This window comes from Methanoculleus frigidifontis (assembly GCF_030464345.1).
GTDB lineage: Archaea > Halobacteriota > Methanomicrobia > Methanomicrobiales > Methanoculleaceae > Methanoculleus_A > Methanoculleus_A frigidifontis.
Genome location: NZ_VCYH01000009.1, coordinates 1 through 110,856 on the forward strand (window position 1 = coordinate 1; position 110,856 = coordinate 110,856).

A 110,856-nucleotide genomic window follows, 5' to 3' on the forward strand; every position below is an offset into this window, starting at 1 on the left:
TGCCGGATGTTCAGGATCATCCCTCGTTCATCTCAGCCGATGCTGCTTACGATGCACGGGAGATCCGCCAGTACAACCGGAAGAGACGCATAAAAAGCAATATTCCGGTCAACAGGAGATCCCGGACGCACCCGAAGCGAGGAAGGCCATACGGGTTCGATCCGGAACTCTACAAAAAGCGCAGTGCCATCGAACGATTCTTCAGCTGGATCGAGGCGTTCAAGAAGACTACTCCCCGGTTTGAGCGCTATGAGCACTCATTCCTCGGGCTAATCCGCCCGGTATGTGCCATGATGATCTGGAGAATATTGGGATGAGCTCATGAAGTAGTCGAACCGAAAATCGCGCACATCAATGGTTTGTGGACCCTGTTTCACCGGTGAGAAGTGGATCCAGAGCAGAGCGATCCAGATATTCTTGAGGAGGAAGGAAATAATGGCATAGAGATACCGGATCACGGGGTTCCTTGTGCTCGTTCGAGGTTTCACCTGATTTCGCATCCGGTGGGACGATTCGATCGAGAACCGGGAGCGATAGGTCTGATGGATGCGGAGCGGATGCCACGCAAAGCCACCGGTGATGTAGCCCAGATTTTCAACCCCATGGTTTCCTCGTTTACCCTTAGCGTACTTCACGGCAACGGCGATGGTCAGGACAGGCGTTGGTTTACCTCTCATCCGATACTCAGTGTACCGGGACTGCGTCCCCTTGAGCAGTTCTTTCATCCGTTTACCGTGTTTCCTGACCGGAATGATGAAGGGTACCTGCATCCGGGTCAGAAACCCGATAACTTTCCGGGTGTAGAACTCCCGATCAAGGCAGAGAGCTTCGATAGTGAGGCCGAGTTCGGCAATCCGGTCAAGGCAGCTGGTGTAACCGGCGGGATAAAAATGCTCAATAGTGACGGAATAATAGTGCTCACTTCCTCTGCATAATTCTTCGTTTCCGATCCCGTCTTGCCTTAGACCTGCGGGATGACACTCTGCCGCCGGCGTTCCTTGAGGCGATAACTATCGCCTTTAATGTTCAGCGGTCGAGTAGGGAGAAGGTGTTACCACCTTCCCCCCTTCCAAGAACGCACCGTGCGGTTTTCACCGCAGTACGCTCATGCATTCCACTACCCGGTTCTCGGGCGGCAGCGCGAAGTAAGAGAGGCTGGTTTGTACCCAAGGCGTCTGCCTCTTCATGCGTTCCCTTCTGTTGAGGAAATAGTTTCTCTCGAGGTAGGGATTTGCAGTCAGTCTAGGGATAGTGTGCCTCCGGATGGTTGCGTCTTCGAACAAGAGGAGGGTGTTCTCCTTTGTCTGGAATATCCAGTTTCTGTTCCCTTCCGAGTGCCAGTATCTACGGGCAATCCACTTGTGCCCTTTGGTGGGGTGTCGGTGTTTGCCCCACTTCCAGGTAACTGTCCATACATAGTGGTCAAGGTACCCAAATGTCCCTTTGGCCGCATTGTGGCGATGGTAATTTGACCAGCCCCGGATAACCGGGTTCAAGGCCATGATCAGGCGGTCTTGTGTCCAGGCTCGTGCCTTTTTGACGATCGCCTTGATCTTTTCCGAGATTGCCTTGACTGACTTCCGGGATGGCTTTACCAGGAGCGCTCCGTTATATTTCCGGAAGTTGTATCCAAGAAAGTCGAAACCGTCGTCAATATGGGTAATCACCGTTTTCTCCGCGGACAGTTCAAGCCCTCGTTCTGCGAGAAACTCCCGGATGATGTCACGAGCCTCTTCCGCTCTCTCCTTCGTCGGAGCGATGACCAGAAAGTCATCTGCGTAACGGACGAAGTGCACGTTCACCTTCGGGAATCGTGCGGTGAGAATCTTCTCCATCCCGTCCAGCGTCATGTTGGCGAGGAGGGGTGAAATTATCCCGCCTTGGGGCGTTCCTTTGTCCGTCGGGTAGAGCACCGTATCAAAAACGAACCCGGCTTTCAGGAACTGGGCCAGCACCGACCTGTCCATCGGGATGTTCTCCCTGAGCCAGTCGTGGGCGATGGTGTCGAAACACCCTTTGATGTCGCCTTCCAGAATCCACGGATTCGAGCCTTTCCTCATGAGACACGTGAATGCGTAGCGAGACGCATCCTGCGCACATCGGAAGAGCCGGAACCCAAATGAACGGGGATCTGCGGTTGTCTCTGCTATCGGCTGGAGCGCCAGTGCGTAGAGTGCCTGCATCGCCCGGTCGTACATGGTCGGGATGGAGATGGGGCGTTTCGTATCCTTCCCGGGCTTCGGGATGTAGACCCGGCGGAGAGGTTGCGCACGATACTGTCGGTCGGTGAGACTCATAACCGCCTGCATCTTGGCGGATGCAGTTGTCCAGAGGTCGCCGTCAACACCCGGGGTATGTCTCCCCTTGTTCTGCGTGACTATTCGCACTGCAAGCAATTTTGCCGAGTGCGAATGGGTCAGCAGGTAATTGAGTCGCTTTACCAGATTCCATTTTCCTTCTTGCGTTGCCTTTGCAATCCGGGTCTGTAGCCTGTTGACAGCGGAGCTCACGTTGTCCCAGTCAATGGCGTTCCATTGCCGGGCGAGTTCCTTGTCAGTATGCTTCTCGCCGTTCGGCGTCGTTGAATGACATACTTTCACGGGTATACCTCCCTTCTTTGCTGTGAAACACCTGTCCCACGTCTGCACCCTTTCAGGTCGAGGCAACGGCCTCTGTCCTGCCCGTTACAGGCAGGCATTCGCTTCTTGGGACATCCTGTTCCGTCTCCACCGTTTGTCGGCCTCACGGCCTCCATACCTCTTCCGAGGGGTGGATACGGGTTTCCAAGTTCCGTATCGAGGATACTCAATGACGCTGTAGGAGCCATCTATGAACCGGGAATCATTGAGTCTGCCTGTCGTCCTGTGGGGCGACCCAGTAACGACCTGATTCCGTACCGTTTTGGTCCGGGCGTGGTAACCACCCTGGTTTCGCCCGTTGGAGATTACGATCCTTTGGCGATGATTCAGCGTTTGCTTCTCCGTGACATTCTTTTCCTAGCAGATTGAACAGATCAGGGTTTTGTTCTTCTCCACATTGTCTCATGGGCTTCACACCTCCCTGTTACCAAGAACGCATGCCATGATAGGAACATCCCAGACAGAATGGATGGCGGATTTATCCGCAATCCCCGATATAGCTTCTTGTCGCACCGCCCCATTCCCCAAACGACTTGTTTGACGTGAATATCGTCGATGATTTCTCATACCGCCGGGAGATCAGCTGAAAGAAACAGTGAGCACCTTCACTATTGAAGGGCAAATACCCCATTTCGTCGATGATCAGCAAATGAAACTTGGTGAGGGCTTTGATCCGCTCCTCGAGTTTATTCTCCCGGTTTGCTTTCATCAGCCGTTCGATCAGGTTCGAGGCATTCGCATACGACACCCTGAATCCCTGCTTCACCGCCTCGTGGCCGAGAGCAAGAGCGAGATGCGTCTTCCCGACTCCCGGTGGCCCTAAGAAGACAACATTCTCAGCGTGATGGACAAACCGAAGCGAGGCGAGATCCCGGATCACCGCCGGATCCAGCGACGGCTGGAAGCTGATGTCGAACCTAAACTCCGCATGATTTAGGGCATATACTTCCTTCTCTGCTCTCCTTTTCGACATTTCCTGATGCAGAAGGAAAGATCTATATGCTCATAATCCCTAATATTATATCATATGGGTGAGTGGGTTCGGGCATGGCTGGAGGAGCAGCGGCGGCAGGGGGAGAAGTGCCTTGAGATCAAGGAGATCCAGGGCAAACCCTACGTCTACCGGTCGACGAGCGTTTACGACAAGACAACCAAATCGCCGAAGAAGGTCAGCACGTACCTCGGCAGGCTCACGAAAGACCAGGGTCTCATCGCCAAAGGAAAAAGAGGACAGAGCATCCCGATGCCTCCCCGCAGCGTTCGTGAATACGGGAATGCCGCTCTGATGGCCGAGGAGTTCGGGGAGGTGCTCCCGGTTCTCCGGGAAGCGTTCCCAACCTGCTGGCAGGAGATCGTCGCTCTCACCTTCACCCGGATCGCCGGGTATACCCCGCTCTCCCGGGTAGAGGATGCCTGGGAGAAACTCGACAACACCCTTGCCCTCTCCGCGGACTGCGACCCCCGCACCCTCGCCCGTGTTCTCATCGAAGTCGGCGGCGACCGCACCGCCCAGCAGGCAGTATTCCGGCATCTCTCCTCGCAGGCGCAGCAGCTCGTCTACGACCTTTCGTTCATCTTCTCTCACTCCGATACCGTCAACCTCGCCGAGTTCGGCTACAACGCCGAAGGCGTCTGGTTGCCGCAGGTCAACATCGCACTCTTCAGCGCGACGGACACCGGCCTCCCTGTGATGATCCGTGCCCTGCCGGGCTCGGTCAGGGATGTCGCCACCCTCGTCGGATCCCTCGCCGAGATCGATACCGCCAGGACGACCCTCGTCCTCGACCGGGGTTTCGTCTCGGAGAAAAACGAACAGATCCTGACCGAGGCAAAGATCCCGTTCGTCCTCCCCCAGCGGCGCAACAGTGTCCGGTATGCAACGCGGATCCATCTCACCGACCACTTCTTCTACCACAAACGGCTCATTCATGCCGGAAAACGCGAGGTTGATGGTTTGACACTCTACCTCTACGAAGATGCCGATCTCGCGGTGGAAGAGCAGAAGACCCTCTACCGCCTGCTGGAAGGAGGGGAGATCGATCGGGAGACGTTGAACCAGCGGCTGAAGCGTGCCGGCAGGATCCTGATCCTCTCCTCGATCACGGCACCGCCGCAGGAGATCTATGAACTGTATAAGTCCCGAAATATGGTCGAGAACCATTTCGCCGCGTTCAAGAGCCTGATCCAAGCAGACAAACTCTATCTCCGGGATGCCACGGCAGTCTTCGGCCATGTCTTCATTGGATTCCTCTGTCTCTATCTCTACTGCCGGATCCTGAACCGGATCAAACAGGCAGGACTGTCAGCCCACCTCTCGCCACAGGGACTGCTCCTGAAACTCTCAAAGGTGTATGCAGTGGTCTACGAGGAGGAGAGACGGATGACCGAGGTGCCAAAACAGGTGCGGGGAATCGCCGAGAAGCTCAACCTCGGCATATTCCCTAATAGGTGAGGAGTTTGGGGTCGAAATCCTCGAGCCGCTTCCCCATCGGAATCCAGCCAATCGCATCCGGAACTCACGGGCACGGTCTTCCTTGCTCTTCACCTCTTGATCCAGCAGGTGGTCGAGGACCTCCAGCGTCGATCGTTCCTCTTCCGCCGCAATCTCAAGATAGTTATCGAGATATTCGTCGATGGTGGTCAGTTTCAACCGTTTCAGGTTATCATGCACCCGTTCATAGACCAGAGCGTTCATAGGTGCACCTCATCAGCGAACGCATCATAGACCGCAAGCGATCGGTGTTCCACATCCGGTGTAACCATCGCAAAGAGCGGTCGTGAGGTCTTCCTCTGCTGAGCATTGCATCGCATGGCCTCCGCCAGAAGACCGGCAAAGTGCTCTTTCTCCCGGATGACCCGGCCATGCCCGGGGACAACGGTATGCGTACAGATGATGTCGGTACCAATCCGGACGTTCATCAGGCTGCCCTGGAGTTCCAGGACAGCCTCCCGTCCGGCATAGTGATAGGGCACCGAATACCGGTTACCGAGATAGGAGATATACGCTTCCCGTGAGATCTTCCGGCGTTCCTCTCGTCGGAGCTGGTAGGGAGGAATGTTCGTCAGAGATTTCAGTTCTCCTGCTGCAGCCGTTCAAACGGGATCTCGTGGGTGATGCCGTGCGGTTCGGCATTCACCCGGTCGCACCACCGGCGGAGCTGCAGGTTCATGTCGGCCAGCGACGTGAACGCGCTGCCCAAGAGAAAGTCACGCTTCATAAATCCGATGGAGTTCTCGACTTTCCCCTTGGTCTGGGGGCAGTAGGGTCTGCATACCCGCGGAATGAACCCGAGATGGGTGAAGAAGTCCTCGAACTTCGGATTTCACTGGTGGTCGCCAGCGCGGATGGCCCGCTTGAGGATCACCGTTTTGATGTTGTCATAGAGGAGCTCCTCGGTATACCCGCCGAAGTAGTCGAATGCATGGAGATGGCACTGAATGAGGGTGTAGACGTCGGTGGAAAGGGTGAAGACCATGAAGCGCATCCGGGAATATCCGAGGATGATGCTGAAGCAGTACACGGTCTTCTGGTGTCCGTCGACGTCCAGATACCCGCATTCCCCCCAGTCGACCTGTGCCTGGACGCCGGGTTTCGTTTCAAACCGGATGACGGCTGAAGTGCCTTCGGGAGGGCGGATCGACCGGATATAGTCTTTGACGGTTGTATACTTCCCGGTATAGCCCAGTTCCCGAATCTCCCGGTAGATCCGGGTTGCAGTGAAGGGATGCTTGTGGATACGCAGACGAATGTGCTCCTTGAAAGGATCCAGAATGCTCTCTCGGTTTCTCCGCGGAGTCGAGGTGGGCACTGTCGGGACGGCAAGATACTTGCGTATCGTATTCCGGTGGTATCCGGTCTGTTGTGCAATCTGGCTGATTTTCAGCCCTTGGTGGTAGAGATCGCGAATCATGTAGAAATTCTCCGTGGTTAGCATTGCCACAACCTTCAAGCGAGTGCTTGTAGGTCGGCAGGTGTACACTTTATCCCGCCATAATTGCACAAAATTAAACCGCTGTTCACATCGACACCGTGCTTTCCTCGTTTGCCCTTCGCATACTTGACTGCGATCGCGATCGTCAGGAGCAGCGGTGGTTTGGCTTTCATCCGGTACTCGGCGTACCGGGACTCTGTCCTCCGGAGTAGTTCTTTCATCCGCTTGCCGTGTTTCCTGACCGGGACGATGAACGGCACCTGCAGCCTGGTCAGAAATCCGAAGACCTTCCGGGTGTAGAACTCCCGGTCAAGGCAGAGTGCCTTGATCTCAAGACCGAGCTCGGCGATCCGGTCGAGGCAGCGGGCGATATACCTGACCTTGGAGATTTCCTGACGCACCGGGTACACCGCCAGCGTCATCTGCCGATCTTTCGTGGTCACGTAGAGGGTAACGTAGGAATAGAACTCGTTCGTTGACTTTTTGCGCTTGCTTCTAATGACATACGATTCGTTCTCATCGGTAGTCTCCCCGTAGTACGGATCGTTCGTGTAGTCGATGGCGAACTGATACGCGTTCCCGGGCTTCAGGACGTGGTGAACAAAATGGGCGAGGATAACGGCATTCTCCTGCTCCAACATCCCGACCAGCGCCTGGAACAGGTCGGACCGGGTGAACCGCCCCTGAATCGGGATGGTCAAGTGCTGATCCAGTGCTGCGACAACATGAGCACAACATTCTTTGGGTTTCAGGTGGCTATTTTTCTGCAGGTAATCTTCTTCCTTTGGGCAAAAGGCATGAGGAAACGCCTGCAACCTATAAAGATCTTTCGTTTTTGTGACGGTTTGCGGTAGGAGAGGACTATTTGCGGGTTCTAAAATTAGCTAAATACTGAGACCAAACTCGCCTACTTCGCTGTTAGCCGCCCCACATCGGGGTTATGAAGTGCTTGAGCCGTATGCAGGGAAACTCGCACGTACGGCTCTGAGAAGACGGGGCAGAGGTAACTCCACCCTGTTATTCGACTTATGATTTTAGTCGCAAAATTTTAAACTTTAAAAAAGCCCAAAATCCACTCACTCTTACTATTAGTTCGTTTATATCATCTGTATCATTGACGCTGAGCCTCTTCAATCTAAATGGATCAGTATTGTATGTATTAAATCCAAACTCAGTTGTGAGACCAAACTCATATCCTGCATCCATGCATAATTGAATGTCTCTATCAGAATAGTTGCCGTTGGGATATGCGATTGCATTGATATCTAAATTATAATCCCTCTCAAGCATTTGTTTTGAGATAAATATTTCGTTCCATGCCTCACTATCATCACACTTTGTTAAACAAGGATGGAATATTGTATGTGATTGGAAGTTAACAAACGGTAACATTTCGATAATTTGGTTCTTTGACAAAGCTTGTGGGGATAGATATGTTTTCTCTTGTTCAAATCCAATTTCTTTTAATATTCGGAGCCTTTCGCTATTTTGCGTATTTTTCAACATTCTACCATTATAAAATGGGTGCTTTTCTTTAAACCAAAAGTGTCTATTAGTATTAATTATCCCAGAACATAGGTATATAGTTACTGGAATATGAAATTTTTTAATGATGGGAAGTAATTTATAATTACCTCTGTGTCCGTCATCAAACGTGATTATCAATGCTTTTTTTGGCGGGTTTTTCTTTTCTCTATGCAAATATAAAAAATCATTTAGGGAAATAATGTTATAAATACTCATTAATTTTCCAAATATTTTCTCTGCTGTATCGGGGTTAATGTCGTGAAAATATAGTATCGTTACTTTGTTCCTTTGAATTATTTCCCTAAATATAAAGGGTATTCCAGAGTATCTAATACATCCATATATCAATTTTTCAAAATAATTTCCTACCATATTCCACCAAATGTTTAATCTGCAAAGAATCTTATTCTTAACTTACCTTTCATCGACCCTATACTTAAAATAAACATAATAAAGATTTTATATCTAACCTCTGTGAACTGTAGGATCAAAACAAGTGAAAGCCATATAAATCACTATTGTCGTACATCTTATGTCGCTTTTCTAAATCTTGAAGCACCTCTGCCCCAAGGATAGTGCTAATACTTATACTTTTATTATAACCCTCTATATTTGTTTGTATTGTTACAGGTCTATCGAAATAGTCCTCTCTCCAGAGAAATATGCTCGATTCATGTGTGTTTAAGTCCTTCCTCGAAGAGAACGAAGTCACTTGGATTCCAAGGTATGAACCATGATTCCCACCGTATCTGTCATCGGAGACCATTTTATCCGCATATTTTGCTAATGTTATCCCGCCCTGTTGCTCTGGAATAGTATATGATGATATTGAAGGCGTCCACTCTTTTAACCAGAGGGGACTATCTATATTCGAAACGGAGCTAAAAGACATAAAAAATGCTAAGCTGCTAATTATAAAAAATAAGAATATTTTTGAGTAAACAGGTCTCGATAATCTATACGATGTTTTTATGACAGCATATGCTGTCATTAGGGATAAAAAAAAATAAATAAATGCAAACCATCGTAGAGGCATAATATTTCGTATACCAAGCAGAGGAAAAAGAAAGGTGAAACCTAAAAGGATTGCTGCACCTAGTACCATTGAGAATTTTACAGTACTACGCTGAGAGGAAGATAGCCAGAACAAACATCCGATAATCGCAAAGAAAATGACAAGGGTCAGGCCCATAACGTCGGCAACCTGTTCTAGAAAAGGAGGGAGAGCCAAAGTGTTAACGTACTCCCCAGTTGAAGTCTCAACTGTTGCAGCTTCGGGTCTGTTTAGAAAACCTGCTTTGTTTACAATAGCATCTTCGAGTGTCTGGAGTATCACTTCAAAAAAAGATCTTTCTCCTTTCATACCATATATTGCAACAAACCAATGTTGAAGCAATTCGATCACAAATATAATGGGGATTAAGGCAATGGGTAAAACTGTTTTTATATCGAATACTTTTCTATATATTAATACCCCTGATACAACGGCACATAATGTTAATAGTGCTACAAATGATGAGTGTGCATGACTGAGAATTAACACAGGGATAAACACAAACACAAGGATGAGCCATTTGATCCGCTCCCTTTGTTTGGCAATTATAATAAGTTTGAATACTAAATAAACGAAAAAAAAGAAAAGACAGAGCCCGAAACTGACGGTTCCCGGGGATACTCCATAACGTATCTGAAAATCAGAAATATTTACAATCAGCATGGCCAGAAGTCCAACCTTCTCATCGAATAAGCTTCTTCCCAAAAGAAATACACATATTGATGATGCGACTAGAGGAATAATTATTCCAAAACCTGTTGCATCTCGAATAGGAACATCCATCACGATCTGGTTGACTGCAGTATGAATATGCATCAACGGATAAAAGGATTCTTTCCCGTATAGAACACTGATATCGCCAATTTGAGAAAGTAATCGATTCATTTCCATATGCACCCAGTAATCAACGCCACTCCCGCCGGTGAAGTAATGGATTGAAAGTATCTGATTAAAAGAGATGAGAAGTATCTTGAGTAACTGTCTGACTAATTCAGTTCTACATTCTATACTAATTATTGAGAGAGCAAGTAAGCCTGCACAGAATGTAATTAGAGCAAAATAGAGAACTGGGCGTTCAGTAGAGTTGTGGAGTATCAATAAACTCAGTGAAAATGCAGCGAAGAAGCCAATGTCATAGAAAACTTTCATCGGTCTCGAGGTATAAGTAACTATAGTTTTTTCTTTTTTGTTCTTTATACAGAGATACGTTAAAGATGCAAGAAAAAGTGCAAATCCCAGTGTGAGTAGATGTATTGTTGGGGAAATAAAATATAATGAGGTAATAAAAAGACCTAAAGGTAGTCCCACTATTGCAATTATGAAATCCGTCCTTTTTATTATGGTATCGTAATAGTTTTTCAGCACACTGGAGCCCATCCTATGGTTAATGCCCTGTTATCCAAGCTGTTTGTCCGAATTATTTAAGTGGGCGAATATTTTCTTATTCACTTTGGGGGGGTTGGTAATTCCTCAGAAGTAATTTCTTACTAGTCGAGAAAAAATATGTCCATACAAAGTTATATTTTATCTTTATTAAACTTATTTTTTAATATTCTTCAAAATTTTCAGAGATAATACAAAATTGCCCTTATTATATTTGGTCTTAATATTTTACTCTTTGTTAGTAGTACTTAACTAAAATTCCTTAGATAATTGCGAATAACCCTCTCTCTTCCTCCCCTCCTCTCGCCTCCTGCCCTCACCGATGAGCCTTCTCCTTTCTGAACGCTTGGATTTCCAGGATTCTTCGGCTCTGTTGAATCCCTCAACAATCAAAACAACTACAACTGCTGGAGGTGCCTTGGTAAGGTTGTGGAGAATGAGTTTGATCTTGATCTCCTTGACCTGATACCGGTATTTCCGTGCCTTCAGATCCCCGCCGAATCTTCTTTTGAGGACTGAAAATGCCGTTTCGACTTTGTTTCGTTCACGGTAGCGGTTTGTATCGAAGGCGGCGAACATCTCCTGCCGATACTTTCCTGACTGGATCTTCCCCTGCCACGTTCGGACGGGTATCACCGAATCCGCCCCGATCTCTTCCCGGACCCGACAGTGGAGATCTTCAGAATCATAGCCCTTATCCATGACGTAGCATTCGGTTCTTCGGGTCTGTCCGATCAGTGACTTCGCATGGATGATGTCATGTACCGGCTTCTGTGAGATCTTCCCGACCAGGATCACCTGTTTGCGGGTATCCACAGCAATCGAGGTCTTCAGGAACGTCTTGCGCATCTTCCCTGTCCGCCAGGAGTAGTACTGACTGGCGTACGAGCTGGTGAATCCCGAGGAATCGATGGCGGTTATCGGAATACTTTCGCCCCGGGAATAAAACAGCGTAAGGGTTTGTTTCAGGATTCTCGTGAATACGAGGGAGGACATCCGTGCCATGAACTTGTGGAGCGTGGAGTAGTGCGGAACCTGATCCAGCTGAAGCAGTGCTTTGATCCTGTCCATCAGATCGAAGAGAGCAACGGTATCACGGTAGTCCGTATCAAGGATCGCCCGGAAGAGAAGGATCGCTAGCAGTTGATGCTGGGTATACGTTCTCCGGGAGTATTTGCAAGAGTAGAGGGGAATTCGGGAAGAACGGACGGCCTGAAGGCAGGCTTCAATAAGGTTGATATATCTGTTCGTCGACACTATCTCTGCTCCTTGTGCTTGATTTGGTCATTAACACAAGGAGCAACGATTTTATAGATCTTTCCCCTCCGGGCAGGAATGGCCTACCTCAGGGTTTCAACAGAGCCGATTAATCAGGACTTATATTTGTCGTTTTTTTGTTTATGCTTGTATTTGCGGGTATGAAAGTCATCCACCAAGGAATTGTAGAGCCGATGGAGTTTGGCAAGGGAAGGCTCTTCCTTTGAAAAGAACCCGAAGATCAGGGTCAGAAGAAATTCTACTGGGAATATCTCCCTCGATCGCCGAATAAATCCGCACGTGACTGCCGCACAAGCAATCTCCTCACAGGAGAGAGATGCTGCCAACTCGTGCTTCAAGAGATGCCATTCGAAGGTACTCTTTACAGGCATGAGACCTGCCCTGATAGAGAGCTCATCCCAGAATTCTCCAGATCATGATGGCACATACCGGGCGGATCAGCCCGAGGAATGAGTGTCGGTAGCATTCAAACCGAGGAGTACCTTTTTGAACGCCTCAATCCAGCTGAAGAACCGTTCGATGGCGCTGCGCTTCTTGTAGAGTTCCGGATCGAACCAGAACGGCCTTCCCCGCTTCGGGTGTGTCCGGGATCTCCTGTTGACCGGAATATTGCTTTTTATGCGTCTCTTCCGGTTGTACTGGCGGATCTCCCGTGCATCGTAAGCAGCATCGGCTGAGATGAACGAGGGATGATCCTGAACATCCGGCATTTGGGAATGCTCCGAGTGTTGGTTCATAGAGCTGGGAGTCATGGACATTGGCGGGTGAAACCGTGCAGGCAAGGGGGAGTCCATGCCGATCGACCAGAGTGCTCAGCTTGTTCCCGCTCACCTTCTTATAGCCATCATAGCCGGTAGATCCCCCTTTTTCGCTGGGATATCCTTGGTATCGGTGGAACAATGCGTGAGATCGACTTTTCGGATCTCATATCCTGATTGGAGAAGGTCGAGGAAGATCGCCTGGTACGCCCCTCTCTCACAGAGTTCGAGGTGGTAGCGGTGAACCGTCGATTTCGTGCCGTATTTCTCCGGCACGTCGTGCCAGGTGCAGCCGGTGGTCAGGACGTACAGGATACCGTTGATCAGCCCGCGGGGGTCACGCCGCGGGCGGCCAATGTGCAGCTTCGTTGGGGGGAGGTATTTCTGGATGATCTCCCGGAGAGCATCGTCGATTTCGGTAACGTTTCAGATTTGCTGTAAAATCGTTGAGCCCTGTTTCCTTGTCTGATCATTCCTTCTCAATCGTCAAATATCTTCTGCCGGTGACCCACTCCTCGTTGATGTCCATCAGGATCGAACCAGCCAACCGGAGAAGGGCATCTTCATTGGGGAATGCTCCTACGACCTTTGTTCTCCGCTTCAGCTCCTTGTTGATTCTCTCCATCATGTTCGTGGTTCGAATCCGTTTCCCGTGGTTTTTTGGAAACGCGGTATAACTCATGAGCCCTGGAAGGAACCGCTCGATGGTATTGGCTGCTTTGCGGTACCCTCGTGTGTTCAGGTCGTCAGCGAGATCCTGCAACCGCTGCTCATCGCCATATGCTTCCTTCAAAGATTCAGCAACCTCTTTCTGGTGTTTCTTTGGGATATTCTTCAGGACAGCCCGCGAACAGTGCACCTGACACATCTGCCAGGATGCACCGAGGAAGGCGGCCTCCGCCGCCTTCTGGATGCCGGTATGGCCATCGGAGATGATCAGCTGGACGCCGGCGAGTCCTCGTTCCTTGAGGTCTTCGAAGACCCCTGCCCAGAACGCTTCATTCTCACAGTCGGTGATCCGGGCTCCCAGGATCTCCCGGAAGCCGTCGTCCCGAACCCCGGCGGTTACCAGGAGAGCTTTGGTGACATACCGAGCTTCCTCTCTGACCTTGTAGTAGGAAGCATCCACGAACAGGTAGGGCATTTCCTGTTCGATCGGCCGCTGAAGAAACGCCTGAACCTGCTCATCGAGGTCTTTCGCCATCCGGGAAACGGATGCAGGCGAGAGCTGTTCGATCCCGAGATGCTGAACGATATCTTGGACTTTCCGGGTCGAGACACCCTGCAGGTAGGATTCTGCAATGGCATTCACGAGAGCCTTCTCCACCCGTGCATACCGCCCGAAGACCGCTGTCTCGAAGGGGACTCCTCGCAACTGTGGTTTTTTCAGGGTAGTCTCACCATACCGGGTTTTCAGAGAACGGTCTTTGTAGCCGTTCCGGTAAGTTTTTCTCACATCGGTTCGCTCGTAATGCCCGGCTCCGGTCTGCTGGAAAGCCTCCAGCAGCATCACCTGGTTCAGGAACCACGTGATGAGGTTCAGCATGCCCTGATCGTTGTCGGAAAGATAATCTTCGATTAACGCTAAGGTATCCATGACCCTGGTTCTCCTTTTGCCAAATCTAGGTAGGATTCAGGGTCAATTCAATTTTACAGAAATTTCGTTACGCTACCTCGATTTCCCGGAAGGCCATGAATCTGGGTATTATCTGAGAGGCCTTATATTTTTAGGATGTCCTCAGAGTATAATGGTGCCGAAGGGCTGAGGGGTGGGAGCCAGGAAACCCGATCGGGTCAACGATACTATGCTTTAACTGATAACATATGGGTGATATTTGATATCGCTTTCAAATTTAATTTAATCAATATAATATTCATTGAAAGCATAATCAGCGCATAGATTGTCAGCATTATTAACACTGGCACTCCATACAGTTGTCCTATATAAAACCCAACAAAAACTGCAACAAGACGAGTAATGTCCCAGATGAGCTTCCAGTGATTAAAACCATAGATTTCCAACTTTGTCGTTGGATATACAATAAAATTCGGAATAACATGCAGAGCTAGCGGTAGACAATACCAACCTGCTTCTATCCATGCCTCTCCAAAAATTACTGGTACAACGAAAGGAGCACATAATGCAAAAGTGCCAATTAATGGAATGGCGATAAAAGATAGGTGCCTGATCGTTTTAACGTAAAGTGACCGTAAATCCTGTGATTCCTCCCTTACCATCTTTGATGCTTCACCGAGGTATGCCTGTGCCAATGATCTTGAAATTGCACTTCCCGGAATTACCATCATACTATTAGCAAGCGCATAAAAGCCGGCGGTTTGTCCATCATATATTGCCAGGAGCATGATAGCGGGGAGATATATTGTAAAGTTGTTTACGATAGAGGCGGGGAGATTTAATACTGGAAAACTCCAATATTCTTTTGCAACAGTTTTGATACCGCTAAATGAGATTCTTCTCAGGCCGTCCCGCTCTTTTATCCACATGGCGCGGGAGTAGGTTCCTATTCCGGCTATTTCAGAGACAACATGCCCAATAATCAAACCTATTGGGCCAAAAGAAAGAAAGCCGAGAAGGATTTTGAATACTGCACTACAAGCACTCTGGTTAATTTTTGTATAGGTGATTCTCTTATAATCTCTCTGCCGTATTGCCCAATAGTTGAGTGTGGTATAGAGTCCTATACCAAAGAAACCCAAAATAAGTAACAATACGTAATCCGCAAGAGGATCTAGGTTGAGGATGTTGACTAAAATATCTCCTCCAAATAGTAGAATAAGTGAGAATCCTGCAGTTGTAGCAATCAATAAAATTAAACACAAAGCAAAGAGGTTCGCAGCACCATCATCTCGTTTTGGTAATGCGTACGCAAATTCATACCGAAAAGTGGCAGTAACGGCAACAATTGATAATATTGAAGTATATGCTGCCAGGAGGCCCAGATCTTCAGGTGTATATATCCGTGTGATTATTGGCATTGACAGAATGCCTATTAGCTGAGCCAATATTGTTCCACTCCCAAGAACGAAAACACTTTTGTATAGAGGATTGTTTGAGATGAACCGAATAATTTTTGTAGAAAGTTGATTACTCTCAATTATATCATACACTCGTTTCATATTTTCCCCTAACGGCATACTGTTACTATACTTAGATTCAGAACCAGTAAATTGTTACTGCATTGTATCTTGTGAGACTATCTGACTCTCTCGATCATAGTACTCTGCCTGTCCATCTATGCGATTGCGGAGCGATATCGGTAGCATCTCATATTTTCTGTATTTTGCCCCGTGCCTTGAATCGCCTCTGATCATTCCTCGTCCATTTGCAAATACTTTTTGCCGGTGACCCAGTCCTCGTTGACGTCCATGAGGATCGAGCCTACCAGTCGAAAGAGTGATTCCTCATTGGGAAAGACCCCGACGACCTTTGCTCTGCGTTTCAGTTCTCTGTTCACCCGTTCTACCATATTGGTCGTCCGGATCCGTTTCCAATGCCGTTTGGGGAACGCCGTATAACTGATCCCACATTCCGCGTGTCTTTGATCACAAATAGTTACTTTTGTACTCCTGCCCGAGCAACTGGAGTATCTTCCAGAACTCCGGGTTCATGTTCGTAACCAGCACTGTCACCGCCTCTCCCGCTTGGAACCGCAGTTCCCGGACACCCCGGAATCGGAAGAACAGCCACTTCAAGGTCGGGTTCTGGGTCTGCTTCTTGGTCTGGTCGGTCATCGTTTCACCGGTCTCCTGCAGTTTCCGGCGGAGCCGGAACTCGGTCATCGCATAGATGAAGAGGCAGAACATCATGATCATCGCCAGCGCCTGAATCCGCGACGGTTTCTTGAGATAGATCTCCGCCACCCGGAATGAGGGATCCTTGAGGAACCGGAACCCCCGCTCTACCGTGCCCTGCTCTTTGTAGTTCGTCAGGAGCTCGTCAGGTGAGAGTTCTAGATCATTCGTCGCCAGAACGAACCGGCCGAGTTTCTGTCGACGTTGTTCGACAACCAGGAGGTTGTGTTCAAGCTCCGCAGAGACCGTATAGACCGTTTCCACCGGCTCATCCGCCTTCGGCCTACCCCGCTTCTTCGTTATCTTCCGGGTAGTTGTTCGGATGTCCAGAGAGCTAAAACAAAACTGCGGGTTCTCCTGTAACCACTTCTCGGCAGCGATCCGGGCATCCGGTTCGCAGGCGAACTCCCGTGCCCCGAGTTTTCGCAGCGACGTCTCGGCTGTCCTCTTGTCTTTCTCCATCCTTTTTGCGAACGTCTTTTCCTGCTGCTCCTGCATCGGTGCTGAATGGTAGACGACCCACTTCTGCGGGATGCCAGCATAGTCAGATACATGCTCCGTATACCGGTAGCGGCCATCCGCACACGGGTGCAGGGGGAGGTCTGCGGCAACGAGATCCTTCATCTCGTTCAGGGTCGCCGGCACCCGGCTGATCCAGAACGTGCGGGTGCCAAGCGTCGCGAGGTTCTCGGCGGTGTAGAAGGCGGCATCGGCGATATGGTAGACCTTGTCCGGGTGCTGCAGGTTCTCGGTGAGCTGGGTGATGATCGTCAGCAGGGTCTTCTTATCGGACTCGTTCCCGGAGACGGTCTGCAGGAAGAGCCGAATGCCGTGCTGATCGGTCGCCATTCCGAGGACGAACTGCTTGAGATCCCATCGGCCGTCCTTGGGATGGCTAGGTGATGGTCATGTCGCGGGAGTCGAAGTCGGCGTCGTACTCGCCGCTGACGCTGAAGGCGGTGGTGTCGATGTGGAGGCAGTGCGTGCCGTAGTCGCTGGCGAGGAGGCACTCCGCCGCGATCGCGTTAAAGAACTCGGCCGGGCCGTACGCGGCGATCGCATCGAGCGTCCTGCCCAGGACGTCGTCGTTGAGATGCTCGGTGGTGATGCCGTCGCCGAGGAGCCGGTCGACGGCAATCTCCGAGAAGAACTCCGGGTAGAGGTAGAGGCGTCTCTCAATGAACCCGAGACCGTTGAGCACCATGGCTTTGACAATATCCCCGTGGGTGAGGTGGTGCTGGCGCGTTTTGGGAATCCTGGATTCCCGGCGACACATAACGATGTGAAGAACAATAAAGTATTATCTGCCTTTGATTGCTATTTAGTTGAGAGATTATTAGTATTCTGAAATACCGAATCACGTTATGTGTTGGGTGCAACACATAACGAGTAAAATAAAATGTCTCAATGATATTTACTCCGTTCGAAATTTAAGTCTAAATTCAGTCAATTTTTGTGAGCCTCGTTATGAATGAGCGGGACTGTAGGGGGAATAGCACAGTCAATGACCCCGGCGATCCCGAGGGTGTCGAAAGCACCGGCGAAGATCCCGAGATGGCCGATCGAGACGTCGGAACCTTCGATGAATTCAGCAGAAGTGGGCACAGCAGAGGTTATTTATTGAAAGTACAAGGATCTTGCGGTTTGATAATTCTACCGAGGACTCAAGTTAGTGCGAAAGGTAGGATGATCACCATCATCTGGCATCTCATCGTGAATGGTGAAGATTACGTCGATAAGTACAGTGAATCCAGACATCTTCAATCCCCACAGATGCATACTCTTCACATTCCCGCACTATACGCTTGAAGACGTCATCCGTCTGGTGTCCGAGGCGATAGAGTTCCTGAACCGACGCGATCTAGATCCTGCTTGACGAGTCACTCCGAGGTACTTCCTGAAGAGAAATCCGGCCGTCCGGGGTGCAGGATGAGCGGATGCTTTTGAGAATTTGTTCTCCTTCCATAAGCGAGCACTCCTGCTTTTCGAGAGGTTTCTAAACCGAGAGGAACAAGGAATACACTATGAGAGTAAGGCTGCATCTGGCCGGATTAGGGAATCACCCCGCCACCTGACGACGACTTTTTCATGGAAACATTTAAAAAGATCTCGCGTCATGGGATAATCTCCATCCATATATCTTGGGCAGCACTCATTGTAATCCTTTCTGTGACAGTTTTTATTGAGTTATTTGAATAATCATGTAATATATCCGGATTTTGCAATAGCCATATTATTGATGTTGCGAATGATTCAACATCATTATAATCGCGAATGAGGATCCCATTATATCCTGTCTGGATAATGTCTGTAACATCTCCGCACATTGACGATACAACTGGCACTCCACAATGCAAGGATTGCATAACTGATTGGGGAAATCCTTCTCGCTCTGAAGTTAATAGGTTTATCTTACTTTTATTTATCCAGTTCCAAGGATCCTTTTTCCATCCATAGAACACAATTGTATTCGATAGATCGAGAGAATCTGATAAATTCACAAGGTTTGTATATTCTGGACCATCTCCTACGATAGCTACCTTAATGTCTGGAATCACCTTTTTAGCCAAATAAGTTGAATGTATGACCGTTTCAACATGTTTCACCTTTGCCAATCTACCTAAAAAGAGAACATCAATTACTTTGGGTATGCTAGTTTGAATAAAATTATTTTCCATCGGTTTATACAATATAAAAATTTTCTCTTTATTTATACCAATTTTTTCCAGAAATGATTTAGTATAGGTTCCATTTACAATTATTATGTCCATTCTTTTCGCAATATGCCTGACAAATAAACCGTATAATGATAACTCCGGTAATGGCCTTGTGTAAGCATATTTTTCTATTGGACTGCCAGGTTCAAAAAATTCAACTGGACCAGCAATTAGATTTACTCCTACTCTCTTTCGAGTCAATTTTCCAATAATATAAGCTAGCATGCCGTGAGGGAAAAGTAAATATCCCAAAACCAGTTTTGGTTTATATTTTAATGACAAATATAGCAGATACAAAAATTTGATAAATAAGCCAATTGGATAAATTTTTACAGACCATGTAGGTGGGCAATAGTACTTGACTTTATCCACGCTTGGCCCGATAGTATCTCTTACAATTAAAATGGTATCTACTTCATCTATTTTTGTGAGTGGATAGATATGGTTTCGCAAATTTAGATCTGATAGTTTCATAGTTATGAGAAGATTCATGCCTCATACCTTCTTTTTTTTCCAAAATACGAGCTGACTGTACTGCACACTGTAGAAAAGGAATATCGATACAAATTTTTAACAAAGTGAACTTTCATATTCCACTTTACAGCTGCTTTATACTTATTATATAATAGGTTATAATCCCCAATATACGTAATATAATCCGACAATGAGCGGTTCTCGAATGAATTTCTGATTGCTCCGACAGACATTAAAAAAGCATCTGAATGAGGTGAATTCATGATATGGGGGTGATAATCGTACGCATTAATAGTAACCGGAGTAATATTAATGTCCATCAAATCTGATGAGTCCTGAACATCAATCTCTGCAATAAATGATTCTCTGGTCGTAGGGATGTACGTGTGATCAAAGATAAAATTACCCAGACTGTAAAAAATGGGTCGGTTTTTGTAGATTTCATAACTCTGAGTGATGTGGGGGTGCCCTCCAAGGATAATATCGGCACCTGCATCGACAAGATCCCGGCCTATTTGGATTTGGTCAGGCGAGGGGTACGGAACATATTCAGACCCCCAATGCAGAGATATGATGATCAGGTCTGAAACAGGTTTTACTTTTTCAATATCTTTGATAATTGCATCCTTATGGTAAATCTTATTGTAACAGACATCAGCAATGTGATCCTCTATATAGGAATAGCCTAGAAAAGCAATCCTATACCCTTTGATGTGTAGGATTTCAATCTCATCTCTAACTCCCACAGGGGCTATATCATTGTCTTTGAGATTTTTGACCGTATGGAGAAATGTCTTCCGGCCGTTTTCCATGATGTGATTATTTGCAACTGAAAGGACATTGAAATGAGCGTTTTTCAGACCTTGGATGACTTCTGGCTCTGCACAGAAAAAAACCGAATCTTTGCCGGTTTTTGAGTTAATGTCCATGATCGAACATTCTAAATTTCCAAAAACAATGTCCCCGTCCTTGAATAGGGGGGAAACCTCCCTGAAGAGGTATTTTGAACCGTTCTTCTGAATTACGCTTTTCACCCCAAAAGTATCACATAAGGGCTGCTCTCCCAGCATGATGTCGCCGACGGCGTATATTTTAAGAGGCATTATCTACGCTCCATTTCATTTAGTATGAATTTGTACTTCCCCGCCTTCGTTCTCTCAATCTCATCAACTAGTTGAAATCGAATTTTCCAAAGGGGACTTTTTGATTGTATTATTTGTTTTATTCTCTCCAATTCCTCCGCATCAAAACTATCTTCTATGACCAACTTTACGTGAATTTCATCCACAGTCTTTTGCACGACTTGGTATTCTTTGATCCCTTGACAATACTCCCAGAAAATGTATAAAAAGAACCAACCATGTACGTTTTTTCCTTCAGGGGTGATAAGAACATCAACTGTCCGGCCAATGATCTCTTTTAATAATTTATACCCTCTTCCGCATTCGCACATATCTTCTGTAATATATACATCGTCCCCGGTAGCGTACCTGATAAACGGCATTGAAAAGTTATGCAGGCTCGTTGCGAGGATCTGCCCCCCCCCGTTATCAACAACCTGGCCGCCATCTTGAGCAACGACCTCCGTAATGCTCCGTTCGGTATCTATGTGCAGCCCATAATGCTCGGGACATTCGTACGCACTGACCCCCCCGTCGTTCAGGCCGTACCCATCAAAGACATCGCACCCGAAAACCCGGTCGATCGTCTCCCGCATGTGAGGAAAGAGTTTATCTGAGGTAGTAAATACTGCCTTGGGAGAAGGAACGGGAATGTCATTCTCTTCTAACCATTGGGCATAGAAATAGATAGATGAGGCGTATCCTCGAATGAATTTGGGCTGAAAAGTGTTCAGGATGCACGCATAGCTCCGCATTTCTGGCTCGCCCATATCGAAGGAAGAGATCTTCTTAAGGTTCCTCGCGATCTCGTGAGCCTTTGTGATAAGATTGGACTTTGTCCCGACATTAAGGGATGACCCGGCAAGAAAGACCATCTTATCACCAAGTTCAAAGCCTCCATACCCCCATCCTCGGTAGAGGAGAGCTCCGCCTAAAAAGCGGTCGTTTTTTGATATTCGGTACTGGAAAGGGGTGCCGGTCGAACCACCGGTTGCCCGATCTTCGTACTGCATTGCGGAGAGGCTTGCTGGCTTGAGTTCCTTCCAGTGTTCCTGTATGATCTCTTTTGTCAGGATGGGAAGTTTCTGGAGGTCTTCAATTGTGCGTATATCCTTGGGAACAAGTTTAAGCTCTTTGAAGAGGTTGCTGTAATAGGGAACGTTCTCGTACACGTAGGAGACCATACGCCTTAGTTGTTTTTCCTGTTCTCCTTTTAATTCCGCATAGGGTCTCCACTGGTTTTTCATAAGACGCTTGTAGGTCGGGTAGAATGAGTGTTCCCCAATGGTATGTGCCAAGATGAATAATTGCTTATTGAACATTTAGATCACCTTTCCCGATCCCTAGATACGCACCCCTCCCTCTGATTGCAAACAGATTCTTCCCGTCCACGACCCCCGGTGAGGCCATCTGACCCGTTGCCGTCTCCAGAATGAGGAAGGTTGCACACTCCGTCTCACTAAACGCCTCCTCAAAGCTCCCGTCCGGGGAAAACACCCTGGCCTTCGTTGTCGCAAGGATGGGGACGTATGGGTCGTGCACCCGCACATCAGCCCCGAGATTGACAAACTCCTTGATAGTCTTGATCGAGGGTGACTTGGGAGTCATTGATGTTCTTCTTGTAGGCGAGGTACGTAACAATAATCTTGGCACCATAGAGGCAATTGCTGACCAACCTGAGGCCGTCCTTGGCGAAGTTGATGGTGTGCTCCTCAGGAACTCTTTGAGTTTGCCGGAAGGCTCATTGGGGCTGGGGGTGAAGCCATGCGATCCCGCGATTGTGCGATCGGATGGATAACAGGCAGAATGGCCTGTAAATACGGCAATCATGATTCATCATCTGGGGCATGAGTACAGGAGTATTGCACCCCGGGGTGCTCTTTGATCTCTGCAGAACTTTGGGGATAGTTCTCGATAAGCCAGACGAGAAACGCAGTCACATCGATCTTATCTTTCAACAGATTGTCTCTTTTTTGTACCCAAGCCTCCTTGATTTTGGGCTGTTGCAAAAGTTCAGTCGCTTTGGATAATGCAATATGTTCATCGGAGTAATTATATATAAGGCCGTATTTCTGTTCAAGTTCGATGAAGTTACCCATGTCATTACTCCCCACAAAAGAATTGCATCTAATAGCTGGAGTACCTAACACTGCAGCTTCTGTTGTCATCGTTTGTGAGTCACAGAGAAGAATTTTAGCATAATATAATGCATCATGCATTTTTTCTGGTGGAATACTTATCTGGTACTTTCTTAACGGTTTTGGTAGTGCTGCCTCTGAACTGATTAAAACATTGGAATACTTTTCTAGTTCCTTAACTATTTCTTCTTTATTTCCTAGACCTTTATGCCCGGCATCGTGCTGAGCGTTCCATGCTACGAAGTGAACAATGGTGTAGGGGTCTTTTTCATCGATCTGCAATTCCTTAAGAATTGATGGATCTGGGATAAAGTAATTTGGATGGAGATATGCAAGTTCCTTATACCCCTCGTATCGAATCTGCTTTTGACCTAAATCATTACGGAAGGTAGATGGGGTACAGATAATATCTACAAATGGATAAGTAAGTATTTTATTGATTGGAACTGGTTCGCTGTCATTGAATAAGATGACTGGTGTGCTGGTCAGTTTTCCAGCCAGTGCGACAGTTTCTCCAGGTCCGCAAATGAGATCGGGTTTGAAAGCGCGAATCAATTCTGACAGGTTTCGAATCCGTTGAAATAACTCAATGGATAATCCTGTGAATCCTATTTTCTGTTTACTAATTACTCTATATTCGATATTATAGTGAGATAGCAGCTCAAGAAGTACATCCTTATCCCGGGCTGATACTAGAACGTCATGTCCATGCTCTTGAAGCTTTTTAATCGTATTTTTATGGAAGTGTACCTGTGCGGGATGGCCAATATCGAAGATTAGTCTCATGTTAACCATCCAGTTTTTTAATCACCTTTGCTGGCACGCCCACAGCAAGACTATTTGCGGGTATACTCTTGTTTACGACCGCACCCGTTCCGATGACAGATTTCTCCCCGATCTCAACCCCCTGGATCACGATGCAGCCCGGGGCCATCCATACGCCCATGCCTATCTTGACGGGCTGCACGCTTCGGGGATACTTCTCGCGGAGAGGGAGGGTTCCCCGTGAATGGGCGCTGATGATGCAGCGGTCTCCAATCTCGGCGTAGTCCTCAACGGTGATGTACTCGGGGTGAATGCGGTCGAAGATCACGTCGTATCCGATGTACACGTTTTTGCCGATGTTGACGCCTCGCATCCGGTGGAGGCGGGCTCTCCAGGAGGGGATGGGGAAACTGGATGCGAGTCGTTCGAGTATCCAGTTCTTGAAAAACTTGAGGCCGAAGAGGATGGCATTCTGGTTCTCGAACTGGATCGTTTCTTCGAATGCGATTTTGTCCCGGTTGGATATCATCTGTTCACCTTTCCGTATGTGTAGAAGCCTTCTCCGGACTTAAATCCAAGTTTCCCCTGTTCGATGAGATCGGAGAGTAACTGTGCCGGTTTGTATTTGGGGTTGTTGAACTCCTGGTATAAGACCTCAAGGATCGAGAGGCAGATATCAAGGCCGATGAAGTCTGCGAGTTGGAACGGTCCCATGGGGTGGTTTAAGCCGAGCTTTATGGCGCTGTCGATATCTTCCTTCGATGCGACTCCCTCTTCGAGGAGAAGAACTGCTTCGTTGATCTGCGGGAGAAGGAGCCGGTTGACGACGTACCCCGGACTGTTCTGGACGATGATCGGCTTTTTGTTCAGCGCTGTAACAATACCGATGATCGAGTCTTTTGTCGCGTCGGATGTCATTGAACCGATGACGACCTCGACCAGATCCATCCGGTGGACCGGATTGAAGAAATGCATCCCTATACATTTTTCTGGCCTGTCCGTTGCCCCGGCGAGATCGTCTATCGAGAGTGACGAAGAGTTTGTTGCAAGGATGGTGGAGGGCTTGCAGACCTGTGAGATGCTATGGAAGATCTCCCTTTTAATGTCCATATCTTCTGCTGCGGCTTCGATGATGACGTCACAGTCTGCAAGGCCCGAGTAATCGGTCGTGATGGTCAGGCTCTGAAGAACCGCTTCTGTTTCGGCGTCGCTCATCCTCTTTGCGATCTGCTTCTGTATCTTTGAGACCGCCTTTTTTGCGCTATCGTCGGAGCGTGTCTTCAGCACGGTTGGGTAGCCGTATTGAATGAGATATGCGGCTATCTGAGAGCCGAGGAGGCCGGTGCCGATGACGCCGATCTGGTCTCTCTGTACGTCATTCTGCTGGATATCGATGATATCGCCGATCTCATACTTTTGGAAAGACTTTTCGATTTTCTTGTGCCCATGTAAGTCTTCCAGAATGTTGACGAAGTAAGGCACTTTTTCATTTCCGGTTGAGGGCACGAAGACTTCGGATGTGCCGATAACCCGGTACTGGGTTTCCTCAACCGGGGTTACGCCCTGTCCGCAGAAGATACACTTCTCGACAGGGTGGTTCCAGCACTTGTGGCACTGGAGACAGCAGTATTTCATTAGATGCCCTCCATAAGCGTAATGCCGCATGTCCCGCCGATCCCGCCGATATTCTGGGTGAGACCCAGCTTTGGATCCGATACTTGACGCTTTCCAGCCTCCCCTCGGAGTTGTGTGACTATCTCGTAGATTTGAGCGAGTCCCGTGGCTCCAATGGGATGCCCGTCTGCTTTCAGCCCACCATCGGTATTGACGGGGTGCTCGCCTCCGGGGAGAATGCTTCCGTTCTCAATAAGTTCGGGCGCCTCTCCAGGTCTGCAGAAGCCGAGGTCTTCCAGTGCGAGAAGCTCGCTTATCGTGAAGCAGTCGTGGACTTCAAGGATGTCTATCATGTCGGGCGTGACTCCTGTATCCTGGTACACCTTTCTGGAGGCGATCTTTGTGGCGTTGAACGAGGTCAGGCTCTCCCGCTGTGTTAATGAGATTGTATCTGTTGCGATACGGGAGCTGAGGATTTTCACATCCCGATCTGACTGTTTTTTGCTGGATATGATTATTGCAGCTGCCCCATCGGAGAGTGGGCTGCAGTCGAAGAGGTTCAGGGGCGACGCAACCCTGGGGGATTGCTTGATCATCTCCACGGTGACATCTTTATGATAGAAATGCGCCAGTGGATTGAGGTTTGCGTTCTTGTGGTTGATATATGATACCTGCTCCAGCGCATCATGTGAGATTCCATATGTACTCATGTACTGCTGAGCGATCAGTGCATATGCTGCGGGGAAGATCAGCCCCTGCTCGTAATCGTTCTTATAGTCGCCAGCCATTGCAATTGCATCGGTTGGGGAGATGAGGTGTGTCCCCGTCATCTTCTCAACCCCTACGATCATGATGTTTGGTGTCTTTTCAAGACAATTGATAGCCTGATTTAATGCAACGCTACTTGAGGCGCAGGCGGTTTCAATCCGGATGATGGGTATATTGAGTGAGGGGAGGAGCGATGCGATGATCGAGTTGAAGTGGAGCTGCCCGTTGAGAGGCCCGCCGAGGAAATTTGATACGAAGATTGCATCAATGTCGGTAATATCCAGAGGACTATCCTCGACGGCGTTGAGCATAGCCTCATATGTCAATTCTGGAAGGGTTTTTGTAAGAGCTCCGAATTTGGTTCGTCCGATACCGTTGATATACATAATTCACCCTCAAATACTGTTCTTTACGAGTTCTCCGAGCGTCGCCGTCTGTCTATCCTTGAACTTGCCTAGAATGTAGCGCACTCTCTTTTCAACGAGTTTCCCTTTCACAATCCAGTAGAATGGCCTTTTGTTGCCGACATCGGGGAAAGACTCGGTAGAGATATCGATGGGATGGAAGTAGAATATTGAATCCCCTCGTTTTAAGCATTGTTTTATGCCCTGATACACAACCCGCCCTCCTAAAAACCGTAACATCGGTCCTCCTGAGGTAGGGATTTTCGCTCCGAGATTGTAATATGCAAAGGGAAACTCAACAATACTCCGTTGCAGAGTCGATGGCTCCAGACCGCCGTGCGAAGGGTAGTAGGGATACGATGACACTCCGGATAGGGAAGAATCGGTCTTATTGTACAGTGAGTTGACAGAAACCGATGAATCGTACCTGAAACCCATTCTCTCAAGCGAGTCGATCATCCACCCGCCGATGAGTGCATTTGGTGCACGGTACCCAATTATTTTGTCCCCGGACACTTTTTCTAGGATCTGTTTTGCATGCAAAGTTTGTATTTCAAATTGTTCTTGACTGAGCAGTGGTTGTTTTGTTGCTGGATCAATCTTGCATGCGTGGGTTAATCCGTGGCAGGCGATCTCATGACCCTGCTCCACAATTGACTTGACCAGGCCGGGATACCGGTTAACCACATCTGCTACGACAAAGAATGTAGCACGAATGTTGAACTGATTGAGTAGATTTAACACTCGATGAGTTGGCTCGGTCAGGTAGTCGTACCTTTCGGTCCATGTGTTGTAAAACTCTTCGACACCCTTGTAGGCAGAAAACGGCGACCCACAGACTGATGGAATGTGATACCAGTCCTCGATATCAATAGTAACTGCGAGCGAGTTGTTGGAGGTAGGTGACATGGTCATGCCTCAGTTCGTACCCGCACTGTTCTTCTCCGCCTGCATATCAAAGAACATCGCGAAGAACAAGAACTGCATCCCCAGCATGAGCATCAGGAACGACAGCACCCCGTGTACGAAGAGCACCGGGTAGCCCATCACGAACTTCTCCCAGAGGGTTATCAAGCCCCCGACTACCCCAATCGGCGCGAGCACCGCCCCGGCGAGGTAGAAGAACGCGAGGGGATGGAAACCCATCTGGATGTACTTCGTCTTCAGGCGGAAGAGGAAGTTCCCGAGGAGGAGCTTCGAGACCCTCGGGATGTAGGTCGAGTAGCGGATCTTCGACTTCTCCCGGCCGTAGCGGGCCGGGATCGCGACGTCCCTGACGGTCATGTTGTGGATGTTGAGCCAGACCAGGAGGTTGTTGCAGTAGCCGTAGCCTTGGTAGACGCTCTCGAGCGGGAGCTCGGCGAGGGCTTTGACCGAGATCGCCGTGTAGCCGTTCTGGGGATCCATCATCTGCCAGTAGCCCGAGGCCACCTTGGTGAGGAAGGTGAGGAGGGAGTTGCCGAAACTCCGCCAGGGCGGCATGCCCTCCCGGTAGGCCTCGTTGATGAGGCGGTTGCCCTTGGTGTAGTCGGCCCTGCCGTCAATGATCGGGTCGAGGAGGGAGGGGAGGTGAGTTGGGTCCATCTGGTTGTCCCCGGCCATCACCGCGGCGACGTCCATCCCGTCCGCGATCGCCCGCTTGTAGCCGGAGGTGATCGCCGCCCCGACGCCCCGGTTCGGGTTGTGGTGGATGGGGATGATCCTCGGGTCGCGTTCGGCATAGGCGTCGATGATCGCCCCGGTTCGGTCGGCCGAGCCGTCGTTCACCGCGTAGATCCTGGCGACGTAGCCCGGGATGCCGTCGAGCGTCTCCCGGATTAGGTCCTCCTCGTTGTACGCCGGGATCACGACGGCGATCTGCTTCCCGCGGTAGCAGGGTTCTCCGTGCATGACCGCGCTCGTGCTCGAGGCTCCCGCGGTGTCTGGGTACACCCCGAGCGGCACCGCGGCAACCTGGAGGTGGTGGTCGTTGATCTGGAGCAGGATCTCGGAGCTGGCGGAGATGCCGTTGCCGCCCGGACGGATGGCCTCGATCGCCCGTTTGCCGTATGCCCCAAAGCCGTCTTGGAAGTCGGATATCGCACGATCGGTGCCGGCCATCGTGGTTGCCCTGCCGGGCACACTTATTCCGGCCTTCCGGTCGGCGGGAGTTCCGTCGCCGTTGCCGTCGACGAACCGGGAGCCGATGACGACATCCGGTCCCTTCCGAAGCTCGGCGAGGAGGTGTGGGATCTCCTGCGGGTTGTGCTGGCCGTCGGAGTCGATGATGACGAGCTCCTCGGCGCCGACCTCGCGGGCTGTTGCAAAGATCGTCTGGAGCGCTCCGCCGTAGCCCTTGTTGGTCTCGTGCTGTACGACGAGGGCGCCGAGGGCTCTCGCAATCACGACGGTGTCGTCTTTGGAGCCGTCGTCGACGACGAGGACCCTGTCGGCGGATTTCTGGGCGCCGACGATCGTCTTCGCGATGTACTTCTCCTCGTTGTAGGCGGGCATGGCGACGATGGTGCGGATCTGTTTTGCCGGCGTTTTGGCGTCCGGTCTTCCGAGCTCGTCGACGAGGAGCGTGGGCTCGTCCTCGGGAACCTGCCGGTCTGGGGCGGGCTTGACGGGAGATGCCGGAGAGGGACTGGTCGTGCGGGTCGTCATCGGATCGCCTCCGCAAGGTGAGTATGAGTGGAACGTAGTGCGGAATATGAGGACGGCGTGATCGCGGACGTGGCGACCGTCGGGGAGTTTGCCTCGGGCGAGGTTCCTTGTATCGTATTCATCGTGGCCTCCGGGTGGTGGGCGGCATCTGCATGCCGGCGGTCACCGTCGGGGTATGGGGTGAGGCAGGAATGGTGCCGGGTGCCGGGGTGTGCAGTGAGCGGTCGGTGCATGTCGGTGCCTCGGGGATAGGGGTTCGGAAGAGCCCGGGGTGGGTGCCCGGGCGGCGTACAAATTTGATGTTATGTTGTCGTGCGGTGTATATCAAGATTCTCTTATTCGGCAGGGGCGGGTACTTAATCGTTGCGGCCGGGGGAAATGTGCGGAGATTCAGGGATTATGGAAATCTACAATGGTATTGGAATATTTGGGGGGGGAGATATTTCTGAGGCGTTTTTCTGGTTTTTTGGATAATTTTGCGTTTTGGTATTAAGGAATGTCGGTTTGGTCTTCGGCGAAGAGCCGGGTAAAACGGGAAACCGTGGCGGTAACGGGGATTTTTGGGGCGATGGTGCGTGTGGTGGTATTTCCCTGCATTCATACCCATCCGGGACCTGCCTGCGGGGTGGGCTGTTGCCGGTTTGCGCAGGGGTGCCGGAGAGCGCGGGTGTTCCGAAGGGGAGCGGCGGGTGGTACGGGTCGATCCGTACAGGGCGAGGGTGCTCCGGCGCTGCGGTCCGCTCGTCGTGCCGGCAGGTGCGGCAGGTTTTCGGGAGGCGTGGCCGGCCGTGACGGCGGGAAGATCGCCGGCCGGTGCCGGTACCTCTGCAGGCGGGCATGCCCGGCCGGCGTCCGGGGGCCGGCGGCAGGGTCCGGGCGAAGCGGACGGTGCGGATGTGCAGGTCACGGGAGTATGCGTGGATGAAACGGGTGATCGGGATCGGCGCAACGCCGCCCGATGTATCGGTACCAAGGAAGTGCCGCAAAGGCAGAGCCTGAGAGCACGATCGTTCCGGTGGTATCGCGTGGGGGAGGGTGCGGGAGGGAGCCGGGGTAGTGCCCTACGAAACAACTGAGAATACCTTTGCTCGGATCGCACCCCTGGTGTTCCCGAGTGTTTGCACCCCGGGGCACGGCGTTCCATTGGGTATCGCCATGACTGCCCCCGCCCCCGGGGGCGGGGGAGGAGGCCGGAGGCCGGGTGGGGTGGAGGGTAAGGTGTGCGGATCTTTGCATACGACAGGGGAGGGGAGACCCCTCCCCGTCAGCCCCACCCCCATGGCGATAGCCACCACGGTCCACGGCATGAGGGCATGCGTGAGAAAAAGGCCGAACTTCGGGAACCGGCCAGGTCCGGCACCAGTCTCGTCAGGGAAGAATGACAGCCGGAAGAGAGCGTCACCAAAGCCCGATTTTTGTCATGAACGCGGGTTGGTGGATAGCGTAATCCGGTCGGATTCTCTGAGATCACGCATCAGGTATGTGCTGGAGCACTACCCGGGTTTTCCCGGGGGTGGCGCATCGGGGGAGTGAGGGGAGGATCGGTTCCTGGCTGGCGGAGCGTGCCGGGGTGATCGTGGGGGAGATCTTCGGCCGGTCGGCGGCCGGCGGCCTGCCGTCTGGGTTACGCAAACGTTATATCGTATGAATCGGGGCTGAATCCTGCCGAATTTCGACCCGCACAGAAGCCCGGAGACGGACGATCCCGGGGCGAGCTATAGTGAGCATCCTTGGAAAATTACCTGCCCGCATATCGCCGCTATTGCCCTCGGATCCTGCCGATTGACGGGAATCGGGGCGCAATAAGCCGGTTTTTTGCGGAGCCGGATTTCGGGATCCGGGATCGGCGGTAAAACCGGAAAAGGGCGCTGATTTGGGCTTCTTTTTTCGGCGGGAGAGGCCGTCCCTCATGAGGGGCCGGGCAGAGCGTGGGGAAAGAGGGAACTATCGGAGACGGACACCGGCATCTCTGAGAGAGCGTTCATGAAGGTCCGATGCAAACCCGTATCGGGTAAACTGCAGTATACCTCAGTATATCCAGGACAACGACGATCACGATCGATACCGATCTTCGCGACAGGCTCAATGCACTGAAGGTCCATCCGCGCAAGGCCGCAAGCGTAGGTGATCGGCCGCCTCGTGGAGAACAGCGTCGACGACGAGCCGCTGAGCGACGAGACGATCCGGGCTCTCGAAGCATCGCTTGAGGACCTCAAGGCAGGCCGTGTATGTACGCTGGACGCTGGTACGGCGGAGCTCCGCGGCGCATGACCTGGCGTGTCGTATTCACGGCGACCGCACGGCATGCAATGAAACGGATCCCGAAGGCAGCAGCGTTTGCGATAGGGGAAGAACTGGCATCGCTTGCCGGAGAGCCCGATCCGAAAAGAATCGTGAAAAGACTGCAGGGATCGCAGAATCCGCCGTTTTATTCGCTCCGGGTTGGGGACTGCCGGGCGATCCTCTCGACTGTTAATGATCTGGTGATCATCCACGTGGTCGACGTGGGACATCGGAGCAGTGCGTATCGGAAGTACTGATTGAGGAGGGCTCTATCGCTCCGACACCGACAGACCGGGCCTTGGACAATCCGGCACGGAGGTGGCGGAGGAAAAATCTGGAACCGTGCAAGAATATATACTCCTGCAGATGGTACTACCTCCTGTGATGTACCTATGGAAGCCACGATCACGCTCCCGGAGTCCCTGCTCTCGGCCATCAAAGTGAGAAAGCCGGATCTCGATCGTTTCATCCGCCGGATTCTGGCGGTTGAACTGTATCGGGAAGGGCGGCTGTCGCTCGGCAAGGCGGCAGAGGTCGCCGGGGCACGGAATAAGTGGGAGATGATCCTCCTTCTGGATGAGAAAGGAGTGCCGGTGGACTACTCAGGCGAGGATGCGGAAGCAGATCTCGAAACACTCCGAAAGCACCTGGGGCGCTGAAACGGATGGATGTCGTCTCTAATTCCACGCCCCTGATTGCTCTGGCAAAGATCCAGAAACTCAATCTCCTGAAACACTTTTTCGGTACCGTTTCTATCCCGCAGGAGGTCTACGACGAGGTGGTCACTCGCGGAGGCCCGCTCTACGGTGCCGATGAAGTGTCGCAGGCGTCCTGGATACGTGTCGTCTCTGTTGAGAACAGAACGGCCGTCGATGCCCTGTCTCTCAACCTCGACCGTGGCGAAGCGGAGGCAATTGTCCTTGCCCGGGAGATCGGTGCGCTGCTGATCATTGATGACAGAGACGGAAGAAATGCAGCAGCATCGCTCGGTGTTCCGATAACCGGCACCATCGGTGTTCTTCTTCTGGCTGCGGAGGACGGCATGATCACCTTCGGGGACGAACTGGACGCACTGGTCGCGGCAGGGTTTCGCCTCAGCGAACGGGAGTATCGAAGGATCCTCGACTTGGCAGGAAAGCGATAGGTGACATGCGGAGGGAGTCGGGCAAGACAAGTTGCTGATCTGTTTTCGCCGGCCGGCTCTCCTGGTCGAATCGTTCGGTCAGACCGCCACCCCATCGACTGCGACGTTTCTCAAAAACGAAGAGTGTCGGTGTGCCCGGACGTCGTCTCGCGAAAGCACCTTGACCGAGAGGTAGTCCCCGGTCTCGACCAGCAGGTCGAAGGCCATGCCGGTAAGGAACTCCCTGATTCGATAGTCTTCCTCACGGGTAATCACCAGGATGTCGATATCGGAGTCCGGCCGATCGTCTCCGCGTGCCGCCGATCCGAAGAGCAGGATCTCTTCGATAGCATCTCCGCATGCTTCCCGAGCCTTTGCCGCGAAGGTGCGGACAACCGGGCGAATAGGAGGTGTCATATGGGGAGTGTCGTTTCTCCTGATGAGAGTATGCGGAGTCTGTGCAGAAAAAGGGTTTGCCGGCAGAGAGTCGGGATCGGTACGGATTCGTTCGGTGCGGAGAGGGGAGCACGGTTATGGAAGGATGCGCCGGAACGCTGCCGGCCTGGCGTGCGTCACAGCGGGACCTCCACGAGTTCTTCTGTTTCCCGGATCCGCTTGATATCCTCTCCAAGCCGCCGTTTCTTGTCGCGCTCGATCGTCTCCTCTGTCGGTTCCGGAAAGGCCGCCTTGGCTCCCGTATCCGGGAGAGGGCAGCCGGGAACCTCTTCTCTGACAATGGTGCGCTTTGGGGCATGCATCGGATAGAGAGTCTACGAACTGCCGACGGAAAAATGGTGCCGGCATATCGGGAGCTCTCCGGCGGCTTTGTCTTTCGGTCACCAGACGGTAGCGAGGGAATGTTCTCGTGCAGGATGAGCGCCGTCTCTTGAGGGTCCCACAGGAGGTCTGATACAAACAGTTCGTGGTCGTCGCGATGCCGCATCTACGAACCGGTGCGGCGGGGCATACGGCCGCCGCCTGCTGCCGCCCGCTCACTACTTCCTGTATGCCGTCCTTCGGTGGTCGACCTCGAGCACCAGAATAAGGAGTTTGTCATCTTCGATAGAGAGGATTGCACGATACGTCCCGACACGAAAGGTGTACAGGATGCTCGGGGCGGCGATCTTCATCTTCTTCACGTATGCGTACGGATCACCTTTGATCTCGGATAGCCCGCGGATGATGCGCCGCGCAGGTCACGGCGGGCTCGCGCCGAATACGAGAGCGTGTACGCCATTCAGACGCAAAACTCCCGTGCAATCTCCTCTTCCGAGTAAACCCTGCCTGCCTTAATGTCCTCCAGAGCCTCCTTTATCCCCCGGATTGCCTCGTCGCTGAGCGGCTCGGTGTCGAGCGCCGGATCGAGAAGCCGGATGATGACATCGGTATGACTCCTTTGCGTAGCGTTTGAGCCCCTCCAGCCGTGCCTTCACCTCGGGGGCGACCTGGATCGCCGTAGCGGCCATAGAACTCTGTAGGTCACTGGAGCTGGTAAAACGTGTCCCCTCTGAATATCCGATGGCACCCAACGGAGTATCTGCCTGGCTGCTCGGGCATAATCCGGGTGTGATCTGCAGGAATGCATCGGTTGAGCAGATCACCGGCCTCAATCCGAACCGACCGTCATCTAAACCGGGAGGGTGGTTTGGTGATGCAAGCACAGGTGCATCTGGAGCGGGACGTACGGAGAAAGGCAATGATCAGAACACTGGGTGCAGGATTATTGGAGTCGGATCTGCAATGGAGTGGCTGAAAAAATGGTGCGTTTTGTCACTGCCTGACGGTGTGCTGTTTTGAACATAGTCAGTCCCCGTATTGTGCGGGGAAATGCCGGAAGATCGCAGGATGTACCGGGAAGAGTATATCTCTGCAGATGGTGGTACCTGTACCCATGGAAGCCGCGATCACGCTCCCCGAATCCCTACATCCAGCCATCACCGTGAGAGAGCCGACTCGGTGCCCGAAAGGGACGGGCGATGCGGAGCGGCCGGCATGAGCGAAGAGACGCCGGTGCCGGTCGAAGGGTCGTCCGAGTTCCTCCTCTATCAGACCGAGGGGGGTGAAACCCGCGTGCAGGTCCGCCTCTTCGAGGGGACGGTCTGGTTGACGCAGCGGTTGATCTCCGAACTGTACCAAAAGTCGGTCAAGACGATCAACGGGCATATCAAGAACATCTATGAGGAGGGCGAACTCGATCCCCGGGCAACTATCCGGAAATTCCGGATAGTTCAACAGGAGGGAGACCGCCGGGTCGAGCGGCTGGTGGACTTCTATAGTCTCGATATGATCCTCGCCGTGGGTTACCGGGTCCGGTCGCACCGGGGCACCCAGTTCCGGCAGTGGGCGACGAAGCAGCTGCGGGAGTACGTGGTGAAAGGTTTCGTTCTGGACGACGAACGTCTGAAAGAGGCCGGCGGGATCGGAGGCGACTACTTCGATGAACTTCTGGAGCGGATTCGCGATATCCGGGCGTCGGAGCGGCGGTTCTACCAGAAGATCACCGACATCTATGCGACGAGCATCGACTACGACCCGAAGCACCCGATGACGCTGGAGTTCTTCAAGACGGTGCAGAACAAGATGCACTGGGCAATTCATGGGCATACGGCAGCGGAGACGATATACCTCCGGGCCGATGCGGGCAAACCGCATATGGGGCTGACAACCTGGAAGGACGGGCCGAAGGGAGGGGTTCGGAAGACCGATGTGACGGTGGCGAAGAACTACCTGACCCAAGAGGAACTCTCGAATCTGAACCTGATTGTGAACCAGTACCTCGACTTCGCCGAATTTCAGGCCCGCCAGCGCCGGGAGATGAGAATGGAGGACTGGATCCGAAAGCTCGACGGGTTCTTGCAGCTGAATGACCGGAGCATCCTTGAGAATGCCGGGAAGATCTCGGCAGAGAAAGCACGGCAGAAGGCGCTGAAGGAGTTCGAGCACTACGAGGCGCAGCGTCGCATCAGAGAGGCGACCGAACCGACGAGCGACTTTGACCTGATGGTCGAAAATATCAGGTATCTCTCTGATGGAAAGGACGATACGTGAACTCTAGCACCTTCTCTGTCTGCTGCCGGAGCGTCGTGGGATGATTTCACACAGAGACCCGCCAGTTGATTGACAGGGAATGCCATCGGGTCGCCGTCTGCCGCCGTGGTGCCTGATCGGTAAGGAGAGTGGTACATCGCTCCTCTCCCGGTTGGTACATATTTTTACCATATGGTACAAAATGTGACTGTCCGGATCAGCGGTCAGGCTGCTCGGGCACGGCTTTTTTCTTCCGGTGCTCCCGGATTCCTGCAACGACCGTATCGAAGTCCTGCCCGGGCAGGGCTTTGCGCTCCTTTGTGTAATCGCCGCTGCCGTGGGAATAACTCTGGATGAACCGTATTGCATCTGCGGGTCCGAGACTCCGTACCAGCACCTGGAATCCCTGGATCCGGATCTCATTGAGCGTCTTTGTCTCCATATGTCACCTCCATGAGCCACTGTACAGGGTTATATATCGCGATAGGGATCTTATCCTCCAGCCTCTTAATAACTTTGACGAGGGAATCATCGGTTGTGAGCAGTACGGCACCGGCACTCTCGGCAGATGCCAGGTGCAAAGCATCGAACGTGTCGATGCCCAGCTCATGGAACAGACGGGCACGCTCCACGATCTTCGTATCGGTCATGACCCGCTCCCGTGCAAACTGCAGAAGACTCTCGACGGCTTTCATCTTTTCTTCTTCCACGATCCGGGCAATTTCGTAGTCGATAACCTCACTCCCCACTAACTCCCAGTCCGTTGCGCATCGATTGAGGATTGCGATCACGGCTTCAGCCTCCATCCTGATACGGTATGATGTTTGGTCATCGAACGGCCGGCACAGGCAGCAGACATCGAGATAGACTTTCATGGAAGCGACCGGATTCTCTATTGTCCCTCCCTCCCGATAAAGCCGACTCCTTTTCCATGGGACACGAGGGGTTTGATCCGGATCAGGGAGAAGCATACGGCTGTAGCCGAATGTTTCCGGAGATCCGCTGCCGAAAAAAGAGCCTCATCTTCCGTTCCCGGCGGCGATAGGTTCTTCCGGTCCGGCGCATGTGGATCTTTCCCGTGCGGTCGGCTCATCCCTGTTCCGCATGGAACAGAATGTGACCGTCCGGATCAGCGGTCAGGCTGCTCGGACACGGCTTTTTTCTTCCGGTGCTCCCGTATCGAAGTCCTGCCCGGGCAGGGCTTTGCGCTCGTGTGTGTAATCGCCGCTTCTCTGGGTATGCGTCTTCATTGCCATCTGCCATCTTCCGGTTCTGCATGCTAAAAGAGCGGCGCTCTGATGCGCACGCTCCCCGCCGAAGAGTGTCCGTCGTAGTCACGCCTGCCTCCTCGGAACGTGCGAGGAGTCCCTGCTCGCCCAGCCGGCAGTCCACCAGGTCGTCAAGCTGCTGCCGGGAGAGGTGGAGCTGCTCGGCCATGATGGCAAGCAGCCGGTCGTCGATCTCCTTCTTCCGACCCAGGTGCGAATGGGGGTGTCGCGGCTGGTATACCGGAAGGTCAGTCTTCTCTGTCCGACCCATTCAGCCGCCGGAGGCTTTCGCACGCGAGTGTCTTGTGGCGGGAGGGGCCTTCATATCGTTGCGTATGTATGCAGGGCGAGATACGTCTGAGGAAGTGCCTGCAACCCGGAAACGGGAATCCGCACCCGAATACAACGAGGCAGCGTGCGTGAGGTGCTCCGGAAGACATCTTTGGCGAACGTGTTTTCCCGGTGCGACAGGTATTAATTAATAGAGGTGTCTCTGATATGTTTCCATTGAAATTGCCGAAGGTTCGGTACCATTCCGGAAAATAGTCTTTTGCCGGTTTGTCGGCATGCAGGGCCTTGCTGCGCTGTGGAAACGAGAGGAGGGGATTTCTATGGCAAAACCACTGGAACTGACGGGAGATGATGCACGGCGTTTTCACCGGTATATGGAAACATACGAAGAACTGCCGCCGCGAGGACGGAAACTCATGGCGGACGCTGTGAAACTCGCCCGGCAAGAACCGTTGTGAGAATGTGCTTCCCGGAAAGGGTCCGGATACCCGGTCTGCCGGAACACCTTTTCCGGCAACCGTTTCTCACGGTGGCATGCGGCGCCGGCGGTCACGGCGATGAATCCCGCGTTCCCGGCCGTTCATCGTAGCGCTTCACCTGGTCGGTCATGGTGGCCGCCAGCGACCTGAACGCCTCCGGAGACATCCGTGCATCGATGACGAGCCGTTTTTGCACCTTCTCCGTCACGATGTCGCCGTTTTGGTCCGTGGTAAATTCAGGCTCCTCATAGGTGAGGATTACCTGACCGAAACGTGCATTGAGCGTGACAATCGCGCCGTCTACATGCACCGTCCGAAAGCCGGGATCTTTCGTAATCTCAAAGGCGGTTCTGCAATCATTCTCTTTTGCCGGCATGCTGGCCTTCCTCCTCTCTCCCGGCTTCGGAATACTCCCGCTCGCCGTAGAAGACGCTCCCGTTCGGAGAGGCGACCCCCCACGTTCCCTGCCACCCGGTTGTATCGCCCCTCCGGTTCGACGAGTCCGCAAACCTGCTCCGGCCGCTCCCGGTGCCGGTCGGCTCCGTCCCGGTGTACTGCAGCAGTTCCCCGGGGGGGGACAGCGTATCGCAGAGGGCCGAAAGAAGCCTCTTCTCGACGCCGGCGTTGATGACGTTCAGGGTTCCCTTTGCGGGCTCATCGTGAAGAGAAATCGTGACGCGGCCGACGATCTGGTTTCCCCCGGATAGTTCAGCAAGGAGAGAGACGGCATCAGTCGCGATTGGGCGGTCGTATACAGGGAGGAAAACCATCCGCATAGCAGCCTCTGATCCCATCGAAATACTTTTAATAGAGCAGACGGTGACTACTACTCATGACTCCGGCTGTCACCATCGATGAACTCTATCTTGAAATCAAAAAGATCCAGGAGACAATGGTCCGGCGGGAAGATCTCGACGCCCTCCTCGATACCGTTGAGATTCTCAGTAATCCCGAAACAATGGCGGCGATACAAAAGAGCGAAGAAGATATCGCTGCCGGACGATATCGGGAGATATCCTCAATAGACGACCTTCTCAGCGAGTTGTCCTGATGGAGTGGACGATCCGGAGGACCGATACTTTTGTTGAGAGCCTCGCGGAAGTCCGGGGCAACAGGGAAGTTATAGCCGAACTCGATAAGAAACTTCAACGCGTAAAGCAGGATCCGCTCAATACAGGCGGCTGGCTTTCAGGTGCACTGCACGGGAAAAAAGCAACCAGGATTGCAAAGCGCTACCGACTGATATTCCTTCCTGACGAAAGGGAACGAACGGTATACCTGATAGCAATCGATCACCGCCGGCACGTCTACAGGTTGCGGTGAACGAACGCCCGGTACGACACTCTTTTTTCCGGCACAAAGTTTCTCTCAGTCACCGTCTCTACCGGGGTACGGTTTCTCGTCCCCCGGCATAGCCCGCCCGACGTCCCGGCCTTCGTAATCCGATGCAGGTGCACTCGCAACCATAAAAAATGATTCCTGAAAAATGCAGCCTCTGCAAAGGTGCCCTGCACGAAGGAAAGACCGAATTTCTCGCGGCCGTACAGAACGAAGTCATTGTCGTGCGAGACGTCCCGGCATACCTCTGCGACCGGTGGGGTGAGGCATACGGCTGCGGCAGAGACGCACCGGTTGATCGACGCGATCATGGACGGGGTGCTATCTGCGCACCATCTGCTGCCGCCCGCTCGCCGCCGGCGAGATCACCCTTGCTGAATAGTGGGTATCTGCCCGGTACACGGCCGATGAGTGCGATCTTTCTCGAGCGGTCGGCTCATCCCTCTGCCGCGTGGAACACCCTGTGGCCGTCCGGATCAGCGGTCAGGCTGCTCGGGCACGGCTTTTTTCCTCCGGCGCTCTATGATCCCTGCAACGACCGTGTTGAAACCCTGCTCGAGCAGGGCTTTGCGCTCGTGTGTGTAATCGCCGCTCCCGTGGGAATTACCCTCGGATGAACCGTACTCGCGTCTGCGGGTCCGAGGCTCCTTACCAGCACCCGGAATCCCTGGATCCTGATCTCATTGAGCGTCTTTGTCTCCATAGGTCACCTCCATGAGCCACGGTCATCGTCAGACCGCCACCCCATCGGCTGCGACGTTCCTGAGAAACAAATCGTACCGGTGTGCCTGGAGATCGGCTCGTGATAGCACCTTGACCGAGAGGCGGTCTCCTGTCTCGACCAGCAGGTCGAAGGCGAGACCGGTGAGCAGTTCGCGGAGGTGAAGATCCTCCTCACGGCTGATCACCAGGATGTCGATATCGGAGTCCGGCCGGTCATCTCCCCGTGCCACCGATCCGAAGAGCAGAATCTCCTCGATTGCATCTCCGCATGCCTCCCGCGCCTTCGTCGCGAAGGTGCGGACTACCGGTCGAATAGTGGGTGTCATACAACGGAAGGGTATCGTTTCTCCTGATGAGTATCTGCGGAGTCTGTGCATAAAAAGGATCTGCCGACAGGGAACCGGGATTAGTACGAAGTCGTTTGGTGTGGAGAGCCCAGCACGGCTGAGTGGGATACTTCTGAACGCTGCCGGCTTGGCATGCGTCACAGCGGGATCTCCACGAGTTCTTCCGTTTCCTGGATCCGCTTGATATCCATTTCGAGCCGCCGCTTCTTGTCGTGCTCGATCGTCTCCTCTGTCGGTTCCGAAGGGGCTGCCTTGGCTCCCGTATCCGGGAGAGGGCAGCCGGGAACTTCATCTCTGACAATGGTGCGCTTCGGGGCATTCATGGAAGAGAGAGTCTGTGAACCGCCGACGGGAAAATGGTGCCGGCATATCGGGTGCTCTCCGCTGGCTTCATCTTCCGGCCACCGGACGGCTAAACTGATACTCCAGGACTCACGGGCGAACTTGATCCCCGGGCAACCATTCGGAAACACCGAATCGTTCAGCGGGAGGGAGACTGGCGGTCCTTTTCCAGATGATGAATGGCATCGGGATCGGATCTCTTTGCACGCTTCGCCCGGCAGCTGTTCGAGTCCATCTTTCGGGTTGACGACATCCCATCCGATGGGCTCCGCCATGTCGACGGAACTCCTGTTGGTTACGGTTCGCTGAACGGATTCAGGATCTCGAGCGTACAGATCCCGGTAAAATCGCGTTTGTTGCGAGTGACCAGCACGCAGTCGTGAACCAGAGCAGTGGCTGCGATGACGGCATCGGGGAGCTGTACCCCGCAGGTCCGGCGAAGATGAATGGCGCTGTCTGCAATCGTATCGGTCAGGGGGAACACTTCTGCAGGACGGGTGAATTCTTCAGCCCTTGCATAGCCCTCCGGGGTGTGCTTCTTCCATCCAAGGAATTCTATCTTTGTAATGATTGAGATATGAAACGAGGATCGGAGCATGGCCTCGATTTCATCCACCCTGCGCGGAGGAATGGCATCCGCAAGGTAATAGATGAGAATGTTTGTATCGAGGAGATAGCGCTTCATATCCTGTTCCATTCGTTTCGCAAATCCCGCGTCTCGCTCTCCAGATTGACCGGAAGGTCTTTGTAGATTCCCCGGTAGCGTGCAGGGTCGGGAATGCCGACCGGCGTATCCGCTCTTCCGGCGACGAGGTTCTCCCAGATGTCGATCGGTACAATTACACCCGTCCTGTTTCCTTCCGTATCATAAATGTACTGCACTCCCATGGATGCGCTCACCTGCATGTATGTGGGCACTCCGAGCCGATTAGTGTTGCTCCCGCAATGGACTCCTGATGTGCTGGAACGTGCGATCATTGGTGCCGGGGAATATCGTTTCTTCTCCAAGCCGCCGCTTTTCTGTGCTCGTTCGGATCTCCCCTCCGGTTCTGAGAGAGAGGCCACTCGCGTAGATCCTGCCTTCCCGGCAGGAACAGGTTCCTCGTGGCGGACCTACCTCTCCGTGCGCTCGTAGGTGCAGACCTCGAGATCCGCAACCTCTCCGATGACCAGAAAATCGGCATCGCGGGTGGCGATCGCACCGGCACCGTGCGCTCGTGCAATCCCGGCGATGAGAACGTCAAGGGCGTTGACCGGCGTGCCCCGGGCTGCAAGGCGTGCCGCGATGGAGCTCGATTCTTCGGCAGCACCGATCGTGTACTCGAGCACCGGGGTCTGTGCGAAGAAGTCCCTGAAGAACTCCTCCTCCTTTCGTGCGTGCGTCCGCTTGACGCCGGCCAGTATCTCGTGGCAGGTGATCGCCGTTGTCGCGTAGACCTCATCCCCGAGGCACGAACGCGTCCCGGGAACGCCGCGGAAGAAGTCGATGAGGAAGGAGGTGTCGAGGACGATCATACGCGGAACCGTGCAGTACGGCGGGTTGCTTCGGTGAAGGCTTCGATCTCATCGAGAGCGGTGCTCCCCGCGAGTGCCCCGAACCGCCGCTCAAGTCCTACGGAGCGTGACCGCAGCAGAAGATCGATGGCATCGGAGAAGCTCATATCCGGTTCCTTCATCCGCCGGAGGTTCTCGTAGGTCGAGTCGCGGATGGTGATGGTCTTCATGCATCAGTGTAGTGGCACACGAGTATATAGAGGTGGTGCTGTGGACCTCTCGCAGGCGAAGATGCGTGCGGCGAGGTATCGGGTCGTGGGTCTGCCTGGGCGAAGGCGGGCGGCACGACCCGGTGGTCTGCGGCTGCAATTCGCCGACGAGCGGCGATCCCGGTCCCCCGGCCTCCTATGGCAGAAGGCCGAGGTCGGTACAGTCCCAGACCCGATACCCCTCCTGCCTGAGCGCCTCTTTTCCGTCGACGCGTCGCGCCGCCAGCCCGAGGGTAACAGGCCCGGCGATGCCCCGGACCAGCGGCACCTTCTCGTGAAGGGCGTTGAGGATGCCCCGGGCGTCTCTCTTCGCAAGATCCCGGTTCTTGATCTCGACGGCGAGGGTGCCCCCGGCGCCGACGGCGAGCAGGTCGATCTCATCGCCGCGGCGGTTCCACCACGATCCGATCCGCTCGTACTCAGTGCCGAGTTCTTCGGAGAGCAGATTCCTGACCGCCTCTTCGAATGCGTGCCCGGCGAACGCCGGCCATTCGGAGAGCACTTTGGCGCAGAGGCGGTCGTAATGGCCGCTGGCATAGAGGCTTGTGTTGCGGTAGACGAACCGGCTGTAGAACCTGAAGAAGTTGTCTTTCAGGAAGTACCTTCCCATCTTGGAGCGGGACCTGCCTGCCTCGGTAACCGGGACCCGGTACTCGACGATCCCGAGAAGATCGATGAGATCGGCAAGGTACGCCGGAAGGGAGTTTGCGGCAACGTGTGCGGAGTCGGCGATCTCTTTTGGTGTCGACCTTCCTTCGGCGAGCGCGGCGAGGATCTCATAGTAGGTGGCATACTCTCTGCCGAACTCTTCTACGAGGACGTCGCTCATCTCCCGCCGAAGCGGAGCAAGATCGTTGAAGACCAGCCGGTCGAGCGCCTCGCGAAGGTTTCGGCACCCGAACTTCTCGAGGTATGCATAGTAGGAGATGGTTCCTCCGAAGAGCAGGGCGAGGTCGAGCCGGTCATGTGGGTCGCCGACGCCGAGGTCGGCGAGGATGGCAAGAGTGTCCCGTACGTGAAACGGTTGCAGGGTGACGATCGTATCCGCCCGCTTGAAGAGCGGCGCACCGCCTTCGAGGAAGATCTTCCGGATCATGCCGACCGATGACCCGGATATGACCAGGAAGAGGTTTGACTCTCTGCTGTAGAGATCCCAGAACCGCTGAAGCTCGGTGATGACGGACGGGTCGATCTTCTCGAACCGCTGGAACTCATCGAAGACGACGATGAGCGGGCGGTCAAAGGAGAAGAGAAACGAAAACAGCGTTTTCGGCGTGTCGAAGCGGACGTAGGCCGGGAGCTCGAGCATCTCCACAGTGTAGGTACAGAACTCCTCCATCAGGACGTCGAGGCTCTTGTTGCTGTCGACGAAGTAGTAGAGAGCCGTCCGGCCACGGATGAACTGTTTGATCAGCTCCGTCTTTCCTACCCGCCGTCTGCCGGTAACGACGAGAAAACTCGGGGCGGTCTTCTCGAGATGATCCATGAGGGCGAGTTCCTGCACCCGGTCGTAGAACTGCATAATCATTATGAATATAATCATTATAGATGTAATGAATTTCTGTTGCCTGAAGGGATGGATAGAATAGATTGTCTGCGAACCGCTGACGGAAAATTGTTGCTGATATATCGGTACTCTCCGGTGGCCGAAAGCGAAGCCACCGGATGGCACACAGAGGAGAGATTCCCGGGCGAGGAAATGTTCCCGTGTAGGACGAGCGCCGTCTCTCGAGGGTCCCACCGGGGGCCCGATACAAACCGTTCGTGTTCGTTCCGGTGCCGCTATGAAGGGGGCGCTCCCTGCGCACCATCTGCTGCCGGCTGCTCACTACTTCCTGTATGCCGTCCTTCGGCGGTCGACTTCGAACGCCAGAACAAGGAGTTTGTCGTCTTCGATAGAGAGGATTGCACGATACGTCCCGACACGAAAGGTGTACAGGATGCTCGGGGCGGCGACCTTCATCTTCTTCACGTACGCGTACGGGTCTTCTTTGATCTCGGAGAGCCCGCGGATGATGCGCCGCGCAGGTCACGGCGGGCTCGCGCCGAGTACGAGAGCGTGTACGTCATTCAGACGCAAAACTCCCGTGCAATCTCCTCTTCCGGGTAAACCCTGCCTGCCTTAATGTCCTCCAGAGCCTCCTCTATCCCCCGGATTGCCTCGTCGCTGAGCGGCTCGGTGTCGAGCGCCAGATCGAGAAGCCGGATGATGACATCGTTATACGATTCCTTTGCATAGCGTTTGAGCCCCTCCAGCCGTGCCTTCACATCGGGAGTGACCTGGATCGTCGTAACTGCCATAGAACTCTGTAGGTCGCTGTAGGTATTACGGTTTGTCCCGTATGGAAACCCGATGGCACTCGCCGGATCAGCGGTCAGGCTGTTCGGGCACGGCTTTTTTCTTCCGGTGCTCCCGGATTCCTAGAGCGACCGTATCGAAGTCCTGCCCGGGCAGGGCTTTGCGCTCCTTTGTGTAATCCCCGCTTCTCTGGGTATGCATCTTTGTTGCCATTTTTGTCATCTCCCGGTTCCGCGTGCTAAAGAAGTGGCGCTCTGATGCGCACGCTCCCATGCTCCATGCAGAAAGAGGTTGTCGTAGTCACGCCTGCCTCCTCGGAGCGTGCGAGGAGTCCCTGCTCGTCAAGCCGACAGTCCACCAGGTCGTCAAGCTGCTGCCGGGAGAGGTGGAGCTGCTCAGCCAATGTCGGCAATAGGGGCAGTATGTACCGGAAGTACCGGTGGAAGGCCGGTCGGTATCGGTGAGGGACTCCTGCATGATCGGCAGGAGTGGCGATGCCTTTTTCACACATCGGTACATATTTTTACCACGTGGAACAAAATATTACCATTCAGATCGTCGGGCTGCTCCTCAAAGGTGATTCGTATCCGCGCAGTCTTGCGAAAGATCTGGACGTTTCGCACCCGACTGTCCTGCGGAAACTCAAGGGCCTCCTCGACGAAAACGTCGTCGACTTCAGGGTCGAGGGGAAAAATACGGTGTACTTTCTGAAAAAGAGCATTGAAGCCCGGGTGTACGGGTACATGGCGGAGTGGTATTCGCTCGGAAAAACGATTGAGTCTGCTCCGCACCTGCGTTCCATTATCAGAGCGGTTCAGGAAGAGAAAGATGTTCCGCTTGCGATACTCTTCGGCAGTTATGCAAAAGGAACATACGGCCCCTCGAGCGACATCGACGTCTATCTCGAGACGACCGACCGTGAGGTGAAGCGCGACCTTGAACGAAGGCATAGCAGGCTCAGCGTAAAGATCGGTACCTGGGATCCTGAAAATCTGCTGATACGGGAGATCGTACAAAACCATGTTATTCTGAAGGGGGTTGAACGGTATTACGAAAAGACGCGATTTTTTGAGTAAACTCTATCGGGAGAGAAAGATCCGGATCGTCGATCCGAGTACCACGGTGCAGGAAGCCTACCGGAGCAAATCCGAAAGTTATCTCATCTCTGCAAAGATTCTGCTCGAAAACGGGAGGCTCGAAGAGACCGTCTCGATGGCATATTACAGCATGTACTACATGCTGCTCGCCCTCCTCTTCAGGACCGGCATCCAGTGTGAAAACCACACCGGAGCGATGATTCTCCTTGAGAGATTGTATGGGATCGACAACTCCCGGATCGCCGCCGCCAAGCGGGATCGTGTCGACAAGCAGTACTATGTCGATTTCGAGATAACTGCCGAGGACGTAACGGAATCAATCGAAGAAGCAGAGGTGTTCTGTGCAGAGCTGCTGAACTCTATGGAGCGGTTGCATCAGGGGGAGATCACGCGCCTTCGCCGGGAGGCACTCCGGCTCCTTGAAGGGCAGGGCGAGTGAAAGGGTCGGCGTGACATGCCCGGAGTTCTCCGGATGAAATCCTTTTTTCATGAGACGCTTTACGACGACGAAATTTTTTCGCGAATCCGCTGGCTCTCTCCGTCAAAGAGCGACAGGAATTTCCGGCGCAGCTGCAGGGCGCCCGCCGTCAGTTCGCTCTCGTCACGCTCCACGAAATCCTTCCAGTTCTCCTCGAACTCAGCAGTGATCGCCGCGAGGCCCTCCCGCAGGTCCGGAGCGACCGCGAGCAGGCGGTAGTCGTGGTTGTACAGGATGCAACTCCCGTCTTCGAGCTCGAGAAAAAGATCGATCGGGCTTGTCAGTTCGCGGATCTCACCGTGAATTCTGACGTAGATCAAAGGAATCCGGGCGGGGGGCTGCTGCTCGTGGGCATGGGAGATCAGCCGCCCGATAACGTCGCTGTAGGTCTCACGGGGATGCACCTTCAGGCGATTGAGCTGGTCTTTCACCTCGGTTGATATGTTGATCGACGACGTATCGGACATACTACTCCCTACTACTGCGGTGGTATATACCCGGATCGATTGGCGGCCACAGCGATAGCCGACTTGCCGTTTGGGTTAAGCAAACGTTATATATCATGAATCCGGGGCGAATATTGCCGAATTTCGACCCTCACAGAAGCCCGGAGACGGCCGATCTCGGGGTGAGCTATGGTAAGCATCCTTGAAAAATTACCCTGCCTCATATCGCCGCTATGGCCCTCGGATCCTGCCGTTGTACGGGAATCGGGGCGCAATGCTTCGCCCGTTTGCGGAGCCGGATTTTGGGATCCGAAATCGCCGCTAAAAACAGAAAAGAGCGCCGATTCGGGCTTATTTTTTGGCGGGACGGGGTGATCTCTTTCAAGGAGATGTTCCCTGGAAGTCGCCGGGTGCTGTCCGTCATCGCACGCTGTGATCGAATGATTCCGGCGAACCCGCCCTGCATACGGAGATCAACGGTGTTGGAGAAGTCACACCGGATCATTGCAGTCACCGAAGTTTCTCGCATATGAACGTCTGCAGAGTGGGGTTGCATGCTGTGGCGTATGTGACGGTGTATGTGCGTATGTCCCGGCCGCAATACTGTTGGCACGAAAGGTTAATACTTCTGAGAAGGGAGATTACACTACCCATGACCGTCTTTGGTGTTGTCATAGAAAAAGATGAAGATGGCTGGTATGCGTATATTCCTGCAGCTTTGGGGTGTTACGCACAGGGCGATACCTACGAGGAGGTTCTTTCCGCCGTTCGGGAAGTGCTTCTGCTGGTTCTGGAGGAACTCACCGCAACCGGACAGGAGATTCCGGAGGTCGACCAGATCAGCCTCACGACCGTTGACGTGACGGTGTAGTGTTCAATGGTCGCGATGCTCCAGGTAAACTGCGCCGCACAATCTCTGCTGGCTATGGCTCCGCTTTACCCGGTTGCCCGGTGTCGTCTCTGATAGTCCGGAGATCGGCCTTCAGCGGCGGGATCTGATTTTTGATGATGAACCAGACGGTTTCGAGATCGACACCGAAGTAGCGGTGGAGAACGACGTTCCGGAGACCGACGATCCTTTTCCAGGGCACGAGTGGGTAACGGGATCGGATCTCTTCCGGAATCTGCCCGCATGCTTCGCCCAGGATTTCGAGATTCCGAATAACGGCGTCTATGGTCTTCTGATCGCGGACGAATTCCTCTTGCGAAAATCCTTCCGTATACTCTTCGATGCGCTCGAGCGCCTCGAGCATATCGTCCAGAAAGAGGGAGGGACCCGCGTTTAGACATACGTGGCGTCCTCGCGGATCGACTGGAGCAGTTTCGGCCTTCGGGCGATACCGCCCTTCAGCACCAGGTCGACCGGAAGGCCGAGGAGCTGTTCGAGTTCGTCTTTCAGGTCGACGACGTCCCACCCGATGGGCTCCGCCAGGTCGACGAGGATATCCACGTCGCTTCCTGCAGTCTGTTCGTTCCTCGCGTATGATCCGAAGATGCCGATCTCCCGGACGTTGTAGCGCTCCCGCAGGTACGGCTTTGCCCGGCGAAGCGTATCCGCGATAGAGCGAATGTCCGGTGTCTGGAGAGTCCTTTCGGTTGACATGGCGTTTCCCTGGAGTTCGGGTGCCCGGTTCCCGCACCGCGGTTGATCTTCAATTGCGTGGTATCCATCATCATGGTTTCGTTCGTGAAACGAAGACTTCGATCTCATCGAGAGCGGTGCTCCCGGCGAGTGCCCCGAACCGCCGCTCAAGTCCGGCGGAGCGTGACCGTAGCAGAAGGTCGACGGCATCGGAGAAGCTCATATCCGGTTCCTTCATCCGCCGGAGATTCTCGTAGGTCGATTCCCGGATGGTGATGGTCTTCATGCATCAGTGTGTGGATACACGATTACATATACGTAGTGCCGTGGAACCCTCGCGAAGATTCGTGCGGCGAAGGATCGGGTCGTGAAACCGCCGGAACGGTCGGCTGCCGAAAGTCGCATTCGCCGAAGAATACTTCTGCCATGTCGACGTTTGCGTATATACCGACATGCCTGCGAACAAAAAGCGCATCGTAGAACTGGCAAGGGAGGACGCCGTTCTCATCTCCCGTCACGCCCGGATACGGATGTTTGAGAGAAACATCCGGACAGACGAGATCATTGCCGTCATTGCGGCCGGAACGATCATCGAGGAGTATTCCGACGATGAACCGTGCCCCTCGGTACTGATCCTTGGTTTTATTGGGGAGCAGGCGTATCAGTAGTGTGGTAGCTATTCTTGCGTGATCACGTGCGGGTGATCACCGCATATGTACCATCGGAAGAAAGATGGGCGGGTAACCGGATACGGAGAGAGCAAAAATGATTCCTGAAAAATGCAGTCTCTGCAAGGGTGCCCTGCATGAAGGAAAGGACCTGAGTTTCTCGCGGCCGTGCAGAACGAGGTCATTGTCGTCCGTGGCGTCCCGATGTCACATCTGCGACCGGTGCGGCGAGGCATACGGCTGCGGCAGCGACCTCCCGGAAGATCGACGCGATCATGGACGGGGTGCATCGCGGTACCATCTGCTGCCGCCCGCTCGCCGCCGGCGAGATCACGCTTGCCGAATAGCGCGTGCCTGCCCGGCACACGGCCGATGAGTGCGATCTTTCCCGGGCGGTCGGCAGATCCCTCTGCCGCATGGAACACCAGGTGGCCGTCCGGATCAGCGGTCAGGCTGCTCGGGCACGGCTTTTTTCCTCCGGCGCTCTATGATCCCTGCAACGACCGTGTTGAAACCCTGCTCGAGCAGGGCTTTGCGCTCGTGTGTGTAATCGCCGCTCCCGTGGGAATTACCCTCGGATGAACCGTACTCGCGTCTGCGGGTCCGAGGCTCCTTACCAGCACCCGGAATCCCTGGATCCTGATCTCATTGAGCGTCTTTGTCTCCATAGGTCACCTCCATGAGCCACGGTCATCGTCAGACCGCCACCCCATCGGCTGCGACGTTCCTGAGAAACAAATCGTACCGGTGTGCCTGGAGATCGGCTCGTGATAGCACCTTGACCGAGAGGCGGTCTCCTGTCTCGACCAGCAGGTCGAAGGCGAGACCGGTGAGCAGTTCGCGGAGGTGAAGATCCTCCTCACGGCTGATCACCAGGATGTCGATATCGGAGTCCGGCCGGTCATCTCCCCGTGCCACCGATCCGAAGAGCAGAATCTCCTCGATTGCATCTCCGCATGCCTCCCGCGCCTTCGTCGCGAAGGTGCGGACTACCGGTCGAATAGTGGGTGTCATACAACGGAAGGGTATCGTTTCTCCTGATGAGTATCTGCGGAGTCTGTGCATAAAAAGGATCTGCCGACAGGGAACCGGGATTAGTACGAAGTCGTTTGGTGTGGAGAGCCCAGCACGGCTGAGTGGGATACTTCTGAACGCTGCCGGCTTGGCATGCGTCACAGCGGGATCTCCACGAGTTTTTCCGTTTCCTGGATCCGCTTGATATCTTCCCCGAGCCGCCGCTTTTTTTCGTGCTCGATCATCTCCTCTATCAGTTCCGAGAAGGTCATCCCCGGCTCTCGCATATGGGAGAGGGCGGCCCAGACCTCTTCCCTGACAATAATGCACTTTGTGGCATTCATGGGATAGAGAGTCTACGGACCGCTGACGGAAAAATATTGCTGATATCTCAGGCAATCTTTGGCGGCTTCGCCTTTTGGCCACCGGGCGGTGAAACGAGGAGATACTCCCGGATGAGGGAAGGTTCCCCGTCCCTTGAGGGGCCCACTGGAGATCTGATGCAAATCCTTATTAGGTAAACTGCGGTATACTTGAGTGTGTCCTCTACAACGACGATCAAGATCGCAACCGATCTCCGCGATCGGCTTAATGCACTGAAGGTCCATCCGCGTGAGACCTACAGCGAGGTGATCGGCCGCCTGGTGGAGAACAGCGTCGACGACGAACCGCTGAGCGACGAGACGATCCGGGCTCTCGAAGCATCGCTTGAGGACCTCAAAGCGGGCCGCATCTTCACGCTGGACGAAGTCATGGCGGAGCTCCGCGAAGAATGACCTGGCGTGTCGTATTCACGGCGACGGCACGCCACGCGCTGAAACGTATTCCGCGGCCTGTCGCGTTCACGATCGGGGAAGAACTTGCATCGCTTGCCGGGGAGCCCGATCCGAAAAAATTCGTGAAGAGACTGCAGGGGTCGCAGAATCCGCCGTTCTACTCACTCCGGGTCGGCGACTACCGGGCAATCCTCTCCATCGTCGATGACCTGGTGATCATCCACGTAGTCGACGTAGGGCACCGGAGCAGTGTGTATCGGAAGTACTGATGTTCCTTGACACATGCGGGGTTTCTTCGTCCCGGCATGATCGGTGAGGACGGGGAGGAAGCATTCCGAAACCATCGGAAGAGTATATACCCATGCAGATGGTACTACCTCCTGTGGTTGTACCCATGGAAGCCACGATCACGCTCCCGGAGTCCCTGCTCTCGGTCATCAACGTGAGAAAGCCGGATCTCGATCGTTTCATCCGTCGGGTTCTGGCGGTCGGATTGTATCGGGAAGGGCGGCTGTCGCTTGGCAAGGCGGCAGAGGTCGCCGGGGCACGCAATACGTGGGAGATGATCCTGCTCCTGGATGAGAAAGGAGTACCGGTGGATTACTCAGGCGAAGATGCGGAAGCAGATCTCGAAACGCTCCGAAAACACCTGGGACGCTGAAACCGGGGGATTTTTCCAAAGCGGGCACCTCTGATTGCTCCGGCAAAAATCCGGAAGTTCGATCTGCGAACAGCTGTGTCGGTACTGTTTCCCGCAGGTGTCTCTGACACGGCGGTCACCGGGGTGCGTTTCGTTTCTTCGGTTGCTCGTTGCATTGGTTCACCTGATCCGTCATGGGGTGGCGGTGACGTGAGCGCTTCCGGAGACCTCTGTGCATCTCGAGGGGGGCGAGCCCGGCCACCGGGTACCTGTCCGGAAATTCCGGATAGTTGGGAGGGTGAATGGCCGGGAAAAGGAGCTGATACGAGCGAATCATTCCTGCACGTTCGATCTGCCGTCGAGCCAGGTATAGACCGGCACGACGTGAATTGCCCTGCCGCCGATAACCACGTCTTCGGACTCGGCCTCTGTGATGATGATGCCCTCGGCGAGGCCGTACGCATCCATCGCCTCGCAGAGCCCGCGGATCTCCCTCTTTCTGGTGCCGGGATCCCCGAGGGACTGCGTTACCTGAATTGCCAGGGCGATCGTCCGCCCCGATTTAACGAGGAAATCACACTCGTATCTGTCCTTGTGGTAGTAGATGGCGTCGTATTGCTTTTTCAGCGTGATGAAGACGAGATTCTCGAGCAGTTTTCCCCGGTTCTCTGAAAATGTAAAGGCAACGGCGTTTATAAGACCCGTATCGATGGCGTAGATCTTCTTTGGGTTTGCGAGCTGTTTCTTCACCGAAGAGTCGTATTTCATCAGGGTGTACAGGAGATACGCATTCTCGGCATACTCGATGTACTCCCGTACGGTCTCGGTTGCGATATGAAGGGCGCCGGCAATCCGATGATACGAGAGCGCGTTCCCTGCGTTCGAGATCAGGTAATAGAGGAGGTCTACGAGATCGCTGTTGTTCCGCAGCCGGTTCGGGAAGATGATATCCTTCAGATAGATCGTCTCATAGTAGCTTTTAAGGATCTGCCTCTTCAGATCGGCATCTGGTTCGAGGGCCACACGGGGAAACCCCCCGTAGTGCAGGTACGCGGCGAACTGCTGCCTCTTCTCGACGAGGGTCGGGTTCGTCATGCCCTGGAACCGAAGATACTCGGGGAACGAGAGGGGATAGATGGTGCAGGAGAAATACCGACCGGAGAGGCGGGTGCTGAGCTCGTGCCGGAGCAGCGAGGAGACTGAACCGGTCAGAATGCATTTGACGTTGCTCTTTGTGTCGTGGAATGTCTTGACGGCAGACGCCCAGTGTGTATAATTCTGGACCTCGTCGATGCAGAGATAGAGCCGCTCAAGGCCGGCATGGCGAGCGAGGTAGTCTTCGACGATGCCGCCGAGCAGCGCGGGATCGTCTGCCATGGAGATGAAGAGCGGTTCATCCAGATTGATGGAGAGGATGGCCTCCTTTGGGACGCCCCTCTTCAGGAGAAAACGAATGATCTGGTACACGAGCGTGGATTTTCCGGTCCTTCGTGCACCGGCGAGAAGCAGAATCTCTCTCGCATCCAGGTAGCGTACAATTTCGGGGAATTGTGACAGGCGTTCGACGCCGGTCTCAAACCCTCTCGAGAACCACCAGGGATTTTGGCTTTCGAGAGCGATCTGCACCTTGTCAACTACCCACGACTAAAGTCGCGGGCATGGTGCCGTAATTGGCTCCATGCTCTTTACAGGCTTGCGATTCAACCTCTCCCCGGGACGGGAGCAGACCGCAATAGGCCGGTTGACGGCGGCCCTTACCGCGATGTTCTTCGCGGCATTGAGATCGGCGTTTTCGGCGTGTCCGCACTGCAGGCACCGGAACGTGGCCTGATCCGACCGATTGCCGGGATCAGTATGCCCGCAGACACTGCACTGCTGGCTGGTATACGAGCCGTTGATCACCTTCAGCAGAACACCAAGTTTTCTGGCCTTGTATGCGATGAAGGTTCTCAGCTGGAAAAACGCCCACGTATGATGTCGTTCGCGGTTTTGCTTGGTAACCGTTGTCCGCTGGAGAATGCCCGTCAGGTCTTCCAGGGCAACTCCTCGCTTCGTGCCTTCTGCCGCACGAACGACTTGCTTGCTGATGACGTGGTTCACGTCCGTCTTAAACCGGCGTTCTCTGCCGGAGATCTTCCGCAGTTTCTCCTTGGCGTCCTTCGTGCCCTTCTGTTGCAGGGCGGCACGAAGGTTTCCATACCGCTTCCGCACCCTCTCGGTGGCTGCACTGGAGTAGACCGTCCCGTCGCTGGTCGTGGCGATGGTGACCACGCCGAGATCGACCCCGAGATACTCGGCCGGTTCAGGGATCTCGCGATCAGGGGATTTGACGGTCGCGTAGAGCCAGAATGCCCCATCCCTGTAGACGAGATCGGTCTGCTTGACCGCCGCTACCGGGGGGAAGTAGTCGGGTCTCGCGTACCGGAGTTTGATCCTGCCGTCCAGCGTCCAGATGCTCGCCCTGTTCTTCCCAAGGGAGAGCACCCGGGCATCGTAGCAAATAGCACCGTGCTCACAGAACGAGATCTCGGAGAGTACCTGCAGGGGTTTGCCAAGAGCCCTCAGGATCTTGTTCTTCGCCTTGATCGCCTCAATGGTGCTCCGGTAACTGCCGGCAACCTTGCGGATGGCAAGCTGCGCCATCTGGGCGGAAAGCCCGAACTGCTCTCTGACCGTGGAGTACATCCGCTTCTGCAAGCCGATGGTGGAGAACTGCTTTTCAAAAAAGGCAACCGGCGACACGAAGGCGCAGGCAGCGTTGTACCGCTCCATGGTGGCAAACAACTTCTTCCGGTCTTCAGGAGAAGCATACAGCCGCAACTTCGTCACCGATTGCATACGTATTCCTATTCGCTGCGATCGGCATAAAGCACAGCCGTGCACTGAGAAAGTGTTTTTACCCGTTGGCCTGTGGCCGATTCCTCCCACGGCTAAAGTCGCGGGGCTCCTCGGCCACGGTGATCCTGATCCATCTGTAGAGTGTAGTCGACAATTTGGTATGTAATTGTGGATTATGCTCGACAAAATCTCCGGGCGCTACAAGGGCGGGAGATGTCGGAAGTACTGGTCTTCTGTGGTCTGAGAGGAGCCCGTCGTTCCGGTATCGGGAAATGTGTCGACTGTAGTCGACGATTTTCCTGACAACTGTCGACTACGTTCGACGGAATTTCCGGACAGGCGCACCGACGCTCGGGGGAGGGAGAGGCGCCGTTCCATCAGGTATGCGGGCTCTTCGGGTCGGTCCGGCAAAGACTCTCGCTGCAGAACCGGTGATGCCGGGATCGCCCGCGCCTGACGAAGAGTCCCGGTGCCTTCAGGGGAGAGAATCCTTAATGCTCTTCCACGACCAAATGATATAGCCGCAGAGATCCGACCGGCATCGTATTTCAGGCACCCCCGTAGTGTAGTGGTCAATCATGCAGGACTTTGGATCCGGCGACGGCGGTTCGAATCCGCCCGGGGGTATCAGGGCAGAATGGTCAGCACCTGCGGCAAAGCGGATCGCTCTTTTGCAGTCGTAGGCGGCTGAGAACGCTATCTCCGACGATGCCGGGTGCCCGAAGGTGTGTGCTCCGCGACCGCGAGCCCGGATCTCGCCGGGAGACCGGTCCTGACGGCGCCGGGATGGTTTCTTTCCTTGCGGCATATGTCTCCGGCTCGGAAAATCCCTCAAAAGGGCAGTTTGAGGAACGATCCTTTTCCACATCGGCGTTTTTGAGAAACGGATGCCCCGCTATCGGTGCAAAAGAGAAACGTTTTTCACGGGGCGGGGGCAATACACAGCCATGGAAGACGAGTGTTCGATGCGCGAGCCCCGCGACATCAGCGATCAGCTCTCGGGGCTGAAACAGCATCCGCAGGAATCCCTCGACGACGTTGTCAGGCGCCTTGCCGCAGAGGTGGCCGACGACGAGTACGACGACCCGATGAAGACCTGGAAGTCGTGCCCCGTGTATAAGCTTGAAGTGCTCTGGAAAGACCAAAGCCGGGAAAGCGCAGAGTAACCCTGCCGCTGCCGGCTCTGGAGAGGAGAGGTCTCTCCGGGTGCGTCCGCCGGTGCGGGGAGAGATCGCCAACCTATTTTTCGCGAAAGACCGCCTCGGAGCGGTGCGGCTGCTGTGAACCAAAGGTATTTCTGATAGCCGGGCTATTCTCGGTCATGGTCGGCACACCGGAATGGATGCAGAGGAGGATGGGGCTCCGGCGGCACCGGGGCTGCCGCAGGCCGGGCGCTGCCGGGTACATCGAGGTGCCGCTCGGCCGGGACACGCTGCGGGCGCTCAAGAAGGGCCTGCGGGGGATCCGGTTCGGGCGGGTGCCCCGGCTCGGAGAGATCGTCGCAGCGCTCGATCATGCGTGGCTGGCTGCCGAGCGGGCGCCGGAGTCCTGATCGCAGGGTGCCTATCCTGCTGATCGCTCCGGGCAACCCCCGGGCCGGCACCGCGGAGCCTGCGGGCGCAGAAAGCCGTTGCCGCACCGGGTGCACCGGTACTGGGCATAGACAACCGCATGGTCCGGGATCTCGACGGAGCCGAGCCACTCGCCCGGACTCCCGCAGCGGGGGCACGCCGGCGTTGCCTCCTCCTGCACCTTCTGTTTTATCAGGAGGGCGATGATCGCCTGGTTGACGTCCGGATAGGGTGCATTGCTGCCGTTTGACTGTACTTTCTCCATCAGCCACCGGTAGAGTGAGTCCGGTAGGCGTACGGTGATCTGGGGGCGTTCTTCCATGGTATCTGCATGGGAAGCGCCCGCTTAAAAATGATACCTATGGGTAGCGAATGTTACCGCGATCCGCCGGCGAAAAACAAGAGACTATATCGGCTCGCGGGAAATACCTGAAGAAGAGAGATGGAACCGTCCGAAAACGTGCAGAGCAAGCAGGTGGGGGTGCGGCTGCCCGGCCATCTCTACCGGTGGCTGAGGGTGAAGGTGGACGCTGGCGAATACTCCAATATGGCGCAGTCCGTCATCGGGGAGCTGACGAAGGCGAAGGCGCTCGAGGAGCAGCGCCGCGAGCCTGCGGCCTACGCTGTCCGCGAAGAGCCGGAGAGCGACCCGCTGCTGCGGCTCGTCGACGAGCGGCTGGACGCGCTCCGGCGCGAGCTCCACGGCGAGATCGAGCGGCGGCGGTGATGGCGGGCGGCAGTCCTCCCTGCCCGAAGGGCTCTTTTTTCGTCGATGGCTCGTGCCGCGGTCCCGGCAACGCTGCAATCTTCTCCCCGATACCTTTGGGAATACTCCGACCTTCTTCTTTTTGGCTCAGCTGTGATCTCGATGATGAGTAAACCGATCCCATTGCCCCGGCGGTTCCCCTACGATCCAAGCTGCTCATGCTCCGTGAAATGATCGACGCAGAGATGGTGCGAGCACCGGCCGCTTGGAGAGCTCCTTATCGCAAAAGCGTTTGCGGCGGTCGACCTCATCCCGTCTCCGTCGAAGAATACTTCTGCTTGTTTGACGTTTGCTTATTTGCAGACATGCCGGCGAACAAAAATCGGATCGTGGAACTGGCAGGGCAGGACGCTGTTCTCATCTCACGGCATGCCCGGGTCCGGATGTTTGAGAGGAACATCCGGACGGACGAGATCATTGCCGTCATTATGGCCGGTACGATCATTGAGGACTATCACGATGATGAACCGTGTCCTTCCGTAATGATCCCTGGTTTTATCGGGGATCAGGCATATCAGTAGTGTGGTAGCTATCTGTAGTGATCACCTCCGGGTCATTACCGCGTACGCAGCGCCCGGAGGACCTGTGGACCGACAACCGGATACGGAGAGAGCAAAAATGATTCCTGAAAAATGCAGCCTCTGCAAGGGTGCCCTGCACGAAGGAAAGACCGAGTTTCTCGTGCGGGTGCAGAACGAGGTCATTGTCGTGCGCGACGTCCCGGCGTACATCTGCGACCGGTGCGGTGAGGCGTACTTTACAGCAGAGACCTCCCGGAGGATCGACGTGATCATGGACGGGGTGCATCGGGGCACTATCTGTCTCCATCCGCTCGCCGCCGGTGAGATCACCCTTGCCGAATAGCGGGTATCTGTCAGTCCGTCACTGCATTCCGCGAACAAAAATACCGAAGGTTGCGGACTCTCCGATACGCGAACGCCCCGAAACGCCGCCCCTGTCCGGCACACCGGCTCTGCAGCAAACGATCGACGGCATCGGAGAAGTTCGTCCGATCCTTTTCACTGTCGCAGGTTCCCGCAAGGTCGCGTCGCGGATGGTGCCTGCCACCCGGCCACCCATGGTTTTTTGAACCGGCGGGCCGTAAACCCGGGGTTGTGGTGCAGGCATGCGGCCCTCAACGCTGGTGATCCTCGGGCTGGCAGGAGTGGCGATTGCGGTATCGATCGCCGTCGGGGTTCTCGCCGACTGGTTCTGGTTCGGGGCGGTCGGCTACGAATCGGTCTACCTGACCGTGCTCGCGGCACGGGTCGGCCTCGGGGTTCTGGGTTTTCTGGTCTTCTTCGCCGTTTCGTACGGGAACGCCGCCGTCGCCGCCCGGACGGCGGGGCAGGGGACGCCGCTCGTCGCCGGGCTCATCGCGGCCGTGGGGAGCCTGCTTGCAGGAATCGTCCTCTCGGGCGCCTGGGAGACGGTGCTGCTCTTCTTCAATCAGACGGCGTTTCTCGCGGATGACCCGATCTTCGGGCTTGATATCGGGTTCTACGTCTTCGCGCTTCCGTTCTATACGCTCATTGTCAATTTCCTGCTGGGGCTCTTCCTCTTCGCGGCCGTTCTCGCCGGCGCCGCGTTCCTGATCCGGGCGCTCGGGATCGAGCTTGAGCCGGGCCGGCAGCCGGCGGTGACCGCAGAACCCCGCGGCTGGCAGCAGTATGCCCGGGCGTTTCTCCCCCATCTCTCCGTGCTGCTCTTCCTTGTCTTTGCGGCGCTCGCCGTCCGGCTCTGGCTCGCCCGCTACGGCATCCTCTTCTCCACGACGGGAGCGGTCTACGGCGCCGGGTACACCGCCGTCAACGTCACCCTTCCGGTGCTGACGGTTCTGGCCGCGCTTGCGCTCGTCATCGGGATCGGTTTTCTGATCAACGCGGCCTTCGGGCGGATCCGGGTGATCGCCTACGGCCTTGCGGCCTTCGTGGGCGTCGCCCTGATCGGCCTCGTCGCCGTCGCTGCCGTGCAGGGGCTCATCGTGGCGCCGGACGAGTTCAACCTCGAGCGGGAGTACCTCGGCTACAACATCCAGCATACCCGTGCCGCCTACGACCTCGACGAGGTGGACGACCGGTTCTTCCCGGTCGCGCTCAACCTTACGGCGGAGGACATCCGGGAGAACAACGCCACGATCAGCAACATCCGGCTCTGGGACTGGCGGCCGCTGCAGGCCACCTACGCGCAGCTGCAGCTCTTCCGGACCTACTACGACTTCTTCGACGTCGACGTCGACCGCTACACCCTCGACGGCCGGTACAGGGAGGTGCTCGTCTCGGCGCGGGAACTGAACGTCGGGCTCCTCCCCGAGCAGGCGCAGACCTGGGTGAACCGCCACCTCATCTTCACCCACGGCTACGGCGCGGTGATGAACCCGGTCGACCAGGTGACGCCCGAGGGGCTCCCGGTCTTTTATCTGCGGGACATCCCGCCGGTCGCGCAGTTTGAAAACCTGACCGTGACCGAGCCTGCCATCTACTACGGCGAGGAGACCGGCAACTACGTGGTGACGCAGACGACCACGGCGGAGTTCGACTACCCGTCCGGCGAGCAGAACGTCTACACGAGGTACGGCGGCACCGGCGGAGTGCCGCTCAGCGACGGGCTGCGGCGGCTCGTCTACGCGGTCAGGTTTGGGTCGATAGAGCTTCTGGTCTCGGGCTCGATCACCCCGGAGAGCAGGGTCCTTCTCTACCGGAACGCAGCCGAGCGGGCGGCGGCCATCGCCCCCTTCCTCTCCTATGACCCCGACCCCTACGTCGTGGTCGACGGCGGGAAGATCTTCTGGATCATCGACGCCTACACGACCTCCCTGCAGTACCCCTACGCCGAGCCGACGGCCACGGAGGTTCTCGACGGCGGGCGGACAAACTACATCCGAAACAGCGTCAAGGTGGTCGTCGACGCCTACACCGGCGACGTCGCCTACTACGTCGTCGACCCGGACGACCCGCTGATCGCCGCCTACGAAAAGATCTTCCCTGGCCTCTTCCGCGGGATCGGGGAGATGCCGGCGGGGCTTCGCGACCACATCCGCTACCCTCAGGGGATCTTCCAGGTGCAGGCGAACGTCTACGCCCTCTACCACATGCAGGACCCGCTGGTCTTCTACAACAAGGAGGACGCCTGGGTGATCCCGGACGAGATCTACCGGGGGGCGAGGCAGCCGATGGTGCCCTACTACGTCATCCTGCGGCTCCCGGGCGAGACGGACGAGGAGTTCATCCTCATGCTCCCCTTCACGCCCCGCAACAAGGAGAACATGATCGGCTGGATGGCGGCGCGGTGCGACGCACCGAAGTACGGCGACCTGGTCGTCTTCCGGTTCTCAAAACAGGAGCTGACCTACGGCCCCATGCAGGTCGAGGCCAGGATCGACCAGGACCCCGAGATCTCGCAGGCGATCACCCTCTGGTCGCAGGCGGGCTCCGACGTCCTGCGGGGCAACACCCTCGTGATCCCGATCGAGAATTCCATCATCTACATCGAACCGCTCTACCTCGAGGCGACCGAGCGGGGAACCCTGCCGCAGCTCCGGCGGGTGATCGTCGCCTACGGGGACATGCTGACCATGCAGGAGACCCTGAACCAGTCGCTGGCGGTCATCTTCGGCGAAGGCGGGGAGGCGCCGCCCGGGGAGGTGCCGGCCGTCGGCGGCGATCTCGCAGAACGGCTCGCCCGGATCAGCGATCTCTTCGATGCCGCAGAGCAGGCGCTCTCGGAGGGTGATCTCGGGCGCTACCAGGAGCAGATCAACGAGATCGGGCAGGTCGCGTCGCCGTAGATAACGCCTTTGTTCTTTTTTGGGGTCCTGGTAGTGCTGGGAATCCCTGCACATATATAGTATCCGACGGTAACAACTATCAAGAGAGTGAGAGAACTGCCGTATGGGTATCTCGAGACAGGTTCTGGAAAAGAAAGACGACATACTTCGCATCGCCGCACGACACGGTGCTCATACGATTCGGATCTTCGGTTCGGTTGCCCGGGGCGAGGAGACGCCGGAGAGCGACGTCGACTTCCTCGTGGAGTTCGAGGAAGGCCGCACCCTTCTTGATCAGGTGGGACTCATCCAGGATCTGGAAGACCTGCTCGGTTGCAGGGTCGATGTCCTGACCGAGGGAGGGTTGCACTGGTATATACGGGATCGGGTACGGCGGGAGGCGGTTTTGCTGTGAAGGACGATCGGCTCTACCTGATCCATATCCTCGAGCGGATCGAACGAATCGAATCCTATGTGCAGGGCGGCCGGGAAGAGTTCGTAGCATCGCCGATGCGGCAGGATGCGGTTATCAGGAACCTCGAAGTTATCGGAGAGGCTGCAAAGTGCATATCCGAAGATCTTAAGCAGCGGTATTCCGACATTCAGTGGCGACAGATTGCCGGTCTGCGTGACGTCTTAATCCACCAGTACATGGGTGTGGACGTTGCCCGGGTGTGGAATATCGTCGAGCGTGACCTCATCCCCTTAAAGATCCGTATCCGGAACCTGCTCGCGGATCCCGGTACATAAGGCCGGCCGATCTGGGGGGGTTCGGCGAGTGCAATCGCTTTTTATACCCGCGCCGCCCAGACTCCCGTAGGTATGGAGCCCGGCGATACACCCATCCGCAAGATCATGCACCGGGAGTTTCTGCACGTCACCCCGGAGACGCCCGTCGCCGTCGTCCTCGAGAAGTTCTCGGAGCGCGGGCGGCACGACCTGATCGTCCTCGACGAGTCCGGCGGCTTTGTCGGGGTGATTCTGCTCACCGATATCGTCGGGTGCGTCCTCCCCCGGCTTGGCATCAGGGCGAAGAAGCGGTCGGCGGCCCTCCCCTCCGATCTCCTCTGCATGATGCGGGGCGGTGACCAGGGTGCCGGCGACCTCGCCACCCGGTCGCATATCGCGATAGGGGAGGACGCCACCGTCGCCGACGCCCTCGCCCACATGGCCCGCGACCGCCACCCCTATCTCGTCGTCGTGGACGCGGCCGGGACGGCGGTCGGCTGCATCGAGATATCGGATATCATTGCGTTTCTGCGGAAGGACGGCCACCTCTAGCCCCTCGCTCCTGCAGGGCGAACCCCCACTTCATCAGGAGCGGGGCCGCGAAGATCGTTGCTATCACCATCACCGTGACGGCGGAGTAGAGCCCGGCGCCGATGATCCCGGCGGCGAGCGAGACCTGGGCGACGACGAGGGCGATCTCGCCGCGGGCCGAGATCCCGAACCCCACCGTGAGTGCGGCGGCCGGGCTTGCGAGGAAGTAGCGGGAGCCGAGATAGCCGCCGAGGGTCTTGCCGGCGATGGCGAGGACGATCAGGGCCGGGACGAGCAGGCCGACAAAGACGGCCGGGTCCGGGGAGAAGAGCAGCCCGATCGAAGCGAAGAAGAAGGTGACGAAGAACCCGAACCCGAAGTCGATGATGCCGTCGAAGACGCTGCGGTCGTTCCGGACCTGCCGGCCGAGAATGATCCCGGCGACGAACGCCCCGATGGCGTAGTGCAGCCCGAGCGCGTGCGCCGCCGCGGCCGTCGCCAGCGCAATGGCGATCGCCGCCACATAGGGCATCTCGTGGGTCAGCATCGAGCGTGAGATCCGGAAGAGCCAGACCGAGAGCCGCCGGCCGATGGTGAACGCAAAGCCGATGAAGAGAACGGCGAGGAGGAGCGCGCCCGCGAGCGGCAGGAGATCGAGCCTGCCCGAGAGCGCGACCGGGGAGAGGACGCCGAGGAGGACGATCCCGATGATGTCGTCGACGACCGCGGCGCCGATGACCGTGTTTCCGACCAGGCTGTCCAGGCGGCGCAGGTCGATCAGCGCCCTGACCGAGACACCGATGGAGGTGATCGAGAGGATGACGGCGAGGAAGAACTGCTCGGCGAAGGAGAGGCCGAGGAGGGCGCCGCCCAGAAATCCGAGGGCGAAGGGCACGGCGACGCCGGTTCCTGCGGTGAAGGCGGCGGCGCTCTTCGCTGCTGCAAAGGCTTTCGGGTTCATCTCCACGCCGGAGATGAAGAGGAGGGCGATGACGCCGATCGTCGCGAAGACCTCGAGGGTTTCATCGAGCGTCACCAGCCCGAGCACCGCCGGCCCGAGGAGGACCCCGGCGCCGATCTCGCCGATCATCGGCGGGTAGCCGAGCCGCTCCAGCCCCTCGCCGAAGACCTTGGCGACGACCAGGATGACGATGATCGCGACGATCGGATCCATCAGGGGAGAGATGGTCGTCCGGGGCGCAAAAGCCTTGCGACGTTTTGGGGATGAGGGGAAACACTCCATGTAGCGATCCGGTCGACGAGGCGTCTTCACACGGTTCGAGCCTCAGATCTCCCGCCGGAAGCAGCGGGGTGGGTGAGATGAGCCGGCTGCGCCGGATGGTGAGGGATATCTTCGTGGGGGTGGGGGAGGGGGCCGGCCCCATACGCGCTACCGTAGCCTCTGGGTGCACCGAAATTCCTGGTGCTATCGGCGGGGTCCAGGCACTTGATGAGGTCCCATCTCTTGCTCCGGATGACCGCAATCCGGGGCATGGGCTTTCCCCTGTGTATCGCCATGACTGCCCCCGCCCCTGGGGGCGGGGGAGGAGGCCGGAGGCCGGGTGGGGTGGGGTCGATGATGTCTGTGGATCTTCATGGGAGACAGGGGAGGGGAAACCCCCACCCCCCGGGGCGATAGCCGCCACGGTTCACGGCATGGGGAGACGCCCGGGAAAAAGGTCGTCCACGGGACAAGCCCGGTCAGGGGAAGAACCCGGTAGACGCGCAAATCCCCGTATCTCAGGGTAGCGCTAATGGAGGGCATCCACCTCCCCTGACGCGATTATCCCTCCGGCCCCTGGACCTGAATAGGCGGGGGTGCATACAAACCCATCAATCACCTGCAAAGAAAAAGTCTCAGGTTTTTTGCAGACGCTATCAGAGTGCAAGAGAGTATTTCCCCTCTTATCGCATGCGATTGCCGTTCTGACCCCTGAAACCTGGGGCGGTCGCGGAGGAAGGTGGTCATCGTTTCTCCTCCGCGTGGTGTAATCCCGGAGCCTCTCCCGGCAGGGCAGCAGGGAAAAAAAGAATTTAGATGAACCGGGGCTTCTTCGAGAGCTTCCGCGGGGTATAGAGGGGGCGGGAGGGTTTGCCGGCGGTCTCGGCCCTGACGGCGGCGACGAGCTCTTCCTCGGTCATCTGCATCTTGCAGGGCTTCTTCGGCTCCGAGAGCCTCCGCACCGTCACGGTGAGCCGTCCGGTCTCGGCCTCCTGGTCGCCGATGACCGCGACGAAGGGGACCCAGTCCATCCCGGCCTCGCGGACCTTCTTGTTCACGCTCTCCTCGCGGTCGTCGAAGTCGGCGCGGATCCCGGCAGCGGTTAAGCGCGAAGCGATCTCCTCGGCGAAGGGGTGGTGCCGCTCGGCGATCGGCACGAGCCGCACCTGGGTCGGGGAGAGCCAGGTCGGAAGCGACGGCACCGCCTGGGTCGCGGTCTTCTCGAGGAGGGCGCAGATGACCCGCTCGATGCTGCCGGTCGGCGAGCAGTGGAGGATCGGCGGGTAGACCTCCTCGCCCTCGGGGGCGTAGTACTTGATCCCGAACCGGCGGGAGCTCTCCACGTCGATCTGCACCGTCGGGTTCTCGATCGGCCTTCCCTGGCCGTCGATCGCGGCGAGGTCGACTTTTGCGATCCAGTAGTGGAAGCGCTCGGAGAGCACCTCGATCAGCATGGGGACACCGGAGTCTGCGACGATCTTCTTCACCCAGGCCTCGTTCTCCGCGTAGAAGTCGCGGGTGCAGCGGAAGATGCCGACGAGCGGGGTCTCGAGGTCCTGTCCGGTCTGCCAGCCCATCCGGAGCTGCTCCTCAAACGCCTGCAGGGTGCCGGCCTCGTCGCGGCAGAGGGTGTGCATATCGGGCATGGTGAAGGCGCGGAGGCGCTTGAGGCCGATCACCTCGCCCTTCTGCTCGTGACGGAACGAGTAGGTGGAGAGCTCGTACATCTTCATCGGGAGGGTGTTTGGCGAGATGTGCATGTCGTGCATGATCGAGAACATCCCGAAACAGGCCGCGAACCGGAGCATCATGTCGCGGTTGCCGCTCTTGAACCGGTACTGCCGCTCGCCGAACTTCCCGGCGTGCTCGTTGATCGCCGTGTTCCCGAGGTCGTACATCACCGGCGTCTCGACCGGCATCCCGCCGTAGTCGAGGACGAGCCCGAGGACGTAGTCGGCGAGAAGGTCGCGGACGAGCTTGCCGCGGGGCATCCAGCGGTGGTGGCCGACGTCGGAGAGCGCCTCGTAGTCGACGAGCTCCTTTGCGCGCATCAGTTCGACGTGGAGCGGCTCGCCGCCCTCCGGGCCGGGAAGCCCGAGCTCCTTCTTCACGAGAGCGCCGAAGGCAGAGTCGTCGGCGTACCCGGTCGCGTCCCGCCGCTCCCCGTCCGGGGTCAGCACGAAGAACTCGTGCTCGATCTGCTTCTTCGCCGCCTCCCCGGCCGCGCCCGGGACGATCGTCCGGGAGAGCTCGGAGAGCGGGTGGCCCTTGCAGGAGAGGGTGAAGGCCTTGTACCAGCCGAAAGGCGCCCGCTTCACCGTGAGCCCCTCGTCTGCACCGAGCGCCGCCTCCATCGCTTTCAGAGCGGTGACCGCTGCTTCGGGCGAAGAGAGATCGCTCGAGAGGTGGGCGTAGGGGTAGATCATGATGTTCGTAACATCGAGCTGTGCCGCCGTCGAGCGGATCTCCTCGACCGCCTGCCGGACGGCGTCGTCCACGTTCTCTTCGTCGACCGACTCGACTGCGCAGAAAACAGTCAGCGCCTCGTCGAGCATGTCCGCAGGGACGATCGCTTCCTCGGCGAGTTTGGTCTTCTTTCGTGCTTCGTATTCGATATGGTCTGAGTGAATCAGGAGAAGTCGCATGCCATTAACCCCGGGAATATTTCGGTACAGATCTGTGTTCTTGAACTATATAACGTGCGGACTGGTGCGCTCCTGCGAATCCCTCGCAGAGGGTGGCCGACGGCAGAGTCCCCTCCGGCGCGAGGGCTGAGGAGCCGGATACAGTGGCCCGTGGAGAGAATCGCAACTGCGGGAGGAGATGACAGGGCAGGATACAGTGGACCGGGAAGGATATCGGAACGGTGGAAGGGAATGATTGAGCCGGATGCACCGGACCGTGGGGAGAATCGCAACGGGGGTGGGGACGGGGGAGGGGGCCCAGCCCCCTCCCCGCAGACGCTTTACCGGCAGTTCGCGCACGTGTTCTGCCCGAAACGGGCAGAATATCCCTTGAACCACCCCGCCCCGGGCAGCACAAAAAAAACGAGAGCGGATCCGCCCTCACGCACCGCGCCGGTTCTCGTGGTAGCGCGAGAGGGTTGCCTGCCGCTGGTCCATGTATTTTGCATCGCCCTTGCAGTTGTAGGGGCGGGCGGCACGCTCCGTCGTATAGAAGACCAACTGGCCGATCGGCATCCCGGCGTACATCCTGACCGGCCGCGCATTGACGTTGCACATCTCGAGGGTGATCGTCCCCCGGAAGCCCGCGTCGATCCAGCCGCCGGTCTGGTGGAGCTCGACGCCCAGGCGGGCGATGCTGCTCTTGCCCTCGATGCTCGCGACGACCTTGTCCGGAAGCTCGATCGCTTCATACGTCTCGGCGAGGACGAACTGCCCGGGCGCAAGCACGATCGAATCGGCCGTCATCTCCTCGACGTCCGCGCAGACGCTTTCGCGGTCGAAGGGGTCGATCACGTCGTCGCCCGGGACGTACCAGACGAAGTGGCTGCCGAGCCGGATATCGAGGGAGTTTGGCTGGATCAGGGCCGGGTCGAAGGGATCGACTTTGATGAACCCGCGCTTGATGTGATCCTCTATCTGCCAGTCAACAAGAATCATCCGTAGTAGTATCTCCCCATGACCCGTTTAAGGGTTCTTTTTTCTCTCCCATATGCCACTCGGCGCGCCGCATCAGGCCGTGCATCGTGCTCACTTCCCGGGCGGTGAGCTTCGTGCGCCCAAGGACGCGCCGGATCAGGGTCATCGTGTTCTCCCGCTTGAAGTCGGGGTGGTCGATCCGGTCGAGGAAGGCATCGATGTGGGTGTAGAGCGAGTCCATCTCCACCGGGGAGGCCAGGAGGTAGGTGCCCCGCGGGAGATTTGCGAGCTCGTAGCAGACGATCCCGACCGCGTGGGAGAGGTTGAGGATTGGGTAGACCTCGCTTGTGGGGATGGTGCAGATGAGGTTGCTCCGGGCAAGCTCCGTGTTGGCGAGCCCCCAGTTCTCCCGCCCGAAGAGAAAAGCGACGCGGCCGTCGATATCGGCGACGATCTCGCGGACCTCCGCGGGCTCGTAGTAGGGCATCCGCATGGGGGTGCAGATCGATTTGCTCACCTCGCCGGTCGTGGCCACCACAAAATCGTAGTCCCGGTAGACCTCCTCGAGCGTGCAGCGGCGGGCGCTGTCGAGAACGTCGCGGGCGTGCGACGCGCGGGCGATCGCGTCGTCGCCGAGCGGGCAGGGGTTGACGAGCACCAGGTCGCAGAACCCGAAGTTCTTCATCACCCGGGCGGCGAACCCGACGTTCCCCTCGTAGAGGGGCTCGACGAGGACGATGGCTATCTCCGGCATGGGGGATCTAGCGGACCGCCCGGACGGTCTCGCGCAGGACGGCCGGCCCCTGGTCGTAGACGGCGTTTCCGACGACGATCGTATCCGCGTAGCGCCCCATCTCGGCAGCGCGCTCGCCGGAGGTGATCCCGCCGCCGTAGTAGAGGACGGCGTTCTCGACTGCATCCGCCGCGGCGCGCACCACGGCCGGGTCGCCGTAGGCGCCGGAGTACTCGATGTAGACGATCGGAAAGCGGAAGTAGCGGTCGGCGACGCTCGCGTAGGCGGCGACGTCCTCGGCGCCGATACCGCAGTGCGCCCGGGTCACCTGCCCGACGGCCGACGCCGGGTTGAGGACGATGTAGGCCTCCGGGACGACCTTCTCCCACCGGATCGCGCCGTCGCCGTGCCGCAGCCATGCCTGGTGCTTCCCGACGATCCAGCGGGCGTCGTCGGTGTTCATGACGCTCGGGACGAAGAGGAGATCGATCCCGTCGAAGATGACGCACTCGGGGCCTGCCGGCTCCACCACCAGGGGCAGATCGTGGGCGGCGACCAGATCGAGAAGATCGCGGAGATTCTCCTGCGTTACGTTCAGGGTGCCCGAGAGCATCAGGGCGTCCGTCCCGCTGGTCACGATCTCCTCGACCGCCGCCGGCGAGATCGGTTTGTCGGGATCCAGCTTCGTTACATGAACCCAGTTCTTCCAGTTCTGCTGCATGGATGTCACTTCAGGTGAGCGATATAGGCGCGGATGGTGGCCGCCGCGATGCCGGTGATCGCCGAGGCAGCGGCCGGGTCTGCGGACGTGAGCGTTTCTGCGTCGTAGATGCCGGCGAGCATCAGTCTGTCGAGCGTCGCTTCGCCGATCCCGGGAACCGCGAGGAGTTCTTCGCGGCCGCGCTCGAAGGCCTTCCGGGAGACCTTCGCCGGGACCGGGCGGCCGAGGTGCAGGCAGACCTTCTCCACGTGTTTATATACGGTCTCCGGGTTCAAACCGGTTTTGCTGGCGAGATACGGGATCGGGAGAAGACAGAAGGCGTCCGGGCTCGTGATCCCCGCCTCGCGGTACTTCTTTAGGGAGACCGCCGGGACGCCGGCCTCTTTCAGCGTCCGCTCGTGGCAGATCTCGCGCGACCGCGTCAGGAGCTCTTCCGTCTCCTTCTCCCCGATCCCGGCTTTTTTGAGCGTTGCCGGCCTCGCCCGGGAGAGCGCGGCGATGTCCCCGATCCCCTCGTCGAGGAGTTTTGCAAAGATCTTGGCGTGGCTCCGGCCGCGGCGCGGGGGGACGATCTTCCGGAGGAACTTGCGCAGTTCCGTGCGCCGCCGGAGGATGGTCAGGACCTCCCCGGCCTCGGCGGCCAGGTCCGCCGCAGCGCTCTCGGTGACGCCGGCGACGGCGGCGAGCTCCTCCGGCTGCATCGTTGCAATCTCGTAGACCGTGTAGATGTGCCGGGCGTGGAGGCGCCGCATGAGGTCGTCGGTCATCCCCGGCATCATCCGGAACGCCTCGACGTTCGACTTGATGTGGCTGCAGAGCGGGCACCCGATGTTCCAGGGGGGCGCACCTTTGCGGATCAGGCGGACGTGGGCGAGCCGGTGTTCGGGGCAGACCTCGTCGACCCGGATCGCCCGCCCCCACATTGAGCCCGGGAGGCTGACATTGAACCGGCACTCCGGATAGCCGGTGCAACCGATGAACTGGGACGCGCCGGTATGCCGGATCCGCAGGTCCTCGCCGCAGACCGGGCAGGGGCCGACGGTATGCTCTTCGGCCGTCTGCTCCCGGATCTCCTCGCCGATCTCCTCTTCGTGCGCCTCGAGTTCGTCGAAGACGCGGTGCAGCATCTCGCGGGACTCGTCGATCACGTCGTCGCGCGTCCGCTGCCGCTCCTTGATGAGCTGCATATGCTCTTCGAGCGTCCGGGTCATCTCCGGTTCGGTGATCGTATCGGCGTGGTTGTCGAGGGCGTCGGTGACCGCCCGGCCTACGAGCGTCGGGCGGAGGGGGTTGCCCTGCACGTAGCGGCGGGAGACGAGCTTGCCGATCACCTCGTGCCGCGTGCTCTTCGTCCCGAGGCCGAGCTCCTCCATCACCTGGATCAGCTTGCTCTGGGAGTAGCGGGGCGGTGGCTGGGTCTGCTTCTCCTCGAGCGTCACCTCGCGGATCGCCAGCCGCTCGCCGACCGCAAACGTCGGCAGGATATTCTCCTTCGCCTCGCTGTAGGGGTAGACGCGCCGCCATCCCGGGTCGATGAGCCGTCCGCCGGTCGCGGTGTAGGGCTCGCCCGCGGCGTCGAAGAGGCATTTGATCGTCGCCCACGTGGCGTCAGGCGAGAGGGTCGCGAGGAAGCGCCTGACGACGAGCTCGTAGATCTTCCAGCGGTCGCCGGCGAGCGCTTCCCGGCTCGCCGCCCCTGCAGGGTGGATCGGCGGATGGTCGGTCGACTCCTTCTTGCCGCGGGTCGGCACCGGGCGGCGGTTCTTCTCCACCCAGGCGACGTCGGCGTCGAAAGCCGTGCCGCGGAGCGTCTTGAGGATACCGTTCAGGTTCAGCGACTTCGGGTAGACGGTGTTGTCGGTCCTCGGGTAGGAGATGTACCCGTTCATGTAGAGGTCTTCGGCGATCCGCATCGCATTCGCGGCCGAGAACCCGAGACGGCTCGCAGCGACGATGAACGAGGTGGTATCGAGCGGCGTCGGCGCACGGTCTTTCTTCTGCCCCTCTTTGATATCGGTCACGGTCAGGGGTTCGCGTGTCCGCTCCTTCGCGGCGAGCGCCTCGGCGTGGTCGTCGAACCTGCCGTGGGTGTGCCGCGCCTCGATCGCCGTCTCTTCCTTCTCGGTTTCGAGCGAGAGCATCCAGTAGGTCTCCGGGACGAACGACTCGATCTCGCGTTCCCGCTCGACGATCATCGCAAGCGTCGGGCTCTGCACCCGGCCAACGGAGAGGATGTTGGCGCCGCCCCGTCTGGCGGCGATGCTGATGAACCGGGTGAGCGACGCACCCCACATCAGGTCGATCGACTGCCGCGCCTCGCCGGCGGCGGCGAGCGCGAAGTCGAGGTCCGCGAGGTTTTCGAACGCCCGCCGGATCTCCGTGGGGGTGATCGCCGAGAACCGGGCGCGGTTGATCGAGACGTTCGGGTTCACCGCCCGCACAAGCTCGTAGGCCTCTTTCCCGATCAGCTCGCCCTCGGTATCGTAATCGGTGGCGATCGTGACGAGGTCCGCCTTCTTTGCGAGCTTCTGGATGAGGCTCACGATCTTCTTCTCGGTCGGCTTCTTTATCACCCCGGCGTCGATCAGGGTCCGCGGGGGGTGGGTCTCGCTGCGCCAGTTGGTGTAGCCGGGTTCGAAGTCGACCTCGACGACATGGCCCTTCAGCCCGACGACCGTTTTGGTGTCGAAGCTGTAGGTGGAGACGCTCCCCTCCCTGACTGCGCGGACCTTCTCGTTCCCGGCGAGGATGCCGGCGATACGGTTTGCTGAAATGTTCTTCTCTGCGATGATCAGATGCACGGCTGATTACCCCTCGGTCGTTTCAATACATGCGGCAACGAGCTCGCCGAGCTCGCGGGGGTCCGCCCGCCCCCGCGTCTCCCGCATCACCTGGCCGACAAGGAAGTTGAGCGCGCCCTTCTTGCCGGCGCGGTAGTCCTCGACCGCCTGCGGGTTGCCTGCGATCACCGTCCTGACGATCGCGGCGAAATCGACGCCGGTCGCCCTGGCGAGCCCCTCGCGCTCGACGATCGCGGCGGGCTGTTCGCACTCGTTTCCTGCGGCGCAGGAATCGAGCATCGTCCGGAGCACCTGGACTGCGGCCTTGTCGGTGATGGTATCCTCTTTGAGGAGCTTCAGGAGCCCGGCGAAGTGCCCGGGCGGCACCGCCGCGATGCTCATGCTCCGGTAGTTCAGCTCCCCGAGCAGGGTGTCCGCCGTCCAGGTGGCGGCGAGCACCGGATCGACGGAGGCGATCTTCTCAAAGAACTCGGCGATCTTCAGGTCGCCGGTGAGTGTCCGGGCATGATTTAAGGAGATGCCGTACTGCTCGACGAACCGGTTCTTCCGGGCGACCGGAAGTTCGGGAAGTTCGATCTCCTCGACCCACCCGGCGACGGAGAGCGGCCGCAAGTCCGGCTCCGGGAAGTAGCGGTAGTCGTGCTCCTCCTCCTTGCTCCGGGACGCGGTCGTCACGCCCCGCCCTTCCTGGAAGTGGCGGGTCTCGCGGACGGTGACCGGCTGGCCGCGGCGGATCAGGTTCCGCTGCCGGGTGACCTCGAAGGTGAGAGCCTTCTCGACGCCCTTGTACGAGGAGATGTTCTTCACCTCGACCCGCTCGTAGCCCTTGATGGAGATGTTCGCGTCCACCCGGAGCGATCCCTCCTTGTCGCCGTCGAAGACGCCGAGGTACTCGAGGGTTGCGCGGAGGCGGCCCAGGAACCTGCGTGCCTCCTGGGGCGAGCGCAGGTCCGGCTCGGTCACGATCTCAAGGAGCGGGATCCCGCTCCGGTTGTAGTCGACGAGCGAGTAGCGGGCACGGTCGCCGCCGCCCTTGTGGACGAGCCGGCCGGGATCCTCCTCGAGGTGCGCACGGGTGATCCGCACCAGTTTCTCGTGCCCCTCGTCGTCCTCGATCTCGAGGACTCCCCGGATGGAGAGCGGTTTGTCGTACTGGGTGATCTGGAAGGCTTTTGGGAGGTCCGGGTAGAAGTAGTTCTTCCGGGCGAACTCCGACTCCTCCGGCACCTCCATATTGAGCGCCTTTGCGACCTTGAGGCCGTACTCGACGGCTTTCCGGTTCAGGCGGGGAAGCGCGCCGGGCAGGCCGAGGCAGACCGGGCAGCAGTGGGTGTTCGGCGGGTCGTCGCGGTAGTCGGTCGAGCAGCTGCAGAAGAGCTTCGTTGCCGTATTGAGCTGGACATGGATCTCGAGTCCGATGATCACGGTCATGCCGATCCCTCCTGCTCGTAGGCGTAGGCGGCATCGATGATCTGCTCCTCGGCAAAGTGGCGACCGATCAGCTGCAGGCCGACGGGAAGGCCGTCCACGGTCCCGCAAGGCACCGAGATTGCGGGAACGCCGGCGAGGTTCGCCGGGACGGTGAGGATATCGGAGAGGTACATCGAGAGCGGGTCGCTCTTCTCGCCGAGCCGGAAGGCCACGGTCGGCATCGTCGGGCCGGCGATGACATCGACCTCGCCGAGCACCCGCTCGAAGTCCTGCCGGACGTTCCGGCGGGCGACCTGGGCCTTGCCGTAGTACTTGCCGTAGTAGCCGGCGGAGAGCGCGAAGGTGCCGAGCATGATCCTGCGGCGGACTTCTTTTCCGAAGTGCTCTCCGCGGACCTCCTGGAAGGCTTCGTGCCACTGCTTCTGTGTCGGCGCCGGCGGGCCGTAGCGGACGCCGTCGAAGCGGGCGAGGTTCGAGCTCGCCTCGCTGGTGCAGATGACGTAGTAGGCGGCGAGGGCATAGGCCATGCTCGGGATGGCGCAGGGCACCGTCTCTGCCCCGAGGTCTTCGAGGCGGCCTATTGCGGACCTGACCGTCTCTGCGACACGGGGGTCGACGCCTTCGCCGAAGTACTCCTGCGGAAGGCCGATCCGGAGGCTCTCGATATCGGCGGAGGGCTGGTGGGTATAGGGGCGGTCGAATGATGTCGAGTCGCGGGAGTCGTAGCTCGAGATGACCTCCATCAGCCGCGAGACCTCCCCGACGCTCCGCGCCATCGGGCCGATCTGCTCGAGGGAGTTTGCGTAGGCGACGAGGCCGTACCGGGAGACGCGGCCGTAGGTCGGTTTGAGGCCGACGATCCCGCAGAATGCGGCGGGGCAGCGGATCGACCCGCCGGTATCGGTGCCGAGCGCCATCGGGACGAGCCCGGCGGCGACGGCGGCGGCGCTCCCGCCGGATGAGCCGCCCGGCACGCGGGTCTGGTCGACGGGGTTTAAGGTAGGCCCGTAGCCGCTCGTCTCGGTCGTGGTGCCCATCCCGAACTCGTCCATATTGGTCTTGCCGACGATCGCGGCGCCTTCGCCGCGGAGCAGCGAGACGACGTGGGCGTCGTAGGGCGGAACGTATCCTGCAAGGATGCGCGACCCGCAGGTCGTCTGGATGCCGCAGGTGGAGATGTTGTCCTTGACGGCGACCGCGACGCCGCTGAGTTTCCCGTCGCCGTAGGGGGCGGCATCGCACGTGGTGATGAAGGCGTTGCAGCGGTCGTCGGGTGCAAAGGAAAGCGTTCCCGCCACTTACATCACCCGCGGTGCTTTGACGAACCCGTCTTCCGTCGATCCGGCGTTTGCGAGGACGTCCTCCTGGGGGAGGCAGCCGCCGGGCTCGTCCTCCCGGAAGACGTTGGTGAGCTCCGGCGTCAGGGTCTCTTCGCCCGAGACCTGGTCAAGGGCGTCGAAGTACTCCAGGATCGCGTTGAACTCACGGGTGAACCCGGCCACTTCGTCGCGGGCGAGGTCGATGTCCGCAAGTTTGGCAATACTCTCAATCTCAATCTCCGATACCATATTCTGCCCTACTGATGTGATTTAAGTACCCTTGTACCGACTTTTTATAACCGTTTTTGCGGGTGAGCCGCTGGATGACCCGCCAGATCCCGCTGCCGTACTGCATCGCTTTCTTCTCGTACCACGCCGTATCCGCCGGAATGTGCCGCGCTGCAATCTCACGGAGGGGGTACTTCCGAACCCCGTCGCGCACCTTCTCGGCCGCCGGGACACCCCGGATAGCGCGCACGACCCGGACATCCATATAGGGAAGGGAGAAGTATGCCCCATGGAGCGCGGCGACCCGTTGATCGCGCACGCCCTGGTGGGCGAGGCCGGCGAAGTCCCGCTCGAGGTCGGCCGCGAGGTTCTCTGATTCGAGATACCGGGCGTAGCCGCCGAAGAGCTCGTCGGCCCCCTGTCCGGCGAGGATCCGTGTATAGCCGTGCTCCCCGGCCCATGCGGCGACGAAGGAGAGGGTGGTCGCGATCGCCGCGTCCACCGGGTTCGTCGGGTCAGGGATCACCCGGACGACCCGGGCGAGCGCTTCTTCGATCTCGGCCTCCGTCGGGGTGACGGTGTGCAGGACGAGACCGAGGTCGCGTGCAACGTGGGCGGCGCGGGCGGCATCGTGCGACTCTTCGACGCCGACGACGACGCATTCGAGCCCGGCGAGGGCTGCGACGAGCGAGGAGTCCACGCCGCCGGAGAGGGCGACGATGCCCTCGTCGCTCCGCAGGCGGACGGCGGTGACGATCGCCTCTTCGAGATCGCACGCTGGCGGTGTCGGGTCGATCGCGCCGACGGCCTGCCCGTTGCAGACGATCGTGCCCGCGGGCTCCGGTGAAAGCATGATGCCGAACCGGTCACGCGCCCTGCAGGCGTCCCATGCGAGGGCGAACTCGCCGCCGCACCGGGAGAGGAGCTCCGGTTCCTGGCTGAGCATTCGCTCTACCTCCGCGCGGGCGAGCACCTTTCCGTCCCGCTCCAGCCAGCCCTTCAGGTGTATTTCAGGAGTCATTCCAGGGTTTCCGGTCGCGATCGCTGTGAGGTGCCATATGAGTACCTCAAAAGTGAAGCACCTCTTGTTTTGAACCGATGGGTTATAAATATGATCGCATTTTCGGTGCCGCAGATTTCTGCGTTCGGGGCAATTGCGGGGATTTACCGGGGTATTTCATCAGAAAAGGGCGTTTTCGTTCGGAGATATCCAGAGCCGGAGCGTGTCGTGCTGCCGCTGCACCATCCGTCCGCGCTGTGGGTTCCTCTGGGAAAACCCCCTCTGTCCTCCTCCAGAGGATATCCTCCACCGTCCGCTTTTCAGGGAGCAGATCGCGATCACGGTCTGTATCGAACTATCGCACGGGGGGAGGGTGCGGGAGGGGGCTTGCCCCCTCCTGCCGGAGAATCAGATGGATGAATATCCGTTGCATACTGTTTCTTACCGCACCAGCGGTGCGAGCTTCTCGGTCAATCGGTCCACCTGCTGCACGGCCGTGCCGATGTAGGCGTCGGGGTCTAAGAGTTCCTCGAGTTCCTGCCGCGAGCAGTAGGCGGTGACGTCCTGCCGTGCGGCCAGCACGTCGACGAGGTTCTTGCCGTCGGCGAGCGCCTGCATGCTCGCTTCGCGGACGATCTCGTGCGCCTCCTGCCGGTCCATGCCGCGCCGCGTCAGCTCGATCATCACCGACTCGGCGAGGTTGATCCCGCGCAGCAGCATCAGGTTGCGGCGGATATTCTCGGGCCTCACCTGCAGCCCCTCGAGCACCCGGGTCATCACCGCAAGGATGTGGTCGAGCAGGATCGAGGCCTCGGGGAAGAGCACCCGCTCGGGGGAGGAGTTCGTGAGGTCGCGCTCGTCCCAGAGGACGTTGTTCTGCAGCGCCGGCTCGACGGCGGAGCGGACGATCCGGGCAAGCCCGCAGACCTGCTCGCTCTTGATCGGGTTTCGTTTGTGGGGCATCGTGCTCGAACCGACCTGCTTGCTGCCGAAGGCCTCTTCGAGCTCGCCGATCTCGGAGCGCTGCATCAGCCGGATCTCAAGGCCGATCTTATCGAGCGTCGTCGCCACGTTCGCGAGGAACATGAAGTACTCCGCGTAGCGGTCGCGGGAGATGATCTGGTTGGAGACGTCCACGGGGGCAAGGCCGAGGAACTCCATCATCGCCTCCTGGATCGCGGGCGCCTTCTCGCCAAGGGCCGCCTGGGTGCCGACCGCACCGGTCAGCTGCCCGACGAGCACGCGGGGGCGGAGCTGCCGGAGCCGTTCGATGTGGCGGGCGACCTCGCTCGCCCAGATAGCAAACCGCAGGCCGTAGGTGGTCGGGACGCCGATCTGGCCGTGCGTCCTGCCGGCGCAGACGAGCGCTTTGGTCTCCTCGCTCCGCACGAGGAGCACCCGGAGAAGGTTCACCAGTTTCTGCTCGAGAAGCGCGAGCGAGTCGCGCAGCTGCAGCCCGGTCGCGGTGTCGAGGATATCGTTCGAGGTCGCGCCGTAGTGGATCCAGCGGCCCGCATCCCCGCAGACCTCGGTGACCGCCCGGACGATCGCCATCATGTCGTGGTGGATCTCATCCTCGATCTCCTTGGCACGCGCAAGGGACGCGTTCATCGCTGACTGCCGGATCGCCTCTGCGTCCGCGGCCGGGATGACGCCGTGCGCCGCCTCCGCCCGGGCGAGAGCGACCTCTGCCGTGACGACCGCCCGAAAGCGGTTCTCCTCGCTCCAGACGTCGCGCATCTCCGGCGTGCCGTACCGGTAATCGATGGGGTGGATTGCCATAGTGGAGAAACGTTGGCCTTCCCGGATAAAAAAAGGGATGGCGGCGGCGGGAGGAATCTCATCTTTCCCTGAACATGTCAGGGAGCGGAACGGTCGCGGACACGGCCTTTCCCCGGGTATCGAAATGGGGGGGGTGCGGGAGGGGGAGACCCCATACGCGCTACCGTAGCCTCTGGGTGCACTGCATTCCTGTTGCTATCGGCGGGGTTCAGGCACGTGATGAGGTCCCATCTCTTGCTCCGGATGGCCGCAATCCGGGGTATTCGGGGGCACGGCTTTCCTCTGGGTATCGCCATGACTGCCCCCGCCCCTTGAGGGGCGGGGGAGGAGGCCGGAGGCCGGGTGGGGTGGGGTTGACGATGTCTGTGGATATTCTCGGGAGACAGGGGAGGGGGGAGACCCCCACCCCGGTGGCGATAGCCGCCACAGTCCACGGCATGGGGAGACGCCCGGGAAAAAGGTCGTCCCCGGGACAAGCCCGGTCCGGCACCAGCCTCGCCAGGGGAAGAACGCGGTACGTCCGGATCGCCGTATCGAGGGTTAGCGTATACGGGGGCTCGCCCCCGCCTGCCGACGGGTTTGAGGCGGGTCTCGCCAGCTTCTTTTGCATCCGGTCGCGGCGACTCACGGCATCTCGCTCTGCTCCGCCGGGCAGAAGTTGCAGAGCGAGTGGGGGACGTCTTTTTCGCGGTCGCGCACCGGGCAGAGGAACCTGCCGCTTCGCTCCTCTACAGAGAATCCTCCGGGGAACGGCATCCCGACCGGGTGGCCGGGCCGGTCGAGGACGAACATCTCGAACGCCGCGACGAGGTAGTAGAAGAAGCGGTGGCGGGGTTCGTAGCCGGCGACCCCCGAGTCGTCCCAGCAGAAGCACCCCTCCGGCACCATCGCAACGTATGCGAGCGCCTGCCCGGGGTCGGTGAGCGGCGCCGTCATGGCGGCGAACTTCCCAGCCCGGTGCATCGAGAGGAGGCGGTGGTATGCGCCGAGGACCTGCTCGGTGAAGAAGGGGCGCACCGCTTCGCGGTAGGGCGGGGGAAGCGCCTCGACCTCGCGGTAGAGCCGCCCGCCGATCATCTGCAGGTCGACGAGCGTGTAGCGCTCCGCCTCCCGGGCAAGCAGCGTCCCGAGTTCCCCCTTCGTCCGTGCCGATGCGAGACGGCTGCAGGCCTCCTCGATACGCAGGCGCTCGGGGTCGGACGTGGTCGGGCTCATCGGTTGATCAGACGGGTACGCCGGGAGCGGGTATAAATCTCCCCGTCACCGTATCCGCCAGGTGCTCGGGTGCGTCCGGCGCCCCGCTCCTGCCCTGCCCTCGACCGTCGTCTCGGTATTGATCCCGAGGCTGACCGGCGCTGCGATCGTGATATCGTCGGTCTGCTCGATGGCGCGGAGGATCTTGCGGGTCAGGTCGTCGCGGGTGAGCCGCACCATCCGTGCGTCGGTGACGTACCGGATGTCGAAGGTGATCCAGCTCTCGGTCAGCGTCAGGTAGACCGAGGGTTCGACGACTTTTCGGGGCAGGTAGTAGCGGTCCCCGAGCTCCTCGATCTCGTCCTCCGCGCGGTCGGTGATCTCCCGGGTCTCCGCATCGACGATGGCAATCAAGGTCTCGATCGCGCTCTCCCAGTCGGAGTCGTAGGTGATGGGGATCGAGATCTCGTCCCAGATGAAGTCGTGGTCTTTGGTGAAGTTGGTCACCTCGCTTGTCAGGACTGCGCCGTTCGGGATGGTGACAATCCGCCCCGTCGGCTGCTCGCCCATCACCTGGTGGGCGTGGATCTCAAAGACGGTCGTGGTAAAGATCCCGATGTCGATGACGTCTCCCTCCCGCTCATTGATCTCGATCCGGTCGCCGACTGCGTAGATCCCATAGAGGACGATCAGAATGCCGCCGACGAAGCTCCTGAAGAGGTCCTGCAGGGCGACGGCTATCCCTGCGCCGATGATGCCGTAGGCGACAAAGATGTAGTTGGTGTCGATCCAGATCCGGACGACGACGGCAGCGATGACGACAACGTTCAGGACCGAGAGCGCACGGTTCAGCGAGTAGCGGGTGCTGCTCTCGCGGATCCGCCGGGTTGCGATGAAGTGCGCCAGGGCAAAGAGAGCGTAGATGACGGTGATAGCAAAGAACGTCTGGAAGAGTTTTTGGAGCGAGATGTCGGGGAAGATCTGATCGGCGAACCAGAACGAGGCCGTCAGCAGGACCAGAAGAGTGAGGACGACGGCCTCCCTCGCTATGCCGTTCTGTCTCTCCCGGATGGCGGGAGGCGACTCCCTCTTCTCCATACTGCAGATCACCCCTGCCCGGTAACGGTTCCCCTGTTCAACCCTGCGGAGGAAGGGCAGCCGTCAGGACGATACATACGCACTGCTCTACATAGTTCTTTCCCGGGGCATGCTGCGGTGGACTCTCTGCCGATGCCCGGATGTGGCTACAGCATTCCCGGAGGGAGGACCGGGGAGAGGGCGTTGCCCCTACGGTTTCTCAACGGGATGCGGCCGTGGAGGCCTGCTGCCTCAAAGCCACCGCTTCCGCCGGAACCAGGCAAGCATCGCAATGCTGATCGTCGCCATGCCGGCCACTGTATCCCGGTAGGTCTCCACCGTCTCCGCCACCTGGACGGTATGGTCGTAGATGTCCCGGAGGTAGACCTGCATCGCTTTTTGGACCAGGGGCGACTCTCCGCGTTCGAGGGCGCTCACCACCTCCCGGAGCGGCCAGACCGAGCGGCGCAGGTCTATCACCTCCCGCCTTGCCGCATAGATCGCAGGGAGCGTCTCTGTATCCGCGGATCCGAGCACCTCCTCTTCGAGCGCCTCCAGCGCGTCCCCAAGCTCCTCGAGCACCTGGAAGTAGCCGTCGACCACGGCGTCGAGCAGGGCGTAGGTGAGATGATCCGCCCCCTCTTTTCGGATACGCCCCTTGCCGAGCCGGAGCCGCTCCCGGACAGGCTCGAAGACGTCCCTGCCTGCTCCTGGAACGAGAGAACGAACGAGGCGCCGAGGACGAGACTCACCTGTTCGTTCCTGACGGTGCCGTCCTCGTAGCGGAGCATCCTGACAACGATGTAGACGTAGTCCTCGTACTCCTCGATCTTCGGCCGCTGCCGCGTGTTGACGATATCCTCCTGCGTCAGGGGATGGAGCCCGCCCCATTCGCCGATCGCCCGGACGATCCCGGTCTCGTGGAGGCCATTGGCGTTGATCCAGGTCGTATAGCGCCCGTCCGGGAGGTCGCCGGCGGGAGCCCCTGCTTTGCGGATACGCCGCGCAGCCTGGACAATCACGACGCCCCCTCAAAGGGGCCGCCCTCGTAGACGATGATGTTCTCGGTGGCGATGGCGATCTGGTCGTTCTCTTCGACCGCCTCCAGCAGTTTCTGCGAGAGGGTGTCCTTCAGGACCCGGCGCGTCCGTACCTCGGTGACGTAGCGGACAGTGAAGGTGATCCAGTTGTCGGTGAGCGTCAGGTAGACCGAGGGCTCGACGACCTTCTTCGGGAGATAGTACTTCTCGCCGATCCGGGCGATCTCACGTTCCGCCAGCGCGGTGATCCCGGCGGTCTCGCGGGTGACGATCTCAAGAAAGAGATCCCTCGCCAGTCTCCAGTCCGTATCGTAGGTGATGGGGATGGCGATCTCGTCCCAGATGAAGGAGTGATCTTTGGTGGAGTTGAAGACCTGGGAGCCGAGGACGGTGCCGTTCGGCACCGTCACGAGGCGTCCTGTCGGCTGGTCGCCCTCCACGCCCTGCGCATGGATCTCGAGGAGCGTGGTATTGAGAATCCCGATGTCCATCACGTCTCCACGCGTCTCCTCGAGCTCGACCCGGTCGCCGATGCTGTAGATCCGGGAGATGAAGACCTGGATGCCCCCGACAAAGTTCTTGAAGAGGTCCTGCAGGGCGATGGCGATCCCGGCGCCGATGATGCCGTAGGCGACGAAGATGTAGTTGGTGTCGATCCAGATCCGTACCGCGACGGCGGCGATGACGATGTAGTAGAGTACTGAAAGGGTGCGCGTGAAGGAGTAGCGGGTCTTGGGCTCCCGGATCTGGCGGAGGATGATCCTCCTGATGGCGGTGAAGACGAGGTAGATGATCGTTACGCCGAGGAACGTGAGGTAGAGCTTTTCAAGGGAGATATCGGGGAAGATCTGGTCGGCGAACCAGAACGAGGCCGTCAGGCCTGCGAGAAGCGCGGTGCTGATCAGCACTCTGGCGGTATCCCGCATCGCCGCGTTCCGCTGCTTCGGAGTATCGTCGCCGTCCATACCTCATGCCCTGTCTTTCGCCCGTGCGGCCGCCCGGCCGATCCAGATGGTTGCAATGACGGCGATGATCGTCACGAAGATAGCATAGACGAGCATTGCCGGGATGGTCTCCTGCTGCCCGAAGTATTCTCTGAATATCGCCTGGATGGCCGAGTTCCATGCCAGTGCGGCGACGAGGCCGAATGCTGCCGTGATGAGCGCAGCCAGTTTGTCGATGACATCTTCGCGAAGCGGCATTGGAGCCTCACTGATATCCGGGTATCGCCGCCGGAGTTTAAAAACTCCTCGAAAAGAAAAGGTGAATGCCTCCGGAACGTGCGACGGCTATCCCCTCTTCTCCGCTGCTTCGCGTGCCCGTGCGCGTGCGGCCGCCCTCCCGATCAGGATCGTCGCGATGACGGCGACGATCGTGACGGTGACGGCATATGCGAGCAGCGCCGGGATCTCGCTCTGCTCCCCGAAGACCTCCGTGAATATTGCCTGAATCGCTCCGTTCCAGGCAAGCGCGGCGACCAGCCCGAAGGCTGCGGTGATTAGGTCAGACATCTTATCGACGATCTCTCCCTGCAGTGCCACCTCTGACACCTCCGGGGAGGGATACCGCCGTCCGGTATTTAAGCATACCCTTCAGTTTCGCGGTCTGCGGCATACCCATAAGAAACAAGCCTTCAGACGACGAATAGTTGATGATGGATACCCTCGACGACTGGTTCCCGTACGACCGCTACCGCCCCCATCAGCGGGAGATGCTCGAGCTCGCTGCAGCCTGCGCCCGGGAGGGTGGGATCGCGATGATCGACGCTCCCACCGGCAGCGGCAAATCGAGCGTCGTCTCCGCGCTCCTCGCCGAGAGCAGTGGCCGGAAGGTGATCGTCGCGGTAAGAACCGTCAGTCAGCTCACCACGTTTCTGCGCGAACTTGGCATGGTCCGCGACCGGCGGGGCGGCGCGCTGAAGTTTGCCTACCTGGTCGGCAAAGGGAGCATGTGCCCCCTCGGCGGGGAAGGCGACGTCTACCGGCGGTGCGAGGGGGTGAAGGCCTTCTCGACCGCCCTGATGCGGGAGCGGGCGCAGAAGGGCTCCCTCATCCCGGCGAACGACCGGCAGATCCGCCAGCAGATCCGCAAAATGGACACCGAGCACCCGCTCATCTGCCCCTACTTCATCCACGCCAAGTCCTATATCGAGCCCGAGGACGCGGGGCTGCGGCAGATCCCCTCCGCAGCGCTGCGGGTCAGGGCCGAGCGGCTCCGGAACGAGGTGATCCTGCCCGAGCAGCTCGCGAAGTTCTGCGGCGACATCTGCCCCTACGAGACGATGATGCACGCCGCCCGGGAGGCGGACGTCATCGTCGTGAACTTTCACCACCTCTTCGACGACGCCATCAGAGAGCAGCTCTACCAGTCGCTGGAGATCGACGGCGGCGCAGCCCTCCTCCTGATCGACGAGGCCCACAACTGCGGCGAGGTCGTCCAGAGCATCGAGAGCGTCGGCCTCTCCGAGCGGGACATCGAACAGGCCGGCCACGAGCTCGCGCACCAGCGCAAGGCGAGCCGGGAGGCGGATGCCATACGAAACCTCCTCCCTCCGGTCGCCCGGTTCATGGAGATGCTCAAAGGTTCCCAGGAGACGGAGGACTGGTTCGACCCCGCCATCTTCCAGCGGATGATCATGAAGGAATCGCTCTACCAGAGCATGGAGGCGATCGTCGACGACCTCCTCAAGATCAGCGAAGGGATCCGCGAGCAGAATATCAAGGCAGGGGAGTTCCGTGAGAGCGCGATCGAACGGCTCTGCGAGTTCTTCTACCGGATATTCCGGTCGGCGGCCGATCGTGCATACCTCACCGTCTACCGCAAAGACGACGACGGGAACGTCGCGCTCGAGGTGCGCAACATCGACCCGAGCACCAAACTCCAGGAGATCGCGCAGGCGCACGCAGCCTGTGTCCTCATCTCGGGAACCCTCTCGCCGATCGAGAGTTACCGCCGCTACTACTTCGGCGACCTTGCCGTCCGGACGCTCTCGCTCCCGAACGCCTTCCCGGCCGAAAACCGGCTCATCCTCTGCGCAAACGACATCACCACCGCCTACTCGATGCGCCGCGACCCGCAGAACCTCGCCCGGCTGGACGCCACCATCCGGGCGTTCGCCACGCTTCCCGGGAACCTGGCGATATACTTCCCTTCCTACGATCTGCTCAACACCTTCGCAGAACGGTCTGCAAAGGCTGTCCGGGGCAAGCAGGTCTTTATCGAGCCGAAGAACACGGCAGAAGCGAACGTCGCCCTTCGGGAGTTTCTCTCGCTCCCCGGTCAGCGGCGTTCCGGGATCCTCTTCGCCGTCTGCGGGGGCAAGTGGAGCGAGGGGCTCGATTACCGGGGCGAGATGCTCTCCGGAGCCCTGGTCATCGGCCTGCCCCTGGCGCCCTTCAACCGCGTCCGCCGGATGGTGATCGAGTACTTCCGGATGAAGTTTCCGGAGGAGGGTGAGTTCATCAGTTATACCCTGCCCGCGATCAACCGTGCTCTGCAGGCGCTCGGTCGGGTGCTGCGGACGCCCGAGGACCGGGGTGTGCTGGTGCTCGGGGAGAAGCGGTTCCTGGAACCGCGGGTGAAGGGCGGTCTCCCGCCCTGGATGCAGGAGGAGATGCGTGCATGCGACAGCGATGCACTCACGCGGGCGGTCCGGGCATGGAAGTGATCACCGGCTCCTGCCGGCTGGGTCTCTGGTTCGTGCATGCCGCATGGGGCGGGAACCGGGTCTACCGCGTCCGCTTTGCCCGGGAAGGGCTGCCCGGCGGCGATGTGCCGGTGCCGCTCCGCCGCTACTGCGCAGGGATGCGTGAGGATCTCACCACCCTTGAAAGCCCGGCCACCGAGGCCGATACTGTCACCGCGGCGGTCTACCGGGCGGTGCGGCGTGTCCCCTACGGCGAGACCGCCACCTACGGCGAGATCGCCGCGCTTGTCGGGACGGCTCCGCGTGTCGTCGGGATGGCGATGGCGCACAACCCGACGCCGCTCGTCATCCCCTGCCACCGCATCGTCGCCAGGGACGGTATCGGCGGGTTTTCACCGGAGCTTGCGATCAAGGAGCACCTGCTGGCGATGGAACGGGAGAATGCCCGAAAAAATAGGAGAGTTTAACAGTATTTCTTTACAAAGTGATAGGAGTAAATGGTGCGAGTCGTAATCCTGGGTGCCGGAGCGGTAGGGCTCACCGTGGCCGCAAAACTCTCGACGGTCTGTGACGTCCACGCCGTCTGCCGCAGGCGGCATGCCGATGCCGTCCGGGAGCGGGGATTTCTGATGACCGGCATATGGGGTGAGGGCACCTGCCGGTTCGCCTGCTCTGAGTCTCTCCCTGACGGGGAGGCTGCGGACTACTATATCATCACTGCCAAGTCCACCGATACGGAAACGATCTGCAGGGAGTACGCCGATGCTCTCTGCGGCCGTGAGGTGGTCAGCCTCCAGAACGGCATCGGCAACGAGGAGATCATCGCCCGGTATACCGACCGGGTCATCGGCGGCATGATCATCACCGGGTTCGAGTGGCGCGGAGACGGAGCGGTGCACGTCTCGGTGGAGGCGGCGCCGATGAAGCTCGGGCGGTTCCCGGGCGGCCTCGACGGACCGGTCGAGCGGCTCGTCAGCCTCATCAGGGATGCAGGGATGAATGTCGAGGCGACCGATGCAATCCGGAGCGACCTCTGGTCGAAGACCCTCTACAACTGCGCACTCAATCCGCTCGGGGCGCTTACGGGCGTCCCGTACGGCAGTCTTGCGGACCCGCACGCCTGGCGGATCGTCGCCGGGATCGTCTGCGAGGCCTTCCGGGTGGCGGAGGCGGAGGGTGTCCGACTCCCCTGGAATGCGGCCGATGACTACCTCTCCTATCTCCGTGATGTCCAGCTCCCGGCGACGGCGGCGCACCACTCCTCGATGCTCCAGGACCTGCGGGCCGGGAGGAAGACCGAGATCGACTTTCTGAACGGCGCAGTGATTGCGCGCGGCACCCGGCACGGCATCCCGGTGCCGTATAACATCTGCATCACCGAGCAGATCCGGTTCCGCGAAAGGCTCGGGCAGGGAGGGGGGTAAGGACGTGCGGTCGGCGGTCGTTCTCGTCGGAGGTATGGCACGGCGTGCCGGCGGTCGGGAGAAGTACTTCTTCACCTTCCGCGGCAAGACGTTCATCGATACCCTGCTCGATACCCTGCGGGACGTGGTGGACGAGATCGTGGTTGTCGCCCGCGACCCCGATCAGTGCGACCGGTTCTCGCACATCGACGATATCCGGTGCATCTGCGATGAGCGGCCGGGTCTCGGGCCTATCGGGGGGCTGCACGCCGGCTCTCACGCAGTGCACGGGGATCTGCTCTTCGTTGCTGCCTGCGATATGCCCTGCATCAGCCGGGAGGTTATCCGGCTGCTCTTCGACTTTGCCGACGACTACGATGCGGTCATTCCCTGCTGGAACCGGGATATGCTCGAACCGCTGCATGCCGTCTACCGGCGGACTGCGCTGATCGAGTACCTGAACGAACACGACTCTCTCTCGCTCCGGACGATGGTGAAGAACCTCAACACCCGCTACGTGACGATGGACGAGATCCGGCGTCTCGATCCGAACCTCCGGACGTTCACCAACATCAACAAGCTCGAGGATCTCGGGGAGTTCACCCGGGTCGTCAGCGATCGGCAGGACGTTTGAGACCCGCCGGTTCCTGTTTTTCTTTTGAGGTTATCCCAATACTCTCTGGCAGGAGGGGGGCTGGGACACATATACGCTACCGTACCCTCTGGGTGCACCGAAATTCCTGTTGCTATCGGCGGGGTTCAGGCACTTGATGCGGTGCCATCTCTTGCTCCGGATGGCCGCAATCCGGGATATTCGGGGGCACGGCTTTCCCCTGGGTATCGCCATGACTGCCCCCCCGCCCTTGGGGGAGGGGAATATCCCTCCCTGTCAGCCCCCCCTGGCGATAGCCACCACGGTCCACGGCATAGGACATGCGTGAGAAAAAAGGCCGAACTTCGGGAACCGGCCAGGTCCGGCACCAATCTCGTCAGGGAAGAATGACAGCCGGAATAGAGCTTCGCCAGAGCCCGATACTGGAAATCGTCTCCCCATGGTATTTTTGTCATGAATGCGGGTTGGTGGGTGGCGTAATTTCGGTCGGATTCTCTGAGATCACGTATCAGGTATAGGATGGAGCACTACCGATTGCACCTCCACCCCCGGGTCGACCGGGTGTGGCGGTATACGACCTGTCGAGCACCCGCACGACGAGAGTAGTTCTCCTCCGGAACGCTGCCGCCTCTCCGGCAGGCACAGAAAAAGCACCCCGGAAAAGGTACTGCCCCGGGAGCGGACGCCGGATGGCGATCCGTATCCCCTGAGTGGCGGTCTCCGCCCCGCCGCAACTATTAAATAGAGTATCGTTCAGTCTCTGGCACATGACTGTGGGGGAACAATCTTCAGTGCACAAAATTCCCGGCCCGGGCGTAGTTGGGCTCCAGCCGGACAGAGCGGTGCAGTATCCGCCCCGGGATCCCCGGAGGCTCCGGGGCCGCGGTCTTCTCTGCGCCGTCCTGGTGATCGGCGTGCTGCTCCTCTGCGGGACCGCCTCCGCGCAGGAAGAAGAGTACGGCCGGCTCTGGACGCAGAATCTCACGGCTCCCGTATCGGGGATGGGCATATCGCTTGACGGTTCGACGATCGCCGTCGGCGCCGGAACCACCCTCTCTCTCTTTGACAAGAACGGACACGAGATCTGGTCGCAGCCGATCGGCGGCACGATTCAGGGGGTAGGCCTCTCACCGGAGGGCTCCTACGTGGGCGTTGCTGCGGACAAGCTCTACCTCTTCGACCGTGAAGGGAACCTGCTCTGGATCGACAAGGCCAATAACTTCCCGTATCACGACGTGGCCATCTCCTCGAATGCGTCCCATGTTGCCGGCGCATGCGACGACGACACCGTCTATGTCTTTACCCGGGAGCACGAAGCACTCTGGGATGCCTCGGTCGGTTCGGACTGCTACGGGATAGCCATCTCGAACGACGGCAGGTTCATCGCGATCGGGTGCGGCGATCAGGGTGTCTATCTTCTCCTCAACGGCGAGGGTGAACTCTGGAGGTACGGCACCGGAAAGAAGGTGGGAAGCATCGGCATGTCCCCGACCGGCGGGTATATCGCCGCAGGCTCCCACGACCGGTGCGTCTACCTCTCCACGCGGGGCGGCGACCATCTCTGGAAGTATCCGACCGCCTCCCCCATCCGGGGAGTTGCGGTCGCCTCGAATCAGGGCGGGGTCGTCGCCGGCTCGGGCGAGACCCTGTACCTCTTCAGCACCGAGGGGAACGTCACCTGGCAGCAGCGGCTCGGCTGTGTGATCGAGGACGTTGAGATATCCGCCGACGGCTCGGTGATCGTCGTCGGCACCGGCACCGGGGGATACAGCCTGTGCCTCTTCACAAACGATCAGAAGCTCCTCGGCCGAAATGCTCCCGACGTTCCGGAAGATAACGAGACCGCCGAGGCGGCCAACGCCACCCCTTCGCCCGCCGCAGGCGTGAACGCATCTGCCGGTGCATCGGGTGACGGCGGCATGCTCGCCTGGCTGGACAGCCTCTTCTCCATTCTCTTCAACCGCCCGCCCGGAGAGTTCTCGGGGTGACGGAGAGCCACTCTCCGGTCTCCACCTCCCCATGACGGTTCCTCTTGTGGTTTACGGTGCCCGCACTGGTGGCATCGGTGAAATATCGCGAGCAGGAGCAGTACCCGGGCTGTCGCAAGGGGGGAAGGTGCGGGAGGGGGCTTGCTCCCATGAGCGCTAACTCACTCTATGGGTGCACCGAAATTCCTGGTGCTATCGGCGGGGTTCAGGCACGTGATGCGGTGCCATCTCTTGCTCCGGATGGCCGCAATCCGGGATATTCGGGGGCACGGCGTTCCCCTGGGTATCGCCATGACTGCCCCCGCCCCTTGAGGGGCAGGGTTGATGCTGTCTGTGGATCTTTGCGGGAGACAGGGGAGGGGAAAACCTCGCCCCGGGGGGCGCTTAGCCGCCACGGTCCACGGCATGGGGAGACGCCCGGAAAAAGCCCGGTCAGGGGAAGAACGCGGTATACGCGCAAATCCCCGTATCGAAGGGTGGCGCGTATGGGACTTGCCCCCTCCTGCCGGCGCGTCTCCGGACAACCTCGCGATCCCGGAGCGCTGTGAAAGTGATGTTCCGGAAAAGAACCGCAGGCACCTGTCAGCAGGAAGATGCTGCCGGCATCGGTTTTTGACGTGTGGGTTGCCGGATCCGATCTGCAGCGGATCAGAGGGGCTTTCTCCGGCCGCTCGCGTCCCGCGTATAGCGGCCGAGTTCGCTTGCGAGCAGGCGGTCGCCGGTGAAGACGGGCCCGTCGCGGCAGACCCGCAGCCCGTCCGGGTCGATGCAGCACGAACCGCAGATCCCGATACCGCACTTCATGTAGCGGTGAAGCGCAAACTGTCCGCGCTCGGCGCATCCTTCACGATCGAGGATCGAAAGGACCGCGCGCATCATCCCTTCAGGTCCGCAGACGCAGATATGGTCGAAGTCGACCGGGTCGACCCGCTCGAGGAGATGCGTGACGAACCCGTGGTGTCCGGCCGACCCGTCGTCGGTGGCGGTAACGAGGGTGCAGGCCTCGCCGAGCCGGTCGGCGAAGAGGAGATCTGCAGCCGTCCGTGCACCGAGCAGGAAGATCTCGACCGAGCCTGCGGCTGCCAGCGGGTAGAGCGGCGCCACGCCGACGCCGCCGCCGACGGCGAGGGTTCTGCCGGTGACGGCAAAGCCGTTCCCGAACGGGCCGCGGATCCCGATTTGATCGCCGACGGCAAGGTTGAAGAGCGCTGCGGTAGCTTCCCCCACCCGCTGCACGGTGATGGCGTTTTCAGCAGAGAGCGCCATCGGAACCTCGTCGACGCCCGGCACCCAGACCATCACGAACTGTCCGGGGGTAAAGGGGATCGCGAGATCGAACGTAAACGTCCGTATTGACGGGCTCTCTTCGGTGATGCGGGTGATCCGGGCACCCATGGGCATCTGTTCACGCATGGGCGCACCCCACGATCTCCTGCGGCTCGATGCCGTCCGGCGAGTAGAGGTCCGCAGCGATTGTGCCGAATATGCCGACATCGCCCTGGACTGCGCTGCCGATCTCGACGGCGCTTGCCCCCGCCATCATCATCTCCACGACGTTGTCTGCCGACGCGACGCCGCCGCACCCGACGATCGGCACCGAGCATGCCTCATAGAGGTCGTAGACGCACCGGACGGCGATCGGGAAGATTGCGGGGCCCGAGAGGCCGCCGAACCGGTTTCCAAGGACCGGCCGGCGGAGCGCCGTCGAGATCCGCATCGCCCTGACGGTGTTGATTGCGACGATGGCGGTCGCCCCGCCCCGTTCTGCGGCACGGCCGCAAGCGGCGATGTCGGTCACGTTCGGGGTGAGCTTGACCCAGGTGGGTAGATCGAGGCGGCTGACGGCGCGGGTGCATGCCTCGATCATGGCGGGGTCGCTCCCGAGCGCCGCACCGTAGCCCTCGGCGTGCGGGCAGCTGACGTTGAGCTCAAAGCCTGCTGCAGCCTGTGTGAACCATCCGGCGACGGTGGAGAACTCCTCCGGCGTTCCGCCGAAGATGCTGACGACCACGGGGCGGCCGCGGACGCGGTCGAGTTCCTGCACAAATTCCGACGACGGGTTCGGGAGACCCATGGCGTTCAGGACGCCCCCGTCGACCGTCACGACGCAGGGGCCGGCATGCCCCTCTTTCGGGACCGGGCCTATGGATTTGGTGACCACGCCGCCTGCGCCGGTGTCGAGGATGCGGGCGAGTGATGCGCCGGTTGTTCCGAGGACGCCCGCTGCGAGCAGGAGGTGGTTTCCGAGATCGACACCTCCGACCGTAACGGGGCCGGGTTTGAGCGTTACCATTGAAAAAGGGTTGGTGTTACGTATTATTATACTGTCGAGCCCATACTCTTCCGGAAAATACCTGCGCACCTGCAGCAGGCTCTCCTCCGGACGGCGTTTCTCCGCAGGGGGACCTCCGAGCGGGAGGGGTGCGCAGGCGGGAGCGGGAGAACCCTTCCGTCCGTAACGGATACTTCTTCGTTCCCGATACCCAACAGAATGGTGATTGCTATGACCAGCCTTGCAGTGATGGGAGTCGGGCGTGTCGGGGGAGAGGTCGCGTATCTTGCCGCGGTGCTCGGCCTCGTCGACGAGCTCGTCGTGTACGACGTCTACAAACCGCTTCTCCGTGCCCAGGTGCTCGATCTCGCGCATACGGGGCTTGATGTGGCCGTCAGTACGGATACGGAGGCGATGAAGACCGCCGACATCTTCGTCTTCGCTGCCGGCACCCCCAGAAGTCCGGACATCAAGACGCGGGCCGACCTGCTTGAGGCCAACCTCCCGGTGGTCAGGACCTGCTGCAGGCACCTGAAGAACTTCGCAGGGATCGCCATTACGATCACGAACCCCATGGACGTGAACAACTACGGCCTCTGGAAACTCATGGAGATCGAGCCGGGCCGCTGCATCGGGTTCGGCGGCCAGCTCGACAGCGCCCGGTTCGACTGGCTCCTCCACCGCGAGGGGCTCGCCGGCCCGGCATTTGTGCTCGGGGAGCACGGGGAGCACCAGGTGCCGGTCTTCTCCCGGACAGGCCTGCAGGTAGATCTCGAGCACAGGGAGGCGATCCTCGGCCGTCTCAGGAACGCGAGTATGGAGGTGATCGGGGGGAAGGGCGGCACGGTCTTCGGGCCGGCCTACCATGTCGTGCGCCTCATATCCGCCATCCTCGAAGACCGCCGCGAGGTTCTTCCCTGCTCCTGCATCGTCGACGGCGAATATGGCCTATCAGGCTGCTCCGTCGGGGTTCCCGCCAGGATCGGCCGTGAGGGGGTCGCCGCGATCGAGGAGTGGGACCTCGATCCCTGGGAGCAGGAGCGGATGAACGCCGCCGGAGATTTCATCCGCGAGCTTGCACGGAGGTTTGATGACTGAGGGCACGCTCGCGGATGAGCGCTCGCGCGATCTCGCAGGCTCCCTGGTTCTGGGGGCGCGAACCGGCATCGGCATCCACCAGGTGGAGTACAGCGTCGGCGCCGAGGGGCCGGTCATCCACATCTTCGGCCGGGACCTGACCGGGAACGCCGTCCGGCTCGACGTAACGGGGTTTCAACCCTACTTCTACGCGCCGGTCGATCAGGTGGACGGCCGCAGCCACCCCGCATCGGTGGAGGTCGAAGAAGGAACGGTCTACCGCTCCATCAGGGGGCGGCCGCTCCGCCGCCTCTATACGCGCCGCCCGAGCGATGTCCGGGACGTGCGTGAGGGCTACGAGCACTACGAGGCGGATATCCCGTTTGCGACCCGGTTCATGATCGACCGCGGGCTGACCGGCGGTGTCGAGGCGCCCGCCGAACCGGTTGTGGACTACCGCTCGCTAAAACCGGTCGACCTGCCGGCGCCCGCCCGGCTCTGCATCATGGATATCGAGTGCGAGGACGAACGCGGGTTTCCGGAACCCGAGCGCGACGCCATCATCAGCATCACCTGCTGGGACTCGTTCGACGACGAGTACGTGACGCTGATCTGGACGCCCGGTTTCCGGGCGGACGGCCCCGGCGAGTTCGCACCCGAGCTCTGCACGAACGAGCAGCATATGGTCTTCCGGTTCGCCGACGAGAGATCCATGCTCCTGGCGCTTGTCGCCTACATCCGGTCGCACGACCCGGATGTTCTCTCCGGCTGGAACTTCGTGGACTTCGATATCCCCTACCTTTTAAAGAGGATGGAGACTCTCGGGATGCGCACCGACGAGCTCTCCCGGCTCCCCGGGCAGACGGAGCGAAACGCCCTGCGCGGCCGGGCGGTCTTCGACCTCCTCAGTGCCTACAAGAAGATGCACCAGGCGCAGAAGGAATCGTACCGCCTTGACGCCATCGCAGAGGAGGAACTCGGCGTCCGGAAGGTCCGCTACACCGGGACGCTCTCGGCGCTCTGGAGGGACGACCCCGCCCGGCTCGTGGAGTACAACTGCCGCGACGTCGAACTCTGCGTCGGGATCGACAAAAAGAACAATATCGTCGGTTTCTACCGCGAGATCGCCCGTTACGTCGGCTGCCCGCTCGACCGGACGCTCAACTCCTCGAACGTCGTCGACATCTTTGTCCTGCGCAAGGCGTCGGGAACGTTCATCCTTCCGTCGAAAGGGTTTGCAGCAGGAGACGAGTTCGAGGGCGCGACGGTCTTTGAGCCCGCGTCCGGGGTTCGGGAGAACGTTGTGGTGCTCGACTTAAAGAGCCTCTACCCGATGGCGATGATGACCATCAACGCCTCTCCCGAGACGAAAGACCCTGCCGGGGAACTCCGGGCGCCGAGCGGTATCCGCTTTAAGCGCCAGCCCGACGGGCTGACGCGGAGCATCATCGCCGATCTCCTCACCGAGCGCGACCAGAAGAAGGATCTGCGCAACACCTTTCCGTTCGGCTCGCCCGAGTACGTCCTCTACGACCTGCAGCAGAACGTGCTGAAGGTGATCATGAACACCTACTACGGTGTCTCGGGCTACGCCCGGTTCCGCCTCTACGACCGCGAGATCGGGTCGGCGGTCACCTCAGTCGGACGGGCGATCATCCAGCATACACGGGACACCATCACCGCGATGGGCTACACGGTTCTCTACGGCGACACCGACTCCTGTATGGTGCAGGTGCCTGAGGGCGGCCTTGCAGAGACGATCCGTGCTGCACGAGCGATAGAGGAGCGGCTGAACGCAGGTTACGCCGACTTCGCCCGGAACGTCCTGAACGCCGACACCCACTACTTCTCCATCAAGTTCGAGAAGGTCTACCGGCGGTTCTTCCAGGCCGGAAAGAAGAAGCGTTACGCCGGGCACCTCGTCTGGAAGGAGGGAAAAGACGTCGACCAGGTCGATGTGGTGGGCTTTGAGATCCGCCGCTCCGACTCGCCCCAGATCACCCGGGAGGTGCAGCGGAGCGTGATCGAGATGATCCTCAAGGGCGACGATTTTGCGGACGTGCGTGCGTATCTCCGCGACGTCATCCGGAAGTACCGAAAAGGGGAGTACTCCCTCGACGTGGCGGGAATCCCGGGCGGCATCGGCAAGAATCTCGATGCCTACGAGAACGACGATGCCCAGATCCGGGGTGCGAAGTACGCAAACGAGTTCCTCGGCACCGACTTCAAGCGCGGCAGCAAGCCAAAGCGGATCTACATCAAGAACGTGACCGCGAAGTACCCGCGGACCGACGTCGTCTGCTTCGAGTATGCCGATCAGGTCCCGCCGGAGTTCGTCGTCGACTGGGAGACGATGCTTGAAAAGACCTTAAAAGGCCCTATATCCCGTATCATCGAGCCGCTCGGCTGGGGATGGCACGATGTCGACCCGTCACGGACGACGCTCTTTGAATTCGGCCTGTGACGGGTGCGAAAAAAAGGTATTGTGTTCCGGTTACGCGAACCCTTTCTGCTCGCGCTCCGCCTCGACGGCATCGCTCCGCTCGAGGTTCTTCGTCCAGGCGATCCGGTTGCCCAGAACCTGGTAGGAGCCGAGGTGCATGACGTCGACGTCCTCTGCGGTCTCTGCCACCTCGGCACCGGTCGGGACGACCAGGACCGTCCGCTCGACCGGCATCCTCTGCGCTGCGAGGCTCCGGCTCTGCTCTGCAAGCCCGGCAAGGACGCCTGCAGGGACTTTCTTCTCCATCTTCACGCCGACGAGGACACGCTCGGTCGTGCCCTTATACCGGCGGGAGATGACGCATTCGGGCTGGATGCTGCCATAATCCGGCTTCCACGCAAATTCCCAGCCTTCGCTCGGAGCATACTGTTTGGCAAGTGCCCTCATCACGTCAAGGTACGTAGCGTCTCGTGTAGAACCCATAGATGATACCTCTGTTTTACAGGTATATATGCGGGATAATTTAACTTTTTCAGTGTGCAGTTCTCCATGCAGAGCGCCAGGATGAAAGCAGCCTCACATTTCCGGGAAATGAAAGGGTTAACTGAACTGAAATGAGAACGCGGCAGGGCTGTGCTTTGCTGCCGTCGTATCCGCTGCGTTGATTGCCGGCGGCTCTGCGGCGAATGCATACGGTCGCGTCCCCGGATACGGGCCGAAAGATGCGGATTGCGGCAGGGCTGCCGGGCGGAACATTCCGGCCCGGGAAATGTATTTACCCGGTGTCCGCCATTACGCCGGTGGAGGGAGATAGCATGGAACAGGCACAGGTGACCCAGGCTGACATCGCCCGGGAGTACGATGCAATTGCACGCCAGATTCTGGAGCGGCCGGAGAGCGTTCCGAGCGCAATCCACAATGTTCTTCTCAGGCTGGCCGAGACGCACCCGGGAGCGGTCTACTGGATCGTCCGGAAGTTCTTTCAGGAGTATCTGAAACTCTACGTCTCCGATACCGGGTACATCGGGATGGTCGACCGGTACGTTCCGGGCGTGGCGTATCCCGGCGACATGGCGATGTACACGCTTCCCGAGAACCTGAAGGAGGGGGATCTCGTTCAGGTCATCTTCACCGACAAAGACGAGATGCGCGTCTACATCGTCCACGGGAGGGTGCAGGCCTTCAACGACGACGGGTCGGTCGATGTGGAGGATATCAGGAGCGGCGAGGTCTATGCGGTGGTGCCCTGGAACCTCCTCGGCAAGCTCGCAAAAGTCGTCCCCTTCCGCTCGGACGAGTGGAACGAGGTTTTTTCGGCGTCCAGTGTTCCGCAGGACTGGGTCGCGACGGTCATCGAGGAGAATATCGCGAGTATCCGCGACTCCGGGCTGGAGGGAGCGGATACTGCGGTGAGCGAGATGCAGCGCCGCCTTGCAACGCTGGTGTGAGCGGATCGGGATCAGTCTTTTTCGAAACGCATTGCAGAGCCGTCGAGGAGGCTCTGCACGCACCTGTTTTCGGGACTTTCTTCACCCATACCCATCTTTCGCATCTGCTGCGCTTTCCCCGAAAACCGGGCTGTAGGGGATACCGTATCGGGGGAGGGGTGACAGGGGAGGGGGCCGGCCCCCATATACGCTACCGTACCCTATGGGTGCACCGAAATTCCTGGTGCTATCGGCGATGTCCAGGCACTTGATGAAATCCCATTTATTGCTCCGGATGACCGCAATCCGGGGTATTCGGGGGCACGGCGTTCCCCTGGGTATCGCCATGACTGCCCCCGCCCCTTGAGGGGCGGGGGAGGAGGCCGGAGGCCGGGTGGGGTGGGGTTGATGATGAGGTCATCCCAATACTCTCTGGCAGGAGGGGACTGGCCCCCTCCCGCACCCTCCCCCCGCGCGATACCCCCGGAAATATCGTGCTTATAGGTTCTGCCTCTGATGCACCTCATTTAGTGATACACCGAGAGGAGTGCGTCGATTCAGATCGATTGTTCCATCCACGAATCGTTTTGGGATATGCTCGATGTCTGTGGATCTTCGCGGGAGACAGGGGAGGGGGGAGACCCCCACCCCCGGGGCGCTTAGCCGCCACGGTCCACGGCATGGGGAGACGCCTGGCACCAGCCCGGTCAGGGGAAGAACGCGGTATACGCGCAAATCCCCGTATCGAAGGGTAGTGCTAGTGGGGCGTCCCCCTCCCCTGAAACCACTCCCCCGATGCGATTCCCCCCGGATTCGGCGTATTCGGTTTCCTCTCCGAACAAACGTACCATGATCGCCGTCCACCGCCCGGTCAGCCCGACGGGTGGTTCCTGTTCTGCCGGAACCTGCCGGACAAAAAGCAGAGTCTTCATCTATCAGGCGGTACGACGTTATTTTCATGCAGAGACCCGCGGATGCACGCCCGGCGCAGAGCGACGGCGGCATGAGCACCCACCGCCTGGAGGCTCTGACCGATGGTATCTTCGCCATCGCAATGACCCTGCTCGTGCTGAATATCGACGTGCCCGTCGTCCATGCGGAGACGGCAGCAGGGGCAATACCCTCCGCCCTCCTTGCGAACTGGCCGCAGTTCACGAACTACGCCGTCGCGTTCGTTGTGCTCGCCGGGTTCTGGACCACCCATCACAAACAGTTCCATTCGATCCGGCATCTGAACGGGGGTATGCTCTGGCTGAATATCCTCTCGCTGCTCTTCGTCGCCCTGGTGCCGTTCACCACATCGCTCGCGGGCGACTACCACTGGGTGCTGATCTCGTCGATCATCTTCGACGTTAACTTCCTGATCATCGGTATGATCTATGTCGTGCAGTGGATGTACGTCTCCCGGAACCGGGAGCGGTACCTCAACGAAATGGTGGATCCGCGCCGGGTCGCCGTCGGGATGAGAAGGGTTCTCGTCCTCCCCGTCGCGGCTCTTGCTGCCATTGCCATCGCGGTTTTCATCGATCCCGCGTTAAACGGCTTTGGGTACCTGGTCATTCCGGTGCTGCTCGCCCTGCTGAAGCAGTGAGCCCCCTCCCCAACCTTTTTTAACCTTATCTGCTGTCCTATCTGATATGAAAGCGCTCCCGTTGCTCGTTCTGATCGCGCTCTTCCTGCTGCCTGCAGGTGCGGAGGCATTTGTCTTCGTCTCGGGCGACCAGGCCGTCATCAATACGCCCATCGACGACGACGTGATTGCATCGGGCGGCACCGTCGTTCTGAACGCCCCGGTCAGGAGCCTGACCGCCGCCGGGGGCTCGGTGGTCGTCAACGCCCCGATTGCCGGCGACCTGATCGTCACCGGAGGGGGGATCAGCATCAATGCCGACGTCGACGGCAAGGTTCTTGCGGCGGGGGGCAGCATCAGTATCAATGGGACTGTTGCGAATCTCCTCGCCACCGGCGGGACGGTGACCCTCGGTCCCTCGGCCATGGTGCTCCGCGATGCGGCCGTCAGCGCCGGCACCGTCGTCAACGCCGGTACTGTTCTGCGCAACCTGACCGTCTCTGCCAATACTTTTGAGAACCCCGGGTCGGCAGGCAGGATCGTGTACCAGGAGCAGCAGCCCATGATGGATCTCTTCTCCGGTTTCGGCATGGTATCCCTGCTCGTCACCGTCGGCTTCCTCTTCCTCGGCATCATCCTGATCCAGATCTTTCCCGAAGAGGTTGCAAGTGTCGTCCGTGAGATCGTGACGAACCCTATCGTCAAGACGATCGTCGGGTTCTTCGGGATCGTCGTGTCGGTGCTCATCGTCCTGGTGATCGCCGCAACCGTCATCGGCCTCCCGGTGGCTGCCGTCCTCGGGATGCTTGTCGCCATCGGCCTTCTGGTGTCAGGGCTCTTTGTGGCCTATGCGCTCGGAGATCTCGTCGTTTCGCGTTTCCGGTGGAAGACCGGGGTCACGGTGACCTTCATCGTCGGGTTTGTGATCCTGCAGATCCTCATCATGGTCCCGTTTATCGGTGTTCTTGTCCAGATCATTGCCGCAAGCCTCGGATACGGCGCCCTCCTGTACGCCCTGCGGGACGCATGGCAGGCATACTCGAGCGCCGAATAAGGTGCGGCTCCTTCCAAACACTTTTCTAGGTCTCGCCGCAAAAGAGAGATGATCTATCGTATGTCTCCCGGTGATCTGCATATGGCGGCCGAGTCATGCCGGTGGTGCGGCGGCACCGGCAGGAACGACGCACTCCATCACCGCCACCCCTCCGGAGCCTGCCGCGCCTGCAGCGGCGCCGGCAGTATCCTCGTCTATCTCCCGCCGCGCCCATGCCCGCAGTGCGGCGGCACCGGGGTCGGCAACACCCCTGCGCCGGGGCTCGGCAGCGTCCCGTGCCGTGACTGCTCCGGCACCGGATGGCTCTTCTTCATCCACCGGTTCGACGGAGACGGTGCCTAGCAGCTGTCGGCGCCGCTGTCGGCGGACACCCGCTCGATCCGGGTCTCCGGCTGGACGACCAGGTTATAGGCGTCGTGCTCTTTATTGTAGCGGACGGTGACCCCGTAGAACTGAACGATCCCGCCATAGGGGGTCTGCTGCAGAACCTCCCTGCTCTCGCCCTTCAGGTAGCCGGGAACGACGGCGTACGCCGGACTGGCTGCTGTTCCGTCGCAGATCTTATAGACCTCGGAACCGGCACCTCCCAGGTTGCCCGACATCACCGCGGCGACGACGTTGATCCGCCGGTTCCGGTGGCGCCGGAGCTGGGAGAGGCGGGCGAATTTCGCCTGGGGAGGGACGCGGTAATCGCAGTGCGTCCGCTGATCTTTTCTGAGGACCGCGGATGAGTATTTGATATCGGTGTTCTTGAATCGGTAGGCTTCCGGCCCTTCGGCCAGCCGCCGCATGAGCCGTGGCGGGCGGATGTCGCCCTTCTGCTCGAATGTCCAGCAGCGTGCTGGGCTGCAGGGGGTGCCCCAGATGAACGAGCACGGCCGGTAGACGGTAAGCCCCCTGTCCAGAGCCGCCCGCACCGTCCGGCGCAGCATCGTCGAGTTCGCGAGGTCCGCGGGCTCGATGACGACGATCGTCCCGTCGTCTGCGAGGCGGCCGGCAAGCCTCGCCAGGAGGTCTGCACGCTCGTCGACCGTCATCTGCCGCAGTTCGCTCAGCACGTTCGAAAAGACCATCAGATCGATCCGGTCCGGGATCTCGTCCATCGAAAGCGAGCGGAGATCGGCACCGATCGGCTGCTCGACCGTCACCCGCACGCCGGCCGCTTCCGCCGCAGGGGGCACGAGGGCGCTGTAGGCCTCGATGTTCTCCTCCGAGCGTTCGACGGCGAAGAGGTGCGCCTCTCCCCCGCCTATGCGGCCGAGGAGATCGATGAGGGCAAGCGGCACCATGCCGGGCCCGCTTCCTACGTCCAGCACCCGCATGCGGTCCTTGAGGAGTCCGTCCTCCATGAGCTGCCAGAGGATGTGTTCGAACTGCACCAGGTAGACCGGTGCGTGGTAGGCGAGGTAGCCGAGCACATGGTAGCCTTTTTTGTAGCTGACGCTTTTTTCCTTCCAGTAACGGCTCTTCTGCGCCACGATGGCGTTTCGAAGCCGGTCGAGCACCACCGGGTCGTCCCACGGCTTTCCGGTCTTCTTCTCGATGTAGGCCTCGAGCAGCCGCTGCATGGTGTCCGGGACGGCAGGCGAGCGGAGGAAAACTTCCTGGCGCTGCCGCGCGTCATCGACCGGGCGGAGGGGCTGCGGCGCCGGGAGCCGTACGAGGTCGTAGTCGCCGTCCCGGGCGTGCAGGGTGAGATCGAGGTCCGGGAGGAGGGGCTCTATCGCCGCCGCGAGTTCGGGAATCGGCCGCTCGTCGGCCAGGGACTGCTTCACTTCGGAGAGTCGGAAGACGGGTTTCCTGCCTGCGAAGTGCTTGAGGGTTGCGATGACGTCCTGCTCGCTCATTGCCCTACTTCCTCGTCCGCCCGGGATATAATGCCTTCCGGAGATGCGGCCCGGGTTTCGGTCTGCTCGAGCCGTTCGCGTGCGAACGCATAGTAGTCTTCGACGATCTCAAAGCCGAGATACTGCCTCCCGAGCTCCTTGCTGGCGACCGCGACCGTCCCCGAACCCAGGAACGGGTCGAGGACGATGTCGCCCGGGTTGCTGGAGAACTGCAGGATCTTCCGAACAATCTCCATCGGCAGTTTCGTCGGGGTCTTCTTCTTTCCGGTCCAGTACTCGCGGTTGATGATCCAGACGTCTTCGGGGTAGTGCTCGACTTTATTGAAGGTGTAGCGTTTCGGGTTCTTCACCACGAAGAGGATGTGGTAGTGGCTGGTGACGTACTTCTTCCGGGTGAAGACGCCGAACTGGTACTTCCAGATGAGGTGGTTGATGGTGAAAAACCCCGCATCGTCGACGGCGTTTAAGATGTCTTTGAGGTTTGTCCAGCCCGAGAAGATGTACATGCTGCCGGCATCGGAGAGCGCCCGGTATGCCTGGTCGATCCATGACCGGGTGAAGGCAGCGTAGTCGCAGGGCAGGACCTCCCGGTAGCCCTCGAGCACCCGGTCGCCCTTCCTGTTGTAGTTCCCGCGCTGTGCCGTAAAGTCGATGGCGAACGGGGGATCGGTGACGATGAGATCGACGCTCCCGTCCGGGACGGCGGCAAAGAGCTCCAGCGCGTCGCCGTGATAGATCTCATTCGGCACACAGAGCGGGAGCGGCATGGCCTTCAGCACCTGCCGGCCGCGTCACGCCCGAGCGAGAACGCCCGTTCGTTGATGGCGACGGTCTTTGGCGGCACGCAGGCTCTGACCGCCGCAAGGAGGGTCTCCGCGGCAAGGGGCATGAACCGTGATGCGCCGCCGAGCATGACGATGTTCTGCGAGAGCGGGCTTCCGGCCTCGCTTGCGATTACCGCGGCGTCGATGCAGGTGAGATCGAGGTCGCCGAGCGCCGCGAGGATCTCCGCCTCGTCCGGCACTGTCTGTTTCTGCATGTAGACCGAGGTCGGGGTGACGAACCGCCGGTTCGTCACCAGCCGTCCGCCCTCCGGCAGGTAGTGGCGGTAGCGGAGCGCCTCGAGAAGGTCGAAGGCGATCAGCAGATCGGCGCATCCGGGCGCGATCAGCGAGCCGTATCTGCCGTCTATCCGGACGTGGCTCTCGACCGAGCCGCCGCGCTGAGCCATGCCGTGGGTCTCGGCGCTCCTGACCGGCCGGCCCTCGCGGATGCATGCCTCGCCGAGGACGTTGGATGCGAGCACCGTGCCCTGGCCGCCGATCCCGACGATCAGAATATCAAACGATCCGTTCATCTATCTCCCCTCCCGGTGAATCGCCCCTGACGGGCATATGTCGGCGCAGACCCCGCAGCCTGCGCAGAGGTCGGTCACCCATGCTTTCTCGTCCGCAAAAGCAATCGCCGGACAGCCGAACGAGCGGCAGACCCCGCAGCCGGTGCAGCGCTCCGGGTCGACGGCGTAGGGTTTCCGTTTGATCCCGGCTCGCCGTGCCGTGATGACGCAGGGCTGCTTGGCGATGATCACCCTGACGCCGTCCTTCTCCTTCGCCTGCCGGAAGGTGGCGAGGAGCAGGGGGAGGTCGTAAGGGTCGACCGTCTCGACGAACGAAACCCCGCAGGCCCGGCAGATGGCGTCGAGCGAGATCGGCGTGCTCTCGGTGCCCATGGCCGTGATGCCGGTGTTGGGGTTCGGTTGGTGGCCGGTCATGGCGGTGATCCGGTTGTCCAGGATCACGACGGTCATATTCGCGCCGTTGTAGACCGCGCTCAGGAGGCCGGGTATCCCGGTGTGGAGGAACGTCGAGTCGCCGATGGTGCAGACAACGTCCCGCTCCTCGCCGGACTGCTTGATCCCGCTCCCGACCGTGATCGACGCGCCCATGCAGATCGTCGTGTCGACCCCGCCGAGCTGGAGGCCGAGGGTGTAGCAGCCGATGTCGCTTGGGAAGATCCCGTCCTTGAAGACCTTCCGCATCGCGTAGAAGGTGGATCGGTGCGAGCAGCCGGCACAGAGGATCGGCGGCCGGGGTGCGACGGCTGCCGGGGCTCGCTGCGCCGGAAACGACTGCGTCGGGGAGAACCCTGCCGTCGCCATTGCGGCGGCGACGGCGGCGGGGGAGAGCTCGCCCTCGTACGGGACGGTGCCGGTCATCTTGCCGAAGACCTCGGTCGTGGTGGCGACCTGCCTGACCGCCTCCTCCACGACCGGTGCGAGCTCCTCGACGACGAGGATGCGCGTGTGCGCGTCGACGAATGTCCGGAGCCAGTCCTCGTCGATCGGGTAGGCCCCGATCTTCGCGAACGAGACATCCGCGCCGATGACCTCCTGCACGTAGGAGGCGGCCACACCGCTCGCAATGATAGCGGTCTTCCCCCGCACCTCGGCGGTGTTGTACCCGAGCTCGACGAGGCGTTTTTTGATCGCGGGCTGCTTCTCGTTCAGCAGCCTGTGCAGCACGCGGGTGTGCGCCGGGATCACGACGTACTGCTTCGGGTCGCGGCAAAACTCCCCGACCCGGTGCTCGTCGCCGACCGTGCCGAGGTCGACGTCGCTCTTTGAGTGGCAGATGCGCGTCGTCGGCCGGAAGATGACGGGGAGGCCGAACTCCTCGGAGAGGGAGAAGGCGTCCCGGATCATGTCGTGGGCCTCCTGGACCGATGCGGGGTCGAGGCAGGGAACCCGCGCGAACTGCGCGTAGCAGCGGGAGTCCTGCTCGTTCTGGGAACTGTGCGCGAAGGGGTCATCGGCGGAGAGGACGACGAATCCGCCCGTAACGCCGGTATAAGCGCTCGTCATCAGGGGATCCGCCGCGACGTTCAGGCCGACATGCTTCGTCGTGAAGAGTGCGCGGACACCGCACCATGCCGCCGCGAGCGCGTTCTCGTATGCGACCTTCTCGTTCGTGGCCCACTCTACGTAGAACCCGCGCTTCTCCTGGGACCTCAGAATGTCGATCACTTCAGAGGACGGCGTTCCCGGATAGCCGCTTGCAAAATCGATATTCGCCTCGAGACACGCGTGCGCGACGGCCTCGTTGCCGAGTAGGTATTGCATTGCCATATTCTCCAAAAGGTGTACTTCAATCATGGGCTTTTAAGATACTGATTGGGATCGATTCAAAAACCTTAATATCGACGACGAGAGAAGTTGTAGGGTAGTCCCACAGGGCCCGTAGCATAGCTGGTGGTGCACCCGGCTGATAACCGGGAGGTCGTGCGTTCGAATCGCATCGGGCCCATTCTTCCTTTTGTGGTTTCACTCCGGCAGCATACCTGCCGTACGTTTGTTCTGCCGCGTCCCGCGCCCGGGAAGGAGATATGCATGCGTCATGTCCTGCGATCGCCTGCGCGCATCCTTCACGAAAACCCGGGCACGGCCTCCCTCTCGCCGGCGGCGCTTCCGGGGAGTCCGCCCGGCGGTGCGCGGCAGCCTTCTGCATATATGAGGCCGCCTCCGGAAATGTCCCGGACGACACTGAAACCATTTCGGATGCATCCGATCGAGTCTGCGTTCCCGGTTTTGGGGGTAAGCACGTCCCGAAATTGTCTGGTGTGAAAAAATCATTCAGGATCGAAGCACTTCTGGCGTTTCAACCCGCCGAGGAGAGGTTCGTCAGAGGCGGATTTGTGAGCCCGAATCCTTCCGGGGGTATCGCGTGGGGGAAGGGTGCGGGAGGGGGCCAGCCCCCTTCTGCCAGAGAATATTGGGATAACCTCGCTACCCGTTGGGTGCACCGAAATTCCTGGTGCTATCGGCGGGGTTTGGGCACGTGATGAGGTCCCATCTCTTGCTCCGGATGACCGCAATCCGGGGTATTCGGGGGCATGGTTTTCCCCTGGGTATCGCCATGACTGCCCCCGCCCCCTTGAGGGGCAGGGGAGGAGGCCGGAGGCCGGGTGGGGTGGGGCTGATGATATCAGTGGAACTTCGCGGGAGACAGGGGAGGGGAAAAGCCATGCCCGGCACCAGCCCGGTCAGGGGAAGAACGCGGTATACGCGCAAATCCCCGTATCTCAGGGTAGCGCTCATGGGGGCTCGCCCCCTCCTGCCAGAGATGCGCGCAGATCTCGCGATACCGGATCTGCAGATCGCAAAAAAAGGGAACAGCCGAATACGCTGCCGGCCTTAGAGCGTCTCGGCGCCGCCCATATACGGCCGCAGTGCCTCGGGGACGACGACCGAACCGTCTTCCTGCTGGTAATTCTCGAGGATCGCGCGGAGGGCGCGCGAAGTTGCCACGGCGGTGCTGTTGAGCGTGTGGACGTAGCGCTTCGTCTCAAACTCGTGGGGGTCGCGGACCTTGATGTTCAGCCGGACCGACTGGTATGCCGTGCAGTTCGAGCATGAAACCACCTCGCGGTAGGACTCCTCGCGGGGCATCCAGACCTCGATATCGTACTTCTTCGCGGCGACGGTGCCGATGTCGCCGGTGCAGATCGAGACGACGCGGTAGGGCAGACCGAGCGTGCGGAAGAGATCCTCGGCGTTCGCCAGGAGTTCCTCGTGCAGCGGCCACGAGTCCTCGGGCCTGCAGAAGACGAACTGCTCGATCTTGTGGAACTGGTGCACCCGGAAGAGCCCCTTCGAGTCGAGGCCGTGCGCACCGATCTCGCGCCGGAAGCACGGGCTGATCCCTGCCATCTTCAGGGGGAGATCCTTCTCCTCGAAGATCTCACCCAGGTACATCGCTGCCATCGGGTGCTCGCTGGTGGCGATCAGAAACTCGTCTTCGCCGTCGATCTTGTACATGACGTTCTCGAAGTCGGCGAGATCGGTCACGCCCTCGTATGCCGCCCGGTTCATCATGTACGGGGGTATCACCGGGATATAGCCGCGGCCCGTGAGGATGTCGAGCGCGAGGCGCTGGATGGCCATATCCATCAGGGCAAGCCTGCCTTTCAGGATGTAGAACCCTGCCCCGGAGATCTTCGCGGCCCGCTCGAAGTCGGCCCACCCCTGCTCGGCGGCGAGCGTGCCGTGGTTCTTCAGGGGAAACGCCGGCACGATCGGCTCGCCGTGGGTTCGGATCGTGACGTTCCCGGACTCGTCCTTGCCTGCAGGGACGCTCTCGTGCAGGATGTTCGGGATGCGCATCCGGTAGTAGGTGATCGTCTCCGCAATGGTGGCGAGCTCCGCCTCGCCCTCTTTGATCTGCCCCGGGAGATCAGCGGCCTCGCGCAGCAGGGTGGACGGGTCGGCGCCCGCTTTGCGCGCCTCCGCGATCTCCCTGCCGATGACGTTGCGCCGGTTCCGCATCCGGTTTATCTCGGTCTGCAGTTCGCGGCTCCGTATATCCTTCTGCAGCAGATCGTCGATCCATGCCAGTTTTTCCAGGTCTCCTCTCCGCATGAGGTCTGCCCTGACAATCTCGGGGTGCGTGCGGATGAACTTCAGCTCAAGCATATCTCTGCCATTCTGTATGTATGGCATCGCGGATAAACGGACGTGTTGCAGGTATGCGGCAGGGGAGACGCGTCGGGACTCGAACGGTTATATCTCCGGCAGTCACATCATTGTATATGGACAAATCTCAGAAAGCGATCCTGGTCATCGGGGTCCTTGCCGTTCTGGGGCTGCTCTTCATCAACATCTTCTATGCACTGATCGCCCTCGTTGTCGTCCTTGCGCTCCTGATGAGCCTGCGGATCATGGGCGATAGCGCCGATTATCCGGACGTCGTCGCCGCGCTGAACGAAGATGCAAAAGGGGTGACGGTGAAGAACCGCGGGACCGGCGAGGCGAAAAATATCCGTGTCGCCATCGTGCCGCTCAACATCGAGTTTGCTCTCCCGTCGCTGAAGGCGGACGAGGAGTCGGCGTATGCCTTCTCCACGATGATCGAGGAGGCAAAAGCGGTCGTCACCTACGAGGACGACCAGGGCAGGCACTATTCGAGATCATACCCGCTCTCCGCGCTGGGCGGCGGAGAGGAGGATCTGCTCAAGCCGGCGTTTCCCATATTCGGGTGGAAGTAGTACCGGAGATGTCCGGAGGGTTTCCGGGGAGACCTTCATGCCGACGGGGATCGTGCCTGGCCGATCATACCTGCTAGGGAGATACCCTCCATAGGTCCGCTCATCTCCGGAAGCGACGAGTGACACAGCCCGTATCCGGCTATCGCATCGGGGGAGGGGATGCCCCCCATATACGCTACCGTACCCTCTGGGTGCACCGAAATTCCTGGTGCTATCGGCGGGGTCCAGGCACGTGATGCGGTGCCATCTCTTGCTCCGGATGACTGCAATCCGGGGTATTCGGGGGCACGGCGCTCCCCTGTCTCCCGCCATGACTGCCCCCGCCCCCTTGAGGGGCAGGGTTGATGAGATCCTGGGGATCTTCGCGGGAGACAGGGGAGGGGAAAACCCCTCCCCGTCGGCCACGCCACGGTCCACGGCATGGGGAGACGCCCGGGACAAGCCCGGTCAGGGGAAGAACGCGGTATACGCGCAAATCCCCGTATCTCAGGGTAGTGCTCATGGGTGCCGGCCCCTCCGCCGGAGCATGGTTGAAAAATATCGGTGGATATCTCCCCTCGCCGTTAAAGATCCGCCTTCTCACTCCGCTGCGATATACTCGAGCGTTTTTGCGAGGGCGTCGAGAAGCTCCCGCTCATTCTGCAGGCACTCCCGCATCGCCCGGTAGAGCATGAAGAGGATCTCGCTGCTGTAGAGGTCGAGGGCGGCATCCGGCGCCAGTTTTTCACGGTATGAATCGACCCGGATCTCGGTTGAGCTGTACATCAGCTCGAAGAGCGACCCGTCTTCGGAAAGAACACAGACCTGTGTATCGACCCGTTTCGTCATATCGTCGGGCCGGTACGGCATCGGCTCGGTCTTCCCGAGGAGGATCATCTTCTCCGGGTAGTACTCGGGATCGTAGAGCTCCTTGTTGCTGTCGATGCGCGCCCGGTTGAGCATGGAGAGGCCGATCTGCGGCACAAGCGGCGCAGCCTCTGCAGCCATCCGGGTGAGAAGGGCCGCCTTCTGCTCCCGGACTTCCCCTGCGAGCTTCTCCTTTTCGTCTGCCGTCTCCCGGATCGCCTCGACGAGCCGTGTATATCCCTGCTCAATAACGTCGTCCATCGGGTAATCTCTCCTGTATGCTGTGTCGTGAGAATAATGTCTATGCCGCCTTCTCGCATAAACGTGCCGGATCAGCGCTCTTTCCAGAGTCTCGCGCCGACGGCGGCGGCATACCCCGCCGCGCTGACGAGAATGATCGTCGCACCCGACGGCACGTCGAGAGCGTAGGAGAGCCATATGCCGGTGGTCGTGTAGGCGGTCCCGAGCAGGACGGCGAGCCCCATCATCGGCCGGAGCCGTGCGGTGAGCTCGGCGCTGGCGGCGGCCGGCAGGGTGAGGAGGGCGATGACCAGGATGATCCCGACGACGCGGATGAGCAGCACCACCGTGAGCGCGATGAGGGCGAGGAGGAGCAGATACAGGCTCCGCACCGGGAGGTTCATGATGGTCGCATACTCCTCGTCGAAGGTCACGGCAAAGAGCTCGTTGTAGAGCAGCAGAACGAGTCCGACCGTGACGGCGGCGAGGAGCCCCATCAGCCAGAGATCGCTCGCGGGAACGAGGAGGATGTTGCCGAAGAGATAACTGAAGAGGTCGGGGGCGAACCCGGGCGTGAGGTAGACGAAGAGGATCCCGAGCGCCATCCCGACCGCCCAGACCGCACCGATGAGGGTGTCCATGCGCTGCCGTGCGGTGAGCCGCACCGTGCCCATCCCGAGCGCTGCGGCGAGGGTGAAGCCGATCGCCCCGAGGATCGGGTCGATGCCGAGATAGTACCCAAGGCCGATCCCGCCGAAGGAGGCATGCGCAATCCCGCCGGAGATGAAGACCATCCGTTTGACGACGACGTATGTCCCGATGATCCCGCAGGCGATGCTGGCAAGCACCCCTGCAACCAGGGCGTTCTGGAAGAATGCATATCCGAGCATCTCAAGCACGCGGCTCCTCCTCCTCGTCGTGCCGCTTCAGGACGCGGTGGGGCACGCCGTGGGCGATGAGGTCGACCGGGCAGTGGTACGCAGCTGTCAGCATATCCTCGGTGATCTCGGCGGTGTCGTGGGTGTAGATCCGTCGGTTGAGGCAGGCGATCTTCGTGACGCGCGCCGAGATCGCCCCAATGTCGTGGGTGACGAGGACGATCGCCATCTCTGAGCGGAGATGCTCCAGGATCTCGAAGAAGTGTTTCTCGGTCGGTGCATCGACGTAGACGGTCGGCTCGTCCAGCAGGAGCACCCGGGGCTCCCCGGCGAGCGCCCGTGCGATGATCGCCCGCTGCTGCTGGCCGCCGGAGAGCGCCCGCAGTTCCCGGTCGGCGAGGCTCTCGATCTCCATCTTCTCCAGCGCCCGGAGGGCATGATCGTAGTCGTCGTCGCCGTAGCGCCGGAGCGGCCGGGTGATATGGCCGAGCCGTCCTGAGAGCACCATCTCCATCACCGTCACGGGGTACGAGAAATCGAACGTCCGGAACTGCGGGACGTAGCCGAGGAGGCTGCGGTTTTCCCGTGGAGGAGCGCCGAAGATCCTGACGCTCCCTCGCCGGGGATGCACGAGTCCCAGAATTGCCCGGAGAAGCGTTGTCTTGCCGCTGCCGTTCGGGCCGATGATGGCGAAGAAGTCATGCGGGCAGACGGTGAGGGTGACATCTTCGAGGATCGACTTTCCGCCGATGCTGACCGAGAGGTCCCGGCACGCGATGGCGGGCTCGGTCATCAGGACCCGCTCCTGGCGAACGCCGCGGCAACACGCTGCATATTCTCGATATAGTCCCGTTCGAGGGGGCTCACCAGCACGACCTCACCTCCGACTTCGTCCGCGATCGCCTCGGCGCTTCGCGTCGAGAACTCAGGCTCCGCAAAGATAACGGTGATCTTCTTCTCCTTGGCTTCCTGGATGAGGTGCTGGATGCCCTGCGGCGTCGGCTCCTTCCCTTCCTCTTCGATGGCTATCTGCGTGAGGTTGTAATCGCGTGCAAAGTAGGCCCACGCAGGGTGATAGACCAGGATCTGCCGGTTCTGCATCCCTGCGACGGCCGCGCCGATCTCCCGGTCGAGGGCGTTCAGGTTCTCCGCATAGGCGGCGGCGTTCTGCCGGTAATAGTCGCAGTACTCCGGATCGACGCTGCAGAGTCCGGCGCAGATGTTCCCGACCATGACTTCCGCGTTCCGGGGCGACGTCCAGATATGCGGGTCGGCACCCTCGCCCTCTCCGCCTGCGATGAGTTCCACTCCCTCGGAGCAGTCGACGATCTGCATCCCGGGATTCAGCCCGGATATCTCCTCCATCCATGCCCGCTCGAAGTCGATGCCGGAGCCGACCTTGGCATACAGCGCTGCACGGCTCACCTCCGCGAGCTGACCCGGTGTCGGCTCGTAGGTGTGCGGGCTCGCTCCCGGCGGCACCATCACCACGACGCGGACCCGGTCGCCTCCCACCGCCTCAGCAAACTCGGCCTGGGGCGGGATGGTGACGGCGACGGTGATCGTGTCCGCATCCGGTGCAGCCCGATCCGCAGTGATGCAGCCCGCTGCGGTGGCGAGGAGGACAGCCAGGAGCATGGCCGGAAGTGTCAGACAGATTGCCCCTTGTATCCTGCTCTTCACGGTGGTTCCCTCCTGCAAATTTGGTATGGTGCCAAACTCCTGTGCGTCCCACGGCTTAACTGTTGCGGCCTATTCGCCGCCCGGCTCCGCAGGAGAGCAGCAGCCGGGGTCGTGCTCGATCCGCCCGCAGACACTCATCATCGGATGCCCGAGCGACGCACAGATCCGGTCGACAACCTCGCGCGAGACGCATCCTTCCATCTTCTGCGCTTCGGTGCAGGCCTCCTCCGGGGCAAGCCCGAAGCGGCTGAGCATCAGGGCGACGATCCGGTGGCGCCGGACGAGGAACCGTGCGTACCGCTCCCCCTTTGCAGTCAGCGAAAAGCCGCGGTAGGGTGCGTGCTCGAGGTATCCCGCCCGTGCAAGGCCTTCAAGGGTCTTGGTCGCCGTCGACGGCGCCACCGCAAAGCGGGCGGCCGCCTCGGTCGTTCTGACGGCACCGGTGCAGTCGGCGACATATTTGAGGTATTCTGCCCTCTTTGGGGAGAGTTCGTGCCCGCTGATCCCCTGCATAAAACATACTGTCGGGGCCGGGCAGGTAAAATTTGCGGTCGGTCTAAACCTGGCCGGGAGAGAGTTCTCCCACGACATAGTGCCGCTTTCTGGCGGTGACGACCGCCCGCCCCTCGTAGCCGAGCGGCAGATCCTCTTTGATGACGACGTTCATGTAGCACGGGGTGCGGCAGATGACCGATCCGGCGACCTTTTGTTCGGTCACCACGACCGGCGTCTCCCGACCGAGCCAGCGGTCGTGGTAGTCGTCGTAGATGCGGTCGGCCTCGGCGAGGAGCGCCCGCGACCGCTGTTTGCGCACGTAGTCGGTGAGGTCTTTGTACGCGGCGGCGGGTGTCCCTGGCCTGCGGGAGTAGCGGGTGATGTTCACCTTTGCAAACGCGGCCTGGCGCAGCAGTTTGAGCGAGGCTGCAAAATCGGTATCGGTCTCGCCGGGAAACCCGACGATGAAATCGGACGAGATGATCATCTCGGGGTAGCGCTCCCGGAAGGCGCTGACGATTGCGAGCACGTCGGCGGCGCGGTAGCCGCGGCTCATCCGCGAAAGAACGGCGTCCGAGCCCGACTGCACCGGGAGGTGCAGGAATTGGAAGACCTTCTCGCTTTCGTAGGCCCGGGCGAGGTCCGGGAGGATCGGGAGGACGGTCGCCGGGTTCATCATGCCGAGCCGCAGGCGGAACCGTCCCGGGATGTCATCGATTCTCTGGAGCAGGTCAGGGAGCGTCTCCCCGATATCCCGGCCCCAGGCAGAGACGTCCTGGCCGGTGAGCTGGATCTCCTTCGCCCCGCCCGCCGCGAGTGTGCGGACGGCGTCGAGGATCGCGTCTGCAGAAGCGCTGCAGAGGGCTCCGCGTGCGAGCCGCGTAATGCAGTAGCTGCACCGGCCGAGGCAGCCCGAGGCGATCTGAACGATCCCGACCGCGCCGGGGGCAGGGGTGCCGACGCCGCCGTAGCGATCGCGGATCGTGTCCGGGTGGATGAACCGCGCGGTGCATACCGACCTGACGGCATCCGGCTGCGCGAGCGGCATGCATCCGGTGACGTAGAGCTCCTTATCGGCAAACGCCCGGAGCCGACGCAGCATCTGCCGCTCGGTTGCGCCGATGACGGTGCAGGTATTAATGATCACCGCCTCCGCCTCCTCCGGCCCGACCCGCGTGCATCCCTGCGCCTCCAGGAGTGTGATCAGCTTCTGCGTATCCGCGTGGTTGTAGGTGCAGCCGTACGACTCGATATAGATCCGCTTCTCGATCAGGTGCTCCATAGAAATCCCCGCGTGCTGTCATGCTCCGGTGCAGGGCTTGCGGCGGTGAGTGGAAGGGGGGGTGCAATCTGCCTCCTGCTGCGCTTTTTGGGCACCAGGAGCCCGCCGCATCTCCGGGGTGGCAGCCCGCAGAGCACAATGCTTAACCGCTGATATTACTATCTCTTTATTCAATGATTAAAATAGGGCTGCTCGGATGCGGCAACGTCGGCCACATCATCGCGCGACATGCAGAGGGCTTCCGGATATCTGCTGTCTTTGACATGATCCCCGACCGGGCGCAGGAGCTCGCGGCGATCAGCCACGCGACCCCCTATTCGGACTTTGACGAATTTCTCCGCGCGGACGTCGATCTCATCGTCGAAGCGGCATCGGTCGCTGCCGTCTGGCTCTACGGGGAGGCGATCCTGCGGGCCGGAAAAGACCTAGTGGTGCTCAGCGGCGGCGCTCTTGCCGACGATGAATTCAAGAGCCGGCTCGTCGAGACCGCACGGGCTGCCGGCCGGAAGATCCGGGTTCCGAGCGGTGCCGTTACCGGCCTTGACAACCTGAAGATCGGACAGATATCGCCGCTCGGCACCCTCCTGCTCCGGACGACGAAGTCCCCCGGTTCGCTCGGGCTGCAACCGACGGAGCGGATGGAGATATTTAAGGGGGCGGCAAGCGACTGTATAAAGCAATACCCGA

The 110,856-nt window shown here is 58.9% G+C and carries 122 protein-coding genes, 2 tRNA genes and 6 pseudogenes (1 of these 130 only partly in view); 45 read left to right on the forward strand and 85 right to left on the reverse strand.

What is annotated here, in order from left to right; genetic code table 11:
- Both FGU65_RS12495 and FGU65_RS12500 read left to right on the forward strand, forming a co-directional pair.
- The coding region (locus FGU65_RS12495) for a transposase (RefSeq protein WP_301664828.1) at nt 1–317 on the forward strand (317 nt) is incomplete at its 5' end.
- A gap of 69 nt (nt 318–386) precedes the next feature.
- Nucleotides 387–935, forward strand: coding sequence for a hypothetical protein (locus FGU65_RS12500; RefSeq protein WP_301664829.1), 549 nt, complete (start codon nt 387–389; stop codon nt 933–935).
- Between the two features lie 156 nt (nt 936–1,091).
- On the opposite strand, the gene ltrA is transcribed toward FGU65_RS12500, so the two are convergent.
- Together ltrA and FGU65_RS12510 are read right to left on the reverse strand one after the other, a co-directional pair.
- On the reverse strand, nt 1,092–2,648 hold the full coding sequence (gene ltrA, locus FGU65_RS12505; RefSeq protein ID WP_301664830.1) for a group II intron reverse transcriptase/maturase: 1,557 nt from the start codon (nt 2,646–2,648) through the stop codon (nt 1,092–1,094).
- A gap of 469 nt (nt 2,649–3,117) precedes the next feature.
- Nucleotides 3,118–3,624, reverse strand: a complete 507-nt coding sequence (locus FGU65_RS12510) for an ATP-binding protein (protein WP_496401171.1) — start codon at nt 3,622–3,624, stop codon at nt 3,118–3,120.
- Between the two features lie 42 nt (nt 3,625–3,666).
- On the opposite strand from FGU65_RS12510, the gene FGU65_RS12515 reads away from it, so the two are divergent.
- Nucleotides 3,667–5,091: a transposase gene (locus FGU65_RS12515; protein ID WP_301664832.1), complete on the forward strand. Its 1,425-nt coding sequence runs from the start codon at nt 3,667–3,669 to the stop codon at nt 5,089–5,091.
- A 239-nt stretch (nt 5,092–5,330) separates the two neighbouring features.
- On the opposite strand, the pseudogene istA reads toward FGU65_RS12515, so the two are convergent.
- The 23 genes and pseudogenes from istA to FGU65_RS12630 all read right to left on the reverse strand — a co-directional run bounded on the left by istA (nt 5,331) and on the right by FGU65_RS12630 (nt 29,031).
- Nucleotides 5,331–6,574 (reverse strand): annotated as a pseudogene (gene istA, locus FGU65_RS12520) (IS21 family transposase).
- Between the two features lie 11 nt (nt 6,575–6,585).
- Nucleotides 6,586–7,272, reverse strand: a complete 687-nt coding sequence (locus FGU65_RS12525) for a hypothetical protein (protein WP_301664833.1) — start codon at nt 7,270–7,272, stop codon at nt 6,586–6,588.
- A gap of 325 nt (nt 7,273–7,597) precedes the next feature.
- Nucleotides 7,598–8,470, reverse strand: coding sequence for a polysaccharide deacetylase family protein (locus tag FGU65_RS12530; protein WP_301664834.1), 873 nt, complete (start codon nt 8,468–8,470; stop codon nt 7,598–7,600).
- Nucleotides 8,471–8,585: 115 nt separating this feature from the next.
- Nucleotides 8,586–10,517 (reverse strand): glycosyltransferase family 39 protein, encoded by a 1,932-nt coding sequence (locus FGU65_RS12535; RefSeq protein ID WP_301664835.1) that lies wholly within the window; start codon nt 10,515–10,517, stop codon nt 8,586–8,588.
- 384 nt (nt 10,518–10,901) lie between these two features.
- Nucleotides 10,902–11,792: pseudogene (locus FGU65_RS12540) on the reverse strand (IS5 family transposase); the annotation flags it as partial.
- A 458-nt stretch (nt 11,793–12,250) separates the two neighbouring features.
- Nucleotides 12,251–12,523, reverse strand: a complete 273-nt coding sequence (locus FGU65_RS12545) for a transposase (protein ID WP_301664837.1) — start codon at nt 12,521–12,523, stop codon at nt 12,251–12,253.
- 61 nt (nt 12,524–12,584) lie between these two features.
- Nucleotides 12,585–12,644, reverse strand: a pseudogene (locus FGU65_RS15935) (hypothetical protein); the annotation flags it as partial.
- A complete protein-coding gene (locus FGU65_RS12550) occupies nt 12,641–12,985 on the reverse strand; it encodes a transposase (RefSeq protein WP_301664953.1) in 345 nt (114 codons plus the stop codon). The gene FGU65_RS12550 and the pseudogene FGU65_RS15935, both read right to left, overlap by 4 nt.
- A gap of 55 nt (nt 12,986–13,040) precedes the next feature.
- Nucleotides 13,041–14,168, reverse strand: a complete 1,128-nt coding sequence (locus FGU65_RS12555) for an IS256 family transposase (protein ID WP_301664838.1) — start codon at nt 14,166–14,168, stop codon at nt 13,041–13,043.
- 206 nt (nt 14,169–14,374) lie between these two features.
- Nucleotides 14,375–15,709, reverse strand: coding sequence for an oligosaccharide flippase family protein (locus tag FGU65_RS12560; RefSeq protein ID WP_301664839.1), 1,335 nt, complete (start codon nt 15,707–15,709; stop codon nt 14,375–14,377).
- A gap of 191 nt (nt 15,710–15,900) precedes the next feature.
- A complete protein-coding gene (locus tag FGU65_RS12565; RefSeq protein ID WP_437344451.1) occupies nt 15,901–16,143 on the reverse strand; it encodes a transposase in 243 nt (80 codons plus the stop codon).
- Nucleotides 16,136–17,639 (reverse strand): annotated as a pseudogene (locus tag FGU65_RS12570) (IS1634 family transposase); the annotation flags it as partial. The pseudogene FGU65_RS12570 and the gene FGU65_RS12565, both read right to left, overlap by 8 nt.
- Before the next feature lie 191 nt (nt 17,640–17,830).
- The gene (locus FGU65_RS12580; RefSeq protein ID WP_301664842.1) at nt 17,831–17,989 is read right to left on the reverse strand and encodes a hypothetical protein; all 159 of its coding nucleotides are present in this window, start codon (nt 17,987–17,989) and stop codon (nt 17,831–17,833) included.
- A gap of 509 nt (nt 17,990–18,498) precedes the next feature.
- Nucleotides 18,499–19,575 carry a glycosyltransferase gene (locus tag FGU65_RS12585; RefSeq protein WP_301664843.1) on the reverse strand — a complete coding sequence of 359 codons (1,077 nt, stop codon included), beginning with the start codon at nt 19,573–19,575 and terminating at the stop codon, nt 18,499–18,501.
- 14 nt (nt 19,576–19,589) lie between these two features.
- Nucleotides 19,590–20,678, reverse strand: coding sequence for a CapA family protein (locus FGU65_RS12590; protein ID WP_301664844.1), 1,089 nt, complete (start codon nt 20,676–20,678; stop codon nt 19,590–19,592).
- Nucleotides 20,678–22,018 carry a phenylacetate--CoA ligase family protein gene (locus FGU65_RS12595; protein WP_301664845.1) on the reverse strand — a complete coding sequence of 447 codons (1,341 nt, stop codon included), beginning with the start codon at nt 22,016–22,018 and terminating at the stop codon, nt 20,678–20,680. The genes FGU65_RS12590 and FGU65_RS12595 overlap by 1 nt, the downstream gene beginning before the upstream one ends.
- Complete coding sequence (locus tag FGU65_RS12600) at nt 22,008–22,304, reverse strand: Rossmann-fold NAD(P)-binding domain-containing protein (protein WP_301664846.1); 297 nt, start codon at nt 22,302–22,304, stop codon at nt 22,008–22,010. Before FGU65_RS12600 ends, FGU65_RS12595 begins: the two co-directional genes overlap by 11 nt.
- Nucleotides 22,305–22,522: 218 nt before the next feature.
- A complete protein-coding gene (locus FGU65_RS12605) occupies nt 22,523–23,620 on the reverse strand; it encodes a DUF354 domain-containing protein (protein WP_301664847.1) in 1,098 nt (365 codons plus the stop codon).
- Between the two features lies 1 nt (nt 23,621).
- Nucleotides 23,622–24,128, reverse strand: coding sequence for an acyltransferase (locus FGU65_RS12610; protein ID WP_301664848.1), 507 nt, complete (start codon nt 24,126–24,128; stop codon nt 23,622–23,624).
- The gene (locus FGU65_RS12615) at nt 24,125–25,264 is read right to left on the reverse strand and encodes a 3-hydroxyacyl-CoA dehydrogenase family protein (protein WP_301664849.1); all 1,140 of its coding nucleotides are present in this window, start codon (nt 25,262–25,264) and stop codon (nt 24,125–24,127) included. Before FGU65_RS12615 ends, FGU65_RS12610 begins: the two co-directional genes overlap by 4 nt.
- Nucleotides 25,234–26,367 carry a thiolase C-terminal domain-containing protein gene (locus tag FGU65_RS12620; RefSeq protein ID WP_301664850.1) on the reverse strand — a complete coding sequence of 378 codons (1,134 nt, stop codon included), beginning with the start codon at nt 26,365–26,367 and terminating at the stop codon, nt 25,234–25,236. Before FGU65_RS12620 ends, FGU65_RS12615 begins: the two co-directional genes overlap by 31 nt.
- Nucleotides 26,368–26,376: 9 nt before the next feature.
- Nucleotides 26,377–27,300: a polysaccharide deacetylase family protein gene (locus FGU65_RS12625; protein ID WP_301664851.1), complete on the reverse strand. Its 924-nt coding sequence runs from the start codon at nt 27,298–27,300 to the stop codon at nt 26,377–26,379.
- A 3-nt stretch (nt 27,301–27,303) separates the two neighbouring features.
- Nucleotides 27,304–29,031, reverse strand: a complete 1,728-nt coding sequence (locus FGU65_RS12630; protein WP_301664852.1) for a glycosyltransferase family 2 protein — start codon at nt 29,029–29,031, stop codon at nt 27,304–27,306.
- Nucleotides 29,032–29,844: 813 nt separating this feature from the next.
- On the opposite strand from FGU65_RS12630, the gene FGU65_RS12635 reads away from it, so the two are divergent.
- The 5 genes from FGU65_RS12635 (at nt 29,845) to FGU65_RS12655 (ending at nt 32,458) form a co-directional block, all read left to right on the forward strand.
- Nucleotides 29,845–30,030, forward strand: a complete 186-nt coding sequence (locus FGU65_RS12635) for a hypothetical protein (protein ID WP_301664853.1) — start codon at nt 29,845–29,847, stop codon at nt 30,028–30,030.
- Nucleotides 30,031–31,170: 1,140 nt separating this feature from the next.
- Nucleotides 31,171–31,302: a hypothetical protein gene (locus FGU65_RS12640; RefSeq protein WP_301664854.1), complete on the forward strand. Its 132-nt coding sequence runs from the start codon at nt 31,171–31,173 to the stop codon at nt 31,300–31,302.
- Nucleotides 31,299–31,571 (forward strand): type II toxin-antitoxin system RelE family toxin, encoded by a 273-nt coding sequence (locus tag FGU65_RS12645; RefSeq protein WP_301664855.1) that lies wholly within the window; start codon nt 31,299–31,301, stop codon nt 31,569–31,571. Before FGU65_RS12640 ends, FGU65_RS12645 begins: the two co-directional genes overlap by 4 nt.
- A gap of 135 nt (nt 31,572–31,706) precedes the next feature.
- A complete protein-coding gene (locus tag FGU65_RS12650) occupies nt 31,707–31,973 on the forward strand; it encodes a UPF0175 family protein (RefSeq protein ID WP_301664856.1) in 267 nt (88 codons plus the stop codon).
- A gap of 5 nt (nt 31,974–31,978) precedes the next feature.
- Complete coding sequence (locus FGU65_RS12655) at nt 31,979–32,458, forward strand: PIN domain-containing protein (RefSeq protein WP_301664857.1); 480 nt, start codon at nt 31,979–31,981, stop codon at nt 32,456–32,458.
- 78 nt (nt 32,459–32,536) lie between these two features.
- On the opposite strand, the gene FGU65_RS12660 is transcribed toward FGU65_RS12655, so the two are convergent.
- The 3 genes from FGU65_RS12660 to FGU65_RS12670 all read right to left on the reverse strand — a co-directional run bounded on the left by FGU65_RS12660 (nt 32,537) and on the right by FGU65_RS12670 (nt 33,576).
- Nucleotides 32,537–32,854, reverse strand: coding sequence for a nucleotidyltransferase domain-containing protein (locus tag FGU65_RS12660; RefSeq protein WP_301664858.1), 318 nt, complete (start codon nt 32,852–32,854; stop codon nt 32,537–32,539).
- 155 nt (nt 32,855–33,009) lie between these two features.
- A complete protein-coding gene (locus tag FGU65_RS12665) occupies nt 33,010–33,195 on the reverse strand; it encodes a hypothetical protein (protein WP_301664859.1) in 186 nt (61 codons plus the stop codon).
- A 237-nt stretch (nt 33,196–33,432) separates the two neighbouring features.
- The gene (locus tag FGU65_RS12670; RefSeq protein WP_367652387.1) at nt 33,433–33,576 is read right to left on the reverse strand and encodes a type II toxin-antitoxin system RelE family toxin; all 144 of its coding nucleotides are present in this window, start codon (nt 33,574–33,576) and stop codon (nt 33,433–33,435) included.
- A gap of 853 nt (nt 33,577–34,429) precedes the next feature.
- Here FGU65_RS12670 and FGU65_RS12675 point away from each other — a divergent pair.
- The gene (locus FGU65_RS12675) at nt 34,430–35,485 is read left to right on the forward strand and encodes a virulence RhuM family protein (RefSeq protein ID WP_301664860.1); all 1,056 of its coding nucleotides are present in this window, start codon (nt 34,430–34,432) and stop codon (nt 35,483–35,485) included.
- Between the two features lie 196 nt (nt 35,486–35,681).
- Here the strand turns inward: FGU65_RS12675 and FGU65_RS12680 are convergent, their stop codons facing one another.
- The 5 genes from FGU65_RS12680 to FGU65_RS12700 all read right to left on the reverse strand — a co-directional run bounded on the left by FGU65_RS12680 (nt 35,682) and on the right by FGU65_RS12700 (nt 38,272).
- Nucleotides 35,682–35,906 (reverse strand): hypothetical protein, encoded by a 225-nt coding sequence (locus FGU65_RS12680; RefSeq protein ID WP_301664861.1) that lies wholly within the window; start codon nt 35,904–35,906, stop codon nt 35,682–35,684.
- Entirely contained in the window at nt 35,884–36,339 is a 456-nt protein-coding gene (locus tag FGU65_RS12685) for a PIN domain-containing protein (protein ID WP_301664862.1), read from the reverse strand. Before FGU65_RS12685 ends, FGU65_RS12680 begins: the two co-directional genes overlap by 23 nt.
- Before the next feature lie 214 nt (nt 36,340–36,553).
- Complete coding sequence (locus FGU65_RS12690) at nt 36,554–37,003, reverse strand: hypothetical protein (protein ID WP_301664863.1); 450 nt, start codon at nt 37,001–37,003, stop codon at nt 36,554–36,556.
- 569 nt (nt 37,004–37,572) lie between these two features.
- Entirely contained in the window at nt 37,573–37,878 is a 306-nt protein-coding gene (locus FGU65_RS12695; RefSeq protein WP_301664864.1) for a hypothetical protein, read from the reverse strand.
- The gene (locus FGU65_RS12700) at nt 37,859–38,272 is read right to left on the reverse strand and encodes a hypothetical protein (protein ID WP_301664865.1); all 414 of its coding nucleotides are present in this window, start codon (nt 38,270–38,272) and stop codon (nt 37,859–37,861) included. The genes FGU65_RS12695 and FGU65_RS12700 overlap by 20 nt, the downstream gene beginning before the upstream one ends.
- A 62-nt stretch (nt 38,273–38,334) precedes the next feature.
- Here FGU65_RS12700 and FGU65_RS12705 point away from each other — a divergent pair, with 62 nt between their 5' ends.
- The 4 genes and pseudogenes from FGU65_RS12705 (at nt 38,335) to FGU65_RS12720 (ending at nt 39,457) form a co-directional block, all read left to right on the forward strand.
- A complete protein-coding gene (locus FGU65_RS12705; RefSeq protein WP_301664866.1) occupies nt 38,335–38,553 on the forward strand; it encodes a hypothetical protein in 219 nt (72 codons plus the stop codon).
- The gene (locus tag FGU65_RS12710) at nt 38,553–38,825 is read left to right on the forward strand and encodes a type II toxin-antitoxin system RelE family toxin (RefSeq protein ID WP_301664867.1); all 273 of its coding nucleotides are present in this window, start codon (nt 38,553–38,555) and stop codon (nt 38,823–38,825) included. Before FGU65_RS12705 ends, FGU65_RS12710 begins: the two co-directional genes overlap by 1 nt.
- Before the next feature lie 149 nt (nt 38,826–38,974).
- A pseudogene (locus tag FGU65_RS12715) lies at nt 38,975–39,055 on the forward strand (type II toxin-antitoxin system MqsA family antitoxin); the annotation flags it as partial.
- Nucleotides 39,056–39,247: 192 nt separating this feature from the next.
- Nucleotides 39,248–39,457, forward strand: coding sequence for a hypothetical protein (locus tag FGU65_RS12720; protein ID WP_301664958.1), 210 nt, complete (start codon nt 39,248–39,250; stop codon nt 39,455–39,457).
- Nucleotides 39,458–39,571: 114 nt separating this feature from the next.
- On the opposite strand, the gene FGU65_RS12725 is transcribed toward FGU65_RS12720, so the two are convergent.
- The 11 genes from FGU65_RS12725 to FGU65_RS12775 form a co-directional block, all read right to left on the reverse strand.
- On the reverse strand, nt 39,572–39,889 hold the full coding sequence (locus FGU65_RS12725; protein ID WP_301664868.1) for a nucleotidyltransferase domain-containing protein: 318 nt from the start codon (nt 39,887–39,889) through the stop codon (nt 39,572–39,574).
- A 158-nt stretch (nt 39,890–40,047) separates the two neighbouring features.
- The gene (locus FGU65_RS12730) at nt 40,048–40,233 is read right to left on the reverse strand and encodes a hypothetical protein (protein ID WP_301664869.1); all 186 of its coding nucleotides are present in this window, start codon (nt 40,231–40,233) and stop codon (nt 40,048–40,050) included.
- Between the two features lie 314 nt (nt 40,234–40,547).
- A complete protein-coding gene (locus tag FGU65_RS12735; protein WP_301664870.1) occupies nt 40,548–40,949 on the reverse strand; it encodes a type II toxin-antitoxin system VapC family toxin in 402 nt (133 codons plus the stop codon).
- On the reverse strand, nt 40,934–41,140 hold the full coding sequence (locus tag FGU65_RS12740; protein WP_301664871.1) for a hypothetical protein: 207 nt from the start codon (nt 41,138–41,140) through the stop codon (nt 40,934–40,936). Before FGU65_RS12740 ends, FGU65_RS12735 begins: the two co-directional genes overlap by 16 nt.
- 225 nt (nt 41,141–41,365) lie before the next feature.
- Nucleotides 41,366–41,767: a PIN domain-containing protein gene (locus tag FGU65_RS12745; protein ID WP_301664872.1), complete on the reverse strand. Its 402-nt coding sequence runs from the start codon at nt 41,765–41,767 to the stop codon at nt 41,366–41,368.
- Entirely contained in the window at nt 41,764–41,976 is a 213-nt protein-coding gene (locus FGU65_RS12750) for an antitoxin VapB family protein (protein WP_301664873.1), read from the reverse strand. Before FGU65_RS12750 ends, FGU65_RS12745 begins: the two co-directional genes overlap by 4 nt.
- A gap of 175 nt (nt 41,977–42,151) precedes the next feature.
- Entirely contained in the window at nt 42,152–43,537 is a 1,386-nt protein-coding gene (locus tag FGU65_RS12755) for an ATP-binding protein (protein ID WP_301664874.1), read from the reverse strand.
- Nucleotides 43,538–43,843: 306 nt separating this feature from the next.
- Nucleotides 43,844–43,987, reverse strand: a complete 144-nt coding sequence (locus tag FGU65_RS12760; protein ID WP_301664875.1) for a type II toxin-antitoxin system RelE family toxin — start codon at nt 43,985–43,987, stop codon at nt 43,844–43,846.
- Nucleotides 43,988–44,085: 98 nt separating this feature from the next.
- Entirely contained in the window at nt 44,086–44,316 is a 231-nt protein-coding gene (locus tag FGU65_RS12765; protein ID WP_301664876.1) for a DUF7557 family protein, read from the reverse strand.
- Between the two features lie 67 nt (nt 44,317–44,383).
- Nucleotides 44,384–44,527, reverse strand: coding sequence for a hypothetical protein (locus tag FGU65_RS12770; protein WP_301664877.1), 144 nt, complete (start codon nt 44,525–44,527; stop codon nt 44,384–44,386).
- A gap of 25 nt (nt 44,528–44,552) precedes the next feature.
- On the reverse strand, nt 44,553–44,717 hold the full coding sequence (locus FGU65_RS12775; protein WP_301664878.1) for a hypothetical protein: 165 nt from the start codon (nt 44,715–44,717) through the stop codon (nt 44,553–44,555).
- A gap of 127 nt (nt 44,718–44,844) precedes the next feature.
- On the opposite strand from FGU65_RS12775, the gene FGU65_RS12780 reads away from it, so the two are divergent.
- Together FGU65_RS12780 and FGU65_RS12785 are read left to right on the forward strand one after the other, a co-directional pair.
- On the forward strand, nt 44,845–45,390 hold the full coding sequence (locus tag FGU65_RS12780; protein ID WP_301664879.1) for a nucleotidyltransferase domain-containing protein: 546 nt from the start codon (nt 44,845–44,847) through the stop codon (nt 45,388–45,390).
- Nucleotides 45,383–45,850 (forward strand): HEPN domain-containing protein, encoded by a 468-nt coding sequence (locus tag FGU65_RS12785; RefSeq protein WP_301664880.1) that lies wholly within the window; start codon nt 45,383–45,385, stop codon nt 45,848–45,850. The genes FGU65_RS12780 and FGU65_RS12785 overlap by 8 nt, the downstream gene beginning before the upstream one ends.
- A gap of 59 nt (nt 45,851–45,909) precedes the next feature.
- Here the strand turns inward: FGU65_RS12785 and FGU65_RS12790 are convergent, their stop codons facing one another.
- Complete coding sequence (locus FGU65_RS12790) at nt 45,910–46,356, reverse strand: DUF7557 family protein (protein WP_301664881.1); 447 nt, start codon at nt 46,354–46,356, stop codon at nt 45,910–45,912.
- 631 nt (nt 46,357–46,987) lie between these two features.
- Between FGU65_RS12790 and FGU65_RS12795 the strand changes: the two genes are divergently transcribed.
- Entirely contained in the window at nt 46,988–47,206 is a 219-nt protein-coding gene (locus FGU65_RS12795; RefSeq protein ID WP_301664882.1) for a type II toxin-antitoxin system HicB family antitoxin, read from the forward strand.
- 52 nt (nt 47,207–47,258) lie between these two features.
- Here FGU65_RS12795 and FGU65_RS12800 read toward each other — a convergent pair whose 3' ends face one another.
- From FGU65_RS12800 to FGU65_RS12810, 3 genes are all read right to left on the reverse strand, one after another.
- Nucleotides 47,259–47,588, reverse strand: a complete 330-nt coding sequence (locus FGU65_RS12800) for a HepT-like ribonuclease domain-containing protein (protein ID WP_301664883.1) — start codon at nt 47,586–47,588, stop codon at nt 47,259–47,261.
- A gap of 29 nt (nt 47,589–47,617) precedes the next feature.
- Complete coding sequence (locus FGU65_RS12805) at nt 47,618–47,938, reverse strand: nucleotidyltransferase family protein (protein WP_301664884.1); 321 nt, start codon at nt 47,936–47,938, stop codon at nt 47,618–47,620.
- 70 nt (nt 47,939–48,008) lie between these two features.
- The gene (locus FGU65_RS12810; RefSeq protein WP_301664885.1) at nt 48,009–48,203 is read right to left on the reverse strand and encodes an antitoxin VapB family protein; all 195 of its coding nucleotides are present in this window, start codon (nt 48,201–48,203) and stop codon (nt 48,009–48,011) included.
- Nucleotides 48,204–48,369: 166 nt separating this feature from the next.
- Here FGU65_RS12810 and FGU65_RS12815 point away from each other — a divergent pair, with 166 nt between their 5' ends.
- Together FGU65_RS12815 and FGU65_RS12820 are read left to right on the forward strand one after the other, a co-directional pair.
- The gene (locus FGU65_RS12815) at nt 48,370–48,585 is read left to right on the forward strand and encodes a DUF4258 domain-containing protein (RefSeq protein WP_301664886.1); all 216 of its coding nucleotides are present in this window, start codon (nt 48,370–48,372) and stop codon (nt 48,583–48,585) included.
- 372 nt (nt 48,586–48,957) lie between these two features.
- Nucleotides 48,958–49,167, forward strand: coding sequence for a hypothetical protein (locus FGU65_RS12820; RefSeq protein WP_301664887.1), 210 nt, complete (start codon nt 48,958–48,960; stop codon nt 49,165–49,167).
- A gap of 114 nt (nt 49,168–49,281) precedes the next feature.
- Here FGU65_RS12820 and FGU65_RS12825 read toward each other — a convergent pair whose 3' ends face one another.
- Nucleotides 49,282–49,599: a nucleotidyltransferase domain-containing protein gene (locus FGU65_RS12825; protein WP_301664868.1), complete on the reverse strand. Its 318-nt coding sequence runs from the start codon at nt 49,597–49,599 to the stop codon at nt 49,282–49,284.
- Nucleotides 49,600–49,757: 158 nt separating this feature from the next.
- Nucleotides 49,758–49,943, reverse strand: coding sequence for an antitoxin VapB family protein (locus tag FGU65_RS12830; RefSeq protein ID WP_301664888.1), 186 nt, complete (start codon nt 49,941–49,943; stop codon nt 49,758–49,760).
- A gap of 195 nt (nt 49,944–50,138) precedes the next feature.
- Here FGU65_RS12830 and FGU65_RS12835 point away from each other — a divergent pair, with 195 nt between their 5' ends.
- From FGU65_RS12835 to FGU65_RS12845, 3 genes are all read left to right on the forward strand, one after another.
- Complete coding sequence (locus FGU65_RS12835) at nt 50,139–50,375, forward strand: DUF7557 family protein (protein WP_301664889.1); 237 nt, start codon at nt 50,139–50,141, stop codon at nt 50,373–50,375.
- Entirely contained in the window at nt 50,372–50,644 is a 273-nt protein-coding gene (locus tag FGU65_RS12840; protein ID WP_301664890.1) for a type II toxin-antitoxin system RelE family toxin, read from the forward strand. The genes FGU65_RS12835 and FGU65_RS12840 overlap by 4 nt, the downstream gene beginning before the upstream one ends.
- A gap of 113 nt (nt 50,645–50,757) precedes the next feature.
- Nucleotides 50,758–51,036: a UPF0175 family protein gene (locus FGU65_RS12845; protein ID WP_301664891.1), complete on the forward strand. Its 279-nt coding sequence runs from the start codon at nt 50,758–50,760 to the stop codon at nt 51,034–51,036.
- 312 nt (nt 51,037–51,348) lie between these two features.
- Here the strand turns inward: FGU65_RS12845 and FGU65_RS12850 are convergent, their stop codons facing one another.
- Nucleotides 51,349–52,641, reverse strand: coding sequence for an ATP-binding protein (locus tag FGU65_RS12850; protein WP_301664892.1), 1,293 nt, complete (start codon nt 52,639–52,641; stop codon nt 51,349–51,351).
- Between the two features lie 18 nt (nt 52,642–52,659).
- Entirely contained in the window at nt 52,660–53,853 is a 1,194-nt protein-coding gene (locus FGU65_RS12855) for an RNA-guided endonuclease InsQ/TnpB family protein (RefSeq protein ID WP_301664893.1), read from the reverse strand.
- Between the two features lie 554 nt (nt 53,854–54,407).
- On the opposite strand from FGU65_RS12855, the gene FGU65_RS12860 reads away from it, so the two are divergent.
- The 3 genes from FGU65_RS12860 to FGU65_RS12870 all read left to right on the forward strand — a co-directional run bounded on the left by FGU65_RS12860 (nt 54,408) and on the right by FGU65_RS12870 (nt 55,405).
- A tRNA-Gln gene (locus FGU65_RS12860) sits at nt 54,408–54,480 on the forward strand.
- 320 nt (nt 54,481–54,800) lie between these two features.
- The gene (locus tag FGU65_RS12865) at nt 54,801–55,019 is read left to right on the forward strand and encodes a hypothetical protein (protein ID WP_301664894.1); all 219 of its coding nucleotides are present in this window, start codon (nt 54,801–54,803) and stop codon (nt 55,017–55,019) included.
- Nucleotides 55,020–55,174: 155 nt separating this feature from the next.
- Nucleotides 55,175–55,405, forward strand: a complete 231-nt coding sequence (locus FGU65_RS12870; protein WP_301664895.1) for a hypothetical protein — start codon at nt 55,175–55,177, stop codon at nt 55,403–55,405.
- A gap of 11 nt (nt 55,406–55,416) precedes the next feature.
- Here the strand turns inward: FGU65_RS12870 and FGU65_RS12875 are convergent, their stop codons facing one another.
- Nucleotides 55,417–55,746: a hypothetical protein gene (locus tag FGU65_RS12875; protein ID WP_301664896.1), complete on the reverse strand. Its 330-nt coding sequence runs from the start codon at nt 55,744–55,746 to the stop codon at nt 55,417–55,419.
- 120 nt (nt 55,747–55,866) lie between these two features.
- On the opposite strand from FGU65_RS12875, the gene FGU65_RS12880 reads away from it, so the two are divergent.
- From FGU65_RS12880 to FGU65_RS12910, 7 genes are all read left to right on the forward strand, one after another.
- Complete coding sequence (locus tag FGU65_RS12880; RefSeq protein WP_301664897.1) at nt 55,867–56,151, forward strand: hypothetical protein; 285 nt, start codon at nt 55,867–55,869, stop codon at nt 56,149–56,151.
- A gap of 344 nt (nt 56,152–56,495) precedes the next feature.
- The gene (locus FGU65_RS12885; protein WP_301664898.1) at nt 56,496–56,711 is read left to right on the forward strand and encodes a DUF4258 domain-containing protein; all 216 of its coding nucleotides are present in this window, start codon (nt 56,496–56,498) and stop codon (nt 56,709–56,711) included.
- 97 nt (nt 56,712–56,808) lie between these two features.
- Nucleotides 56,809–57,054, forward strand: coding sequence for a type II toxin-antitoxin system MqsA family antitoxin (locus FGU65_RS12890; protein ID WP_301664899.1), 246 nt, complete (start codon nt 56,809–56,811; stop codon nt 57,052–57,054).
- A 262-nt stretch (nt 57,055–57,316) separates the two neighbouring features.
- On the forward strand, nt 57,317–59,977 hold the full coding sequence (locus tag FGU65_RS12895) for a UPF0182 family membrane protein (RefSeq protein ID WP_301664900.1): 2,661 nt from the start codon (nt 57,317–57,319) through the stop codon (nt 59,975–59,977).
- A 103-nt stretch (nt 59,978–60,080) separates the two neighbouring features.
- Nucleotides 60,081–60,371: a nucleotidyltransferase family protein gene (locus FGU65_RS12900; RefSeq protein WP_301664901.1), complete on the forward strand. Its 291-nt coding sequence runs from the start codon at nt 60,081–60,083 to the stop codon at nt 60,369–60,371.
- The gene (locus tag FGU65_RS12905; protein WP_301664902.1) at nt 60,368–60,706 is read left to right on the forward strand and encodes a HepT-like ribonuclease domain-containing protein; all 339 of its coding nucleotides are present in this window, start codon (nt 60,368–60,370) and stop codon (nt 60,704–60,706) included. The genes FGU65_RS12900 and FGU65_RS12905 overlap by 4 nt, the downstream gene beginning before the upstream one ends.
- Nucleotides 60,707–60,778: 72 nt before the next feature.
- A complete protein-coding gene (locus FGU65_RS12910) occupies nt 60,779–61,237 on the forward strand; it encodes a CBS domain-containing protein (protein ID WP_301664903.1) in 459 nt (152 codons plus the stop codon).
- Here the strand turns inward: FGU65_RS12910 and FGU65_RS12915 are convergent.
- The 18 genes and pseudogenes from FGU65_RS12915 to FGU65_RS13000 all read right to left on the reverse strand — a co-directional run bounded on the left by FGU65_RS12915 (nt 61,203) and on the right by FGU65_RS13000 (nt 80,907).
- Nucleotides 61,203–62,390 carry a cation:proton antiporter gene (locus FGU65_RS12915; RefSeq protein ID WP_301664904.1) on the reverse strand — a complete coding sequence of 396 codons (1,188 nt, stop codon included), beginning with the start codon at nt 62,388–62,390 and terminating at the stop codon, nt 61,203–61,205. The two genes, FGU65_RS12910 and FGU65_RS12915, sit on opposite strands and share 35 nt — an antisense overlap.
- A gap of 860 nt (nt 62,391–63,250) precedes the next feature.
- Nucleotides 63,251–65,083, reverse strand: a complete 1,833-nt coding sequence (locus tag FGU65_RS12920) for a threonine--tRNA ligase (RefSeq protein ID WP_301664905.1) — start codon at nt 65,081–65,083, stop codon at nt 63,251–63,253.
- A 420-nt stretch (nt 65,084–65,503) separates the two neighbouring features.
- The gene (gene dcd / locus FGU65_RS12925) at nt 65,504–66,061 is read right to left on the reverse strand and encodes a dCTP deaminase (protein WP_301664906.1); all 558 of its coding nucleotides are present in this window, start codon (nt 66,059–66,061) and stop codon (nt 65,504–65,506) included.
- Nucleotides 66,048–66,794 (reverse strand): RNA methyltransferase, encoded by a 747-nt coding sequence (locus tag FGU65_RS12930; RefSeq protein WP_301664907.1) that lies wholly within the window; start codon nt 66,792–66,794, stop codon nt 66,048–66,050. The genes dcd and FGU65_RS12930 overlap by 14 nt, the downstream gene beginning before the upstream one ends.
- A gap of 7 nt (nt 66,795–66,801) precedes the next feature.
- Nucleotides 66,802–67,494, reverse strand: coding sequence for a phosphoglycerol geranylgeranyltransferase (locus FGU65_RS12935; RefSeq protein WP_301664908.1), 693 nt, complete (start codon nt 67,492–67,494; stop codon nt 66,802–66,804).
- A 5-nt stretch (nt 67,495–67,499) separates the two neighbouring features.
- The gene (locus FGU65_RS12940) at nt 67,500–70,295 is read right to left on the reverse strand and encodes a DNA topoisomerase I (protein ID WP_301664909.1); all 2,796 of its coding nucleotides are present in this window, start codon (nt 70,293–70,295) and stop codon (nt 67,500–67,502) included.
- 6 nt (nt 70,296–70,301) lie between these two features.
- The gene (gene gatB, locus FGU65_RS12945; RefSeq protein WP_301664910.1) at nt 70,302–71,726 is read right to left on the reverse strand and encodes an Asp-tRNA(Asn)/Glu-tRNA(Gln) amidotransferase subunit GatB; all 1,425 of its coding nucleotides are present in this window, start codon (nt 71,724–71,726) and stop codon (nt 70,302–70,304) included.
- Complete coding sequence (gatA, locus tag FGU65_RS12950; RefSeq protein ID WP_301664911.1) at nt 71,723–73,024, reverse strand: Asp-tRNA(Asn)/Glu-tRNA(Gln) amidotransferase subunit GatA; 1,302 nt, start codon at nt 73,022–73,024, stop codon at nt 71,723–71,725. The genes gatB and gatA overlap by 4 nt, the downstream gene beginning before the upstream one ends.
- Entirely contained in the window at nt 73,025–73,294 is a 270-nt protein-coding gene (gatC, locus tag FGU65_RS12955) for an Asp-tRNA(Asn)/Glu-tRNA(Gln) amidotransferase subunit GatC (RefSeq protein ID WP_301664912.1), read from the reverse strand.
- Complete coding sequence (locus FGU65_RS12960) at nt 73,278–74,294, reverse strand: asparagine synthase C-terminal domain-containing protein (RefSeq protein ID WP_301664913.1); 1,017 nt, start codon at nt 74,292–74,294, stop codon at nt 73,278–73,280. Before FGU65_RS12960 ends, gatC begins: the two co-directional genes overlap by 17 nt.
- A gap of 420 nt (nt 74,295–74,714) precedes the next feature.
- Nucleotides 74,715–76,055 carry an adenylosuccinate lyase gene (gene purB / locus FGU65_RS12965; protein ID WP_301664914.1) on the reverse strand — a complete coding sequence of 447 codons (1,341 nt, stop codon included), beginning with the start codon at nt 76,053–76,055 and terminating at the stop codon, nt 74,715–74,717.
- 624 nt (nt 76,056–76,679) lie between these two features.
- A complete protein-coding gene (locus tag FGU65_RS12970) occupies nt 76,680–77,270 on the reverse strand; it encodes a DUF2115 domain-containing protein (protein ID WP_301664915.1) in 591 nt (196 codons plus the stop codon).
- A 45-nt stretch (nt 77,271–77,315) separates the two neighbouring features.
- Nucleotides 77,316–78,347, reverse strand: coding sequence for a mechanosensitive ion channel family protein (locus FGU65_RS12975; RefSeq protein ID WP_301664916.1), 1,032 nt, complete (start codon nt 78,345–78,347; stop codon nt 77,316–77,318).
- Nucleotides 78,348–78,578: 231 nt separating this feature from the next.
- Nucleotides 78,579–78,977: a CorA family divalent cation transporter gene (locus FGU65_RS12980; RefSeq protein ID WP_301664955.1), complete on the reverse strand. Its 399-nt coding sequence runs from the start codon at nt 78,975–78,977 to the stop codon at nt 78,579–78,581.
- Nucleotides 78,978–79,090: 113 nt separating this feature from the next.
- Nucleotides 79,091–79,348: pseudogene (locus FGU65_RS12985) on the reverse strand (hypothetical protein); the annotation flags it as partial.
- Nucleotides 79,345–80,331, reverse strand: coding sequence for a mechanosensitive ion channel family protein (locus FGU65_RS12990; protein ID WP_301664917.1), 987 nt, complete (start codon nt 80,329–80,331; stop codon nt 79,345–79,347). The pseudogene FGU65_RS12985 and the gene FGU65_RS12990, both read right to left, overlap by 4 nt.
- A gap of 3 nt (nt 80,332–80,334) precedes the next feature.
- A complete protein-coding gene (locus FGU65_RS12995) occupies nt 80,335–80,568 on the reverse strand; it encodes a DUF5654 family protein (RefSeq protein WP_301664918.1) in 234 nt (77 codons plus the stop codon).
- An 87-nt stretch (nt 80,569–80,655) separates the two neighbouring features.
- A complete protein-coding gene (locus FGU65_RS13000; RefSeq protein WP_301664919.1) occupies nt 80,656–80,907 on the reverse strand; it encodes a DUF5654 family protein in 252 nt (83 codons plus the stop codon).
- 113 nt (nt 80,908–81,020) lie between these two features.
- On the opposite strand from FGU65_RS13000, the gene FGU65_RS13005 reads away from it, so the two are divergent.
- The 5 genes from FGU65_RS13005 (at nt 81,021) to FGU65_RS13025 (ending at nt 87,016) form a co-directional block, all read left to right on the forward strand.
- Entirely contained in the window at nt 81,021–83,033 is a 2,013-nt protein-coding gene (locus FGU65_RS13005) for an ATP-dependent DNA helicase (RefSeq protein ID WP_301664956.1), read from the forward strand.
- A complete protein-coding gene (locus FGU65_RS13010) occupies nt 83,024–83,479 on the forward strand; it encodes a methylated-DNA--[protein]-cysteine S-methyltransferase (protein WP_301664920.1) in 456 nt (151 codons plus the stop codon). The genes FGU65_RS13005 and FGU65_RS13010 overlap by 10 nt, the downstream gene beginning before the upstream one ends.
- A 33-nt stretch (nt 83,480–83,512) precedes the next feature.
- Nucleotides 83,513–84,436 (forward strand): ketopantoate reductase family protein, encoded by a 924-nt coding sequence (locus FGU65_RS13015; protein WP_437344452.1) that lies wholly within the window; start codon nt 83,513–83,515, stop codon nt 84,434–84,436.
- Nucleotides 84,437–84,440: 4 nt separating this feature from the next.
- The gene (gene mobA / locus FGU65_RS13020) at nt 84,441–85,049 is read left to right on the forward strand and encodes a molybdenum cofactor guanylyltransferase (RefSeq protein WP_301664922.1); all 609 of its coding nucleotides are present in this window, start codon (nt 84,441–84,443) and stop codon (nt 85,047–85,049) included.
- 770 nt (nt 85,050–85,819) lie between these two features.
- Nucleotides 85,820–87,016 (forward strand): WD40 repeat domain-containing protein, encoded by a 1,197-nt coding sequence (locus tag FGU65_RS13025; RefSeq protein WP_301664923.1) that lies wholly within the window; start codon nt 85,820–85,822, stop codon nt 87,014–87,016.
- A gap of 648 nt (nt 87,017–87,664) precedes the next feature.
- Here the strand turns inward: FGU65_RS13025 and FGU65_RS13030 are convergent.
- Together FGU65_RS13030 and FGU65_RS13035 are read right to left on the reverse strand one after the other, a co-directional pair.
- Nucleotides 87,665–88,429, reverse strand: a complete 765-nt coding sequence (locus FGU65_RS13030) for a dihydroorotate dehydrogenase electron transfer subunit (RefSeq protein WP_301664924.1) — start codon at nt 88,427–88,429, stop codon at nt 87,665–87,667.
- Nucleotides 88,422–89,309, reverse strand: a complete 888-nt coding sequence (locus FGU65_RS13035; protein ID WP_301664925.1) for a dihydroorotate dehydrogenase — start codon at nt 89,307–89,309, stop codon at nt 88,422–88,424. Before FGU65_RS13035 ends, FGU65_RS13030 begins: the two co-directional genes overlap by 8 nt.
- 210 nt (nt 89,310–89,519) lie before the next feature.
- On the opposite strand from FGU65_RS13035, the gene FGU65_RS13040 reads away from it, so the two are divergent.
- Nucleotides 89,520–90,386, forward strand: coding sequence for a malate dehydrogenase (locus FGU65_RS13040; protein WP_301664926.1), 867 nt, complete (start codon nt 89,520–89,522; stop codon nt 90,384–90,386).
- Nucleotides 90,379–92,829 (forward strand): DNA-directed DNA polymerase, encoded by a 2,451-nt coding sequence (locus tag FGU65_RS13045; RefSeq protein ID WP_301664927.1) that lies wholly within the window; start codon nt 90,379–90,381, stop codon nt 92,827–92,829. The genes FGU65_RS13040 and FGU65_RS13045 overlap by 8 nt, the downstream gene beginning before the upstream one ends.
- 30 nt (nt 92,830–92,859) lie before the next feature.
- On the opposite strand, the gene FGU65_RS13050 is transcribed toward FGU65_RS13045, so the two are convergent.
- Nucleotides 92,860–93,291 carry a hypothetical protein gene (locus FGU65_RS13050; RefSeq protein WP_301664928.1) on the reverse strand — a complete coding sequence of 144 codons (432 nt, stop codon included), beginning with the start codon at nt 93,289–93,291 and terminating at the stop codon, nt 92,860–92,862.
- A 332-nt stretch (nt 93,292–93,623) separates the two neighbouring features.
- On the opposite strand from FGU65_RS13050, the gene FGU65_RS13055 reads away from it, so the two are divergent.
- The 4 genes from FGU65_RS13055 to FGU65_RS13070 all read left to right on the forward strand — a co-directional run bounded on the left by FGU65_RS13055 (nt 93,624) and on the right by FGU65_RS13070 (nt 97,201).
- A complete protein-coding gene (locus tag FGU65_RS13055) occupies nt 93,624–94,256 on the forward strand; it encodes a hypothetical protein (RefSeq protein WP_301664929.1) in 633 nt (210 codons plus the stop codon).
- Nucleotides 94,257–95,193: 937 nt separating this feature from the next.
- Nucleotides 95,194–95,826, forward strand: a complete 633-nt coding sequence (locus FGU65_RS13060; RefSeq protein WP_301664930.1) for a TMEM175 family protein — start codon at nt 95,194–95,196, stop codon at nt 95,824–95,826.
- A gap of 46 nt (nt 95,827–95,872) precedes the next feature.
- The gene (locus FGU65_RS13065; RefSeq protein WP_301664931.1) at nt 95,873–96,859 is read left to right on the forward strand and encodes a DUF8173 domain-containing protein; all 987 of its coding nucleotides are present in this window, start codon (nt 95,873–95,875) and stop codon (nt 96,857–96,859) included.
- Between the two features lie 81 nt (nt 96,860–96,940).
- The gene (locus tag FGU65_RS13070; RefSeq protein ID WP_301664932.1) at nt 96,941–97,201 is read left to right on the forward strand and encodes a hypothetical protein; all 261 of its coding nucleotides are present in this window, start codon (nt 96,941–96,943) and stop codon (nt 97,199–97,201) included.
- Here FGU65_RS13070 and FGU65_RS13075 read toward each other — a convergent pair.
- Genes FGU65_RS13075 through iorA form a run of 4 tightly spaced genes read right to left on the reverse strand, consistent with a single transcriptional unit; the run spans nt 97,198 to nt 101,830 of the window.
- Nucleotides 97,198–98,706 carry a small ribosomal subunit Rsm22 family protein gene (locus tag FGU65_RS13075; RefSeq protein WP_301664933.1) on the reverse strand — a complete coding sequence of 503 codons (1,509 nt, stop codon included), beginning with the start codon at nt 98,704–98,706 and terminating at the stop codon, nt 97,198–97,200. The genes FGU65_RS13070 and FGU65_RS13075 overlap by 4 nt on opposite strands.
- The gene (locus FGU65_RS13080) at nt 98,703–99,473 is read right to left on the reverse strand and encodes a DNA-methyltransferase (RefSeq protein ID WP_301664934.1); all 771 of its coding nucleotides are present in this window, start codon (nt 99,471–99,473) and stop codon (nt 98,703–98,705) included. The genes FGU65_RS13075 and FGU65_RS13080 overlap by 4 nt, the downstream gene beginning before the upstream one ends.
- Nucleotides 99,474–99,478: 5 nt before the next feature.
- Complete coding sequence (locus FGU65_RS13085) at nt 99,479–100,063, reverse strand: indolepyruvate oxidoreductase subunit beta (protein WP_301664935.1); 585 nt, start codon at nt 100,061–100,063, stop codon at nt 99,479–99,481.
- Nucleotides 100,064–101,830 (reverse strand): indolepyruvate ferredoxin oxidoreductase subunit alpha, encoded by a 1,767-nt coding sequence (gene iorA, locus FGU65_RS13090; protein ID WP_301664936.1) that lies wholly within the window; start codon nt 101,828–101,830, stop codon nt 100,064–100,066.
- Nucleotides 101,831–101,935: 105 nt separating this feature from the next.
- Between iorA and FGU65_RS13095 the strand changes: the two genes are divergently transcribed.
- Nucleotides 101,936–102,008, forward strand: a tRNA-Ile gene (locus tag FGU65_RS13095).
- A gap of 887 nt (nt 102,009–102,895) precedes the next feature.
- Here the strand turns inward: FGU65_RS13095 and serS are convergent.
- Nucleotides 102,896–104,173: a serine--tRNA ligase gene (gene serS, locus FGU65_RS13100; RefSeq protein WP_301664937.1), complete on the reverse strand. Its 1,278-nt coding sequence runs from the start codon at nt 104,171–104,173 to the stop codon at nt 102,896–102,898.
- A 116-nt stretch (nt 104,174–104,289) separates the two neighbouring features.
- On the opposite strand from serS, the gene FGU65_RS13105 reads away from it, so the two are divergent.
- Nucleotides 104,290–104,745: a DUF8453 domain-containing protein gene (locus FGU65_RS13105; protein WP_301664938.1), complete on the forward strand. Its 456-nt coding sequence runs from the start codon at nt 104,290–104,292 to the stop codon at nt 104,743–104,745.
- Nucleotides 104,746–105,324: 579 nt separating this feature from the next.
- Here FGU65_RS13105 and FGU65_RS13110 read toward each other — a convergent pair.
- The 6 genes from FGU65_RS13110 to FGU65_RS13135 form a co-directional block, all read right to left on the reverse strand.
- Nucleotides 105,325–105,852, reverse strand: coding sequence for a hypothetical protein (locus tag FGU65_RS13110; RefSeq protein ID WP_301664939.1), 528 nt, complete (start codon nt 105,850–105,852; stop codon nt 105,325–105,327).
- Nucleotides 105,853–105,923: 71 nt separating this feature from the next.
- Nucleotides 105,924–106,721 carry a metal ABC transporter permease gene (locus FGU65_RS13115; RefSeq protein WP_301664957.1) on the reverse strand — a complete coding sequence of 266 codons (798 nt, stop codon included), beginning with the start codon at nt 106,719–106,721 and terminating at the stop codon, nt 105,924–105,926.
- A gap of 1 nt (nt 106,722) precedes the next feature.
- On the reverse strand, nt 106,723–107,502 hold the full coding sequence (locus FGU65_RS13120) for a metal ABC transporter ATP-binding protein (protein ID WP_301664940.1): 780 nt from the start codon (nt 107,500–107,502) through the stop codon (nt 106,723–106,725).
- Nucleotides 107,502–108,392 (reverse strand): metal ABC transporter solute-binding protein, Zn/Mn family, encoded by an 891-nt coding sequence (locus FGU65_RS13125; protein ID WP_301664941.1) that lies wholly within the window; start codon nt 108,390–108,392, stop codon nt 107,502–107,504. Before FGU65_RS13125 ends, FGU65_RS13120 begins: the two co-directional genes overlap by 1 nt.
- Nucleotides 108,393–108,461: 69 nt before the next feature.
- The gene (locus FGU65_RS13130; RefSeq protein WP_301664942.1) at nt 108,462–108,905 is read right to left on the reverse strand and encodes a metal-dependent transcriptional regulator; all 444 of its coding nucleotides are present in this window, start codon (nt 108,903–108,905) and stop codon (nt 108,462–108,464) included.
- A gap of 43 nt (nt 108,906–108,948) precedes the next feature.
- Nucleotides 108,949–110,169, reverse strand: coding sequence for a MiaB/RimO family radical SAM methylthiotransferase (locus FGU65_RS13135; RefSeq protein WP_301664943.1), 1,221 nt, complete (start codon nt 110,167–110,169; stop codon nt 108,949–108,951).
- A gap of 173 nt (nt 110,170–110,342) precedes the next feature.
- On the opposite strand from FGU65_RS13135, the gene nadX reads away from it, so the two are divergent.
- Nucleotides 110,343–110,856, forward strand: the 5' portion of a protein-coding gene (nadX, locus tag FGU65_RS13140) for an aspartate dehydrogenase (RefSeq protein ID WP_301664944.1). The gene runs 245 nt beyond the window's last position; the window shows 514 of its 759 coding nt (coding positions 1–514); it begins with the start codon at nt 110,343–110,345; its stop codon lies beyond the right edge, outside the window.

Coding starts and splice junctions, on each gene's coding strand:
- FGU65_RS12515 (WP_301664832.1), top strand. CDS start 3,667: ATGGGTGAGTGGGTTCGGGCATGGCTGGAGGAGCAGCGGCGGCAGGGG.
- FGU65_RS12530 (WP_301664834.1), bottom strand. CDS start 8,470: ATGGTAGGAAATTATTTTGAAAAATTGATATATGGATGTATTAGATAC.
- FGU65_RS12545 (WP_301664837.1), bottom strand. CDS start 12,523: ATGCCGGATGTTCAGGATCATCCCTCGTTCATCTCAGCCGATGCTGCT.
- FGU65_RS12555 (WP_301664838.1), bottom strand. CDS start 14,168: ATGGATACCTTAGCGTTAATCGAAGATTATCTTTCCGACAACGATCAG.
- FGU65_RS12560 (WP_301664839.1), bottom strand. CDS start 15,709: ATGAAACGAGTGTATGATATAATTGAGAGTAATCAACTTTCTACAAAA.
- FGU65_RS12585 (WP_301664843.1), bottom strand. CDS start 19,575: ATGAAACTATCAGATCTAAATTTGCGAAACCATATCTATCCACTCACA.
- FGU65_RS12590 (WP_301664844.1), bottom strand. CDS start 20,678: ATGCCTCTTAAAATATACGCCGTCGGCGACATCATGCTGGGAGAGCAG.
- FGU65_RS12595 (WP_301664845.1), bottom strand. CDS start 22,018: ATGTTCAATAAGCAATTATTCATCTTGGCACATACCATTGGGGAACAC.
- FGU65_RS12600 (WP_301664846.1), bottom strand. CDS start 22,304: ATGACTCCCAAGTCACCCTCGATCAAGACTATCAAGGAGTTTGTCAAT.
- FGU65_RS12605 (WP_301664847.1), bottom strand. CDS start 23,620: ATGAGACTAATCTTCGATATTGGCCATCCCGCACAGGTACACTTCCAT.
- FGU65_RS12610 (WP_301664848.1), bottom strand. CDS start 24,128: ATGATATCCAACCGGGACAAAATCGCATTCGAAGAAACGATCCAGTTC.
- FGU65_RS12615 (WP_301664849.1), bottom strand. CDS start 25,264: ATGCGGCATTACGCTTATGGAGGGCATCTAATGAAATACTGCTGTCTC.
- FGU65_RS12620 (WP_301664850.1), bottom strand. CDS start 26,367: ATGTATATCAACGGTATCGGACGAACCAAATTCGGAGCTCTTACAAAA.
- FGU65_RS12625 (WP_301664851.1), bottom strand. CDS start 27,300: ATGACCATGTCACCTACCTCCAACAACTCGCTCGCAGTTACTATTGAT.
- FGU65_RS12630 (WP_301664852.1), bottom strand. CDS start 29,031: ATGACGACCCGCACGACCAGTCCCTCTCCGGCATCTCCCGTCAAGCCC.
- FGU65_RS12645 (WP_301664855.1), top strand. CDS start 31,299: ATGACCTGGCGTGTCGTATTCACGGCGACCGCACGGCATGCAATGAAA.
- FGU65_RS12650 (WP_301664856.1), top strand. CDS start 31,707: ATGGAAGCCACGATCACGCTCCCGGAGTCCCTGCTCTCGGCCATCAAA.
- FGU65_RS12655 (WP_301664857.1), top strand. CDS start 31,979: ATGGATGTCGTCTCTAATTCCACGCCCCTGATTGCTCTGGCAAAGATC.
- FGU65_RS12660 (WP_301664858.1), bottom strand. CDS start 32,854: ATGACACCTCCTATTCGCCCGGTTGTCCGCACCTTCGCGGCAAAGGCT.
- FGU65_RS12665 (WP_301664859.1), bottom strand. CDS start 33,195: ATGCATGCCCCAAAGCGCACCATTGTCAGAGAAGAGGTTCCCGGCTGC.
- FGU65_RS12675 (WP_301664860.1), top strand. CDS start 34,430: ATGAGCGAAGAGACGCCGGTGCCGGTCGAAGGGTCGTCCGAGTTCCTC.
- FGU65_RS12680 (WP_301664861.1), bottom strand. CDS start 35,906: ATGGAGACAAAGACGCTCAATGAGATCCGGATCCAGGGATTCCAGGTG.
- FGU65_RS12685 (WP_301664862.1), bottom strand. CDS start 36,339: ATGAAAGTCTATCTCGATGTCTGCTGCCTGTGCCGGCCGTTCGATGAC.
- FGU65_RS12690 (WP_301664863.1), bottom strand. CDS start 37,003: ATGGGTCGGACAGAGAAGACTGACCTTCCGGTATACCAGCCGCGACAC.
- FGU65_RS12695 (WP_301664864.1), bottom strand. CDS start 37,878: ATGCCGGCAAAAGAGAATGATTGCAGAACCGCCTTTGAGATTACGAAA.
- FGU65_RS12700 (WP_301664865.1), bottom strand. CDS start 38,272: ATGGTTTTCCTCCCTGTATACGACCGCCCAATCGCGACTGATGCCGTC.
- FGU65_RS12705 (WP_301664866.1), top strand. CDS start 38,335: ATGACTCCGGCTGTCACCATCGATGAACTCTATCTTGAAATCAAAAAG.
- FGU65_RS12710 (WP_301664867.1), top strand. CDS start 38,553: ATGGAGTGGACGATCCGGAGGACCGATACTTTTGTTGAGAGCCTCGCG.
- FGU65_RS12720 (WP_301664958.1), top strand. CDS start 39,248: ATGAGTGCGATCTTTCTCGAGCGGTCGGCTCATCCCTCTGCCGCGTGG.
- FGU65_RS12725 (WP_301664868.1), bottom strand. CDS start 39,889: ATGACACCCACTATTCGACCGGTAGTCCGCACCTTCGCGACGAAGGCG.
- FGU65_RS12730 (WP_301664869.1), bottom strand. CDS start 40,233: ATGAATGCCCCGAAGCGCACCATTGTCAGAGATGAAGTTCCCGGCTGC.
- FGU65_RS12735 (WP_301664870.1), bottom strand. CDS start 40,949: ATGGAACAGGATATGAAGCGCTATCTCCTCGATACAAACATTCTCATC.
- FGU65_RS12740 (WP_301664871.1), bottom strand. CDS start 41,140: ATGGGAGTGCAGTACATTTATGATACGGAAGGAAACAGGACGGGTGTA.
- FGU65_RS12745 (WP_301664872.1), bottom strand. CDS start 41,767: ATGATCGTCCTCGACACCTCCTTCCTCATCGACTTCTTCCGCGGCGTT.
- FGU65_RS12750 (WP_301664873.1), bottom strand. CDS start 41,976: ATGAAGACCATCACCATCCGCGACTCGACCTACGAGAACCTCCGGCGG.
- FGU65_RS12755 (WP_301664874.1), bottom strand. CDS start 43,537: ATGCAGTTCTACGACCGGGTGCAGGAACTCGCCCTCATGGATCATCTC.
- FGU65_RS12765 (WP_301664876.1), bottom strand. CDS start 44,316: ATGGCAGTTACGACGATCCAGGTCACTCCCGATGTGAAGGCACGGCTG.
- FGU65_RS12770 (WP_301664877.1), bottom strand. CDS start 44,527: ATGGCAACAAAGATGCATACCCAGAGAAGCGGGGATTACACAAAGGAG.
- FGU65_RS12790 (WP_301664881.1), bottom strand. CDS start 46,356: ATGTCCGATACGTCGTCGATCAACATATCAACCGAGGTGAAAGACCAG.
- FGU65_RS12795 (WP_301664882.1), top strand. CDS start 46,988: ATGACCGTCTTTGGTGTTGTCATAGAAAAAGATGAAGATGGCTGGTAT.
- FGU65_RS12800 (WP_301664883.1), bottom strand. CDS start 47,588: ATGCTCGAGGCGCTCGAGCGCATCGAAGAGTATACGGAAGGATTTTCG.
- FGU65_RS12805 (WP_301664884.1), bottom strand. CDS start 47,938: ATGTCAACCGAAAGGACTCTCCAGACACCGGACATTCGCTCTATCGCG.
- FGU65_RS12810 (WP_301664885.1), bottom strand. CDS start 48,203: ATGAAGACCATCACCATCCGGGAATCGACCTACGAGAATCTCCGGCGG.
- FGU65_RS12815 (WP_301664886.1), top strand. CDS start 48,370: ATGCCTGCGAACAAAAAGCGCATCGTAGAACTGGCAAGGGAGGACGCC.
- FGU65_RS12820 (WP_301664887.1), top strand. CDS start 48,958: ATGAGTGCGATCTTTCCCGGGCGGTCGGCAGATCCCTCTGCCGCATGG.
- FGU65_RS12825 (WP_301664868.1), bottom strand. CDS start 49,599: ATGACACCCACTATTCGACCGGTAGTCCGCACCTTCGCGACGAAGGCG.
- FGU65_RS12830 (WP_301664888.1), bottom strand. CDS start 49,943: ATGAATGCCACAAAGTGCATTATTGTCAGGGAAGAGGTCTGGGCCGCC.
- FGU65_RS12840 (WP_301664890.1), top strand. CDS start 50,372: ATGACCTGGCGTGTCGTATTCACGGCGACGGCACGCCACGCGCTGAAA.
- FGU65_RS12855 (WP_301664893.1), bottom strand. CDS start 53,853: ATGCAATCGGTGACGAAGTTGCGGCTGTATGCTTCTCCTGAAGACCGG.
- FGU65_RS12865 (WP_301664894.1), top strand. CDS start 54,801: ATGGAAGACGAGTGTTCGATGCGCGAGCCCCGCGACATCAGCGATCAG.
- FGU65_RS12870 (WP_301664895.1), top strand. CDS start 55,175: ATGGTCGGCACACCGGAATGGATGCAGAGGAGGATGGGGCTCCGGCGG.
- FGU65_RS12875 (WP_301664896.1), bottom strand. CDS start 55,746: ATGGAAGAACGCCCCCAGATCACCGTACGCCTACCGGACTCACTCTAC.
- FGU65_RS12880 (WP_301664897.1), top strand. CDS start 55,867: ATGGAACCGTCCGAAAACGTGCAGAGCAAGCAGGTGGGGGTGCGGCTG.
- FGU65_RS12885 (WP_301664898.1), top strand. CDS start 56,496: ATGCCGGCGAACAAAAATCGGATCGTGGAACTGGCAGGGCAGGACGCT.
- FGU65_RS12890 (WP_301664899.1), top strand. CDS start 56,809: ATGATTCCTGAAAAATGCAGCCTCTGCAAGGGTGCCCTGCACGAAGGA.
- FGU65_RS12895 (WP_301664900.1), top strand. CDS start 57,317: ATGCGGCCCTCAACGCTGGTGATCCTCGGGCTGGCAGGAGTGGCGATT.
- FGU65_RS12900 (WP_301664901.1), top strand. CDS start 60,081: ATGGGTATCTCGAGACAGGTTCTGGAAAAGAAAGACGACATACTTCGC.
- FGU65_RS12910 (WP_301664903.1), top strand. CDS start 60,779: ATGGAGCCCGGCGATACACCCATCCGCAAGATCATGCACCGGGAGTTT.
- FGU65_RS12915 (WP_301664904.1), bottom strand. CDS start 62,390: ATGGATCCGATCGTCGCGATCATCGTCATCCTGGTCGTCGCCAAGGTC.
- FGU65_RS12920 (WP_301664905.1), bottom strand. CDS start 65,083: ATGCGACTTCTCCTGATTCACTCAGACCATATCGAATACGAAGCACGA.
- dcd (WP_301664906.1), bottom strand. CDS start 66,061: ATGATTCTTGTTGACTGGCAGATAGAGGATCACATCAAGCGCGGGTTC.
- FGU65_RS12930 (WP_301664907.1), bottom strand. CDS start 66,794: ATGCCGGAGATAGCCATCGTCCTCGTCGAGCCCCTCTACGAGGGGAAC.
- FGU65_RS12935 (WP_301664908.1), bottom strand. CDS start 67,494: ATGCAGCAGAACTGGAAGAACTGGGTTCATGTAACGAAGCTGGATCCC.
- gatB (WP_301664910.1), bottom strand. CDS start 71,726: ATGACCGTGATCATCGGACTCGAGATCCATGTCCAGCTCAATACGGCA.
- gatC (WP_301664912.1), bottom strand. CDS start 73,294: ATGGTATCGGAGATTGAGATTGAGAGTATTGCCAAACTTGCGGACATC.
- FGU65_RS12960 (WP_301664913.1), bottom strand. CDS start 74,294: ATGACTCCTGAAATACACCTGAAGGGCTGGCTGGAGCGGGACGGAAAG.
- purB (WP_301664914.1), bottom strand. CDS start 76,055: ATGGCAATCCACCCCATCGATTACCGGTACGGCACGCCGGAGATGCGC.
- FGU65_RS12970 (WP_301664915.1), bottom strand. CDS start 77,270: ATGAGCCCGACCACGTCCGACCCCGAGCGCCTGCGTATCGAGGAGGCC.
- FGU65_RS12975 (WP_301664916.1), bottom strand. CDS start 78,347: ATGGAGAAGAGGGAGTCGCCTCCCGCCATCCGGGAGAGACAGAACGGC.
- FGU65_RS12990 (WP_301664917.1), bottom strand. CDS start 80,331: ATGGACGGCGACGATACTCCGAAGCAGCGGAACGCGGCGATGCGGGAT.
- FGU65_RS12995 (WP_301664918.1), bottom strand. CDS start 80,568: ATGCCGCTTCGCGAAGATGTCATCGACAAACTGGCTGCGCTCATCACG.
- FGU65_RS13005 (WP_301664956.1), top strand. CDS start 81,021: ATGGATACCCTCGACGACTGGTTCCCGTACGACCGCTACCGCCCCCAT.
- FGU65_RS13010 (WP_301664920.1), top strand. CDS start 83,024: ATGGAAGTGATCACCGGCTCCTGCCGGCTGGGTCTCTGGTTCGTGCAT.
- FGU65_RS13030 (WP_301664924.1), bottom strand. CDS start 88,429: ATGCGTGAACAGATGCCCATGGGTGCCCGGATCACCCGCATCACCGAA.
- FGU65_RS13035 (WP_301664925.1), bottom strand. CDS start 89,309: ATGGTAACGCTCAAACCCGGCCCCGTTACGGTCGGAGGTGTCGATCTC.
- FGU65_RS13040 (WP_301664926.1), top strand. CDS start 89,520: ATGACCAGCCTTGCAGTGATGGGAGTCGGGCGTGTCGGGGGAGAGGTC.
- FGU65_RS13045 (WP_301664927.1), top strand. CDS start 90,379: ATGACTGAGGGCACGCTCGCGGATGAGCGCTCGCGCGATCTCGCAGGC.
- FGU65_RS13050 (WP_301664928.1), bottom strand. CDS start 93,291: ATGGGTTCTACACGAGACGCTACGTACCTTGACGTGATGAGGGCACTT.
- FGU65_RS13055 (WP_301664929.1), top strand. CDS start 93,624: ATGGAACAGGCACAGGTGACCCAGGCTGACATCGCCCGGGAGTACGAT.
- FGU65_RS13060 (WP_301664930.1), top strand. CDS start 95,194: ATGCAGAGACCCGCGGATGCACGCCCGGCGCAGAGCGACGGCGGCATG.
- FGU65_RS13065 (WP_301664931.1), top strand. CDS start 95,873: ATGAAAGCGCTCCCGTTGCTCGTTCTGATCGCGCTCTTCCTGCTGCCT.
- FGU65_RS13070 (WP_301664932.1), top strand. CDS start 96,941: ATGGCGGCCGAGTCATGCCGGTGGTGCGGCGGCACCGGCAGGAACGAC.
- FGU65_RS13075 (WP_301664933.1), bottom strand. CDS start 98,706: ATGAGCGAGCAGGACGTCATCGCAACCCTCAAGCACTTCGCAGGCAGG.
- FGU65_RS13080 (WP_301664934.1), bottom strand. CDS start 99,473: ATGCCGCTCCCGCTCTGTGTGCCGAATGAGATCTATCACGGCGACGCG.
- FGU65_RS13085 (WP_301664935.1), bottom strand. CDS start 100,063: ATGAACGGATCGTTTGATATTCTGATCGTCGGGATCGGCGGCCAGGGC.
- iorA (WP_301664936.1), bottom strand. CDS start 101,830: ATGGCAATGCAATACCTACTCGGCAACGAGGCCGTCGCGCACGCGTGT.
- serS (WP_301664937.1), bottom strand. CDS start 104,173: ATGCTTGAGCTGAAGTTCATCCGCACGCACCCCGAGATTGTCAGGGCA.
- FGU65_RS13105 (WP_301664938.1), top strand. CDS start 104,290: ATGGACAAATCTCAGAAAGCGATCCTGGTCATCGGGGTCCTTGCCGTT.
- FGU65_RS13110 (WP_301664939.1), bottom strand. CDS start 105,852: ATGGACGACGTTATTGAGCAGGGATATACACGGCTCGTCGAGGCGATC.
- FGU65_RS13115 (WP_301664957.1), bottom strand. CDS start 106,721: ATGCTCGGATATGCATTCTTCCAGAACGCCCTGGTTGCAGGGGTGCTT.
- FGU65_RS13120 (WP_301664940.1), bottom strand. CDS start 107,502: ATGACCGAGCCCGCCATCGCGTGCCGGGACCTCTCGGTCAGCATCGGC.
- FGU65_RS13130 (WP_301664942.1), bottom strand. CDS start 108,905: ATGCAGGGGATCAGCGGGCACGAACTCTCCCCAAAGAGGGCAGAATAC.
- FGU65_RS13135 (WP_301664943.1), bottom strand. CDS start 110,169: ATGGAGCACCTGATCGAGAAGCGGATCTATATCGAGTCGTACGGCTGC.